This is a genomic window from Actinoplanes sp. HUAS TT8 (assembly GCF_051380535.1).
GTDB lineage: Bacteria > Actinomycetota > Actinomycetes > Mycobacteriales > Micromonosporaceae > Actinoplanes.
In genome coordinates, this window is the sequence record NZ_CP195646.1 from 9,097,501 (window position 1) to 9,211,117 (window position 113,617).

General features: G+C 69.9%; 103 protein-coding genes and 5 tRNA genes (1 of these 108 cut by a window edge). 47 read left to right on the forward strand and 61 right to left on the reverse strand.

All coding sequences use genetic code 11. From position 1 onward, the window contains the following. Positions 1-168: 168 nt before the first annotated feature. Both ACSHV8_RS40435 and ACSHV8_RS40440 read right to left on the reverse strand, forming a co-directional pair. Positions 169-1,479 (reverse strand): cryptochrome/photolyase family protein, encoded by a 1,311-nt coding sequence (locus ACSHV8_RS40435; protein WP_436524844.1) that lies wholly within the window; start codon positions 1,477-1,479, stop codon positions 169-171. Position 1,480: 1 nt separating this feature from the next. After that, complete coding sequence (locus ACSHV8_RS40440; RefSeq protein ID WP_436524846.1) at positions 1,481-2,368, reverse strand: phytoene/squalene synthase family protein; 888 nt, start codon at positions 2,366-2,368, stop codon at positions 1,481-1,483. Between the two features lie 68 nt (positions 2,369-2,436). Here ACSHV8_RS40440 and ACSHV8_RS40445 point away from each other — a divergent pair, with 68 nt between their 5' ends. The 7 genes from ACSHV8_RS40445 to ACSHV8_RS40475 all read left to right on the forward strand — a co-directional run bounded on the left by ACSHV8_RS40445 (position 2,437) and on the right by ACSHV8_RS40475 (position 7,007). Continuing rightward, a complete protein-coding gene (locus ACSHV8_RS40445; protein WP_436524848.1) occupies positions 2,437-3,507 on the forward strand; it encodes a polyprenyl synthetase family protein in 1,071 nt (356 codons plus the stop codon). Between the two features lie 8 nt (positions 3,508-3,515). After that, positions 3,516-4,997, forward strand: a complete 1,482-nt coding sequence (gene crtI, locus ACSHV8_RS40450; RefSeq protein WP_436524850.1) for a phytoene desaturase family protein — start codon at positions 3,516-3,518, stop codon at positions 4,995-4,997. Then, the gene (gene idi, locus ACSHV8_RS40455) at positions 4,994-5,665 is read left to right on the forward strand and encodes an isopentenyl-diphosphate Delta-isomerase (RefSeq protein ID WP_436524852.1); all 672 of its coding nucleotides are present in this window, start codon (positions 4,994-4,996) and stop codon (positions 5,663-5,665) included. The genes crtI and idi overlap by 4 nt, the downstream gene beginning before the upstream one ends. Further along, positions 5,655-6,536 carry a MerR family transcriptional regulator gene (locus tag ACSHV8_RS40460; RefSeq protein WP_436537134.1) on the forward strand — a complete coding sequence of 294 codons (882 nt, stop codon included), beginning with the start codon at positions 5,655-5,657 and terminating at the stop codon, positions 6,534-6,536. Before idi ends, ACSHV8_RS40460 begins: the two co-directional genes overlap by 11 nt. 173 nt (positions 6,537-6,709) lie before the next feature. Then, positions 6,710-6,782, forward strand: a tRNA-Glu gene (locus ACSHV8_RS40465). A 59-nt stretch (positions 6,783-6,841) separates the two neighbouring features. Next, a tRNA-Asp gene (locus ACSHV8_RS40470) sits at positions 6,842-6,915 on the forward strand. Between the two features lie 15 nt (positions 6,916-6,930). Then, positions 6,931-7,007 (forward strand) — tRNA-Phe (locus ACSHV8_RS40475). Between the two features lie 409 nt (positions 7,008-7,416). Here the strand turns inward: ACSHV8_RS40475 and ACSHV8_RS40480 are convergent. After that, entirely contained in the window at positions 7,417-8,679 is a 1,263-nt protein-coding gene (locus ACSHV8_RS40480; RefSeq protein WP_436524854.1) for a calcium-binding protein, read from the reverse strand. 403 nt (positions 8,680-9,082) lie between these two features. Between ACSHV8_RS40480 and ACSHV8_RS40485 the strand changes: the two genes are divergently transcribed. Continuing rightward, positions 9,083-9,391, forward strand: coding sequence for a hypothetical protein (locus tag ACSHV8_RS40485; RefSeq protein ID WP_436524856.1), 309 nt, complete (start codon positions 9,083-9,085; stop codon positions 9,389-9,391). A 227-nt stretch (positions 9,392-9,618) separates the two neighbouring features. On the opposite strand, the gene ACSHV8_RS40490 is transcribed toward ACSHV8_RS40485, so the two are convergent. Together ACSHV8_RS40490 and ACSHV8_RS40495 are read right to left on the reverse strand one after the other, a co-directional pair. After that, complete coding sequence (locus ACSHV8_RS40490; protein WP_436524858.1) at positions 9,619-10,008, reverse strand: hypothetical protein; 390 nt, start codon at positions 10,006-10,008, stop codon at positions 9,619-9,621. Between the two features lie 55 nt (positions 10,009-10,063). After that, a complete protein-coding gene (locus ACSHV8_RS40495) occupies positions 10,064-10,462 on the reverse strand; it encodes a hotdog fold thioesterase (protein ID WP_436537136.1) in 399 nt (132 codons plus the stop codon). Between the two features lie 196 nt (positions 10,463-10,658). Here ACSHV8_RS40495 and ACSHV8_RS40500 point away from each other — a divergent pair, with 196 nt between their 5' ends. Then, complete coding sequence (locus tag ACSHV8_RS40500) at positions 10,659-10,913, forward strand: hypothetical protein (protein ID WP_436524860.1); 255 nt, start codon at positions 10,659-10,661, stop codon at positions 10,911-10,913. A gap of 1 nt (position 10,914) precedes the next feature. On the opposite strand, the gene ACSHV8_RS40505 is transcribed toward ACSHV8_RS40500, so the two are convergent. The 6 genes from ACSHV8_RS40505 to ACSHV8_RS40530 all read right to left on the reverse strand — a co-directional run bounded on the left by ACSHV8_RS40505 (position 10,915) and on the right by ACSHV8_RS40530 (position 15,667). After that, positions 10,915-12,180, reverse strand: coding sequence for a PrsW family intramembrane metalloprotease (locus ACSHV8_RS40505; protein ID WP_436524862.1), 1,266 nt, complete (start codon positions 12,178-12,180; stop codon positions 10,915-10,917). Beyond that, positions 12,177-12,758, reverse strand: a complete 582-nt coding sequence (locus ACSHV8_RS40510) for a hypothetical protein (protein ID WP_436524864.1) — start codon at positions 12,756-12,758, stop codon at positions 12,177-12,179. Before ACSHV8_RS40510 ends, ACSHV8_RS40505 begins: the two co-directional genes overlap by 4 nt. Positions 12,759-12,841: 83 nt before the next feature. Next, positions 12,842-13,408: an RNA 2'-phosphotransferase gene (locus ACSHV8_RS40515; protein WP_436524866.1), complete on the reverse strand. Its 567-nt coding sequence runs from the start codon at positions 13,406-13,408 to the stop codon at positions 12,842-12,844. Then, positions 13,405-14,181: a class I SAM-dependent methyltransferase gene (locus ACSHV8_RS40520; protein WP_436524868.1), complete on the reverse strand. Its 777-nt coding sequence runs from the start codon at positions 14,179-14,181 to the stop codon at positions 13,405-13,407. Before ACSHV8_RS40520 ends, ACSHV8_RS40515 begins: the two co-directional genes overlap by 4 nt. Positions 14,182-14,336: 155 nt before the next feature. Beyond that, a complete protein-coding gene (locus tag ACSHV8_RS40525; RefSeq protein ID WP_014687221.1) occupies positions 14,337-14,546 on the reverse strand; it encodes a BldC family transcriptional regulator in 210 nt (69 codons plus the stop codon). 281 nt (positions 14,547-14,827) lie between these two features. Then, a complete protein-coding gene (locus tag ACSHV8_RS40530) occupies positions 14,828-15,667 on the reverse strand; it encodes a hypothetical protein (RefSeq protein WP_436524871.1) in 840 nt (279 codons plus the stop codon). Between the two features lie 161 nt (positions 15,668-15,828). Here ACSHV8_RS40530 and ACSHV8_RS40535 point away from each other — a divergent pair, with 161 nt between their 5' ends. Then, on the forward strand, positions 15,829-16,908 hold the full coding sequence (locus ACSHV8_RS40535) for a Glu/Leu/Phe/Val family dehydrogenase (RefSeq protein ID WP_436524873.1): 1,080 nt from the start codon (positions 15,829-15,831) through the stop codon (positions 16,906-16,908). 181 nt (positions 16,909-17,089) lie between these two features. Beyond that, the gene (locus ACSHV8_RS40540) at positions 17,090-17,311 is read left to right on the forward strand and encodes a DUF3073 domain-containing protein (RefSeq protein WP_436524875.1); all 222 of its coding nucleotides are present in this window, start codon (positions 17,090-17,092) and stop codon (positions 17,309-17,311) included. A 533-nt stretch (positions 17,312-17,844) separates the two neighbouring features. Here the strand turns inward: ACSHV8_RS40540 and amcA are convergent. From amcA to ACSHV8_RS40565, 5 genes are all read right to left on the reverse strand, one after another. Then, complete coding sequence (gene amcA, locus ACSHV8_RS40545; RefSeq protein ID WP_436524877.1) at positions 17,845-18,072, reverse strand: multiple cyclophane-containing RiPP AmcA; 228 nt, start codon at positions 18,070-18,072, stop codon at positions 17,845-17,847. Further along, the gene (gene amcB / locus ACSHV8_RS40550; protein ID WP_436537138.1) at positions 18,041-19,144 is read right to left on the reverse strand and encodes a cyclophane-forming radical SAM peptide maturase AmcB; all 1,104 of its coding nucleotides are present in this window, start codon (positions 19,142-19,144) and stop codon (positions 18,041-18,043) included. Before amcB ends, amcA begins: the two co-directional genes overlap by 32 nt. Positions 19,145-19,377: 233 nt before the next feature. Then, positions 19,378-20,526, reverse strand: coding sequence for a phosphoribosylformylglycinamidine cyclo-ligase (purM, locus tag ACSHV8_RS40555; protein WP_436524879.1), 1,149 nt, complete (start codon positions 20,524-20,526; stop codon positions 19,378-19,380). A 46-nt stretch (positions 20,527-20,572) separates the two neighbouring features. After that, positions 20,573-22,153, reverse strand: a complete 1,581-nt coding sequence (gene purF / locus ACSHV8_RS40560) for an amidophosphoribosyltransferase (protein ID WP_436524881.1) — start codon at positions 22,151-22,153, stop codon at positions 20,573-20,575. A 131-nt stretch (positions 22,154-22,284) separates the two neighbouring features. Next, positions 22,285-22,647 (reverse strand): sterol carrier family protein, encoded by a 363-nt coding sequence (locus ACSHV8_RS40565; RefSeq protein ID WP_436524883.1) that lies wholly within the window; start codon positions 22,645-22,647, stop codon positions 22,285-22,287. Positions 22,648-22,800: 153 nt separating this feature from the next. Here ACSHV8_RS40565 and ACSHV8_RS40570 point away from each other — a divergent pair, with 153 nt between their 5' ends. Beyond that, entirely contained in the window at positions 22,801-24,630 is a 1,830-nt protein-coding gene (locus ACSHV8_RS40570) for a carboxypeptidase regulatory-like domain-containing protein (RefSeq protein ID WP_436524885.1), read from the forward strand. A 113-nt stretch (positions 24,631-24,743) separates the two neighbouring features. Here the strand turns inward: ACSHV8_RS40570 and purL are convergent, their stop codons facing one another. From purL to ACSHV8_RS40600, 6 genes are all read right to left on the reverse strand, one after another. Further along, a complete protein-coding gene (gene purL / locus ACSHV8_RS40575) occupies positions 24,744-27,230 on the reverse strand; it encodes a phosphoribosylformylglycinamidine synthase subunit PurL (protein WP_436524887.1) in 2,487 nt (828 codons plus the stop codon). Beyond that, on the reverse strand, positions 27,227-27,934 hold the full coding sequence (purQ, locus tag ACSHV8_RS40580) for a phosphoribosylformylglycinamidine synthase subunit PurQ (protein ID WP_436537140.1): 708 nt from the start codon (positions 27,932-27,934) through the stop codon (positions 27,227-27,229). The genes purL and purQ overlap by 4 nt, the downstream gene beginning before the upstream one ends. Continuing rightward, complete coding sequence (gene purS, locus ACSHV8_RS40585) at positions 27,931-28,182, reverse strand: phosphoribosylformylglycinamidine synthase subunit PurS (protein ID WP_436524889.1); 252 nt, start codon at positions 28,180-28,182, stop codon at positions 27,931-27,933. The genes purQ and purS overlap by 4 nt, the downstream gene beginning before the upstream one ends. Positions 28,183-28,244: 62 nt before the next feature. Beyond that, positions 28,245-29,666, reverse strand: coding sequence for an adenylosuccinate lyase (gene purB / locus ACSHV8_RS40590; protein ID WP_436524891.1), 1,422 nt, complete (start codon positions 29,664-29,666; stop codon positions 28,245-28,247). Beyond that, complete coding sequence (locus tag ACSHV8_RS40595; RefSeq protein ID WP_436524893.1) at positions 29,663-30,883, reverse strand: MFS transporter; 1,221 nt, start codon at positions 30,881-30,883, stop codon at positions 29,663-29,665. Before ACSHV8_RS40595 ends, purB begins: the two co-directional genes overlap by 4 nt. Next, positions 30,880-31,380: an ArsR/SmtB family transcription factor gene (locus tag ACSHV8_RS40600; RefSeq protein WP_436524895.1), complete on the reverse strand. Its 501-nt coding sequence runs from the start codon at positions 31,378-31,380 to the stop codon at positions 30,880-30,882. Before ACSHV8_RS40600 ends, ACSHV8_RS40595 begins: the two co-directional genes overlap by 4 nt. Before the next feature lie 131 nt (positions 31,381-31,511). On the opposite strand from ACSHV8_RS40600, the gene ACSHV8_RS40605 reads away from it, so the two are divergent. Continuing rightward, a complete protein-coding gene (locus ACSHV8_RS40605) occupies positions 31,512-31,961 on the forward strand; it encodes an SCP2 sterol-binding domain-containing protein (RefSeq protein WP_436524897.1) in 450 nt (149 codons plus the stop codon). 200 nt (positions 31,962-32,161) lie between these two features. Here the strand turns inward: ACSHV8_RS40605 and purD are convergent, their stop codons facing one another. After that, entirely contained in the window at positions 32,162-33,403 is a 1,242-nt protein-coding gene (gene purD / locus ACSHV8_RS40610; RefSeq protein ID WP_436524899.1) for a phosphoribosylamine--glycine ligase, read from the reverse strand. Positions 33,404-33,483: 80 nt separating this feature from the next. On the opposite strand from purD, the gene ACSHV8_RS40615 reads away from it, so the two are divergent. Together ACSHV8_RS40615 and ACSHV8_RS40620 are read left to right on the forward strand one after the other, a co-directional pair. Beyond that, on the forward strand, positions 33,484-34,773 hold the full coding sequence (locus ACSHV8_RS40615; protein WP_436524901.1) for an adenylosuccinate synthase: 1,290 nt from the start codon (positions 33,484-33,486) through the stop codon (positions 34,771-34,773). A gap of 2 nt (positions 34,774-34,775) precedes the next feature. After that, positions 34,776-35,717, forward strand: a complete 942-nt coding sequence (locus ACSHV8_RS40620) for a diacylglycerol kinase family protein (RefSeq protein ID WP_436524903.1) — start codon at positions 34,776-34,778, stop codon at positions 35,715-35,717. 183 nt (positions 35,718-35,900) lie between these two features. On the opposite strand, the gene ACSHV8_RS40625 is transcribed toward ACSHV8_RS40620, so the two are convergent. Together ACSHV8_RS40625 and ACSHV8_RS40630 are read right to left on the reverse strand one after the other, a co-directional pair. After that, positions 35,901-36,323 carry a DUF3151 domain-containing protein gene (locus tag ACSHV8_RS40625; RefSeq protein ID WP_436524905.1) on the reverse strand — a complete coding sequence of 141 codons (423 nt, stop codon included), beginning with the start codon at positions 36,321-36,323 and terminating at the stop codon, positions 35,901-35,903. Positions 36,324-36,357: 34 nt separating this feature from the next. Next, positions 36,358-37,371 (reverse strand): ADP-ribosylglycohydrolase family protein, encoded by a 1,014-nt coding sequence (locus ACSHV8_RS40630; RefSeq protein WP_436524907.1) that lies wholly within the window; start codon positions 37,369-37,371, stop codon positions 36,358-36,360. An 88-nt stretch (positions 37,372-37,459) separates the two neighbouring features. On the opposite strand from ACSHV8_RS40630, the gene ACSHV8_RS40635 reads away from it, so the two are divergent. Genes ACSHV8_RS40635 through ACSHV8_RS40645 form a run of 3 tightly spaced genes read left to right on the forward strand, consistent with a single transcriptional unit; the run spans position 37,460 to position 39,294 of the window. After that, positions 37,460-38,647 (forward strand): LOG family protein, encoded by a 1,188-nt coding sequence (locus ACSHV8_RS40635; protein WP_436524909.1) that lies wholly within the window; start codon positions 37,460-37,462, stop codon positions 38,645-38,647. Positions 38,648-38,690: 43 nt separating this feature from the next. Then, positions 38,691-38,978 carry a hypothetical protein gene (locus ACSHV8_RS40640; protein ID WP_436524910.1) on the forward strand — a complete coding sequence of 96 codons (288 nt, stop codon included), beginning with the start codon at positions 38,691-38,693 and terminating at the stop codon, positions 38,976-38,978. A 34-nt stretch (positions 38,979-39,012) separates the two neighbouring features. Then, positions 39,013-39,294: a hypothetical protein gene (locus ACSHV8_RS40645; protein ID WP_436524912.1), complete on the forward strand. Its 282-nt coding sequence runs from the start codon at positions 39,013-39,015 to the stop codon at positions 39,292-39,294. A 9-nt stretch (positions 39,295-39,303) separates the two neighbouring features. Here the strand turns inward: ACSHV8_RS40645 and ACSHV8_RS40650 are convergent, their stop codons facing one another. Both ACSHV8_RS40650 and fbaA read right to left on the reverse strand, forming a co-directional pair. Next, positions 39,304-39,819 carry a hypothetical protein gene (locus ACSHV8_RS40650; RefSeq protein ID WP_436524914.1) on the reverse strand — a complete coding sequence of 172 codons (516 nt, stop codon included), beginning with the start codon at positions 39,817-39,819 and terminating at the stop codon, positions 39,304-39,306. Between the two features lie 136 nt (positions 39,820-39,955). Continuing rightward, the gene (gene fbaA, locus ACSHV8_RS40655; RefSeq protein ID WP_436524916.1) at positions 39,956-40,981 is read right to left on the reverse strand and encodes a class II fructose-bisphosphate aldolase; all 1,026 of its coding nucleotides are present in this window, start codon (positions 40,979-40,981) and stop codon (positions 39,956-39,958) included. A gap of 292 nt (positions 40,982-41,273) precedes the next feature. Here fbaA and ACSHV8_RS40660 point away from each other — a divergent pair, with 292 nt between their 5' ends. Further along, positions 41,274-41,465, forward strand: a complete 192-nt coding sequence (locus ACSHV8_RS40660) for a hypothetical protein (RefSeq protein WP_436524918.1) — start codon at positions 41,274-41,276, stop codon at positions 41,463-41,465. A 33-nt stretch (positions 41,466-41,498) separates the two neighbouring features. On the opposite strand, the gene ACSHV8_RS40665 is transcribed toward ACSHV8_RS40660, so the two are convergent. Continuing rightward, a complete protein-coding gene (locus ACSHV8_RS40665) occupies positions 41,499-42,542 on the reverse strand; it encodes an LCP family protein (RefSeq protein WP_436524920.1) in 1,044 nt (347 codons plus the stop codon). Between the two features lie 37 nt (positions 42,543-42,579). Further along, positions 42,580-43,062 carry a SigE family RNA polymerase sigma factor gene (locus ACSHV8_RS40670; RefSeq protein WP_436524922.1) on the reverse strand — a complete coding sequence of 161 codons (483 nt, stop codon included), beginning with the start codon at positions 43,060-43,062 and terminating at the stop codon, positions 42,580-42,582. Positions 43,063-43,172: 110 nt separating this feature from the next. Between ACSHV8_RS40670 and ACSHV8_RS40675 the strand changes: the two genes are divergently transcribed. The 3 genes from ACSHV8_RS40675 to ACSHV8_RS40685 all read left to right on the forward strand — a co-directional run bounded on the left by ACSHV8_RS40675 (position 43,173) and on the right by ACSHV8_RS40685 (position 48,056). After that, the gene (locus tag ACSHV8_RS40675) at positions 43,173-44,534 is read left to right on the forward strand and encodes a 3' terminal RNA ribose 2'-O-methyltransferase Hen1 (RefSeq protein ID WP_436524924.1); all 1,362 of its coding nucleotides are present in this window, start codon (positions 43,173-43,175) and stop codon (positions 44,532-44,534) included. Next, positions 44,531-47,023, forward strand: a complete 2,493-nt coding sequence (locus ACSHV8_RS40680; protein WP_436524926.1) for a polynucleotide kinase-phosphatase — start codon at positions 44,531-44,533, stop codon at positions 47,021-47,023. The genes ACSHV8_RS40675 and ACSHV8_RS40680 overlap by 4 nt, the downstream gene beginning before the upstream one ends. A gap of 250 nt (positions 47,024-47,273) precedes the next feature. Further along, positions 47,274-48,056, forward strand: a complete 783-nt coding sequence (locus tag ACSHV8_RS40685) for a DedA family protein (protein WP_436537142.1) — start codon at positions 47,274-47,276, stop codon at positions 48,054-48,056. Positions 48,057-48,343: 287 nt separating this feature from the next. Here ACSHV8_RS40685 and ACSHV8_RS40690 read toward each other — a convergent pair whose 3' ends face one another. From ACSHV8_RS40690 to clpB, 6 genes are all read right to left on the reverse strand, one after another. Continuing rightward, complete coding sequence (locus tag ACSHV8_RS40690; protein ID WP_436524928.1) at positions 48,344-49,009, reverse strand: class II aldolase/adducin family protein; 666 nt, start codon at positions 49,007-49,009, stop codon at positions 48,344-48,346. 105 nt (positions 49,010-49,114) lie between these two features. Next, positions 49,115-49,492 carry an ArsR/SmtB family transcription factor gene (locus tag ACSHV8_RS40695; RefSeq protein WP_014440216.1) on the reverse strand — a complete coding sequence of 126 codons (378 nt, stop codon included), beginning with the start codon at positions 49,490-49,492 and terminating at the stop codon, positions 49,115-49,117. A gap of 267 nt (positions 49,493-49,759) precedes the next feature. Beyond that, on the reverse strand, positions 49,760-49,942 hold the full coding sequence (locus ACSHV8_RS40700; protein ID WP_436524931.1) for a hypothetical protein: 183 nt from the start codon (positions 49,940-49,942) through the stop codon (positions 49,760-49,762). 994 nt (positions 49,943-50,936) lie between these two features. Then, entirely contained in the window at positions 50,937-52,577 is a 1,641-nt protein-coding gene (locus ACSHV8_RS40705) for a hypothetical protein (protein ID WP_436524933.1), read from the reverse strand. A 155-nt stretch (positions 52,578-52,732) separates the two neighbouring features. After that, a complete protein-coding gene (locus ACSHV8_RS40710) occupies positions 52,733-54,262 on the reverse strand; it encodes a hypothetical protein (protein ID WP_436524935.1) in 1,530 nt (509 codons plus the stop codon). Between the two features lie 571 nt (positions 54,263-54,833). Continuing rightward, on the reverse strand, positions 54,834-57,419 hold the full coding sequence (gene clpB / locus ACSHV8_RS40715; RefSeq protein WP_436524937.1) for an ATP-dependent chaperone ClpB: 2,586 nt from the start codon (positions 57,417-57,419) through the stop codon (positions 54,834-54,836). A gap of 155 nt (positions 57,420-57,574) precedes the next feature. On the opposite strand from clpB, the gene ACSHV8_RS40720 reads away from it, so the two are divergent. The 4 genes from ACSHV8_RS40720 to ACSHV8_RS40735 all read left to right on the forward strand — a co-directional run bounded on the left by ACSHV8_RS40720 (position 57,575) and on the right by ACSHV8_RS40735 (position 61,179). Next, positions 57,575-58,777 carry a sugar efflux transporter gene (locus ACSHV8_RS40720; RefSeq protein WP_436524939.1) on the forward strand — a complete coding sequence of 401 codons (1,203 nt, stop codon included), beginning with the start codon at positions 57,575-57,577 and terminating at the stop codon, positions 58,775-58,777. Between the two features lie 43 nt (positions 58,778-58,820). Next, on the forward strand, positions 58,821-59,318 hold the full coding sequence (locus tag ACSHV8_RS40725; protein WP_436524941.1) for a cation:proton antiporter regulatory subunit: 498 nt from the start codon (positions 58,821-58,823) through the stop codon (positions 59,316-59,318). A gap of 5 nt (positions 59,319-59,323) precedes the next feature. Then, the gene (locus ACSHV8_RS40730; RefSeq protein WP_436524943.1) at positions 59,324-60,532 is read left to right on the forward strand and encodes a cation:proton antiporter; all 1,209 of its coding nucleotides are present in this window, start codon (positions 59,324-59,326) and stop codon (positions 60,530-60,532) included. Positions 60,533-60,732: 200 nt separating this feature from the next. Continuing rightward, complete coding sequence (locus ACSHV8_RS40735) at positions 60,733-61,179, forward strand: hypothetical protein (protein WP_436524945.1); 447 nt, start codon at positions 60,733-60,735, stop codon at positions 61,177-61,179. 55 nt (positions 61,180-61,234) lie between these two features. Here ACSHV8_RS40735 and ACSHV8_RS40740 read toward each other — a convergent pair whose 3' ends face one another. The 4 genes from ACSHV8_RS40740 to dnaK form a co-directional block, all read right to left on the reverse strand. Next, positions 61,235-61,678, reverse strand: coding sequence for a heat shock protein transcriptional repressor HspR (locus ACSHV8_RS40740; RefSeq protein WP_436524947.1), 444 nt, complete (start codon positions 61,676-61,678; stop codon positions 61,235-61,237). A gap of 20 nt (positions 61,679-61,698) precedes the next feature. Then, on the reverse strand, positions 61,699-62,904 hold the full coding sequence (dnaJ, locus tag ACSHV8_RS40745; protein ID WP_436524949.1) for a molecular chaperone DnaJ: 1,206 nt from the start codon (positions 62,902-62,904) through the stop codon (positions 61,699-61,701). A 73-nt stretch (positions 62,905-62,977) separates the two neighbouring features. Further along, positions 62,978-63,580, reverse strand: a complete 603-nt coding sequence (grpE, locus tag ACSHV8_RS40750; protein WP_436524951.1) for a nucleotide exchange factor GrpE — start codon at positions 63,578-63,580, stop codon at positions 62,978-62,980. Beyond that, positions 63,577-65,430: a molecular chaperone DnaK gene (gene dnaK / locus ACSHV8_RS40755; protein WP_436524953.1), complete on the reverse strand. Its 1,854-nt coding sequence runs from the start codon at positions 65,428-65,430 to the stop codon at positions 63,577-63,579. Before dnaK ends, grpE begins: the two co-directional genes overlap by 4 nt. A 376-nt stretch (positions 65,431-65,806) precedes the next feature. Here dnaK and ACSHV8_RS40760 point away from each other — a divergent pair, with 376 nt between their 5' ends. Genes ACSHV8_RS40760 through ACSHV8_RS40770 form a run of 3 tightly spaced genes read left to right on the forward strand, consistent with a single transcriptional unit; the run spans position 65,807 to position 70,469 of the window. Beyond that, positions 65,807-67,573, forward strand: a complete 1,767-nt coding sequence (locus ACSHV8_RS40760) for an ABC transporter (RefSeq protein WP_436537144.1) — start codon at positions 65,807-65,809, stop codon at positions 67,571-67,573. Next, the gene (locus ACSHV8_RS40765) at positions 67,570-69,237 is read left to right on the forward strand and encodes a GTPase family protein (RefSeq protein ID WP_436524955.1); all 1,668 of its coding nucleotides are present in this window, start codon (positions 67,570-67,572) and stop codon (positions 69,235-69,237) included. The genes ACSHV8_RS40760 and ACSHV8_RS40765 overlap by 4 nt, the downstream gene beginning before the upstream one ends. A 35-nt stretch (positions 69,238-69,272) precedes the next feature. Beyond that, on the forward strand, positions 69,273-70,469 hold the full coding sequence (locus ACSHV8_RS40770) for a hypothetical protein (RefSeq protein WP_436524957.1): 1,197 nt from the start codon (positions 69,273-69,275) through the stop codon (positions 70,467-70,469). A 59-nt stretch (positions 70,470-70,528) separates the two neighbouring features. Here the strand turns inward: ACSHV8_RS40770 and ACSHV8_RS40775 are convergent, their stop codons facing one another. Continuing rightward, on the reverse strand, positions 70,529-71,641 hold the full coding sequence (locus ACSHV8_RS40775; protein WP_436524959.1) for a hypothetical protein: 1,113 nt from the start codon (positions 71,639-71,641) through the stop codon (positions 70,529-70,531). 407 nt (positions 71,642-72,048) lie between these two features. Between ACSHV8_RS40775 and pdhA the strand changes: the two genes are divergently transcribed. From pdhA to ACSHV8_RS40795, 4 genes are all read left to right on the forward strand, one after another. After that, positions 72,049-73,206, forward strand: a complete 1,158-nt coding sequence (pdhA, locus tag ACSHV8_RS40780) for a pyruvate dehydrogenase (acetyl-transferring) E1 component subunit alpha (RefSeq protein WP_436524961.1) — start codon at positions 72,049-72,051, stop codon at positions 73,204-73,206. Continuing rightward, on the forward strand, positions 73,203-74,192 hold the full coding sequence (locus tag ACSHV8_RS40785; RefSeq protein ID WP_436537146.1) for an alpha-ketoacid dehydrogenase subunit beta: 990 nt from the start codon (positions 73,203-73,205) through the stop codon (positions 74,190-74,192). The genes pdhA and ACSHV8_RS40785 overlap by 4 nt, the downstream gene beginning before the upstream one ends. Before the next feature lie 5 nt (positions 74,193-74,197). Continuing rightward, complete coding sequence (locus ACSHV8_RS40790) at positions 74,198-75,577, forward strand: dihydrolipoamide acetyltransferase family protein (RefSeq protein WP_436524963.1); 1,380 nt, start codon at positions 74,198-74,200, stop codon at positions 75,575-75,577. A 199-nt stretch (positions 75,578-75,776) separates the two neighbouring features. Next, entirely contained in the window at positions 75,777-75,914 is a 138-nt protein-coding gene (locus ACSHV8_RS40795) for a hypothetical protein (protein ID WP_436524965.1), read from the forward strand. Between the two features lie 625 nt (positions 75,915-76,539). On the opposite strand, the gene ACSHV8_RS40800 is transcribed toward ACSHV8_RS40795, so the two are convergent. Beyond that, positions 76,540-77,097: a hypothetical protein gene (locus ACSHV8_RS40800; protein ID WP_436524966.1), complete on the reverse strand. Its 558-nt coding sequence runs from the start codon at positions 77,095-77,097 to the stop codon at positions 76,540-76,542. On the opposite strand from ACSHV8_RS40800, the gene ACSHV8_RS40805 reads away from it, so the two are divergent. Beyond that, the gene (locus ACSHV8_RS40805; RefSeq protein WP_436524968.1) at positions 77,078-79,759 is read left to right on the forward strand and encodes a hypothetical protein; all 2,682 of its coding nucleotides are present in this window, start codon (positions 77,078-77,080) and stop codon (positions 79,757-79,759) included. The genes ACSHV8_RS40800 and ACSHV8_RS40805 overlap by 20 nt on opposite strands. 62 nt (positions 79,760-79,821) lie before the next feature. Next, positions 79,822-81,606, forward strand: coding sequence for an NHL domain-containing thioredoxin family protein (locus tag ACSHV8_RS40810; RefSeq protein ID WP_436524970.1), 1,785 nt, complete (start codon positions 79,822-79,824; stop codon positions 81,604-81,606). Between the two features lie 29 nt (positions 81,607-81,635). Here the strand turns inward: ACSHV8_RS40810 and ACSHV8_RS40815 are convergent, their stop codons facing one another. Beyond that, positions 81,636-82,397, reverse strand: a complete 762-nt coding sequence (locus ACSHV8_RS40815) for a LamB/YcsF family protein (RefSeq protein WP_436537148.1) — start codon at positions 82,395-82,397, stop codon at positions 81,636-81,638. An 87-nt stretch (positions 82,398-82,484) separates the two neighbouring features. On the opposite strand from ACSHV8_RS40815, the gene trhA reads away from it, so the two are divergent. Then, positions 82,485-83,162, forward strand: coding sequence for a PAQR family membrane homeostasis protein TrhA (trhA, locus tag ACSHV8_RS40820; RefSeq protein WP_436524972.1), 678 nt, complete (start codon positions 82,485-82,487; stop codon positions 83,160-83,162). 76 nt (positions 83,163-83,238) lie between these two features. Here the strand turns inward: trhA and ACSHV8_RS40825 are convergent, their stop codons facing one another. Then, positions 83,239-83,526, reverse strand: coding sequence for a DUF6458 family protein (locus ACSHV8_RS40825; protein ID WP_436524974.1), 288 nt, complete (start codon positions 83,524-83,526; stop codon positions 83,239-83,241). 104 nt (positions 83,527-83,630) lie between these two features. Here ACSHV8_RS40825 and ACSHV8_RS40830 point away from each other — a divergent pair, with 104 nt between their 5' ends. Then, positions 83,631-84,149: a SixA phosphatase family protein gene (locus ACSHV8_RS40830; RefSeq protein ID WP_436524976.1), complete on the forward strand. Its 519-nt coding sequence runs from the start codon at positions 83,631-83,633 to the stop codon at positions 84,147-84,149. A 6-nt stretch (positions 84,150-84,155) separates the two neighbouring features. On the opposite strand, the gene ACSHV8_RS40835 is transcribed toward ACSHV8_RS40830, so the two are convergent. Together ACSHV8_RS40835 and ACSHV8_RS40840 are read right to left on the reverse strand one after the other, a co-directional pair. Next, positions 84,156-86,402 (reverse strand): S8 family serine peptidase, encoded by a 2,247-nt coding sequence (locus ACSHV8_RS40835; protein ID WP_436524978.1) that lies wholly within the window; start codon positions 86,400-86,402, stop codon positions 84,156-84,158. A gap of 150 nt (positions 86,403-86,552) precedes the next feature. Beyond that, positions 86,553-88,406 carry an acyl-CoA dehydrogenase gene (locus tag ACSHV8_RS40840; protein ID WP_436524980.1) on the reverse strand — a complete coding sequence of 618 codons (1,854 nt, stop codon included), beginning with the start codon at positions 88,404-88,406 and terminating at the stop codon, positions 86,553-86,555. A gap of 266 nt (positions 88,407-88,672) precedes the next feature. On the opposite strand from ACSHV8_RS40840, the gene ACSHV8_RS40845 reads away from it, so the two are divergent. After that, a complete protein-coding gene (locus ACSHV8_RS40845; RefSeq protein ID WP_436524982.1) occupies positions 88,673-88,828 on the forward strand; it encodes a hypothetical protein in 156 nt (51 codons plus the stop codon). A gap of 6 nt (positions 88,829-88,834) precedes the next feature. Here ACSHV8_RS40845 and ACSHV8_RS40850 read toward each other — a convergent pair whose 3' ends face one another. Further along, the gene (locus tag ACSHV8_RS40850) at positions 88,835-89,962 is read right to left on the reverse strand and encodes a PP2C family protein-serine/threonine phosphatase (RefSeq protein ID WP_436524984.1); all 1,128 of its coding nucleotides are present in this window, start codon (positions 89,960-89,962) and stop codon (positions 88,835-88,837) included. A gap of 136 nt (positions 89,963-90,098) precedes the next feature. Here ACSHV8_RS40850 and ACSHV8_RS40855 point away from each other — a divergent pair, with 136 nt between their 5' ends. Further along, on the forward strand, positions 90,099-90,641 hold the full coding sequence (locus tag ACSHV8_RS40855; protein WP_436524986.1) for a phosphoribosyltransferase: 543 nt from the start codon (positions 90,099-90,101) through the stop codon (positions 90,639-90,641). Between the two features lie 40 nt (positions 90,642-90,681). Here the strand turns inward: ACSHV8_RS40855 and ACSHV8_RS40860 are convergent, their stop codons facing one another. Next, the gene (locus tag ACSHV8_RS40860; RefSeq protein ID WP_436537150.1) at positions 90,682-90,960 is read right to left on the reverse strand and encodes a YciI family protein; all 279 of its coding nucleotides are present in this window, start codon (positions 90,958-90,960) and stop codon (positions 90,682-90,684) included. 223 nt (positions 90,961-91,183) lie between these two features. Between ACSHV8_RS40860 and ACSHV8_RS40865 the strand changes: the two genes are divergently transcribed. After that, positions 91,184-91,657: a YcxB family protein gene (locus ACSHV8_RS40865; RefSeq protein WP_436524988.1), complete on the forward strand. Its 474-nt coding sequence runs from the start codon at positions 91,184-91,186 to the stop codon at positions 91,655-91,657. Positions 91,658-91,783: 126 nt separating this feature from the next. Here ACSHV8_RS40865 and ACSHV8_RS40870 read toward each other — a convergent pair whose 3' ends face one another. Both ACSHV8_RS40870 and dcd read right to left on the reverse strand, forming a co-directional pair. After that, a complete protein-coding gene (locus tag ACSHV8_RS40870) occupies positions 91,784-92,410 on the reverse strand; it encodes a class I SAM-dependent DNA methyltransferase (protein ID WP_436524990.1) in 627 nt (208 codons plus the stop codon). Between the two features lie 9 nt (positions 92,411-92,419). Beyond that, entirely contained in the window at positions 92,420-92,998 is a 579-nt protein-coding gene (gene dcd / locus ACSHV8_RS40875) for a dCTP deaminase (protein WP_436524992.1), read from the reverse strand. A gap of 86 nt (positions 92,999-93,084) precedes the next feature. On the opposite strand from dcd, the gene ACSHV8_RS40880 reads away from it, so the two are divergent. Continuing rightward, entirely contained in the window at positions 93,085-93,591 is a 507-nt protein-coding gene (locus ACSHV8_RS40880) for a pyridoxamine 5'-phosphate oxidase family protein (RefSeq protein WP_436524994.1), read from the forward strand. A 210-nt stretch (positions 93,592-93,801) separates the two neighbouring features. Then, positions 93,802-93,872: transfer RNA gene (locus tag ACSHV8_RS40885), tRNA-Gly, on the forward strand. A gap of 285 nt (positions 93,873-94,157) precedes the next feature. Here the strand turns inward: ACSHV8_RS40885 and ACSHV8_RS40890 are convergent. The 5 genes from ACSHV8_RS40890 to ACSHV8_RS40910 all read right to left on the reverse strand — a co-directional run bounded on the left by ACSHV8_RS40890 (position 94,158) and on the right by ACSHV8_RS40910 (position 100,397). After that, positions 94,158-95,009 carry a LamG-like jellyroll fold domain-containing protein gene (locus ACSHV8_RS40890; protein WP_436524996.1) on the reverse strand — a complete coding sequence of 284 codons (852 nt, stop codon included), beginning with the start codon at positions 95,007-95,009 and terminating at the stop codon, positions 94,158-94,160. Between the two features lie 212 nt (positions 95,010-95,221). Then, a complete protein-coding gene (locus ACSHV8_RS40895; protein WP_436524998.1) occupies positions 95,222-96,271 on the reverse strand; it encodes a hemolysin family protein in 1,050 nt (349 codons plus the stop codon). After that, positions 96,264-97,601, reverse strand: coding sequence for a hemolysin family protein (locus tag ACSHV8_RS40900; RefSeq protein ID WP_436525000.1), 1,338 nt, complete (start codon positions 97,599-97,601; stop codon positions 96,264-96,266). The genes ACSHV8_RS40895 and ACSHV8_RS40900 overlap by 8 nt, the downstream gene beginning before the upstream one ends. Positions 97,602-97,817: 216 nt before the next feature. Continuing rightward, on the reverse strand, positions 97,818-99,965 hold the full coding sequence (locus ACSHV8_RS40905) for a (Fe-S)-binding protein (RefSeq protein WP_436525002.1): 2,148 nt from the start codon (positions 99,963-99,965) through the stop codon (positions 97,818-97,820). A gap of 168 nt (positions 99,966-100,133) precedes the next feature. After that, positions 100,134-100,397 carry a cell division protein CrgA gene (locus tag ACSHV8_RS40910; RefSeq protein WP_436525004.1) on the reverse strand — a complete coding sequence of 88 codons (264 nt, stop codon included), beginning with the start codon at positions 100,395-100,397 and terminating at the stop codon, positions 100,134-100,136. A 173-nt stretch (positions 100,398-100,570) separates the two neighbouring features. On the opposite strand from ACSHV8_RS40910, the gene ACSHV8_RS40915 reads away from it, so the two are divergent. The 4 genes from ACSHV8_RS40915 (at position 100,571) to ACSHV8_RS40930 (ending at position 104,440) form a co-directional block, all read left to right on the forward strand. Further along, positions 100,571-101,380, forward strand: coding sequence for a DUF881 domain-containing protein (locus ACSHV8_RS40915; RefSeq protein WP_436525006.1), 810 nt, complete (start codon positions 100,571-100,573; stop codon positions 101,378-101,380). A gap of 92 nt (positions 101,381-101,472) precedes the next feature. Continuing rightward, positions 101,473-103,467 (forward strand): class E sortase, encoded by a 1,995-nt coding sequence (locus tag ACSHV8_RS40920; protein WP_436525008.1) that lies wholly within the window; start codon positions 101,473-101,475, stop codon positions 103,465-103,467. Between the two features lie 3 nt (positions 103,468-103,470). After that, positions 103,471-103,788: a hypothetical protein gene (locus ACSHV8_RS40925; protein WP_436525010.1), complete on the forward strand. Its 318-nt coding sequence runs from the start codon at positions 103,471-103,473 to the stop codon at positions 103,786-103,788. Position 103,789: 1 nt separating this feature from the next. Next, entirely contained in the window at positions 103,790-104,440 is a 651-nt protein-coding gene (locus ACSHV8_RS40930; RefSeq protein WP_436537152.1) for an aminodeoxychorismate/anthranilate synthase component II, read from the forward strand. Positions 104,441-104,507: 67 nt separating this feature from the next. On the opposite strand, the gene pknB is transcribed toward ACSHV8_RS40930, so the two are convergent. From pknB to ACSHV8_RS40965, 7 genes are all read right to left on the reverse strand, one after another. Next, positions 104,508-106,295, reverse strand: a complete 1,788-nt coding sequence (gene pknB, locus ACSHV8_RS40935) for a Stk1 family PASTA domain-containing Ser/Thr kinase (RefSeq protein WP_436525012.1) — start codon at positions 106,293-106,295, stop codon at positions 104,508-104,510. Next, on the reverse strand, positions 106,292-107,641 hold the full coding sequence (locus ACSHV8_RS40940) for a serine/threonine-protein kinase (RefSeq protein WP_436525014.1): 1,350 nt from the start codon (positions 107,639-107,641) through the stop codon (positions 106,292-106,294). Before ACSHV8_RS40940 ends, pknB begins: the two co-directional genes overlap by 4 nt. Before the next feature lies 1 nt (position 107,642). Then, positions 107,643-109,145 carry a peptidoglycan D,D-transpeptidase FtsI family protein gene (locus tag ACSHV8_RS40945; RefSeq protein ID WP_436525016.1) on the reverse strand — a complete coding sequence of 501 codons (1,503 nt, stop codon included), beginning with the start codon at positions 109,143-109,145 and terminating at the stop codon, positions 107,643-107,645. After that, positions 109,142-110,599 carry an FtsW/RodA/SpoVE family cell cycle protein gene (locus tag ACSHV8_RS40950; protein WP_436525018.1) on the reverse strand — a complete coding sequence of 486 codons (1,458 nt, stop codon included), beginning with the start codon at positions 110,597-110,599 and terminating at the stop codon, positions 109,142-109,144. Before ACSHV8_RS40950 ends, ACSHV8_RS40945 begins: the two co-directional genes overlap by 4 nt. A gap of 76 nt (positions 110,600-110,675) precedes the next feature. Further along, complete coding sequence (locus tag ACSHV8_RS40955) at positions 110,676-112,046, reverse strand: PP2C family protein-serine/threonine phosphatase (protein WP_436525020.1); 1,371 nt, start codon at positions 112,044-112,046, stop codon at positions 110,676-110,678. Then, the gene (locus ACSHV8_RS40960) at positions 112,043-112,525 is read right to left on the reverse strand and encodes an FHA domain-containing protein FhaB/FipA (RefSeq protein WP_185038479.1); all 483 of its coding nucleotides are present in this window, start codon (positions 112,523-112,525) and stop codon (positions 112,043-112,045) included. Before ACSHV8_RS40960 ends, ACSHV8_RS40955 begins: the two co-directional genes overlap by 4 nt. 5 nt (positions 112,526-112,530) lie before the next feature. Next, entirely contained in the window at positions 112,531-113,328 is a 798-nt protein-coding gene (locus tag ACSHV8_RS40965) for an FhaA domain-containing protein (RefSeq protein ID WP_436525022.1), read from the reverse strand. A gap of 270 nt (positions 113,329-113,598) precedes the next feature. On the opposite strand from ACSHV8_RS40965, the gene ACSHV8_RS40970 reads away from it, so the two are divergent. Then, positions 113,599-113,617, forward strand: a tRNA-Leu gene (locus ACSHV8_RS40970) (it continues 64 nt past the right edge of the window).

Genomic DNA, 113,617 nt, shown 5'->3' on the forward strand with positions numbered 1-113,617 from the left:
GGTGGCGAGCGTTGGCTGGCGCTCACCATCCTCATGGCCGCCTACTCGGGTGAATCCCGGGAGCGTTCCCAGCTAGGACGATTCGCGGCGGTAAGACGTGGGTACACGTCGCGGGGTCCACCGGCGAGGACGTTTTGACGGACGCAACCAGCCGGTGGACCCCTGCTCTCAGTCCCGCAGCCAGACCGCCTCGTCCCGGTGCGACTCCAGCGGTCCGGGATAGTCGAGGCCGCGGCGCACCGGCTCGGAAAGACGCCACGGCTGGTGAACCGCGCCGCCGGCGACATCCTTGAGCTCGGGTACGTAGCGACGAACGTACACGCCTTCCGGATCGAACCGCTGAGCTTGCCGAATCGGGTTGAACTTGCGGTAGGGGCGGGTGTCGTTGCCGGTGCCCGCGGTCCACTGCCAGTTCCCGGAGTTGTTCGGCACGTCGCCGTCGATCAGCCAGCGGAAGAACCATTGCAGGCCGGGACGCCAGTCGACGCCCAGATGTTTGGTGAGGAACGCCGCGGTGATCAGCCGGGCCCGGTTGTGCATCCACCCCTCGGCGCGCAGCTGGCGCATGCCGGCGTCGACCACCGGAACCCCGGTCGTCCCGTCCTGCCAGTGCTTCAGGGCGTCGTCGTCGTGGCGCCACTCGTTGTCGGCCTTCTCCCGGAGCGCCTGTGTCGAGATTTTCGGGAAGGCGGCGGTGACCTGGTAGTAGAAGTCGCGCCAGCAGAGTTGTCGCAGGTAGGCCTGTGCGCCGGGCGAGTCGTCGTCCTTCGCGGCCAGGGCCAGTTCGAGTGGCGACAGGCAGCCGAACCGCAGATAGGCGCTGAGTCGGCTGGTGTTGTCGGCGGCCAGGTCGTCGTGCTCATCGCCGTACCGGGAAATTTGTTTGAGCCAAAGGCTCAGGCGGCGCCGAGCCTCGGTCTCGCCGCCGGGGATCGCGTCGGGTGATTCGCCGTCCGGCGTCTTCGGGAGGCGGCCGGGCGCGATGCCGGACGGCATCGCGATCTTGCGAGGGGTCGCGGTGATCTTGCGCCACGCGGCCTTCTCCCAGGATTTCCAGTACGGAGTGAAAACCCGATACGACTCTCCGCCACCGCTCGGCTTCACGGCACCCGGCGGCAGCACCGTGACGCCGGGCACGGTCTCGACCGAGAACCGTTCGTCCCGAAGCCGCCGCTCGCGCCGCTGTGCGTAATCGGTCACATCCTCGGCCACCGTGATCGCCGAAGCGTCCACCTCGCGGGCCAGCCTGACCGTCTCGGCGACCGGATCGCCCTCCCGGATCACCAGGTCGGCGCCCCGTTCCTGCAGGCTTTTCCGCAGGTCGGCCAGGCTCTGGTGGAGGAAGCGCGACCGGTTGGCGGAGAGTCCGCCGAGGCGCGGGTCGAGGACGAACAGCGGCACGACATCACCGGCGCCGGCCAGTACTGGATTGTCGTGGACCCGCAGGTCACGGGTGAACAGCGCGATCCGCGGGCCCATCTCAGGCCGCCAGTTCGACGGGGGTGCCGGGCCGGGTGAGCAGGCTGCGGACGGCGACGGCGGCCCGGCGGTGATTGGGAACGGTCGCGCGGCGGATGAAGACGTCGTAGTCGGCCGCCTCGATCTCGTCCAGGATGCCGCCGTAGAGCTGGAACGCGGTGCGCATGCACGCCTGGGAGGCGGGTTCGAGCAGCGGGATGCCGGGGGCGGCGGCCGCGTAGTGCTCGCGGGCCCGGGTCACCTCGGCTTTGATCAGCGCGCGGACGGGACCGGTGGCCACCCCGGCGTGCAGGTCGGCGACGCTGACGCCGTACTCAGCAAGGTGCTCTTGGGGTAAATAGACGCGTCCGCGGGCGAGGTCCTCGGCGATGTCCCGGATGAAGTTGGTCAGCTGGAAGGCGAAGCCGAGCTGGCGCGCCGGCTCGCGGGCGGCGACCGGGTCGGACGAGCCGAGGATCGGCAGCATCATCGTGCCGATCACCGCGGCCGAGCCTTCCATGTATCCGAGCAGGTCCTCATACGTCGCGTAGTCGGTGACGGTGAGGTCCATCTCCATGCTGCGGAGGAACTTCTCGAAGTCCTCCAGGTCCAGCCCGAAGACCGCGATGGTGTGCAGCACGGCCGGGAGCAGCGGATCCTCGACCGGCTCGCCTCGGAGGCCGGCCAGGAACCCGGCCGACCAGGCGGAAAGCTCAGCGGCGCGTTCCGCGGGCGGCTGGGACTCGGTCCGGTCGACGATCTCGTCGGCGAAACGGGTGAATCCATACAGAGCGTGTACATGGCGACGCTTCCAGGCCGGTAGCAACCGGGTCGCCAGGTAATACGTGCGTCCGTGTTCTCGGTGCAGCTCACGGCAGCGCGCATAGGCGGCGGCCAGATCGGTATCCATCCCGGTCCTCCCGGTAAATCGACGCACGAATCGACGCAACTTCCGAAAGTTAGGGTACGGTACTGAACGTGGCCAATGACACCCTCGAGGGAAATCGTGTAGGTGCGATACCCCGCCAGCCGGCCTCTCACACCGGCCTGACCAGCGCCGTCGAGGGGACACTCGCGGATTTCCTCGCCTCGCAGATCGCTTCTCTGGACACCATCGACGCGTCGCTCGGCGGGTTCGCGCGGACCGCGCGGGACCTGGTTCTGGCCGGCGGGAAGCGGCTTCGGCCGACGTTCGCGTACTGGGGGTGGCGCGGGGTTGCCGGCCCCGGTGCCGACTCCGAGCCGCTGCTGCCGGCCTTCGGTGCCCTCGAACTGATGCACACGTTCGCCCTGGTCCACGACGACCTGATGGACGACTCGGACACCCGGCGGGGCCGCCCCACCGCTCACCGCATCTTCGCCGCGCGACACGGGGCCCGGTTCGGCACCTCGGCCGCGGTACTGGTCGGTGACCTCTGCCTGGTCTGGGCCGATCAGCTGCTGGCCCGCACCGCGATCCCGCCGGCCACGCTGTTGCAGGTCCGCGCGCGATATGACCGGATGCGCATCGAGGCGGTCGCCGGGCAGTACCTGGATGTTCTCGGCGAGACCGATCCGGCGTCCTGGTCGGTGGAGCGCGCGCTGCTGGTCGCCCGGCACAAGACGGCCAGCTACACCGTGCAGTGGCCGCTGGACTTCGGGCTCGCCCTGGCCGGGATCGACGACGCCGAGGTGGCCGAGGCCTACCGGGTGTACGGCCTGGCCATCGGCGAGGCGTTTCAGCTGCGTGACGACCTGCTCGGCGTCTACGGCGACCCGGCCGTGACCGGCAAGCCGGCCGGGGACGACCTGCTCAGCGGCAAGCCGACGGCGCTGCTGATGATGGCCCGTCGGATGGCCACCCCGGCCCAGCTGTCCGAGCTGGACCACGCCGGGATCGACCGCAAGGCGCAGATTGTCGCCGAGACCGGTGCTCCGGCCCGCGTCGAGGAGATGATCCGGGCCCGGGTCACCGAGGGACTCACCGCGCTGTCCTCAGCGCCGATCGATCCGGAGGCCCGAGGCGTGCTTATCGAGCTGGCCACCGTCGCGACGCAGCGACCGGCATGATTAACCGCGTGCGAACCGTCACCGGACCCACCGATCGCGTCGTCATAGTCGGGGCCGGCCTGGCCGGCCTGTCCTGCGCCCTGCATCTGGCCGCGGCCGGTCGCCAGGTCACCGTCGTCGAGCGGGAGCAGGTGCCGGGCGGACGAGCCGGGCGGCTCTCGGTCGGCGGCTTCGAATTCGACACCGGCCCGACCGTGCTGACCATGCCCGAGCTGATCGCCGAGCCCCTGGAGGCGGTCGGGGAGAAGCTGTCCGACTGGCTCGAACTCACCCCACTTGATCCGGCATATCGGGCGTATTACCCGGATGGTTCCACGTTGGACGTGCGGACCGACACCACCCGGATGACCGCCGAGATCGCCCGGGTCTGCGGCGCCCGCGAGGCCGACGGCTACCTGCGTTTCGTCGACTTCACCCGGCGGCTCTGGCAGCTGGAACGCGATAACTTCATCGACCGGAACCTGGACACCCCGGTCGATCTGATGAACCTCAACCTGCTGCGACTGCTGGGCATGGGCGCGTTCCGCCGACTGCAGCCGAAGATCAACGAGTACTTCCGGGACCCGCGGACCCAGCGGATCTTCTCGTTCCAGGCCATGTACGCCGGGCTCGCCCCGCACGACGCGCTCGCCATCTACGCGGTGATCGCCTACCTCGACTCGGTCGCGGGCGTCTACTACCCCAAGGGGGGCATGCACGCGGTTCCGAAGGCTCTGGCCGGCGCCGCCGAGAAGCATGGGGTGACGTTCCGTTACGACACGACGGTCGAGCGAGTGATCACTCAGCACGGCCGGGCGACCGGGGTGCTGACCGCCGGAGGCGAGATCATCCCGGCCGACACCGTCGTACTGAATCCGGATCTGCCGATCGCCTACCGGGACCTTCTCCCCGCCCGGAAGCAGCGCAACCTGCGATTCTCCCCGTCCTGCGTCGTTCTCCACATCGGATCGAACCAGTCCTACTCGAAGATCGCCCACCACAACATTCATTTCGGTACGACGTGGCGGCGCACCTTCGACGAGGTCATCAACCGCGGCCTGCTGATGAGCGACCCGTCACTATTGGTGACCAACCCGACCCACACCGATCCGTCCGCCGCGCCCGACGGCAAGCAGACGTACTACGTCCTCGCGCCCACCCCGAACCTCGTCGCCGGACCGATGAACTGGCGCGGCGGGCTCGCCGAGCGCTACGCCGACGAGCTGCTGCGGACGCTGGAACAGCGCGGATACATCGGCTTCCGGGACGGCGTGGAGGTCGAGCGCATCATCACCCCGGCCGACTGGGCCGACGACGGCATGGCCGCCGGCACCCCGTTCGCCGCCGCGCACTCGTTCTCCCAGACCGGCCCGTTCCGTCCGTCGAACCTGCACCCCTCGCTACCGAACGTGGTCTTCACCGGTTCGGGCACACAACCCGGGGTCGGCGTGCCGATGGTCCTCATCTCCGGGAAGCTGGCCGCGAGCCGCATCACACGGGAGATCTCATGAGCGTTACGGAACGCGAACATCAGCTGGTCGAACTGGTCGACACCGCCGGGTCGGCCGCCGGGTCGGCCACGGTCGCCGACGCCCACCAGGAGCCCGGCCTCCTGCACCGGGCCTTCTCGGTCTTCCTCCACGACGACGAGGGCCGGGTGCTGCTGCAGCAGCGCGCCGCGGTCAAGACCCGCTTCCCGCTTCGCTGGGGAAACACCTGCTGCGGCCACCCGGCGCCCGGCCAATCGGTCACCGAAGCTGCTGGTCACCGCCTCTTCGAGGAGCTTTCCGTACGGGGGGTCGAGCTCACCGAACTCGGCGTCTACACCTATCGCGCGTCCGATCCGGTGACCGGACGGGTCGAACACGAATACGACCACGTGCTGATCGGGGCGCTGCCGGCCGGAACGATCCTCGGGCCGGACCCGGACGAGATCGCGGAACTGCGCTGGGTTTCCCCGGACTCCTTGCGGGCCGGACTGGCGGCCACCCCCGAGTCGTACGCGCCCTGGTTGTCCGGGGTTTTCGAGGTCCTCACCAGCGCCTTTCCCCGTCATCTGCCCCACGCCCGTCCCCACGCCCTCCTCGCTGAGCAGCCGAGTTCCCTCACGGAGCCGCCGAGCGCCCGTCCTACGGAGCAGTCCAGTGCCCTTCTCACGGAACGGCCGGGTGGCCGATGAGGCGCTGAGCGCCGGCGCCGCAGCCCGCCGTCTGGGTGTGGCGGTCACCACCCTGCGCACCTGGCATCAGCGGTACGGACTCGGCCCGAGTCGGCACGAGTCCGGGCACCACCGTCGCTACACCGCCGACGACATGGACCGGCTGCAGGTCATGCAGAGCCTGACCGCGCAGGGCGTGGCCCCGGCCGAGGCGGCCGCGTGGGCACTCGCCCAGCCCAGCCCGGACGCCACCGCCGCGGCCCCGGCCGAGCCGCCGTCGCCCTCGGCCGGGCCGGATCCGGAGACGGCGGCTCGTGGGCTGACCCGGGCCGCCATGCGGCTGGACGCACCGGCCATGCGGGACATCCTCTGCACCGCGATCCGGGAACGAGGCGTGGTCACCGCCTGGGCCGACGTGATCGCGCCGGTGCTGGTCGCCATCGGCGACCGCTACGAGCTCACCCAGCGCTTCATCGAGGTCGAACACCTGCTGTCCCGGACCGTCACCGAAGTGCTGGCCTCCGTCCAGCACGCGGCCGGCACCCCGCGGATCCTGCTCGCCGCCGCCGACGAGGAACAGCACACGCTGCCCCTGGAGGCACTGGCCGCCGCGCTCGCCCAGGGCGGGGTACCGACCCGCCAGCTCGGGGCCCGGGTGCCGTCTCAGGCGCTGCTGGACGCGATCGGGCGGACCGGGCCGTCCGCGGTGGTGCTCTGGTCGCAGCGGCCGGCCACCGGCGACGTCGGCCAGCTGACCCGGGTCCGGGACGTACCCCACCCCCCGGTGGTCGTCGCGGCCGGCGGTCCGGGCTGGCCGCAAGGTGATCTCCCCACCGGAATCACCCGCCTGACCGGCCTCGCCGACGCCGTCCAACTCCTCACCCCGGTCTGACCCTTCACGTTTCCGCAGGTCAGAGGCTTTTCGACGAAAAGAGGGGTACCGATTTGGAGACCGCCCGGTGGATCACATATGCTTTCCAAGCCTTCAACGGGGCGCAGTTGGGGCCAAGGCCACCAAGCACTGCGGATCGGGTCGCCAACTCGATGTGCAATGATGGCGGAGTTGCCCTCATCGTCTAGTGGCCTAGGACGCCGCCCTTTCAAGGCGGTAGCACGGGTTCGAATCCCGTTGGGGGTACTGGTAAGGTTTGCGGCGCAGGTCGCTCACCGGCCAGGCAAGACAGAAGTGAATAGCAAGGTCCTGTGGAGCAGTTGGAGTGCTCGCCGCCCTGTCAAGGCGGAGGTCGCGGGTTCAAGTCCCGTCAGGACCGCAAGGCACCATGTACGGCCAGGTAGCTCAGTTGGTACGAGCGTCCGACTGAAAATCGGAAGGTCGGCGGTTCGACCCCGCCCCTGGCCACCAGGCCTCTCGCCGGGCACTGAGCACCGTCCACCTGCGGAAACGCACGGTGGACGTTTTGCTTTCCGCCCTCTTTTCGCGCTCCGAAATTTCTGCCGGTTGATCGCGGATTCCCCATGACCGTCGTCACGAGTTGCACGTTCGCCGCACGACGATCGGGCTACGCCGCCGGCCCGATCCTGGCAGTGACGCCCAACACATGCAGCAAACCACCGGGCCTAATCCTCGACCTCGGAAGCCATGTTGGCGACTGGATGCTGCGGAGCCCCGGCCCAACCGCGGCGCAACGCTCCTCATTCCGGGCCCCCAAAAACGGCGCCGGCCGACGGGAGTTCGGAGCGGGCGGGAAACGAAAAGCGCCCGGCGGGAGAACCCGCCGGACGCCGTTGCTTCGTGGTGCCGTGATGAAGTGTTACTTGGTGAGCGCCTCGACCCGCTTCTTGACCTCGGTCGCGGCCGAAGCGACGGCCGCGGCCGACTTCGCGGACCGGGCGACGGTGGCCGACGAGACGGTCGGGTCCGGGTTCTCGCAGTTGACCGTGGTGCCGGCGGCCATCACGCCGCAGAGGTCGATCTCGGTGCCGCCGTCGAGGACGTCCAGGGCGGTGTCGCTGCCGATCAGGGCGTCGTCGGAGACGTCCTCGCCGACCAGGACGTCGTCGTCGCTGTCGCCGTTGATCGCGTCGTTGCCGGCCTCGCCGATGACGCCGTCCGCGCCCGCACCGGCGCTGATCGTGTCGTCGCCCGCGCCACCGAGGATGTAGTCGATGCCGACGCCGCCGGTGATCCGGTCGTTGCCCGCGAGACCGTCGATGAGGTCGTTGCCGGCGTCGCCGGAGATGGTGTCGTTGCCGCTGCCGGAACCGTCGGCGTTGTCGCCGACCAGGTTGTCGTCACCGTTGCCGCCGATGATCCGGTCGCTGTCGGCGCCGCCGTAGATGAAGTCGCTGCCGTCGCCACCGTTGATCGTGTCGGCACCGTTCTCGCCGAGGATCTGGTCGTTACCGGCCTGGCCGAAGATGGTGTCGTTGCCACGGCCGCCGGCGACCCGGTCGTTGCCGATGCCCGCGTCGATGCTGTCGTTGCCGGCCTGGCCGAAGATCGTGTCGTTGCCGGCCTCGCCCAGGATCCGGTCGACGCCGTTGCCGCCGTCGATCGAGTCGTTGCCGACGCCGCCGTAGATGTAGTCGTTGCCGTCCTGGCCGAAGAGCGCGTCGTTGCCGGCGTACCCGTACAGCTTGTCGTCACCGGCGGCGCCCTGGAGCTGGTCGGCGCCCGAGCCACCCTTCATGGTGTCGTTGCCGGTGCCGCCGTTGGCCAGCATGTAGACGCCGGTCTTGTTGACGAGCGTGTCGTTCTTGTCCCCCAGGGAGACGTTGAGCTTCGTCGTCTTCTTGGAGGTCGTGCACTTCACCTTGGTCGTGGTGACCTTCTTGCAGCCCTTGCCGGGCTGGAGCGCGACCCGGTCGGCCAGGGTGACGGTGCGACCGGAGATCGTGATGGTCAGCGAGTTCGCCTTGCCCGCCTGGGCGTTGAACTGCACCGTGTTCGTCCCCACCACCTTCGCGAGACCGGCCGAGGCCGCCTGCGCCGGCGCGGCGAAGAGGGCGGTGGTGGCCACGGCCGCGGCGGAAACGCCGATCATGGCCAATGCCTTGCGGTTGATCAAGAACATGGGAGATCCCCCGTGAGGAGCGGATGGGCGGTGTCGATCACCGCGCGCCCGATCGTAGAACGGTACCGTTTCGACGCGCCTCCCCGTTTCGGCTGATACGCGATGGCACTCGTGTGATGCCCGCCACTCCGCTTGGCGACCGGCTGGCGCTCACGGCTGCATTTCGGTCCAAAGACGACCGTCAGCGCCAGCTGAGGCCGGGGCCGGGACCGCGACACTCATCGCCGCGTGATCGGGGATCGCCTGTGGACGGTCTTCACGCGCTGCTGACCTGTTCGGGCCACTCAGTTGGCGGACGTTCTGTCCACAGGGCACGCATCACCTCTTGAAGCCGAGCGCGCGCTCAATCAGAGTGTTATCGGGATCGGTCCGGGCGGACCGGCTCGCGAGGAGGCACGACGTCGTGCAGACCTTCACCAACGAGGCCGAGCAGACGGCCTACAACCTTGCCGAGGCCCTGGCCGAGAAGGCGATGTCGTTCATGCGCAACGCCGAGGAGGCCGCGAGGGCGTTCCAGGGCGGGCGGATAGCGATGCGTCGCCAGTTCAAGGCCCGCGGGCTCTCCGAGGCCGAGGCCGACATCCGCTTCAGCGGCAGCGTGCAGGCGACCCGGGCGATCGCGGAGAATTCCTTCTTCATGTCGCAGGCGTCGATGTACAACACCGCTGCCGCGACGCAGTATGCGAAGGCGCTCTACCTCAAAAAGACTTGAGCCTCGCATCAGACCCCGCAAAACCCGACATTTACGGTACGCCGGTAGACGCGCCGATTGTGCCGTGACGCCGGATCAGCGCGCCCGCGGCCATGGCGGCGCGACCGGATGCGAGCCACCCGAGCGACAGGGGGCTTGGGCTGCCCGAGCGCCGCTCAAACAACAGAGAGCGGGCCGCTCGAACGGCCGGGATCGGACCGCCCGAAGGACGGCCGGCGGGAGTGGGATCAGGCCGCGCGGTGCCGCAGCGTCGCGACCGTGGACCCGGCCAGCGCGAGCAGACAATCCGGCAGCTGGCCGTCGGCGATCGCGGCCCCGAAGAGCGCCTCCCCGGTCGGCGCGTCACCATTCACATAGGCGCTGACGAAACGGGCCACCCAGCGCTTGTCGTAACGAGCATCGTCGATCCCCGGGAACTCCAGGGTCCAGCCCCCGCTGCCCGGCAGCTCGCCGACCATCGTCGCGGCGAGGCACCACGCGACGTCCCAGGCGCCGACCACCCCATCACGGCTGACGACGGCATCGAAGGTGCTGGCCACCGCATCACTGTCTCCGGTGAGGGCGCAGGCCAGGATCTGCGTGGCGTCGTCGAACGCGTGCTGTGGTGCTTCGGTCACGTTGCAAACCGTACGCGTCACCGTCAAGGAACGCCTGTGGATCAACTGTGGGTTCTCACGCGCCACGGAGGAGACACGTGATGCGCGCGGTGCAGACCCGCTCGCCACCCTCGTCCTCGAGAACGACCTCGTAGGTCGCGACCGCGCGCCCCCGGTGCACCGGCACCGCAATGCCGGTCACGAGCCCGGAGCGGGCCGCCTTGTGGTGGGTGGCGTTGATGTCGACCCCGACGGCGAACGGCCGGTCCACGGTCTGGCCGTGCAGGACCGCACCGACCGAGCCGAGGGTCTCGGCCAGCACGCAGGACGCGCCGCCGTGCAGCAGACCATACGGCTGGGTGTTGCCCTCGACCGGCATCGTGCCGACCACCCGTTCGGCCGTGGCCTCGGTGATCACGATGCCCATCCGCTCGGCCAGCGCACCCCCTCCATTGCTGGTGAAGAGGTGTTGCATGCCGTCTTCCGCGATATCCACGACGGCGTACGTTACCCCCGAGTCAACCTCGTTCCAGCGATACCCGTCACAGGTGTGGGACTGACGCTTGCGTCTGCGGGGTACTGATGTGGCGATTGCTTCCGGTGATCCATCCGGGCAGAGTTCGGATCCGTAAAGAGCGGTAGAACCCGAGAATCCCCTCAGAGGAGACGATATGAGCGAGCCGCAGGAGATCGTGGAGACCCGGGGCGACGACCGCGTCGACCTGATCACCAGCGACGCCAACAAGGACGGGAAGGTCGACGTCTGGGTGTCCGACACCGATGGCGACGGCAAGCCTGACCTGTTCCAGTTCGACACCGACGGCGACGGCAAGGTCGACGTCACGATGGTCGACCTGGACGAGGACGGCAACCCGGACACGATCGTCGACGGTGACGGCGGGCTGCCGCCGGCCGGCACGGTCTGACTCAGGCGCCGCCCAGGGCGGAGAGCGCGACCCAGAGGACGGCGATCGCGACGGCCGCGGTGACGACGGTGGAGGCGGTGTGCCGCCACGAGCGGGCCCCCTCGACCGCCTCGGGGTGACCCATGGCGATCAGGGTCGCCCGATGACGCCGTACGTCCAAATGGTGTTGATCTTGATTGGCCTGTTCCGGAGCCCGGCTGAGCTCGACGGCCAGCCGGGCCTGGGCGCGCTGCAGACGCCGTACCGTGGCCCGGGCTTTTCGCCCTGCTCTTTCCGCGGCATGGCGGCGCGCGGCGGCCCGGCGTGACCCGGAGCCGAGCGCTCGCAGCTCGCCCTCGGTGATCACCTCGGGATCGTCCAGGGTCTTGAGGCGTTCGACGTAGTACTCGGCCTCGCGGTCGTGGGCGCGGCGGACCAGCCACAGGATCAGCAGCAGCGGCGGCAGGCCCTTGAAGGCCAGGACGGCGAGCAGAGCCACCGCGCCGTTGCCCAGACCTTCGCGGAACAGTGGCGAGTTCCACAGCACGTGCGAGGCCCAGGCGCCGAAGAGCGCGAGCATCGCCATGGTGATCCGCCGTGGCCAGCCGCGATCCGTGCTGACCACCAGGTAACCGATGCCGGCGCCGGCCAGCGCGCCGAACAGGGTGTGGCTCCAGACCCCGGCCAGGAAGCCGCGGACCAGGAACGTCGTGATCACGGGCTGGACCTCGTCGCCCTGACCGGCGAAGGCGACCGCGCCGATCGCGAACACGATGTCCTCGACGATCTGGAAGCCGAGCCCGACCAGCGCGCCGTAGACGACGCCGTCCAGCACGCTGTTCACCTGCGATCGGGCGATCAGCACGATGGCCACCACGCCGAGCGTCTTGGCGATCTCCTCGACCGTCGGGCCGGCCAGCGCCGCACCCCAGTCGGCGGCCAGGCCGGGCGAGCCGAGCTTGGCGATCAGGTTCTCCAGCGCGGTGCTGCCCGGGATGGAAACGCTGGTGGCGACCAGAGCGCCCCAGGCGAACGCGACGACCAGCAGGCCGGCCGGTTCCCGCTCCAGGAAGTCGAGCTCCTGGACGAACAGCCAGAACGGCACCGCGAGCAGCGCGAACAGGACGAGCGCGGTGAGCGTGGCGATCGGGTAGGAGTCCAGGAACTTCGCGAGGATCTGCGACATCCGGACGGCACCGGCGGCCAGCAGCGTGATCACCACCCAGAACGCGGGCGCGCGGTACGGCCTGGCCGGGCTCGCGGCCCCGGGAAGGACGGGCTCGTTCATCGGCCGCCCTCGTACCGCAGCGTCTTGGTGCTCGCGTCGATGGCCGGCAGCGTGTGGTCCAGATCCAGGTCGGCCCCACTGACCGTGACCTCGATGGTCACACCGTGCGCGACGAAGACGGCGTAGCGCCCGCCGCGGTCACCGGCCGTGTAACCACCCTGCAGACCGGCCAGCCCGCCCGCGGTGGAGACCGCGAGCTGGGTGCCGGTCACCTGATAGCCGGAGGTGTCGGTGATCCGCTGCCGCAACCGGACGGCCGCCTGGGGCAGGTCGCCGGAGAAGGGTTGTACGGCGATCGAGTAGCGCACCGCCCCGAGCCGGAACAGCGCGGTGGCGCGGTCCTCCCCCGGCCGGGTGCCCGTGACGTCGAGCGTCGCACCGGCCGGAGGCACCACGGTGACCCCGGCACCGACCCGGTACGGCTCACCGCCGGGGATCGTCCTCTGGGCCGAGACGGCGCGATCGAGCGCCGGCAGGCCGAAGGAGAGTGCCGCCAGAACGGCGACCACGACGAGGGCGCTGAGCAATCCGGGTGTGCTGGGGAGATCGGTGAGATGACGCCGCGTGACCGTCCCCATCCGTCCACGCTAACGAGGACGCCCGGTTGGTGTCCGGCGATCCGTGCGTGCCACCACAGTGGATGGTCGATCAACCTGGAAGATTACGGATTTGTCCGTTTTACCGAAAGGTGCTCAGGGGTGACCGCCGAGGTCAACCAGACGCCGTTGGCACTGCGGTGGAACACGTGCCCGGCGGCCGCCATCACGCCCGCCGCCACCTCGAACACCACCACGTCGGCCGAGCGGCGCCGGCCCACCACCAGGGCGGTCGGCACATCGGCGGAAAGGTGTACGTGATTCCGGCTGCGCGGCCGCAACCCGTCCCGCCGGATCGAGTCGAGGTTCGCCCGCGGGGTGCCGTGGAAGAGGACGGCCGGCGGGTCGACCGGCGGCAGGTCCAGGTCCACCGAGACGCGGCGGGAGTGGCCCTGACTGGCCCGGATCCGTTCCACCCCGTCGTCGCCCACCGCGACCGCGAAGCGGGACTTGTCGTTGAAGGCCACCACGTGGTCCAGCTCAGAGCGGCTGATCCGGAGGGCGGCGAGGAAGTCGGCGACCGGCACCCAGCCGTTCGCGTCGAGGGTCAGACCGGCCGTCTCGGGCCGGTGTCGCAGCACCAGGGACATCCGCCGGCTGAGGCGGACCTGGTCGCGGGTCAGTTCGGTCAATGGTCTTGCTCCATGACCGCAAGGTAGTACGGCCGATCCTTCCGGTCGATCGATTTCAGGTGCCACCCGGTGCCCCTGAGTAGTTGATCCAGCTCGTCGACGGAGCAGTTGAGGTAGTCGAACCACTCGGAGGCGACCATCCGGTACCGCAGCCGCAGACGCAGCTGCCCGCCGAGCCGCCCACGGTCCCGGTTCAGCTGGTGGTAGCTCACGTGCACCGGGTCCTTGGTCCCGTACGGATCAGCGCCCTGCGCCAGGATCCGGGCCCCCGGGCTGGCCAGCCGGGCCAGCGCTTCCAGGAAGACCGGCGCGCGCTCCGGACCCTCCAGCAGGCCCAGGTTGTTGCCGAGCAGCAGGAAGGTGTCGTAACGGGTGGTCGCGTGGGCATACCGGTCGACGGTGCTCAGCACGGTGTCGCGCAGCCCGCGCTTGCGGGCCACCTCGATCGCGCCGGCCGACGTGTCCAGGCCGGTCACCGCCATGCCCCGGCGCTGCAGTTCCAACGCGATCCGGGCCGCACCCACCCCGATGTCCAGCACGTGCCCGCGGCACAGGCGCAGAGCGCGGTGGTCGTGCTGCGGCCAGGCCTCGGGCTCGTCCAGGTAGTGATCGGCGGGCGCGCCGTTGATCAGGCCGTCGTCGCGCTCGATCACCTCGATGACCGGACGGGGCAGACGCCCGCCGGCCAGCGGTCGGGGGCCGATGCCGGTCCGTACCGCGTACGCGTCTCTGATCATCTCGCCGAACGCGTCGCCGATGGCGGGCTGCTCCATGGTTCATTACTCTTTCGGGCCGCCCAGCCCGGAGCAAATCGGGCGCGCGATCTTGGCGTATCCCGATCGCCGGCGGCTCGTTGATCTAGAAAACGAAGAAGGGGCGTTACGCCTTCCCCAGCGCACGCCCCTTACAACGATCTAGGTCGAACCGGTCAGTCACCCTGACGCTGCGTGGGAATCTGCCCCTGCAGCAGGGCGCGAACCTCCGACTCCCGGTAGCGACGGTGGCCACCCAACGTGCGAATTGCGCTGAGCTTGCCCGCCTTCGCCCACCGAGTCACGGTCTTCGGGTCGACACGGAACATCGACGCCACCTCGGCCGGCGTTAGTAGCGGCTCAGGATCGTGCGTACGCGATGCCATCGGTCACTCCTCCACAGGTGCCTAAAAACATCGGCCGGGGTCCCGCCGGCCGGTGCGTCTCTCATGGTCCGGCTAGTCCCCGATGTCCGACATGGGCCGAACGGACGAACGTCCCCAGATAGACGGATGAAGCATGCCCGATTTTTGCGTGTTTTCTACGCCAGATAGTGTCTCGTTTAGTCCGATTATCACGCTTCGACCGGCGATGATCACGAAGAGTATTCGCCTCGGGAGCGCTCCCGCGACCGGAGAATCTTCCCGGTCTGTCCTATTTTCGCAGGTCAGTTGCTGCGTTCCAGAAGTTGGACACTTCGCCATCTAGCGACCAACTTCTCGTACGCCTCGCTGGCCGCGTCGGCGTCACCCCGGGAGAGCGCCGACAGGCCGGCCGCCACCAGTCCGGGGGAATCATCACCGGTCAGTTTGTCCTCCGGAAGGAGGTTGACCAGGCCGCCGTAGTCCAACTCGACCACCGATCGGGGATGGAACTCCTCCAGCCACCGGGTGCCCTCCTCCACCGCCTCGGTGATCGGGGCGTCGCCGAGCGACTTGCGCAGCACCGAGACCGCCCGATGGGCCCGGCGACGGGCCTTGGAGATCTCCGTGCGGTAACGCAGCGTGCGCCGCCGGCCGGTCAGGGCGATCTCCCGCTCCTCCAGGTCGACGAAGGCGAACCAGCGCAGCGGCACCCCCCAGGTGGCGATCTGCTCGTGCACGCGGGGCACACCCTGCTCCAGCACACGAGCGCCGCTGCGCCAGTCCTCCACGACGGCCTTGGCCTGGCCGGCCAGCACCGGCGGGACGAACGCGTCGGCGAGCACCGCCGGCACGCCGTCGCGGGCGTTCAGCGCGGCCTCGGCGACCCGCAGGCGCAGATTCCAGGGGCAGACCAGGATGGAGTTGTCCCATTCCAGGACGTACGCCTCGTCGGGCAGGTCGGGCAGCCGGGTCCAGCCGGCCCCGAGAGCCTCGAGCACGGCGGTGCGCTGCCGGACCGGGCCCTCGATCGGCCCGAGGTCACGGCCTTCCTTGGCGTAACGACGCCAGAAGACCTGCCGCTCCCGGTCGAAGGCGGTCAGCGGCTCGTAAATCCGTAGGTACGACGCGAACAGTGACGGCACGGCGCGATCGTTTCACAAATCCGGCCGGGTGGAACTTCCCGCGCGGGCGTAATCGGCGTGCCATTCCACGGCCGGGCAGGGCCTAGGCTCGCCTTATCCGGCCCACCCCGCCGGGTCACGGGCCCCACGAAGGCCCACACGGAAGAATCAGGAGAACAACGATGGGTGTGTTCGACACCGACGGCAACGACGCCACGGGGCACGAACAGGTCGTCTTCTGCCAGGACCGGCACTCCGGCCTGAAGGCGATCATCGGGATCTACTCCACGGCCCTCGGGCCCGCGCTCGGCGGGACCCGTTTCTACCCGTACGAGAGCGAGGCCGCCGCCCTCGCCGACGTACTCAAGCTGTCCCGCGGGATGGCGTACAAGAACGCGCTGGCCGGTCTGGACCTCGGCGGCGGCAAGGCGGTGATCTGGGGCGACCCGGCCACCACCAAATCAGAAACCCTGCTTCGCGCGTACGGACGTTTCGTCGAGTCCCTGAAGGGCCGGTACTACACCGCGTGTGACGTCGGCACGTACGTGCCGGACATGGACGTGATCGCCCGCGAGACCCGCTACGTCACCGGCCGCAGCGTCGAGCACGGCGGCGCCGGGGACTCGTCCGTCCTCACTGCCTGGGGCGTCTTCCAGGGCATGCGGGCGGCCGCCGAGCACACCTGGGGCAGTCCGACCCTGACCGGCCGCACGGTGGGCGTCGCCGGCCTCGGCAAGGTCGGCAAGTATCTGGTGACCCACCTGGTCCAGGACGGCGCCACGGTGGTCGCCACCGACGTCAGCCCGGCCGCCCTCCAGTGGGCCCGCACCAACCACCCCGAAGTCCAGCTGGTCCCCGACAACGAGACCCTGATCGCCTCGGACCTCGACGTCTACGCGCCGTGCGCCCTGGGCGGCGCGCTGAACGACGACACCGTCCCGGTGCTGCGGGCCAAGGTGGTCACCGGCGCGGCCAACAACCAGCTCGCCCACCCGGGCATCGGCAAGCTGCTGGACGATCGGGGCATCCTCTACACGCCGGACTACGTGGTGAACGCCGGCGGCGTGATCCAGGTGGCCGACGAGATCGAGGGCTTCAACTTCGACCGCGCGAAGCTCCGGGCCACCGGGATCTTCGAAACCACCCGCCGCATCCTCCAGCTCGCGGGTGACGAGGGCGTCCCGCCCGCGGTCGCCGCCGACCGACTCGCCGAACGCCGGATGGCGGAAGTCGGTCGCTTGCGGGCGATTTACCTCAACTAGACCGGTTCAGAGGCTGCCGCGCGGCGTTGTTTAGACAGAACCGCGACGCGCGGCAGTGTCACACGCAACCCGAGGTGCCGAAGACGGCATCGTCCATGTACCGTAAGACCCACGAGAGATGCCTGACGTCATCGGGGCCCGCCTTCGGGCTGCCCCGAATTCTGTGCGAGGGGGTCGAGCCATGGGGCGCGGCCGTGCTAAGGCCAAGCAGACGAAGGTGGCCCGGGAGTTGAAGTACCACTCCCCGAACACCGACCTCACCGCCTTGCAGCGCGAACTGGCCGGTAGTACACGCCAGTCCGACCGTCATTTCGACGACGACAACGAAGAGTTCGTCGACGATGACGAGGATGACGCTGACGACGACGACCAGGATTCCTGGTCGCCTCCAAGGCGGATTTGACCCGTATTGCACGGAGCACGCGGTATGGCCCGCGTGCTCAAGTGCGCCGTGGTCATCAACTCCTAGCGGTTGCAGCTGACGCCCACGCGGGCGATGTCCGCGTGGGCTTCGACCGAGTCTCGCACTCTGCGGGCCGGTGCCGCGCGCCGCGCGTTCCATTCGCATGGGCCCGATTTGCCCTGCGTCTTCCACCTGCTTAGGCCCCGACCTCGCTTCGGCGTGCTCGGTTCAGGCCTTCGCGGGCGCGGCCTTCGTCTGCTCGGTGCGACCCACCGCGGGCCTGGCCTTGCCTCTAGGTGCTGGGTGTTGGGCGCTGAGTGCCGGGGTGTGACCCACCCGAGCACCGCAGGCCCAGCTTTCACACCCGGCGTGCTCAGGCTGCTCAGCACGTCCTGGTGCGGGTTCAGCGTGCTCGGCACGTCCTGGTGTGGGCTCGACGTCCCGGTGTGGGGTTGATCGCGTCGCGCCGCTGCCGCCCGGGCCCACGTGCTCGGCTGCGGAATGGATGGCAGCCCAGCACGTCCTCCGCCGGCTCAGCGTGGCCGGTTGTTCCAGTTGTAGAACGTCGGGATGTTCTCGAAGTGGTTCCAGGCGCACACCGCCGAGCCGCTCTCCGGCGTCGCCTCCTCGGCACGCTGCCGCCGGGCCGTCTCCGCCTCGGCGATGAGCGCGGCCAGCCCGTCCCGGGTGTCGTGCACCCGGGCCGTCACCGGATCCGTCTCCACGCCGTCAGACAGCCGTGGGCTCGTGATCTCGGGCATGATCCAGCACTCCCTCCAGTAGGCGAATCTTGCTGTTCCGGCAGTGGTTCGTCTCGGTGACGTCGAACCGGCCGTGCTCGAAGTAGCGGTTGGCCGCGTGGGCACCGCCACAGAAGCCAAAGTAGGGACAGCTCTGCCGGCACGCCTCGACCCCGCGCAGGAACTCGGCGATCCACGGTGTGTCGGCCGCGCCGGCGAGAATTTCCCGGAGCGGGGTGGTGAGCACGTTGCCGCTGGTGAAATCCCCGTACCGCGGATCGTGGAAACCGGCCAGCTCGGGCGAGAGCAGCACCACCGAGCCGTCGTGGGCGATGGTCGGGATCGGGTCCAGCCGCCGGGGCAGCAGAGCGTCGGCGGTGCCGTCGAGGACCGCGGCCGCATACCGCAACGACCACTCGACCTCGCGCAGGTGGATGCTCGGCGCTTTGCGCCAGGCGCCGACGAGCTCGGCCCAGAACGCGCTCACCGCGGCCGGGTCGTGCCGGTTCAGCCGCAGGTTGACGCCCTCCTGCTCCTCCACGTTGATGCCGAGCACCTCGCAGCCCAGGCCGAGAAAGTACTCGTACAGCTCGGTGGCCAGGCCGGGTCTCGGGTCGGAGACCACGCACAGGGTGGAGAACGGGATGCCGTGCCGCCGAAGCGCTTCGACACCCCGGGTGATGTGGTCGTAGGCCGGTTTGCCACCCCGATCGACCCGGTCGCCGTTGCGCGCGCGGGGCCCGTCCACGCTCACGCTGACCCGGACGTCGTGGGCCAGGAAGAATTCGCACCAGGCGTCGTCGATGAGCGTCGCGTTGGTCTGGATGTGGTGCTCCACACCGTCGCCGAACGGCGCGAACAGGGCAGCCAGATGCTCCGCCCCGGCCGCCAGCGGCTCACCGCCGTGCCAGACCACCGAGAACCGGCCGGCCCGGGCGAAATCGGCGATCTCGGCGGCCACCGCCTCGGCGACGGCGACCGGCATCTTCCGATTCTCACGGCGGAACGGCAGGTAACAGTAACTGCAGGCCAAGTTGCACAGGGTAGTCGGCTGCATGACGACGTAACCCGGTTCCGACGAGATGCCTCGCATCCCGCTCCACGTGCCCGCCATCGCGCACCTCCCGTCCGGCACCCGTGACACAGCGCCAGGCTAGGCCCCACGGTCCAGACGCGGCCCCTGCGAACCTCACCACCATGCGAAAGATCCGTATGTGCCGGACATCGGCACACACGGATCATTTCATGTTCGGCCGGTGGTGAACCAGGCTCGCGATCCGCCAACCGTGAGTCTCATAACAAGATCACAGTCGGCGTCACGCTGCGTCAGCCTCGGGTGTACGAACCCATCATCTGAACCTGGCCCGTGCCCTCCAGCACCTCGCCGACCTGCCACGCCTCGACACCGCGACCGGCCAGGTAGGCCATCGCGCGGTCGGCGTCGTCCGAGGAGACGACCGCGAACATGCCGACACCCATGTTGAAGGTGGACTCCATCTCCGAGTCCTCGATCCGGCCCTTGGCCTGGATCAGGTCGAAGATCGGCTGCGGGCGCCAGGTGGACCGGTCCACCACGGCGTCCATGGTCGGCGGGAGCACCCGGTTCAGGTTGCCGGGGATGCCACCGCCGGTGACGTGCGAGAACGCACGTACGTCGGTCTCCTCGATCAGGCCCAGGCAGTCCTTGGCGTAGATCTTGGTGGGGGTGAGCAGCTCCTCACCCAGGGTGCGCGAGGTGCCGAAGTCGTCGACCACGGTGTCCAGGCGCATCCGGCCGGCGCCCAGCAGCACGTGGCGGACCAGCGAATACCCGTTCGAGTGCAGGCCGGACGAGCGCATCGCGATCACCGCGTCACCCAGCTCGACCCGCTCCTTGCCGAGGATCTCGCTCTCCTCGACGACGCCGACGCCGGTGGCCGACACGTCGTACTCATCCGGGCGCAGCACGCCCGGGTGCTCGGCGGTCTCGCCACCGAGCAGAGCACAACCGGCGTACCGGCAGCCGTCCGCGATACCGGCACCGATCTCGGCGATCTTGTCCGGGACGACCTCGCCGCAGGCGATGTAGTCGAGCAGGAACAGCGGCTCGGCACCGCAGGCGACCAGGTCGTCGACGACCATGGCGACCAGGTCGATGCCGATCGTGTCGTGGATGTCGAGCTGCTGGGCGATGACCAGCTTGGTGCCGACGCCGTCGGTGGACGAGGCCAGGATCGGGCTCTTGTACTTCGCGGTGTTCAGCCGGAACAGGCCGGAAAAGCCACCCAGGTCACCCATGACCTCGGGCCGGGTGGTCTTCTTCACCTTGGACTTGAGCAGCTCGACGGCCCGGTCACCGGCATCGATCGAGACGCCCGCCGCCGCATACGTCGCGGAGCGCTTGCGCGGCCCGCGGCCGGCGCCCGCCGTCCACGGCTGTCGGTCGCCGCCCTCAGCGCCGTTCGATCCGGCACTGCGCTCGGACACGTGCGTCACGGTTCTCCCCTTTAGCGGTTCTGCAGGAACTAGCAGAGTCAACAGGTCACGGGTGGTGCAGCGCGTTGGCGCCGCCCGGACTGGCGACCAGCGGCGCCGGTGCCGCGTGATCGTCCGCGTGCTCGCGGGCCTCGTAGTCGGCCTCCAGGCCGGCGACGGCATTCTCCGCCGCGCGGCGGCCGACGCCCTCCAGCACGTGTTTGCCGATCAGGTCGGCGGCCGGCAGCTCGATCGGGTACTCCCCGTCGAAGCAGGCCATGCAGAGTCGCGACTTCGGCTGCTCGGTGGCCTGGATCAGGTTGTCCAGCGAGACGTAACCCAGGCTGTCGGCGCCGATCGAGCGGCGGATGCCGTCGATCTCCAGACCGTTGGCGATCAGCTCGGCCCGGGTGGCGAAGTCGATGCCGTAGAAGCACGGCCACTTCACCGGCGGCGACGAGATCCGGACGTGGATCTCCAGGGCGCCGGCCTCGCGGAGCATCCGGATCTGGGCGCGCTGCGTGTTGCCGCGCACGATCGAATCGTCGACCACGACGATCCGCTTGCCCCGGACCACCTCGCGCAGCGGGTTCAGCTTCAGCCGGATGCCGAGCTGGCGAATGGTCTGCGAGGGCTGGATGAAGGTGCGGCCGACATACGCGTTCTTCATGAAGCCGGCGCTGTACGGAATGCCGGAGGCCTCCGCGTACCCGATCGCGGCCGGGATGCCGGACTCCGGGACGCCGATCACCAGGTCGGCCTCGACCGGGTGCTCGTGGGCCAGCTTGCGGCCGACCTCGACGCGCGCCGCGTAGATGTTGCGGCCGGCGATCGTGGTGTCCGGGCGGGCCAGATACACATACTCGAACAGGCAGCCCTTGGGCTCGGGGGCGGCGAACCGCGAGGAGCGCAGGCCGTGCTCGTCGATGGCGATGATCTCGCCGGGCTCGACCTCACGGACGAAGCTGGCGCCGGTGATGTCCAGCGCGGCGGTCTCGCTGGCGACCACCCAGCCGCGCTCCATCCGGCCCAGGACCAGCGGGCGCACGCCCTGGGCGTCCCGGGCGGCGTAAAGCGTGTGCTCGTCCATGAAGACGAAGCTGAACGCGCCCCGCAGGGTCGGCAGCACCTCCATGGCGGCGGCCTCGACCGAGAGGTCGGGACGGCCGGCCAGCAGAGTGGTGACCAGCATCGTGTCTGATGTGGCGTCGCCCACCTCAAGGCCGCGGTCGGCGACCTCCTTGGCCAGCTCGGCGGTGTTCACCAGGTTGCCGTTGTGGGCGAGCGCGATCGTCGTGCCGGCCGTGGTGGCCCGGATCGTGGGCTGCGCGTTCTCCCAGTTGGAGCCGCCGGTGGTCGAGTAGCGCGCGTGACCGATCGCGAGATGGCCGCGCAGGCTCGCCAGGGTCGGCTCGTCGAAGACCTGGGAGACCAGGCCGATGTCCTTGTAGACCACGACGCCGGACCCGTCGCTCACCGCGATGCCGGCAGCCTCCTGGCCCCGGTGCTGGAGTGCGTAGAGCCCGAAGTACGTGAGTTTGGCGACCTCTTCCTCGGGGGCCCAGACGCCGAACACACCACAGGCATCCTGGGGGCCGCGCTCCTGGGGGTCGAGATCGTCGGTCAATAGGCCGTCGCCTCGGGGCACCTGCTTGCTCCCTCATGTCGGATCCGCCACGAACTGCTCGAAGCGCTGACCAACCCGAATCGCTGGTCTGCCCGAACTCCGCTCGCTCCGATCGCCCAGTGTACGCGAGCCCCGAGGTGACCGGCCCGGGCTCATTCCGGGGTCAACGGCAGGTACTCGCTCAGATCGGTGCGGATTCCGCTGGCCCGGACCCGGCCGTCCCGGACCGCTTCGGCCCACTCCAGGCGGCCGGTGGCCACGAGCAGCCACGTCATCGGATCCGTTTCGACCACATTGGGCGGTGTGCCACGTGTATGCCGTGGACCGGGGACGCACTGAATCGCACCGAAAGGTGGAATTCGCACCTCCACCGAACGGCCAGGCGCTCGGCCGGACAACTCGGTCAGCAGTGCTCGGACCGCGTCACGCAGCACTGTCCGGTCAGGTTCGTCTCCCCGGTCCAGCGCGCCCAAGGCCTCGGCCACCGACTCGGATTTATTGTGCGCAGACGACATGTCGGGACGATACGACGCGGTTTGCCGACAACGGCACACCGCCCTGGGTCGCGCAAAAGGCGTGCGACAAGGCATAGTTGCCGACGGCGTACAAGTCGCGAGAGATCTGTCGGGGAAGTAACCGCAGACAGCGCGACACGGAAGGCGGTGGATGTGACAACGCACCTACGTGGCCGGGCTGCCCAGGCCGGTGCGTTCCTGGCGCTGGTCGTCGGCCTGGTGGCCGGCGTTCAGACGGTTGCCCTGGCGGCCGACCCGTCCGCCAAATTCAATGACGTGCCAGGCCAAGCCGACCCCGGGGCTACTGTAACTGTTTCCTACACGGCTAGTAACCCCGCGACCCTCACCGACACCCCGCCGGGGCAGCCGATCACTGTCAAGGTCAGCGCCGGCGGCGGCGCGGTCTGTGTGCAGTGCAACACGAACACGATTCAGCCCGGCACCGACGACGGCGGCGACTTCTCGGCGCAGATCCGGATGCCGCAGGTCGGGACCGGCCAGAAGCAGCAGGCCACGGTCACGCTGACGATCAACGGCAACCAGGCCGACTCCAAGACCATCACGGTCAACGGCGCGGCCGCTCCGGTGAGCGCGGTGCAGATCTCCGGCAAGGTCAAGGACGGGGACGGCACCGGCCTCTCCGGCGCGACCGTCGGCATGGAGGACAGCGGCGGCCACTCGTACACGGTGACCTCCGGTGGCGACGGCAGCTTCGTCTTCCGCGCGACCGACACGGCCCTGATCTCGCCCGGAAAGGTGACGGTCGGCGCCAAGCTGGCCGGCTACAAGAGCGCCGCGGCCACGGTCACCGCCACCGCCGGGAAGAGCGCCACCGCCACGATCACGCTGAAGGCCCTGGCCACGGCGAGTGCGTCCGCCTCGGCGAGCGCGTCGGCCAGTGCCGCGGCCAGCTCCGAGGCGACCGACGAGGCCACCGACGAGGCCACCGACGACGCGACCACCAACCCGGCCAACACGCAGGCGGCCACCACGACGAACACGTCGGAGGACGGCGGCAGCTCCTGGCTGCTGATCGTGATGGGTGGTCTGCTCGTCGCCGCCGGTGTCGGCGCGATGGTCCTGGTCTGGATGCGTCGTAAGAACGCGGCCAAGAACGACGACGACTCGACCGGCGGCCCCGGCTTCGGCGGTGGCGGCCCGACCGGCACTCCGGCCGGCCCGGCCCGCTTCGGCGGTGCCGACGCCACCCGAGTGGCCGCACCGGTCGGTGCCGGACGCAACGACGCGACGATGGTCGCGGGCGCCGGGATGGGTGGCATGGGCGGCGGCATGGCCGGTGGCCTGGGCGACGCGCCCACGATGATCCACCGCCCGCCGGTCGAGGACGAGTTCCCCGACCCTTACGGCGCTCCGATGCCCCCGGCCGGTGGCTTCATCGGCACCGGCGGCAACGACCAGTGGGACAACCAGCAGCCCGCCGGTGGTGGCAACTACGGTGGCGCGACGAGCGTCTACGGCGCGCAGGACAACGGTTACGGCGCCCAGGCGGGCGGCTACGACCAGGGTCAGGGTCAGCCGGGCCAGCAGCGCTACGACGAGCACACCAACATGTACCAGCCGAACAACGGCGGGTATGACGAGCAGGCCGGGTATGGCGGTTACGACCAGGGTGGCTACGGCGCTCAGGGCGGGTACGACCAGCAGCCGGGCGCCTACGGCGCTCAGCCCCAGCCGGGTGGTTACGACCAGCACGGCGCGGCCTACGGCGGCCAGCCCACCGGTTACGACCAGGGTGGCTACGGTGCTCAGCCGGGCGGGTACGACCAGCCGCAGGGCGGCTACGGCGCCCAGCCTCAGCCGGGTGGTTACGACCAGCACGGCGGGGCCTACGGCGCTCCTCAGGGAGCCCAGGGCGCCCAGCCGGGCGGCTACGGCAACCAGCAGGGCGGCTACGACCAGCACGGCGGGGCGTACGGGCAGCAGCACGACCCGAACCGCCGCAACCGTGAGTGGGACGAGTGATCTGACCTGACGAAAAAGGCCCCGCGCATCGCGCGGGGCCTTTTTTGACGGGCAAAGAAGACGGACAAAGAAGAAGCCGGCCCGTTCCACGGGCCGGCTTCTTTCCGGTCGATCTAGATCGAGCCGCCCGGCTCCTGCGCCTTGGACTCGGTCAGTTCCAGCGTCACCGACCGAACCTCGGCCGGAGCCTCGGCCACCGGCTCCTCGGCCACCGGCAGCTCGGTGGGCACGCCCGCGAAGGACGGCCCGCCGAACAGCTTCGGCAGGGTCGCCGACCAGGTGGCCCGCAGCTCGTCCAGCGGGATCGAGAACTGGTCGGTGACCTCCAGCGTCGCCTCGGCCGAGGTGACACCGATCTGGGCGCACGGGACGCCGAACTCGGCCGCCAACGCGACGAACGCCTTCTCGTGTCCCCGCGGGACGGCCACCAGGGCCCGGCCCGCCGACTCGCTGAAGAGCTGGACGAAAGCGGTCTCGCCGTCGGCCGGGAAGGTCACCTTGGCGCCGACCTCGTGCCGCAGGCAGCTCTCCACCAGGACCTGGGCCAGGCCACCGTCGGAGAGGTCGTGCGCCGCACCGACCAGGCCGGTCTGCGACGCCCGGGCCATCAGCCGGCCGAGCGCCTGCTCGGCGGCGAGGTCGACCTTGGGCGGACGGCCACCGAGGTGGCTGTGGGTCACCCAGGCCCACTCCGAGCCGGACAGCTCGGCCCGGGTCTCGCCGAGCAGGAAGAGCAGGTCACCCTCGGCCTTGGCGGGCTTCGGGAAACCCATCGGGGTGCGCAGGGTGACGTCGTCGAACAGGCCCAGCACCCCGATCACCGGGGTCGGGTGGATCGCGGCGGCACCGGTCTGGTTGTAGAAGCTGACGTTGCCGCCGGTCACCGGGATGCCGAGCTGCTGGCAGCCGTCGGCCAGACCGCGCACGGCCTGGGCGAACTGCCACATGACGGCCGGGTCCTCGGGCGAGCCGAAGTTCAGGCAGTCGGAGACCGCGATCGGCGCGGCGCCGGTGACGGCGACGTTCCGGTACGCCTCGGCCAGCGCGAGCTTGGCCCCCTCGTACGGATCGAGGCGCGCGAACCGCCCGTTGCCGTCCACCGACAGCGCCACGCCGAGGTTCGTCTCCTCGTCGAGGCGCAGCACGCCGGAGTCCTCGGGCTGGGCCAGCACGGTGTTGCCGAGCACGTACCGGTCGTACTGCTCAGTGACCCAGGTCTTGTCGCACAGGTTCGGCGAGGCGGCCATCCGCAGCACCGTCTCCCGCAGCTCGTCGCCGGTCGACGGACGCGGCAGCGTCTCGGCCCGGTCGGCCTGCAGCAGGATCAGGTCGGACGGCTCGCGCAGCGGCCGCTCGTAGACCGGCCCGTCGTCGGCCAGCGAGCCGGGCGGCACGTCGACCACGACATGGTCGTTCCAGGTGATCAGCAGGCGGCCCGGGGTGCCGTCCTCGCCGGCCGGGGTGACCTCGCCGATCGCGGTGGCCCAGACGCCCCACTTCTCGGCGACCTTGAGGACCGCGTCCAGGTTTTCCGGCGTGACGATCAGGAGCATGCGCTCCTGTGACTCGCTGGCCAGGATCTCGGTTGGCGACATCGAGGCCTCGCGCAGCGGGACCCGCTCCAGCCAGACCCGCATGCCGGTGCCGGCCGCCGCGGCGGTCTCGGTGAGCGCGCAGGTGAGGCCGGCGCCGCCGAGGTCCTGGATGCCGGAGACCAGACCGGCGTCGTACAGCTCCAGGCAGCTCTCGATCAGCAGCTTCTCCATGAACGGGTCGCCGACCTGCACCGACGGGCGGCGCTGCTCGGCCTCCTCGTCGAAGGTGGCCGACGCCAGCACGGAGACGCCGCCGATGCCGTCCCGGCCGGTCCGCGCGCCCATCAGCACGACGATGTTGCCGGTGCCGGTGGCTTCCTTCTTCTGCAGCCGCTCGACCGGCATGACGCCGATACTCAGCGCGTTGACCAGCGGGTTGCCCTGGTACGTCGGGTCGAAGACGATCTCGCCACCGATGTTGGGCAGGCCCAGGCAGTTGCCGTAGCCCCCGATGCCGGCGACCACGCCGGGCAGCACGCGGGCGGTGTCCGGGTGGTCGGCCGCGCCGAAGCGCAGCGGGTCCATCACCGCGATCGGGCGGGCGCCCATCGCCAGGATATCCCGCACGATGCCGCCGACGCCGGTGGCCGCGCCCTGGTAGGGCTCCACGTAGCTCGGGTGGTTGTGCGACTCGACCTTGAAGGTCACCGCCAGGTCGTCGGAGACCTGGACGACGCCCGCGTTCTCACCGATGCCGGCGAGCATGCGGGTGTTCTTCGGAACCTTGGCGACGAACTCGCGCAGGTGCACCTTGCTCGACTTGTACGAGCAGTGCTCACTCCACATGATCGAGTACATCGCGAGCTCGGACGCGGTCGGCCGCCGGCCGAGGATGTCCTTGATCTTCGCGTACTCGTCGTCCTTGAGGCCGAGGTCCGCGAACGGCTGGAGGTCGTCCGAGGACTTCTCCGCCTTCTCGACGGTGTCCGGCCCGTCCGCGTAGTTGTCGGCCAGGACGTCGGTCGCAGCGAAGGCCGTCTCCGACAGGTTCTGCTGCGTCGTCACTGCTGTCCCCCTTGCGAGCCGCCCGCGGACGACCCGGCCAGGGCCCGCAGGACGGAGGTGAAGAAGCCGAGGCCGTCGAGCGACGGGCCGGTCAGCGCCTCCACGGCGTGTTCCGGGTGCGGCATGATGCCGACGACGTTGCCGGCCTCGTTGGTGATGCCGGCGATGTCGCGCTGGGAACCGTTCGGGTTCCCGTTGATGTAGCGCGCGATGACCCGGCCCTCGCCCTCGAGCTTGTCGAGAGTGGCCGGGTCGGCGACGAAGCAACCCTCGCCGTTCTTCACCGGGATGAGGATCTCCTGGCCGGGGGTGAAGCCGTTGGTCCAGGCGGTGTTCGTCGCCTCGACCTTGAGCCACTGGTCCCGGTTACGGAAGTGCAGGTGCTGGTTCCGGGTCAGCGCGCCGGGCAGCAGATGTGCCTCGCAGAGAACCTGGAAACCGTTGCAGATGCCCAGCACGGGCAGGCCGCCACGGGCCGCGTCGATGATCGACTCCATGACCGGAGCGAATCGCGCGATGGCGCCGCAGCGCAGATAGTCGCCGTACGAGAAGCCGCCGGGCAGGACCACGGCGTCGACCCCGTGCAGATCCGGATCCCCGTGCCAGAGGCGGACGGCCTCGGCGCCGGCGATCCGGGCGGCGCGGGCGGCGTCCCCGTCGTCGAGTGAACCGGGGAAGGTGACCACACCGATCCGCATGGTCAGGCGACCTCGGCCGCGCTGTCGACCCGGACCGAGTAGTCCTCGATCACCGGGTTGGCGAGCAGCTTGTCGGCGATCTCACGAGCCCGATCCAGGTCGGGTTCGCCATCGAATTCGATCTCGATCCGACGACCGATGCGAACAGACGAGACATCGGTGACGCCGAGCCGAGGCAGCGCATTCGCTACTGCCTGACCCTGCGGATCCAGGATCTCCGGCTTGAGCATGACGTCGACCACGACGCGAGCCACGGGCACTCCTGACTGATAGGTGTAAGCACGAAGGAGCCTACCTGGTCAACTGTTCGGGCAGTTCAAAGGATGGGTGCGGGGGTGTATCCGGCGGCCGAGGGGTGACGCTCGACGATCCCGGCGACACGGTCCGCGACGGCGCGCACCTGGGCCGGCGCGGCGCCCACGAAGGCGGCCCGGTCGGCGACCAGGGTGTCGATCTCGGCCCGGGTCAGCTGGAGCCGCCCGTCGTCGGCGAGCCGGTCGAACAGATCGTTGACGGCCACGCCCTTCTCGCGCATGGCCAGGGCCACGGCCACCGCGTGCTCCTTGATCACCTCGTGCGCGACCTCCCGGCCGACCCCCTTGCGGACGGCGGCCACGAGCAGCTTGGTGGTGGTGAGGAACGGCAGGAACCGGTCCAGCTCACGGGCGATCACGGCCGGGTAGGCCCCGAACTCGTCGAGCACGGTGAGGAACGTCTGGAACAGGCCGTCGGTGGCGAAGAACGCGTCCGGCAGGGCGACCCGGCGGACCACCGAGCAGGAGACGTCGCCCTCGTTCCACTGGTCGCCGGCCAGCTCGCCGACCATCGACAGGTAACCCCGGACGATCACGGCCAGACCGTTGACCCGCTCGGACGAGCGCGTGTTCATCTTGTGCGGCATCGCCGACGAGCCGACCTGGCCCGGCTTGAAGCCCTCGGTGACCAGCTCCTGGCCGACCATCAGGCGGATCGTGGTGGCCAGCGAGGACGGGCCGGCGACGATCTGGGCCAGGGCCGAGACCACGTCGAAGTCGATCGAGCGGGGGTAGACCTGGCCGACGCTGTTCAGCACCCGGGCGAAGCCGAGGTGCTCGGCGACCTTCGACTCCAGGGCGGCCAGCTTCTCGAAGTCACCGTCGAGCAGGTCGAGCTGGTCGGCGGCGGTGCCGACCGGGCCCTTGATGCCGCGCAACGGGTACCGCCCGATCAGGTCGTCCAGACGCTCGTACGCAATGAGAAGTTCCTCGGTCGCCGAGGCGAACCGCTTCCCCAGCGTGGTCGCCTGCGCCGCGACGTTGTGCGAACGGCCGGTCATCACCAGGTCGGAGTGCTCGACGGCGAGCGCGGTGAGCCGGGCCAGGGTGGCCACGACGCGGTCCCGGATCAGTTCGAGCGAGGCCCGGATCTGCAGCTGCTCGACGTTCTCGGTGAGGTCGCGCGAGGTCATTCCCTTGTGGATCTGCTCGAAGCCGGCCAGCTCCGAGAACTCCTCGATGCGCGCCTTCACGTCGTGCCGGGTGACCCGCTCGCGGGCCGCGATGGACGTCAGGTCGACCTGGTCGAGCACCGACTCGTACGCCTCGACGGCGCCCTCGGGAACCGAGACACCGAGGTCACGCTGGGCCTTCAGGACCGCCAGCCAGAGCCGGCGCTCCATCCTGATCTTCTCCTCCGGCGACCAGAGAGTGACGAGTTCAGCGGAGGCGTAACGGGTGGCAAGCACGTTCGGGATGGTCACGGCACCGATTCTTCCACGTGCCCCGGTTCCACCCCCGGCAGCCGGTGACGCAGGGTGCGGACGTCCGAGCTGAGCAACATCCCGAGGATGCCGAGCAGCAGGACACCGGCGCAGCCCAGCAGCGCGGGCCGCAGACCGACGTGGTCGGCGATCGGACCGACCGTCATCTCGCCCAGCGGGACGGCGACAAACGAGCCGACCATGTCGTACGAGTAGACGCGGGCCAGCCGGTCGGCCGGGATGTGCTCCTGCATCGAGCTCTCCCAGGCGACGCTGAACTGCTCCAGCCCGACACCGGCCAGGAAGGCGGCCCCGGCCAGCGGGACGAGGTGCGGCGACAGACCGAAAACGATCAGCGGGCCGACCATGGCCAGGAGGGTGATCACGCCGTACCGAAGAAATCGTTTTAACCGCAACCGCATCGCCAGGAGTCCCCCGGCGATCATGCCGGCGGTCTGGGCCGCGAGGACCAGACCCCAGGCCCGGCGCCCGATGGTGACGTCGGCCAGTGCCGGAGCCAGCACATGGGTGGCCCCGGACCAGGCCAGATTGGTCACGCAGGCACAGACCACGACGACCCAGAGCCAGGTGTGCGAGCGGAATTCCGACCATCCGGCGCGCAGCTCGTGCACCACGCCCGCCCGCTGGGGCGGGGCCACGAACGGCAGCCGGATCAGCGCGAAGAACCCGGCCGAGAGCAGGAACGTGGTGGCGTCGACGGCGATGCCCCAGCCCGGCCCGACCGCGGCGACCACCACTCCGGCCAGCGGCGCGCCGATGATGGTGGCTCCGCTGAAGGTGAGCCGGCTGATCGCGATCGCGCGCTGCCGATAGTCCGCGTCGACCGTGCGCGGCAGCAGCGCCGAGCTGGCCGGCATGGCCATCGCCGCGGTGGCGCCGTTGACCGCGGAAAGGCCGATGAGCAGCGGAATCGTCGCGTGGTGGGTCAGCACCAGCGCGGCGATCGCGCCCTGGGTCAGGGCGGCGACCAGGTTCGACCCGACCATCAGCAGGTTCTTCGGCAGGCGGTCGGCCAGCACGCCTCCGAAGAGCAGGAACGACACGTTCAGCACGGTGCGGACGCCGACGACCAGGCCGAGGTCGCCGGCCCGGCCGGTCAGGTCGAGGACCGCGAAGGCGAGCGCGATCGGGGCGAACGCGTTGCCGAACGAGTCCACCGCCCGCCCGATCAGCAGCAGCCGGAACGCTCGGGTCATTCGGGTTCCATCTCGAACAGGGCCACCGTCGTGCTGGTCCGGATCGTGCCCGGGGTGCCGGGTGGGCGGGCTGCGGCGTGCAGGTCGTGGACCGCGGCGGCGATCCGGTCCCGGACCTCCTGCCAGACCGCCGGGTCGACCCAGAGTTCGGCGTCGCCCAGCACACCGGCGGCACCGCCCGGCCGGCGTCGCCGGGCCCGCCGGAGGAGTTCCTCGGCCGCGGCCGGGTAGAAGTGCTCGGCCTGACCTCGGCTGAGTGAACTCTTCTGGTCATACCGGTAGCGCTTGGCCAGACCGCCGCGGATCTTCTCCTCGCCCGCCGTCACGATCAACCCGCTGGTCAGCAGGTTGCGCAGGTGATAGCTGGCGTTCGCGTGGGTGATGCCGAGCTCCCGGGCGACGTCGGCCGCGGTCAGCTCGGACCCCGTGAGCAGCGACAGGATGCGCAGCCGGACCGGGTGGGCCAGGGCCCGCAGCGAAGCATCCCCCAAAGACATGTTGGGGAGTCTATGGCTCGCCGGGCCCACCGTCCAACAGTTGTTGGAGAGTGGCAGACTGCACGAAAAGGCGGCATTCTCGCTAAGGTTACTGGCGAGTAGGTTCGACGAACATTCCGAAAGGTCCACTGATGACTGAATTCAACCCCGAGTCGCTCTCCTCGATCGGCCCGAAGGAGTTCGCTCAGCTCGTCAAGTCCACTCCGGACTCCAAGATCACCGAAGTGATGGCGTCGGACTCGCGGACGAAGATCCTCGACGAGGTCTTCAACCGGATGCCCACGCTGTTCCGCGCCGAGAAGGCGGGCGACGCCCAGGCCGTCATCCACTGGATCATCACCGGCCCGAACAGCGTCTCCAACACCTACGAGACCGTGATCGAGAACGGTGCCTGCACCGTCACCACCGAGCCGGTCCGCGAGCCCAAGCTGGCGATGACCATGGACGCGGTCACGTTCCTCAAGGTCGTCGCCGGCGACGGGAACCCGATGATGCTGTTCATGACCGGCAAGATCAAGGCCAAGGGCGACCTGGCCCTGGCGGCCAACATCGCCAAGCTCTTCGACATCCCGAAGGCCTGATCCAGCGCCGCTCGGCGAAGGGTGTGCGGTCCGGTCGCGCTTTCCGCGACCCGGCCACACACCCTTTTTCAGTACGGACGTGACCGCCCCGCCCCCACGCATCCGTCGCAGCCACCGCCCGGTGCCGGGCCCGGCCGCGAGGCGCTCAGGGGCGGTTGGGCCCGGACGGGCACGGTGTCACGCCGTACGCAAAGCGGCTTTTAGATTTTGATCTCGTTCTTGAGCGCGCGCAGCGCGATGTCCGTGCGGAACTGCGCGTCGGCCAGCGAGACCCCGTCGACCAGGGCGTAGGCGGCCTCGCGGGCCGAGGCGAGGTCGGCGCCGGTCGCCGTGACGCTGAGGACGCGCCCGCCGGCCGAGGTCAGCTCGCCGGCGGCGTTGCGCGCGGTGCCGGCGTGGATGACCCCGGGCACCTCGGCCCCGGTGATCACGTCGCCGGTCCGCGGCGTGCCTGGGTAGTTGTGACTGGCCACGACCACCGTGATGGCCGAACCCTCGTGCCACGTGAGCGGCGGGTGGGACGCCAGCGTGCCGGTCGCGGCGGCGTTGAGCAGCCCGCCCAGCGGCGTGGCCAGCAGCGCGAGCACGACCTGGGTCTCCGGGTCGCCGAAGCGCGCGTTGAACTCGATGACCTTGGGACCGTCGGGGGTGAGGGCGAGGCCGACGTAGAGCAGGCCGGCGAACGGGGTGCCGCGCCGGCGCATCTCGGCCAGGGTCGGCTCGACGGTCTCCCGGAGCACACGCTCGGTGAGATCGTCCGGCGTCCAGTCGAGCGGGGCGTAGGCGCCCATGCCCCCGGTGTTCGGGCCCTCGTCGTCGTCGAGCAGCCGCTTGAAGTCCTGAGCGGGCATCAGCGGGGCGACCGCCGTGCCGTCGGTGATCACGAAGAGTGAGACCTCGGGGCCGGGCAGGAACTCCTCGATGACGACCTTGCCGCACTCCTCGGCGTGCTTGATCGCCGTGTCCAGGTCGTCGGTGACGACGACGCCCTTGCCGGCCGCCAGCCCGTCGTTCTTCACGACATAGGGAGCGCCGAACTCGTTCAGCGCGGCCTTCACCTCGTCGATCGTGGTGCAGGCGAACGACCGGGCGGTCGGCACACCGGCCGCGTCCATGATCTCGTTGGCGAACGCCTTCGAGCCCTCCAGCTGGGCCGCGGCCGCGGACGGGCCGAAGCAGGCGATGCCGGCGGCGCGGACCGCGTCGGCCACCCCGGCCACCAGCGGTGCCTCCGGGCCGATCACGACCAGGTCGGCGCTCAGCTCCCGGGCCAGCGCGGCGACCGCCGCCGGATCGGTGGCGGTCACCGGGTGCAGCTCCGCCACCTGGGCGATGCCGGGATTCCCGGGAGCGGCGGCGAGGAAGTCGACGGAGGGGTCGGCGGTCAGGCCGACGGCGAGCGCGTGCTCGCGCCCACCGGAGCCGATCAGAAGTACGCGCACGACGGCCCATCTTACGTCGCGTAAACTTCGGCAGTACCCGGGCTCCTCCAGGTACGACTCTGGGGAAAGGCATCATTCCAGTGCCGGTGATCGTGTTGATCGGCGCCCAGTGGGGCGACGAGGGCAAGGGCAAGGCCACGGATCTGCTGGGCGACCGGCTCGACTACGTGGTCAAGTTCAACGGTGGCAACAATGCGGGCCACACCGTCGTCATCGACGGCGAGAAGTACGCACTCCACCTGCTCCCGAGCGGGATCCTCTCCCCCAACGTCATCCCGGTGATCGGCAACGGCGTCGTCGTCGACCTGAACGTGCTGTTCCAGGAGATCGACGGCCTGGAGGCCCGCGGCATCGACACGTCCCGCCTCCGGATCAGCGCGAACGCGCACGTCATCGCGTCGTACAACCGCTCGCTGGACAAGGTTTCGGAGCGCTTCCTGGGCGCCCGGCGGATCGGCACCACCGGCCGCGGCATCGGCCCGACCTACGCCGACAAGATGAACCGGGTCGGCATCCGCGTGCAGGACCTCTTCGACGAGTCGATCCTGCGGCAGAAGGTGACCGCCGCACTGGCGTTCAAGAACCAGGTGCTGTCCAAGATCTACAACCGCAGCGCGGTCAAGGTCGAGGAAGTGGTGCAGGAGCTGCTGTCGTACGTCGACCGCCTGCGGCCGTACGTGGCCGACACCGCCCTGGAGCTGTCCCAGGCCATCGACCACGGCAAGGTCGTGCTCTGCGAGGCCGGCCAGGCCACCCTGCTCGACGTCGACCACGGGACGTACCCGTTCGTGACCAGCTCGAACGCCACGGCCGGGGGCGCCTGCACCGGCTCCGGCATCCCGCCGACCCGCATCGACCGGGTTGTCGCCGTGCTCAAGGCGTTCACCAGCCGGGTCGGCGAGGGCCCGTTCCCGACCGAGCTGCACGACAAGTGGGGCGACTACCTGCGCGAGGTCGGCCACGAGTACGGGACCACCACCGGCCGTCCGCGCCGCATCGGCTGGCTCGACCTGGTGATCGGCCGCTACGCGCAGCGGATCAACGGGGTCACCGACTTCGCTCTGACCAAACTGGACAACTACGACGGCCTGGACGAGATCCCGGTCTGCGTGGCCTACGACGTGAACGGCGTCCGGCACGACGAGATGCCGATCAACCAGACCGATTTTCATCACGCCAAGCCGATCTTCGAGACGATGCCCGGCTGGAAGTCCGACATCTCCGGCTGCCGCAAGTTCGAGGACCTGCCGCCGGAAGCGCAGAACTTCGTCGAGTTCGTCGAGGCCCGCATCGGCGCGCGCGTCTCGATCGTCGGCGTCGGCCCCGGCCGCGAAGCGGTCATCGAGCGCCACTCGGTGCTGAGCGAGTAGTCGTGGACGTCGTCATCCTCAGCCTGGCCGAGGGGTCGGGCGACTCGTGCGGGTCCGGTTGCGGCGGCTGCAACGCCGCCTGCGCCACCCCGCGGACCCCGGTTCTGGCCTGCGCGGACGCACTCCGCGAGGCCGGCGCCGAGGTCGACACCGTGCTGGCCGGATCGGACCAGGAGATCGACGCCGCGCTGGCCCGCTTCGACGGGCCGGCCCGGGCCGACGGCCTGACCTGGCCGGCCGCCGACGGTGACGTCCGACTGGTGGTGGCCGTCGCCACCGACGGCCAGCTGCGCGCGATCGTGCGCCGACTGGTCCGGCGGTATGCACCCGCACCCAGCAAGCGCCCGGACGACCTGGCCACCGGGCGGACCGTGCCCGACCTGCCGCCGCTGGCCATCCTGCCGCTCGACTCGGGCAACTCGGTGGATCTGGCCGCGCAGCTCGGCCTGCCCCGCGATCCGGCCCAGGTGGCCAAGGCGGTCCTGGCCGGGGACGTCCGGCGGCTGGACCTGCTGCGCAACGACGGCGGGTCGGTGACGCTGGACGGCGCGCTGCTCGGAGGCGCCGACGACAACGGGGCCGCGGTGCCGTGGCGGGGCCGGGTCGAGGTCGACGACGCCGTGCTCAGCGAGGGCGAGGAACCGATCCTGGCCTGCGTCATCGGCAACGGTGGCGGTTACGCCGAGTTCGACGGGATCCGTCTGCTGGCCGAGGGAAACCCGGCCGACGGCCGGGTCGAGGTCGCTGTCGCGGTTCCGGTCGTCGTCAAACAGCGATTCAAAGGCACTCGCGTACGGGTCGAGGTGCGCCGGGCGAGCGGGCGAGCCGTCTCCGTGCTGCCGCGCGAAGGGGAGCTGCAGTTCCTCGACGACGGGGTGGCCGGGTCGACCAGCCGGAAGAAGTCCTGGTGGACCGAGGCCGGGGCCTGGGCGGTCTACGCCTGACCCCGGTTCGGCCGTTCAGAAGAGCGCGTCCTACTCAGGGCGCGCTCTTCTGCGGTCTCAGGAGAGGGCGTCCTTTTCAGGGCGCGCTCTTCCGCGGTCTCAGGAGAGGGCGTCCTTTTCAGGGCGCGCTCTTCCGCGGTCTCAGGAGAGGGCGTCCTTTTCAGGGCGCGCTCTTCCGCGGTCTCAGGAGAGGGCGTCGGCCGCGGCCGGGTCGCTGTCGCGCAGGAACTGGGCGCACCGGGCCGCCTCGTCGGCCTCACCGATCGTGGCGGCGGCCTGCGACAACGCGTGCAGGCAGCGGAGGAAGCCCTGGTTCGCCTCGTGCGCCCAGGGCACCGGGCCGTGGCCCTTCCACCCGTTGCGACGCAGCGCGTCCAGGCCACGGTGATAGCCCGTGCGGGCATAGGCGTAAGCGGTCACCGGCTCGCCGGCGGCGAGAGCACCCGCGGCCAGCGGCGCCCAGGCCGCACTGTAGGCCGGGAACTTGGCCGCGACCGCCTTGAACGCCTCGTCGGTGCCGGTGGCCGCGGCGGCGGCCAGGGCCTGGTCGGCTTCGGCATCCGCCGGGAGGCGAGTGGCCGGCGGTTCGGGAAGGAGGTTCTGCATGACCTCATTCAACCCGGTGCCCCCGACGTTTGTTTCAGTCCCACGCGGTTCCGAGCTTGAGCAGGCGATCGGCGTACTCGATCTGGGTCTGCCAGCCCGCCGGCCACGCGCCCAGGCCGAGCGCGGCGCCCGCGAACGCACCGGCCAGGCAGGCGATCGAGTCCGAGTCGCCGGAGGAGGCCGCGGCCCGGCCGAGGACCGTGACCGGCTCGTCCGGCGAGATCAGGTAGCAGTAGAGGGCGGTGGCCAGCGCTTCCTCGGCGATCCAGCCGGCCCCGGCGACCAGGCACGGGTCGCCCTCGAACTGTCCGGCCGCGAGCCCGGCGGTGACCTTGTCCAGCGCGGCCGCGCACTCGTCCCAGCCCTTGGCGATGAACGTCTCCGGAGAGTCGACCACCGGCCGGCGCCAGAGCTCGCCGACGTGCCGCTGCCAGAGTTCGCCCAGCCAGTCGCCGCGATAGATCTTGCGCTGCTCCTCGCATCGGTCGCGGAGGGCGGCGAGCAGATCCGCCGGCGCCAGGCCGCCGCGAAGCCAATGGACCGCGTACGCCGTGAGCTCACTGGCCGCGAGCCCGGTCGGATGCCCGTGAGTCAGCGCGGCCTGGAACTGGGCCACGCCCGCCCGCTGGTCGTCGGTCAGGCCGGGCACGAGCCCGACCGGGGTGACCCGCATGTTCGCCCCACAACCCTTGGAGTCGTGCTGGGTCGCCTCGACCCACGGCCCGCCCTCGGCCAGCGCGCCGATCGACCGCAAACACGTCATGCCCGGCGCGCGGTCGTTCTCCGGGCTGTAGGCCCAGGCCAGGAAGCGCCGCCGGAGCACCGGTTCGAGCGACTCCGGAGCCGGGTTCCGCACCTCGCGCAGCGCCTCGCCGACCGCGAGGGCCATCTGGGTGTCATCGGTGACCAGGGCCGGCTCACCGTCCAGCTGCCTCGGGCCGCCGGGGCCGTATCGCGAGACGATCGCCGGGTAGTCCATGAACTCCGTGGGCTTGCCCAGCGAATCGCCGTAGGCCAACCCGAACATCGATCCCGACGCAGCACGCATGGTGCAACTCTAGGTTCCCCGCCGTTCATCGCGCATCAACGGCCGGGGCGTCCGTTCGGCCCTCGCCCGAGCGGCGCACCATGTATCCATGCCCGATCCCCTGCAACCGGTGCTCGGCGGCGACCTGCCGTTCGACGCGACCGCGTTCGAGATCGAGTCTCGTGAAGAGCTCGACACCCATCTCGTCAAGAACAGCCTGGCCGGACTGATCGTTCTCGGTCTGCGACTGGACCGAAACCCGCCCGACCTCACCTCCGTCGACGTGCGCGACACCCTGTTCGTCGGGTGCCGGATCGTCTCGCCCGAGGTGGAGATCGACCTGATCCGGCGGGGCGCGCACATGGTCCCGCCGTTCCGCACGCTGCCGTACCCGACGCATCCGGCGCTGCTCTACACCCCGGAGGACCTGTCCGCCGGGTTCGCCGAGGGCGGCTTCGCCGGCATGTACGACACCGTCGTCTACCAGCACTTCGTCGCGCGGGGCGGGGCGGTGCCGGACGTGCGCGAGGCGATCGCCCAGCGGCTGCACGACGCCGGGATCGACAACGCGCTGGGCAAGGCGCTGTCCGCGTGGGCGACGACGCACGGCACCGCGGGCGCGGTCGGGATCATGGGCGGGCACGCCGAACCCCGCGGGTCGGAGGCGTTCCGGATGGCCGCGACGCTGACCCGGCGGCTGGCCAAGGGCAACCGGCTGATCGTGACCGGTGGCGGCCCCGGCGTGATGGAGGCGGCCAACCTGGGGGCCTACTTCGCCTTCCGCAGCGAGCGGGAGCTGGACGCGGCGATCGACATGCTGGCGGCGGCACCGCACTTCCTGGACCACGATCCGTACACCGCGGCGGCGCTGAACGTCCGGGCGACCTATCCGCTGCCGGCCGTGGACCTGGCCGACCGGCTCCGGTACGGCGGGCTGGCCCTGCCGACCTGGCTCTACGGCCACGAGCCGGCCAACCTGTTCGCCGGCCAGATCGGCAAGTATTTCTCCAACGCCGTCCGGGAGGACTCGATCCTGCGCCTGTCCCGCGGCGGGATCGTCTTCGCGCCCGGCTGGGCCGGCACCGTGCAGGAGGTGTTCCAGGCGGCGACGAAGACGTTCTACCGCACCGACGGGCCGTCCGGGGCGTTCGTCTTCCTCGGCTCCGACCACTGGGCCAAGCTCCCGGTGGTGGACCTGCTGAGCACGCTGCTGGCCCGCTCACCGCACGGCGACCAGTCCGGCCTGATCGTGGTCACTGACTCGATCGACGAGGCGATGCGGGCGCTGACCGCATAGTCCCAGCTCGCCGGGCCTTGGCAGCGGGGCGCACACTGCGAGCATGACGCTCCTGTTGCTGGTCTTCGCGGGCATTCTGATCATGTCGCTCATCTCGGCCGCGACAGTCGTGCGGCGCAATCGTCACTCGTCCGCCGGCGGGCGGCACACGGCCGGATATTTCGGGACGGACGCGAACTATGTCCCGCCGGACGCCAACTCCGGCTACCACCACCATCACGGCGGCCATCACGGTTTCGGCCACCACGACAGCGGTGGCGGTTCGTGGGGTGGCGACGGCGGGAGCTCGTTCGGTGGTGGGGGCGACGGCGGGGGCGGTGGCGGGAACTGAGAGCGGATTTGGTGGCGAGACGCACACTGCGCTCATGGAGATCCTGCTCTTCGTGATCATCGCCGGTTTCGCCGTCGTCGGGCTCGCCAAGGGGTTCCGGTCACGGCGCAGTCACGGCCCGGCCGGGCGTCGGTACTCCGGAGGGCCGGGGCCGCACACCGACAGCCTCTCGTCGTCGCACTCCTGGAGCGACAACAGCCCGCAGCACGGCCACCACCACGGCTCCGACGGTCACCACGGCTCAAGTCACGACGGCGGCTACTCCGACGGCGGATCGTCGGACGGCGGCGGCGACAGCGGTGGTGGCGGCGATTGAGCACGCCCCTCAGGCGACGTGCACCCGGCGCCAGTGCGCCGCCGGGAGATCCTTTTCCGGTACGTCGGTGAGCCCGTTCTCATCCATGGCGTTGTAGACGGCGAGCCGGGCGCCGTCGAACAGGAACTCGATCGCGTGCAGCACCCGGGGACGCCAGTCGGCCGACGTGGTCCGCTCGATCACGTTGACCGCGCGGAGCGGGCGGCCCCGGGCGTTGCGCAGCGCAGCGTGCGGATCGGCCCGCCAGTCGAAGTGCTCGTACATGTCGATCGGGACCGCCATGTCGATCTGGTCCCAGGTGATCGCACACTCATCGAATTTACGGTGAGTAATCTCCAGGCGACTCAGTCCGAAGTCGAGGATGACCGGACCGTCGGCGAACCAGCCACGCTGCGCGACATCCCAGAGCAGCCAGCTTGATCGCAATCGACGCCCGATGAGCCGCACGAACATGTGTCGATGGGTGGCGGCCAGGGCCTCGGCATCGTGATGCCACTCGGGTTTCCAGCCCTGAATAGCGAGCACGATCACCGTCCCTTGATCAAGACCGCACGATCGTACCCATGCCGCTGTGTAACCCCGCAAGACGAGAACGGCCGATCCCCGCGTACGAGGACCGGCCGCTTACTCTCGCGAGTGGTTCTGTTACTCGACGCGCTATTTACTTGCCGAGGCTGGTGCCGGTCGAGCGCAGGTGCTCGGCGGCCTCGACGACGCGCTTGGCCAGACCGTTCTCGGCCAGCTTGCCCCAGGCGCGCGGGTCGTACGCCTTCTTGTTGCCGACCTCGCCGTCGATCTTCAGAACGCCGTCGTAGTTCTTGAAGAAGTGGTCGGCGACCGGGCGGGAGAACGCGTACTGCGTGTCGGTGTCGATGTTCATCTTCACCACGCCGTAGTCCAACGCGCCGTGGATCTCGGAGAGCAGCGAGCCCGAACCACCGTGGAAGACCAGGTCGAGCGGCTTCTCCTTGCCGTACTTGGCGCCGATCGCCTCCTGGATCTCCTTGAGGATCTCCGGGCGCAGCTTGACGTTGCCCGGCTTGTAGACGCCGTGCACGTTGCCGAAGGTCAGCGCGGTCAGGTAGCGACCCCGCTCGCCCAGGCCCAGCTTGGCCGCGGTGGCCAGGCCGTCCTCGACGGTCGAGTACAGCTTGTCGTCGATCGCGGCGGAAACGCCGTCCTCCTCGCCACCGACGACGCCGACCTCGATCTCAAGGATGATCTTCGCGGCCGCCGCGGCGGCCAGCAGCTCCTCGGCGATCTGCAGGTTCTCGTCCAGCGGCACGGCCGAGCCGTCCCACATGTGCGACTGGAACAGCGGGGCCAGGCCCTTGTTGACGCGCTCCTGCGAGATCGCGATCAGCGGACGAACGTACTTGTCCAGCTTGTCCTTGGGGCAGTGGTCGGTGTGCAGCGCGATGTTGATCGGGTAGTTCTTGGCGACCTCGGTCGCGTACTCCGCCAGCGCGACGGCGCCGGTGATCATGTTCTTGATCGTCGGGCCGGACGCGTACTCCGCGCCGCCGGTGGAGATCTGCACGATGCCGTCGCTGCCGGCCTCCGCGAAGCCCTGCAGGGCCGCGTTGAGGGTCTGCGAAGACGTCACGTTGATCGCCGGGTAAGCGAACGCGCCGGCCTTGGCGCGATCGATCATTTCGGCGTAGACCTCGGGAGAAGCGATAGGCATCGGTGCGCTCCTTGCTCTTTCAAACGTGGCAGCAGAGGGCAGGACCGCGCTGTCCTCCAGCAGGCAGTATTCCGCAGTCGCGGTGCGTAGCGGAAATCGCCCCGAAATTCACAGGCTCGGTCGCAACCTCCCTGGCGAAATCGGTGCTTTTGCGACACATCGACGCTGCTGCGTATTGCTCTCCGTGGCCCCGGCGCCGCTCGCCATCGGGGCGGTGCCGGTTTGCGCGGCATCCGAGCGGGCAAACGCGCACCATGGGACAGGAACCGGCGACACGAGAGGGGAGCCGAGGATGACACGCCTGATGGACGAAGCCGACCTGGAGACACCCGAGGTGGACGCCGCCGAGCAGGCGGTGAGCGCGGTTCCCTCCTGGCTGGACGACGACGCCGACGAGCCGACGGCCCGGACGCTCGCCGACGCCAACGAGTGGGACGCCGAGGAACAGAACCGGGTCGTCGAGTTCGACGACGACTACCGCTGACCGACGGGTCCGGGCCGGTCCCGGCCCGGACCGTCACCGGTCGACATACGTCGGATTGGCGGCCGACCATCTCGCCAGGTCATCGTCCCGAATCGCCCGGTAAAGGCCCAGCCAGGCCGGACTGTCGACGATCTCGCCGTCGTTCCTGCTGTTGAAGACCGGCTCACCGATGCCGATCAGATCCGGACTCCCGAGGGTGGCGATCACCCGCAGCAGGCCGACCGCGTCGCCGTCGAGCCGGACACCGTCGCCGGCGGCGACCAGCAGCCGGTTGACCGTGGCCGGGCTCACACCCGAGCCGTCGAAGATCACCTTGGCCGCCAGCGCCCGCAGGAACCGCTGATTGTTCCGATCGCGGTCCAGCGAGAAGCGTTTCAGCCCCTGCTGCCCCTGCAGCAACGGCGCCACGTCGTCGCCGTCGATCCGCTGGCAACCGGCGGCCAGCGCCTTGCGGCCGGACTGGGCGGGAATCGCCTGGTCCAGGCACATCCGCACGCCGTCCACCTCGTCGGCCACCGCGCTCAGGGCGGCCAGATCCACGGTCACCGTGGCGTCCAGGGTGACACCGGTCAGCTTCGTCACCGTGGCGCCGATCAGCTTCGGACCGCCCAGGGCCAGCGCCGTGGTCAGCTTCTGCTCCCCGTGACCGGGAACGTCGACCAGGCCGTCCCGCGGCAGGCTCACCATCCATGCCGCAGCGCGGTCGGCCGGCACGTGCAGCAGCATGATCGTGTCGGCCCGCTCGGTCGCCGAGCCGACCCGGTGATCGCTGCCGATCAGCAGCACGTCGACCGGGCCGGCCAACGCGGCCGCCGGGGGCGCCACCGACGCGGGCCCGCCGATCAGACTGTCCTGCGCCACCGGTTGTCCCCCGTGCCACCAGGAGGTGGACACGACCGGCACCGCGGCCCCGGCGAGCAGCACGGCGGCGGCCGCGCCGAGCGCACGCCGACGGGCGCGACGGCGCCTCACCCGTACCCAAGCAAAATCGATGCGGCCTCGCACCGAGGCCGCATCCGGGACCGAAGCCTCCTGCCGCTCGAAGGCGGCTCGCAGCTCTTCCTCGACCTTGCTCATCGCGCCTCCTCCGGAACGGCGATCCTGACCAACGGGCTCATCGGGTGCCCACCATCTCGGCCCGCAGGGCGTCGAGGCCCCGCGAGATGGCTGACCGGACCGTGCCCACGGCGCAGCCGAGAATGTCGGCTATCTCCTGGTCGGGCAGGTCCTCGTAATACCGCAGCACGAGAGCGGCCCGCTGGCGGCGCGGCAGGCCGGCCAGCAACGACCACACCCGGTCCCGCTCGGCGTTCTCGGCGGCGTGGTCGGAGGTCGACGCGGCCACCGGATCGGGGTCGGCCCGCAGCAGCACGCGACGCCACCACGAGGTGCGGCGCGACTCGATGAACTGATTGGTCAGGATCCGGCGGACGTAGCTGTCCGGGGCGTCGCTGCGGGCCACGCGCCACCAGTGCAGCTGGACCCGGAGCATGGTCTCCTGCACCAGATCCTCAGCCGCATGCGGGTCGCCGGTCAGCATGCAGGCATAGCGCAGCAGCGCGCCGAGCCGGCTGTCGGCGAATTCCTCGTAGGTCACGGGCACCTCCGCTCCTACGACGGGATCGGGCACCGAAATCATTGCGCCGGTTGTCCACAGGACTCGAATTTGGATCGCACCCGGCGAGCGTCGCTGACACCATCAACGGCGTGCTGCTAACCATGACGACGACCCACCGGCCCGCCACCGATCTTGGATACCTGCTGGTCAAGCATCCCGACCGGGTCCAGCAGTTCGACATGCCCACCGGTACGGCGTACGTCATGTTTCCCGAGGCCACCGACGAGCGCTGCACCGCCGCCCTGCTGCTGGACGTCGATCCGCAGAAGCTGCGCGCCCGCGCCGACGCCTTCGAGCTCAGTCAGTATGTCAACGACCGGCCCTACGCGGCGTCGAGTCTGCTGGCCAGCGCCCTCTCCAAGATCTTCCGCAGCGCCCAGCGCGGCAGCTCCAAGGATCGTCCCGAGCTGGCCGCCCAGGCGATCCCGCTTGAGATCCGGGTGCCCGTGCTGCGCGGCACCACCGACCTGGTCACGCGCCTGTTCGCCCCGCTCGGGTGGTCGGTTACGGCCACGCCGATCGCGCTGGAGCCGGAGATCGGCGGCGACAGTCGCTACGTCGACCTGGAGCTGACCGGCACGCTCCGGCTGGCCGACGCGATCAACCATCTTTACGTGCTGCTCCCCGTCCTCGACGACGGCAAGCACTACTGGGTCGCCCCCGACGAGATCGAGAAGCTGCTGCGTTCGGGCGCCGGCTGGCTCGCCGGGCACCCGGAGAAGGTGCTGATCGCCCGGCGCTACCTGGCCCATCGCAAGTCGCTGGCCACCACCGCGCTGGAGCTGCTGGACGGGGACCAGCCGGTCACCGAGGAGGATGCCGAGCTGCCGGTCGCCCGGAAGGAGCCGCTGGCCGCCCAGCGCCGGGACGCGGTGATCGCCGCCCTGGCCGAGGTCGGCGCGACCCGCGTGCTCGACCTGGGCTGCGGGCCCGGCGCGCTGCTGACCGCCCTGATCAAGGACACGCGGTTCACCGAGATCGTCGGGGCCGACGTCTCGGCCCGGGTGCTGGAGCGGGCCGAGCAGCGGCTCCGGCTGGACCGTATGCCGCCGCGCCAGCGGGATCGGATCCGGCTGATCCAGACCGCTCTGACGTACCGCGACGAGCGGCTCACCGGTTACGACGCGGCCGTGCTGATGGAGGTGATCGAGCACGTCGACCTGCCCCGGCTCCCGGCCCTGGAGGCCAGCGTGTTCGGTCGCGCCCGGCCCGGCGCGGTCGTCGTGACCACGCCGAACGTGGAGTACAACGTGCACTACGAGGGCCTGACCGGCATGCGGCACTCGGATCATCGCTTCGAGTGGACCCGGGCCGAGTTCGCCGCCTGGGCCGACGGCGTCGCCACGCGGTACGGCTACACCGTGTCCATCCGCGGTGTCGGTGATCACGACGAGACCACCGGCTCCCCCACCCAGCTCGCTCTCTTCACCCGTACGGAGGTGACGGCATGATCGACATTCCCGAGCTCAGCCTGGTCGCGCTGGTCGGCATCTCCGGCTCCGGCAAGTCCACCTTCGCGCGCAACCACTTCGCGCCCACCCAGGTGCTCTCCTCGGACTTCTTCCGGGGCCTGATCGCCGACGACGAGAACGACCAGTCCGCCTCGTCCGAGGCGTTCGACGCGCTGCACTACATCGCCGGCAAGCGGCTGGCCGCCGGCCGCCTCACCGTGGTCGACGCCACCAACCTGCAGTCGCACGGCCGGGCCGAGCTGATCAAGCTGGCCCGGGCGCACGACGTGCTGCCGGTCGCGGTCGTCCTGGACGTGCCCGAGACGGTCGCCTGGGAGCGCACGCAGGCCCGTCCGGACCGTACTTTCGGGCGTCAGGTCCTCACCCGCATGCATCGTGACCTGCGGCGATCCCTCGGGCAGCTGTCCCGCGAGGGTTTCCGCAAGGTGCACGTGCTGCGCGGGCTGGAGGAGATCGAGAACGCCGAGATCCGCTACGAGAAGCTGTTCAACGACAAGCGCGACGAGCACGGCCCGTTCGACATCGTCGGCGACGTGCACGGCTGCCGGGCCGAGCTGGAGACGCTGCTCGGCACGCTGGGCTGGGAGGTGGTCCACGACGACCTCGGGCGCCCGGTTGATGCCGTACACCCGAATGGCCGCAAGGCGGTTTTTGTCGGTGACCTCGTCGACCGGGGGCCGGACTCGCCCGGGGTGCTGCGCCTGGTGATGGGGATGGTCGCGGCCGGTCACGCCATCTGTGTGCCGGGCAACCACGAGCAGAAGCTGGCCCGCAAGCTGAACGGGCGCAACGTCCAGCTCACCCACGGCCTGCCGGAGACGCTGGAGCAGCTGGCGGCCGAGCCCGAGGAGTTCGTCGGCTCGGTCCGGAGCTTCATCGAGGGCCTGGTCAGCCACTACGTGCTCGACGACGGCAAGCTGGTGGTCGCGCATGCCGGCCTGAAGGAGGCCTACCAGGGGCGGGCCTCCGGGCGCGTGCGCAGCTTCGCGCTCTACGGCGAGACGACCGGCGAGACCGACGAGTACGGTCTGCCCGTCCGCTACCCGTGGGCGCAGGAGTACCGGGGTTCGGCCGCGGTCGTCTACGGCCACGTGCCCACCCCGCGCCCGGAGTGGATCAACAACACCATCTGCCTGGACACCGGCTGCGTCTTCGGCGGCGCCCTGACCGCGCTGCGCTGGCCGGAACGCGAGCTGGTCGACACCCCGGCGGCGAAGGAGTACTACGCACCGATCCGTCCCATCTTCACCAGCACGCCGGAGCCCGACCGAGGTCTCGACATCGCCGATGTCATCGGCCGCAAACACCTCGATTACGGGTACGGACGGACCACCGTCCCGGCCGAGAACGCCGCGGCCGCCCTGGAGGTCATGGGCCGGTTCGCGGTCGACCCGGAAACCCTGATCTGGCTGCCGCCGACGATGGCGCCGTGCTCCAGCTCGACCGTCGAGGGCTACCTGGAGCACCCGTCGTCCGCCTTCGCCGACCTGCGCGGGGCCGGGGTCGACCGGGTGGTCTGCGAGGAGAAGCACATGGGCTCGCGGGCCGTGGTCCGCGTCTCGGCGTCCGGTGTCGGGGACGCGATCTGGACCCGGACCGGCCGGCCGTTCTTCGGACCGGAACTGGACCAGCCGCTGCTCGCCCGGGTCCGGGCCGCGATCGAGCCGATCCTGGCCGAACTGGCGACCGACTGGCTGCTGCTCGACGCCGAGCTGCTGCCCTGGTCGGCCAAGGCCGGCAGCCTGATCCGGGATCACTACGCCGGGGTGGGCGCGGCCGGGCGGGCCGCGCTGCCGGCCGCCCTCGACGTGCTCGGCCGGGCCGCCGGGCGCGGGCTGGACGTGGCCGAACTGCGGGACCGGCTGGAGCTGCGGTCCTCGGAGATCCAGGGCTACTCGGCGGCATACCGGTCGTACGTGAAGCCCACCGACGGGCTGACCGGGGTCACGCTCGCGCCGTTCGCCGTGCTGGCCGGCGCCGGCGTCTCCTACGCCGGCAAGGATCACGGCTGGCACCTGGCCATCGCCGACCGCCTGGTCGCGGCCGACCCGGAACTGTTCACGCCCACCCGGCGGATGATCATCGACCTGGCCGATCCGGCCGCCGAGGCGGAGGCCACCGAGTGGTGGCTGACGCTGACCGGGGCCGGCGGCGAGGGCATGGTCGTGAAGCCGTACGCCGGTCTCGGCGCCGTCGACGGCAAGAACCGGCTCGTGCAGCCCGGGGTGAAGTGTCGCGGCCGGGAGTACCTGCGGATCATCTACGGGCCGGAGTACACCCGGCCCGAGCAGCTCACCCGGCTCCGGCAGCGGAACCTGGGCCGCAAGCGGAACCTCGCGCTGCGCGAGCACGGGATGGGGCTGGCCGCGCTGGATCGGCTGGCCGAGGGCGCGCCGGCCTGGCGGGTGCACGAGCTGGTCTTCGCGATCCTGGCCGCCGAGTCGGAACCGGTCGACCCGCGGCTCTGACAGTTCCCGGTCTCGTTTTTGGTCCGCGGACTCGTTCGGGGCTCCGTTCGAGCCTCGTTCGGGTCTCCGCTCGGGCGCTGTTCGCGGCTTTTGTGGGGCGTCGGCCGGTTGTCCGGCCGACGCTCTGTTTCATTGACGTAAGCACAAGGCATCCACAGCAGTCGTACAGGATGGGCGTGCTGGAGGGCCGGTACGCTGGCTAACCGTGGACACCACCCGTGCGCTCACCGAGCAGCTCGCCCTGAACCCGATGGACCCGAAGGACCTGCTGCACACCTTCGGTCTGTACGGCGTGTGGGCCATCCTCTTCGCGGAGACCGGCCTGCTGGTCGGCTTCTTCTTCCCAGGTGACTCGCTGTTGTTCCTGGCCGGCATCGCCGCGTCCCCGGTCGCCGACGCGATCTTCGGCGGCGGCACCCAGCTCTCGTTCACCGGGCTGCTCATCGGCGCACCGATCTTCGCGATCGCCGGCGCCCAGTTCGGTCACTGGCTCGGCGCGCGGTACGGGCGCAAGATGTTCGAGCGCCCCGACTCCAAGCTGTTCAAGCGGGAGTACGTGGAGAAGGCGGAGTACTACTTCCAGAAGTTCGGCCCGGCCAAAGCCGTGGTGCTCGCCCGGTTCATCCCGATCGTCCGCACCTTCCTGAACCCGGTGGCCGGCACCCTCGGCATGCCCGCCCGCAAATTCTTCGTGTGGAACGTGGTCGGCGGCATCCTGTGGACCGACGGCGTGCTGATCATCGGGCACGCGCTGGCCAAGCAGATCTACGACCTCATCGGCGACAAGATCGACCACTACATCCTGCCCGTCGTGGTCATCATCGTGCTGATCTCGGCGCTGCCGATCTTCATCGAGATGCTGCGCGAGCGGAAGGCCAAGAAGAACGGCACCCACCAGGGCCCGCAGGCGTCGGCCGCGGTCGGCGTGGTCGCGGCGGCCAGCATCGCCGGGCTCGCCGAGTCGGCCCACCTGCACCACCACGACGACGAGGACGACGAGCGGAACCGCCGACCGCGGTCGCACCGCGCCTGACCCGAGTCCACCACCCCGGCCGGTCCTGGAACTCCAGGGCCGGCCGCTGTGTTTCCGGGACGGTCCCTGCTTCTGGTGCGGTTTTTCGGCGTACGGCGGCAAGCTCTTGATCTTTGGTCTCTTGCTCTTTGCCCCTGCCCCGCAAGGTCGCGGCCTGGTGAATCCGGCTTGGTCCCGCAAGATCGGGCAGCGCACGAAAAAGCCCGGCCGAGGGGGCCGGGCTCAGGTGGGGGGACGCGATCCAGCCGGCCTTAGGGACGGCCGGCTGGCAGCGTCGGTGGGTCCGCTCAGACGGTGATCGCCGCGGACCCGGAAAGCCGGTTCAGAAACTCCTCCGGACAGTCCCGGAGGTTCTCCAACCGTCCGGCGGCCAGCGCCTTGTAAGTAAGCGCAGCCGCCTCCTCGAGGTTGCGGGCGCGCTTGTGCGCCAGCTCCACCGAGTCACCCATCACTACACAACCATGCTGGCTGAGCACCAGACAGTCGGTCCCGTCCGCAGCCATCGCCGCGGTCATCGCGGCCAGCTCGGTCGTGCCCGGCAGCCGGAACGGCACGGTGGACACCCGGCGCAGATAGAACGCATGGTCCGTCGTGACGATCCGAATGTGCTCACCCAACGCGTCCAGCAACAACGCCGTCTGCGGGTGCAGGTGCACCACGGCGTTGACATCCGGCCGGGCGCGGTAAAGCGCGAGATGCAAAGCGAGCTCGCTGGTCGGCTCGATCCGCGGCGGCGGCAGAGCACCGATCGTCGCGATCTCACCGTCCGTGATGCGAACCGGCGCGAAGGTCGCCCGGCTGAGCCGGTCGAGCCAGGCGCCGCTCGCGGTCACCCAAATGGCTTCCTCATCAGGGATGCGGGCGGACAGGTTGCCACCCGACCCGCAGACGAGACCGGCCTGGACCACGTCGTAACCCACGTGCGCGAGCTGATCACGCAGGTCACCGGGCACGTAGTTCACCCGTTCCTCCTCGAATCGCCAGGGGTGGCCAGGGAAGAGGTCCTCGGCCTGGCGTCACGCCCCCATGTTTCAGTGACGCCAGGCAGTCCCCACGGATCAGCGAGCCTTCTTGGTCGCCCGCTTACGGGGCGGCGTCAGCAGGTCCGCAATGGTCGCGATCGCGGTCGGCACGAGCCGGTAGTACGCCCACACCCCCCGCTTCTCGCGCTCCAGCAGACCCGCCTCGGTCAGGATCCGCAGGTGGTGACTCACAGTCGGCTGTGAGAGCCCCAAGGGAGCGGTCAGGTCGCAGACGCAGGCCTCACCGTCCGTCGCGGACTGAATAAGGCTCAGCAGCCGCAGCCGTGCCGGGTCGGCGAGCGCCTTGAGCACTCCCGCCAGGCGCTCGGCGTCGGCGCGTTCAATAGGCTCGCCGGCAAGCGGCGAGATCTGAGGCATCGTCATTTCCGCCAACGCAGTTCCCACGATCTCCATCCTTCCACCAACTGCATCGATTCTCCTGCATGTGAGCAGGAACGAACCGGCTAACTTTCAGGCCGTAAGGCCGACATCGATCGCCGTGTCGGTCAACCGCCGACGCGGGCCGGATACCCGTACCGCGCCACTCATCCGATCAACCTTTCCCGCCACACCGACTTCGGTCTCTGCCTCCTGCAACGCCTCAGCCGCCACTTGGTCGCTACCCATCCGTGTCGAGCTCTCGATCCCCTTCTCGGGAGTGAGCCAACCCACATTGTCAATTCATCGATTGTTTCGGTTCACCGACCCAGAACGATGACTCAACACGGAACGCGTCGACACCATCACGCCACGCTGCGCGATCAACAGGTCGCTACGCGCCTCACGACCCGATGAAAGCACGACGCCACGCTGTGCGACGGGCAATTCAGTGATGAATTTACCCAGGTCGTGCCGTGCCTTCATGACATCGAGCGTACTGGCTTGAAGGAAACCGGAATCTTTCGCCCCGCCGGGGCGGAACGGAACTATTGACCCAGGTCTCTTCTTGCCTCTGTAAAGAAGGTTTACCGATCGGACAAGGGGTCTCAACCTTTCCGGCGACCATAGATGCAGCTCAAAGCAGCTAACACCGCCACGGTACCCATCCACCCCTCAAGATGACCTGGTAGCCGCGCTGTGAGAGTGCTGTGAACCCCACCAATCACGTTTGTCCGTCCAGGCAAAAACACCCACCGGATGGCCGATCTAGTGGTATCCGGACAGCCGATCGGGTGACGGTGAAGGAAACCGTCTGTACCCGTTCGAGTGACCCACAGTCGTCGATGCGGAACCGGATCTAGGCGTCCTTCCGCATGGTCACTCGAAGCACAACCGACAGTATTCGTCATCGGATCCAGGCGCGGGCTGGTTCGCCGTCGGATCATCCAGACGTGGAACGCCTCCGATGTGTCCTTGCACACCCTGCGTAGCCAAGCTCACGTTTAGGGAGGGTGTAAAACCCTCCGTCACACCGGCTGACGATCGATGCGGGCTGTTGGGGTGTTCTCAGGGATCTCCAAGACGTAGCTCCCTGGTTCCCGGGGTGGGCGGTCGGTAACCCGACTGAGGTACACCGGGGAGCGTCACTCTTGTGGCAACACCGCTGTCGATCGGCGTCATCCCCGTCGTGCGCCATCCCGGGAGCGGCTGCAGCCGAACTGCTCAGGGGCGGGCGGCCGAGGGGCTGGCCGCTGTCCCCGGGGCCGCGCGAGGCTTCCTGTCGGCCCCGGGCCGCGCAAGGCATTCCCGTCGGCCCCCGCTCGGCCCAGCGCCGGCTCGACGTTCTCACCGCGCAGCGTTGGCCCGGCGGGCGCGGCAAAAGGCAAACGTCAGATGCCCGGAGCCCGACGAGACGGGGCGCCGGGCATCGACGTTTCCGACGGGCCCTGGGCGCAGATCGCGGCAGGCCCGGATCTATTCAGACGGGTCGGTCGTCCTCGGTTGGGCGAGGCGGCACGACACTTTCACCCGAAGGGCTGGTGGCTCCGCTGGGCGAAGCTTCCACGGGGCCATCGGATGAGCCTTCGGTGGTGGGGCGGCTCGGCGCATCAGCGGACGCATCGGACGCCGGTGACGTGGCCGGCGCCTCAGGAACAGCCGGAGTAGCCGGGAAGCCGCCGACCGGCGGGTAGCCGCCGGAGGCCGCAGCCGGCTGGTCGCCGCTAGACGCTGGGAGCGGCGGGTAGCCACCGGAGGCCACGGACGGCTGGTAGCCGTCGGGCGCTGCGGGCGGCTGGTAGCCGTCGGGCGCTGCGGGCGGCTGGTAGCCGTCGGGCGCTGCGGGCGGCTGGTAGCCGGACAAGTCTGCGGGTGCAGGCGGCAGAGGCGCGGGCGAAGCGGGCGCGGAGGAGGCTGCAACAGGAGGCATGCCGACCGGCGCTTCTGCGGGTCGCATGTAAGCGGCGTGGTCTACCGACGGCGGTACCGGCGGGATGAAGCCGGAAGGGCCGGGCGGGGCGTAAGGGGAGTTCTGCACCGGCGGCACGTATCCAGAGTGAGGTGCCGGTGACCCGCTCGTCTGGCCAGGGGCAGCGGGTGCACCGTAGGGAGCGCCTGAGGAACTCTGGGGCAGAACAGGCGAAACCGGGGCACCGTAGCCAGGCGGGATCGGAGCGCCCGGGCCGGGCGGGACCGGGGCACTGAGGCCGGGCGGGACCGGAGCGCCCGGGCCGGGCGGGACCGGGGCACTGAGGCCGGGCGGGACCGGAGCGCCCGGGCCGGGCGGGACCGGGGCACTGAGGCCGGGCGGGACCGGAGCGCCGTAGCCAGCCGGCGGGGCGTAGCCCGATGACGGGTCATGGCCGGGAGACGCGGGTGGCGGGCCGTAAGGGCCTGCGGGTGAGCCAGGACCGAACGAGCCGTAAGGGCCTGATGCGCCGAACGGGGTGGGCTGCGGGCCATAGCTCGGGCCGTAGCTCGGATTGGGCTGCGGACCGAAGCTTGCATTGGGCTGCGGGCCGAAGTTCGGGTTGGGCTGTGGGCCGAAGTGGGGACTGGGTTGCTTGGGTGCATACCCGAAGAAGGTGCGCGGGGCGGCCAGGAGCATGGCGCCGACGGCGAGGTAGGCGAGGACCTGGAGGGCGGCGACCACGACGTTGAGGCCGATCCACCCCGCCGGATACGCCGAGCCGAGCACGTCGCTGATCGAACCCGGGACCGGATCGCCCGAGCGCTGCGCCAGCACCGTGACGAACGATGCGAGGCCGCCGACCGCGCCCAGCACGCAGAGGATCAGGGAGACGACTCGCGCCACCCGGCTGCCGCGGCGCAGGCCCAGGCCGAGGACCACGGCGAGCGCGAAGAACAGGATCGACAGGACGGCGGCGAGCGCGGCGTCCAGCCAGACGACGGTGACGAAGTTGTCCGCCGTGTCACCGGTGGCCGCATCGCGGAACCGGCTGACCGTGCCGACGGCGACGACCACCGAGGCGATCGCGTAGACGAGGCCGGCCCCGCCCATCAGCCAGAGCAGGAACGACGCGGTCGTCACGGCGGGCGGCCGCGCGTTGGCAGGCGGCGGCGGTGACGCGGCGACGGGTGGCGCGGCTGCGTAGGACATCGAAGGCTCCCCGGTGTTCGGCTGGCAGGAAACCTATCGCGTATTCGCGACCGGACGCGGGCGGACCGGAACGCCTGTGGATAAGCGAACCGGCCCGCCTGTGGACAAGCGGACCGGTTCGAAAAAGCTCGGGCAGGATGGGCGGGCGCCGACGATCAGGCCGAGTCGCGCGGCGGACGGGGATCGTCGGCCGGCGGAGCCGAGTGGGGCGCGGCCGGCGGCCGGTCATCCTGCCCGGTCGAGGAAGTGCCCGGAGCTGGGCTCGGAGGAGCCGAACTCGGAGCGGGGCCCGGAGGAGTAGAGGTCGGAGGAACGGGGATCGGAGGAGCCGAACTCGGATCGGAGAAGGAGGGAGGCTGCGCGCTGGAGGCCGGAGGCGGCAGCAGCCACGGGTCGCTCGGCGGCCCGAATTCGCTCGGCGGCCCGAAGCCGGCCGGAGCCTGCGGGTCAGGCGAGGTCGCGCCGAACGGCTGAGCACCAGGCTGCACCGAACCTGGGGGCGGCCCGGTCAGCGGTCCGAGAGGCGGTAGTACGGACGCGGAGGGAGGTGCGGACGACGGCGGAGCCGACGAGGGCGGCACTGCCGGCTGCTGCCAGGGGTCGGCGGCGTAGCCAGGCGGGCCGAAAGGCGGCGGGTAGGCACCCGGCTGACCCGGATACTGCCCAGCCTGACCCGGGTAGGGGTTCGAATAGGGCCCCGGCTGACCCGGATACGACCCCGGCTGGCCTGAATAAGGCGCGCCCTGAGCCGGAGGCGGCGCCGGCTGCCCGGGATACGAGGGAAGGCCCGGAGCAGGCTGCCCGGGCTGCCCGAACCCCGGCTGTCCAGGCTGCTGTCCAAATCCGGGCTGCCCAGCCGGCGGCGGCCCAGGCTGCCCAAACGCGCCCGGACCACCCGGACCAGGCTGCCCAAACGCAGGCTGACCGGGCTGACCGGGCTGACCGGGCTGACCGAACGTGGGCTGACCAGGCTGACCAAACGCGCCCGGACCGGGCTGCGCAAACCCGGGCTGCCCCTGCGAATACCCCCCGGCATAAGGCTGTCCATACCCACCCACCTGCTGCGGATACGGATTCCACCCCGCCACCGGCTTCCGGAAGTACCGGTTGGACGGCGGCACCGCCAGCAGAATCACCACCGCGATCAAAGCCACGAACGCAAACAGCGTGAACCACAACCCGACCGAGTAGAACGATCCCGGCACCACACCTTCAAGCCGCGCATCCAGCTCGGCCTGGGTAGGGAGTCCGCTGGTCCCACTGCTGCTCCCGGCGGCCACCTCCGCGAATCGTTCCACGAACACCGAGGCGGTCTGCGGCACGATCACCGCGCAGCACATCAGCACGCCGGAGAGGATCCAGGTGATCACCCGGGCCGGCTGCCGGCCGTTGAGGTTGAAGAAGCCGAGCAGTCCGATCCCGGCGGCGGCGAGCAGGTACAGCACGATCAGCATCACGGCGAGTCCGGTGATGACGCCGCCGATGCTGGCGAGTTCGGTGTCGCTGTAGACGTCTGTGTAGACCTGCCCGGCTTTGTTGAGTGCGGAGAAGGCAAGAATCGCGTACCCCACCTGGACGAGGGCGACCGCGAAGAGCAGTGCCGCCGCGATGGTCACGGTGACCGGGCGTCCCGGTGGGGGCGGCGCTGCCGGATACGGCGACGGGGGATATGTGGGAACGGTCACAAGTGCCCTCCTCTAGATCCATTCACGGTATCGGTCCCGGACCAGGACTCGCGACCGGCACGCACGCTGGGCCACGCTGTGGCAACATCGGGCGACGATGACGCAAATGCCCGCAAAGGGTCGCTCGTTCGAGGGGCGACATCGCTGGACGCCACCACCTAGACTTCCATCTCGTGGCGTCCGGCAGGCTCCAGAGACCTCCAGTGACGCCCCCTGCCCGCACGAGTCGCCCGCCCCGCTCACAGATTGCCGGGGCCGAGGCAGACCGATTCCGGGCACTTTTCCGATTGCGCCGGCCGCGTGACCACACCGCGGCCGCCCCAGACCTGACAAGGACCGGTGAGTCCCATGCCCCACGCCGACACCCTGACCGTCGTTCACCATGACGACACCCGGACCCGTTTCAAAGATGTCCGATATCAGCTGCACCGGGACGGGATCAGGATCTGGTCCGCGGATGGCGAGCACGCCATCACGGACGTTCTGATGACCCACGCGTACCGGCATCGCGAAGTCGCTTCATAACGGAGAAGGCCCCGGGAAACCGGGGCCTTCTTTCATCAGGAATCCGTCAGCCGGCCTGGACCGACAGCCCGTCACAGGTCGAGTTGATCGAGACGACGACCTTGTCGCCGTCCTGGATCTCCCCGGCGAGCAGCGCCTTGGCCAGCATGTCGCCGATGGTCGCCTGGATCAGCCGGCGCAGCGGCCGGGCGCCGTAGACCGGGTCGTATCCGTGCTCGCCCAGCCATTCCACCGCCTGGTCGGTGACGAAGAGGGTGAGTCGCCGCTCGGCGAGCCGGGACCGCAGCCGGGCCAGCTGGATGTCGACGATCCGGGTCAGGTCGTCCTTGGTCAGCGCGTGGAACACCACGATGTCGTCCAGCCGGTTCAGGAATTCGGGCTTGAAGTGGGCCCGGACCGCGGCCAGCACCTCGTCGCGCCGCTCGTCCTCGGTCATCGTGAAGTTGGCGTCGGCCGAGCCCAGGTTCGAGGTCAGCACCAGGATGGCGTTGCGGAAGTCGACCGTGCGGCCCTGCCCGTCGGTGAGTCGACCGTCGTCGAGCACCTGGAGCAGCACGTCGAAGACGTCCGGGTGGGCTTTCTCGACCTCGTCGAGCAGGACCACGCTGTAGGGCCGGCGGCGCACCGACTCGGTGAGCTGGCCGCCCTCCTCATACCCGACGTATCCGGGCGGGGCGCCGACCAGGCGGGCGACGGAGTGCTTCTCCCCGTACTCGCTCATGTCGATGCGGACCATCGCGCGTTCGTCGTCGAAGAGGAAGCCGGCCAGGGCCTTGGCCAGCTCGGTCTTGCCGACGCCGGTCGGGCCGAGGAACAGGAAGCTGCCGGTGGGGCGGTCCGGGTCGGCGATGCCGGCCCGGGCGCGGCGGACCGCGCCGGCCACCGCGGCCACCGCCTCCTGCTGGCCGATGACCTTGGCCTGCAGGGATTCCTCCATGCGGAGCAGTTTGGCGGTCTCGCCCTCCATCATCCGGCCGGCCGGGATGCCGGTCCACGAGGAGATCACCTCGGCGATGTCGTCGGCGCCGACCTCCTCCTTGACCATGGGCGGCTCGGCGTCCTCCTCCTCGGAGGCGGCGGCCGCCTCCATCTCCTTCTCCAGGCCGGGGATGACCTCGTAGAGCAGGCGGGACGCCTGGAGCAGATCGCCGTCGCGCTGGGCCCGTTCCTGGGCCGCTTTCGCCTCGTCGAGCTGCTTCTTCAGCTCACCGACCCGGTTCAGGCCTCCGCGCTCGCGCTCCCATCGGGCGTTGAGGGCGGTCAGCTCCTCCTCGCGGTCGGCCAGGTCGCGCTCCAGCCGCTCCAGCCGGGCCACCGAGGCCGGGTCCTTCTCCTTCTCCAGCGCGAGTTTCTCCACCCGCATCCGGTCGACCTGGCGCTGCAGCTGGTCGAGCTCGACCGGCCGGGAGTCGATCTCCATGCGCAGCCGGGAGGCGGCCTCGTCGATCAGGTCGATCGCCTTGTCCGGCAGGAAGCGGTCGCTGATGTAGCGGTCGGAGAGGCTGGCCGCGGCGACGAGCGCGGCGTCGGTGATCTGCACGCGGTGGTGCGCCTCGTAGCGACCCTTGAGCCCGCGGAGGATGCCGATGGTGTCCTCGACGGTCGGCTCGCCGACCACGACCGGCTGGAAGCGCCGCTCCAGGGCCGGATCCTTCTCGATGTGCTCGCGGTACTCGTCCAGGGTGGTAGCACCGACCATCCGCAGCTCACCGCGGGCCAGCATCGGCTTGAGCATGTTGCCGGCGTCCATCGAGCCCTCGCCCTTGCCGGCGCCGACGACCGTGTGGAGCTCGTCGAGGAACGTCACGACCTGCCCGTTCGAGCTGCGGATCTCCTCCAGCACGCTCTTCAGGCGCTCCTCGAACTGGCCCCGGTACTGCGCGCCGGCGACCATCGCGCCGAGGTCGAGGGAGACCAGCTTCTTGTCGCGCAGCGATTCCGGCACGTCACCGGCGACGATCCGCTGAGCGAGTCCTTCGACGATCGCGGTCTTGCCGACACCGGGTTCACCGATCAAGACCGGATTATTTTTGGTACGCCGTGAGAGCACCTGCACCACGCGCCGAATCTCCGCGTCGCGGCCGATCACGGGGTCGATCTTGCCTTCGCGGGCCAGCGCGGTCAGGTCGACGCTGTACTTCTCCAGCGCCTTGTACGTCTGCTCGGGGTCCGCGTTCGTCACCTTGCGGTCGCCCCCGCGCACCTGCGGGAATGCCCCGACCAGGGCTTCCTCGGTGGCTCCGGCGCTCTTGAGGGTCTGCCCGACCGCGCCGCCGCCGCGGGCCAGGCCGGCCAGCAGGTGCTCGGTCGAGATGTACTCGTCGCCGAGGGGCTGGGCGATCAGCTCGGCCTCGCCGATCGCGTTCACGAACTCGCGGGAGAGACTGGGCTCGGCGGTGCTGGCGCCGCGGGCGCTGGGCAGCTGCTCGACGGCGCGGGCGGCGGCCCGGCGTACGTCCGCGGGATTGGCACCGACAGCGCGCAGCAGCGCGGGCGCGGTCGACCCGGCGGTGTCGAGAAGGGCGAGCAGCATGTGCCACGGCTCGACCGTGGCGTGCCCGCTCTGTGCGGCGTTGGCCACGGCGCCCTTGATCACGTCGCGGCTTTTGGTGGTCAAACGTTCGGCGTTCATGAGCTCCCCTGATCGGCGTCCCACCGGGTGTAACCCAACAGACTTGAGCGTATTCCACTCAACTTTAATCCGCCCAGCAAAGTCGGCGCGAAAAGAGGGGTGACGGTCGCCACCACGAGAGCGCTCTCCAAGCAAAGCGCCGTAACGTGGAGGGAGTGACGCGCCTCCTGTCGCGGCGGCTGCTCCCGCTCGGCTTCATCTTTCTCGCCTCCGGGATCGCGACCGCGGTGGTCGGCCCGTTCCTGGGGCTGTTCCTCAGCACCGCGGTGCACGCCAGTCCCGTACAGGTCTCCGCGTTCCTGATCGTCGCCTCTCTCTCCGGCGTCGCGATGTCCCAGGTGCTCGCCCGCATCTCGGACCGCCGCCCGATGCGCCGCACGCTGCTCATCGCCGCCGCTCTGGCCGGTTGCGCGGGCACCGGGCTCACCTCGGTGGTCCGCAACTACTGGATTCTGCTGGCCCTGACCGTGACCGCGACGGCGATCGCCGGTTCGCTCTACCCACAATCTTTCGCGTACGCGCGGCAGGTGCTGACCAGCGACGATCCGGGCCGGGCGGCGATGGGGATCAGCGCCCTGCGCACCGTGTTCTCGATCGCCTGGGTCGGCGGCCCGCCGCTGGCCGCGATCCTTCTCGACAAGACCGATTTCCGGTACGTCTACGGCACCGCCGCCGTGCTTTACCTGATCGCGGCCCTGATCACCACGCGCTGGCTGCCCGAGTTGGAGGCACCCGCGCCCACGTCACCGGGCCACCGCGACGACTTCCGCCCGCCACGCGCGGTCTACCCGATCATCGGCGGCTTCGTGCTGATCACCACCACGATGGTCCTCGGCGTGCAGGCCATGTCGTTGTACGTCACCAAGAACCTGCACGGCACGGTCGGCGACTCCGGCCTGGTCCTGGGGTTGTGCGCGGCGCTCGAGATCCCGTTGATGCTCGGCTTCGGCGCGTTGAGCACGCGCGTGCCGCTGCGCCGGTTGATCCTGTTCGGCGCGGTGGCCGGGGTGGCGTATCAAGCGCTGGCCGCGATGTCGCACTCGGTGTGGATGCTGGCCGGCGCGCAGGTGCTGAACGCGGTGTTCATCGCCACCAACTCGGGGCTGGGCATCTCGTACGTGCAGGATCTGATGCCCTCGCATCCGGGTCGGGCGACCACGATGTTCACCAACACGTTCCCGCTCGGGCAGATCCTGGCGGCGCCGCTCTTCGGCTTGGCGCAACAGTTCGACTACCGCCTCGCGTACGTCATGAATCTCGGCCTTGCCGTTCTTGGTCTTCTCCTGCTGCTGGTGGCCAGGCCGCCGGCCCGGGCGGCGACCGAGCCGATCCCGGAGATCAAGACGGGGAACGTCTGACGGTTGCGACGAAAGTCACTGTCCGCGGGCTAACGTGGTGATCGTGCGCGTACGGGTGGAACAGACTCCGCTGCCGGGAATCGGCGTCCGACACGATCTGGTGACGTCCTCAGGGCGGACCGTCGGTGTGGTCTCGCACCGCAACGGCCGTCGTGACCTGGTGCTCTACGACGTCGACGACCCGGATGCCTGTCTGGCCTCGATCCCGCTGACCGACGACGAGGCGGAGGCGCTGGCCGACGTGCTCGGCGCGTCGCTGATGCTGGGTCAGCTGGCCGGGCTGCGTCAGCAGGCGGCCGGGCTGCTCACCGAGCAGATCGCGCTGCCGGCCGGTTCGCCGTTCGTCGGCCGCCATCTCGGCGACACCCGCGCCCGCACCCGCACCAGCGCGTCGATCGTGGCCGTGCTGCGCGACCGCGAGGTGATCCCCTCCCCCGGGCCGTCCTTCCAGTTCGAGGCGAACGATGTGGTAGTCGCCGTCGGCACGCGCGAGGGCCTGGACGGTGTCACCGCCATCCTGGCCGGCGACACCGCCGGCTGACGCACGTGCACCACACCACCGTCCTGTTGATCGAGATCGGTGCGCTCCTGTTCGGCCTCGGCATGCTCGGCCGGGCCGGGCGCCGGTTCGGTCTCTCGCCGATTCCGCTCTACCTGCTGGCCGGGCTGGCGTTCGGGCAGGGTGGCCTGATCCCGCTCTCGGCCAGCGAGGAGTTCATCGGGATCGGCGCACAGATCGGGGTGATCCTGCTCCTGGTCATGCTCGGGTTGGAGTACTCGGCCGACGAACTGGTCGGCAACCTGCGCTCGGCCGCGCCCGCCGGTGTCTTCGACATGCTGCTGAACGCCGTGCCCGGCGCCCTGTTCGCGCTGCTGCTGGGCTGGGACGTGAAGGCCGCGCTGGTGCTGGCCGGGATCACCTGGGTCTCGTCGTCCGGGGTGATCGCCAAGGTGCTGGGTGACCTGGGCCGGCTCGGTAACCGGGAGACCCCGGTGATTCTGTCGGTGCTGGTCATCGAGGACCTGGCGATGGCCTTCTACCTGCCGATCGCCACCGCCGTGCTGGCCGGGGTGGGACTGATCGGGGGTCTGAGCACGCTCGGCGTCGCGGTCGTCACGGTGATCGCCGTGCTGGTGGTGGCGATCCGGTACAGCGGCCCGATCAGCCGGTTCATGTCGGTCAAGGACCCAGAGGCGCTGCTGCTCAGCGTCCTCGGGCTGACCCTGTTCGTGGCCGGGGTGGCCGCCGAGCTGAAGGTCTCCGAGGCGGTCGGCGCGTTCCTGGTCGGGATCGCGCTCTCCGGGCCGGTCGCGCACCACGCCACCGAGATGCTCTCGCCGCTGCGGGACCTGTTCGCGGCCGTGTTCTTCGTCTTCTTCGGGCTCTCCACCGACCCCGCGGACATGCCGCCGGTGCTGCTCCCGGCGCTGGGCCTGGCCGTGCTGACCATGCTGACCAAGATCGCAACCGGGTACCTGGCCGCGCGGCGGGCCGGCATCGCCCTGCCGGGACGGTTACGAGCCGGGCTCGCGCTCACCCCACGCGGCGAGTTCTCGGTGGTCATCGCCGGGCTCGCGGTCGGGTCCGGGGTGGAGCCGCGACTCGCGCCGCTGGCCACCGCGTACGTCTTGATCACCGTCATCTCCGGGCCCATGCTCGCCCGTCTCGCGGACTACACGTGGTTCAAGAATCTGGTCCGCCGCCGCATGGCAGCACAACGCTCCACAGCAAAACCGCTGCCCAGCGCCGAGTGATCTACCTTACTTTCACGGCAACTTTGAACCGAGCCAAAAGTTACTGTCCAGTATCTGAATGTGAACTCTTGACACTTCCGTTCACTCGTTGATCGCGCTACCGTTGCGCCGCGACGACTCTCTGTATTGGGACGTTCGACACGTGCGACGGATGGTGTGATTCCCGTCGCGGTACGAACGGGTGAATTTAGGCGGCGGCGTTGACTGTGCGAGAGGCGACTTTCTTCGGGTTCGGTAACCCGGTCGATCCCCGGCCGGCCGAGCTGGAGGCATGGGCGTACCACCCCGAGGCGGTGCCACTGAGCGCGATGCCGAAGGACTGGGATCTCCTGATCTCCGGCGACGTGCTCGGCCCAACCCTGTTCGAACTGGCCATGGACCGGCAGTGCCCGGCCCGCCGGTTCGCGCAGCACTGTATGTACATCTACGCGGCCGACGGCGTTCGACAGAACGCTTCCAGCCAGCGCAAACGGCGGCTCAAGAAGTTCATGGAGCGTGCCGAGCAGGTCGGCGACGAGCCGATGCAGATCTGGGCGCACAACTGCCGGGTCCTGATGACCCGGCCCGAGTTGTTCGACCACCACGACTGGATGGAGGGCGGCCTGGTGCGCAACCCGCGCCGGCTCGGCCTCTTCAACCGACGGTAATCAGTCGGTCACTACAAGCAGTAACGGGGGTTCTCCGGCTTCGGAGAACCCCCGTTCACTTGTCCGGGGAGCGGCGCGGGCGCCACACCACGAGAGCGGTCGAGTGCGTCTCCTGACGAACAAGATCACCCCTGCTCGCGTACGGATTCATCGACTCCAGCTGAGCGACCCGCGCGTAGGCGGCCTCGACCTGATCCTCCAGCTCGGCGATCCGGTGCTGCAGGTCGCCGACGAGTTGCTCCAGCCCGATGATCCGTTTGATGCCGGCCAGGTTGACGCCCTCCTCCTGGCTGAGCTTCTGCACCTCGCGGAGCAGGGCGACGTCCCGCTCGCTGTATCGACGGCCACCACCACCGGCACGGCCCGGCTGCACCAGGCCGAGCCGGTCGTACTGCCGGAGCGTCTGCGGGTGCATCCCGGCGAGCCGGGCGGCCACCGAGATGATCAGGACCTTCGCGTCGGAGGCCTGTTCCACCGAGATGCTGATCTCTTCATACATGTGCCACCTCCGGAAAGTCCCTAGCCGGTCTTGCGCAGCCGCGCCTCGAGCCGTTCCCGCCCGGCCGGCGGGGTGAGTTTGGCAAAGCTCTCCAGCGCGTCGCGGGCCTCGCCGCTGACGCCGGACGGGATCTGCACCTCGACGGTGACGATCAGGTCGCCCGACTGCCCCTCCTTACGGGCCACGCCCTTGCCCCGGGCGCGCAGCTTGCGGCCGCTCGGCGTTCCCGCCGGGACCCGCAGCGTGACCGGGTTGTCCAGGGTGGGCACCCGCAGGTCGGTACCGAGGACGGCCTCGGCCACGGTGATCGGGACGGTGAGCGTGAGGTCGTCCCCGCTGCGCCCGAACAGGTCGTCGGGACGCACCTTGACCTGCACGTACAGGTCACCGGCGGGACCACCCCGATCGCCCGGCTCGCCGCGGCCGGACAGCCGGATCCGCTGACCGTCGGCGACGCCGGCCGGGAACCGGACATTGATCGTCCGGCTCTTGGTGACGCCACCGCTGCCCCGGCACTCCGGGCACTTCTCGTCCACGATGCTGCCCGAACCCTGGCAGTCCCGGCACGGCTCGGAGAAGCTGAACGAACCCTGGTTGCTGGAGATCAGGCCGGTGCCCTGGCACTTCGGACACGAGCGTGGCGTGGTGCCGGGCTTGGCCCCGCTGCCGTGACAGGTGTCGCAGGCCCCCGGGGTGCGCAGGGTCAGCGGGAGCGTGGTGCCCCGCACGGCCTGCGCGAAGTCCAGCGTCACCTCGGTCTCCACGTCCCGGCCGCGCTGCGGGCCGCGCCGCCCGGCCGGACCACCGGGGGCGTTGCCGCCACCGGAGAAGATCGAGCTGAAGATGTCGGAGAAGCCGGTGCCACCGAACCGGCGATCGGCGCCACCACCGCCCGCGCCCGCCCCGCTGAACCCGCCGAACAGGTCGGACGGGTCGAACTGGGCACCACCGGCACCGGGCCGGCCCGCACCGCGGCGGAACGCGCCGGAGCCGAACAGGGAGCGCATCTCGTCGTACTCTTTGCGCTTCTTGTCGTCGGCGAGCACGTCGTACGCCTCGGAGGCGGCCTTGAACTTCTCTTCCGCCTCCTTGTTGTCCGGGTTGCGGTCGGGGTGCAGGTCGCGGGCGAGCTTCCGGTACGCCTTCTTGATCTCGTCGGTTGAGGCGGACTTGCCCACGCCGAGAACGGCGTAGAAGTCCTTCTCGAGCCAGTCCTTCGAGCTCACTCGGCCTCCCTCCTCAACTTACGGGTGAGGTCCCGCCCGCCGGCGAACCGGCGGGCGGGACCGAAACGGAAACTCACTCCGGATCGGCGACGGCGACCATCGCCGGGCGGAGCAGCCGCTCGCCCAGCGTGTAGCCACGGCGCATCACCTCGACGCAGGTCGCCTCCGTGACGTCGGCCGACGTCTGGTGCGCGACCGCCTCATGACGGTTGGGGTCGAACGGGTCGCCCTTCTCCCCGAACGCGACCAGGCCGAGCTTGCCGGTCACCGCGGTGAGCTGTTCCGCCACCGAGGCGAACGGCCCGACCAGGTCACCGTGCTCGCGAGCCCGGTCGATGTCGTCGAGCACCGGCAGCAGCGCGGTGAGCACCGCACCGGTCGTCTGCTCGGCGGCCGCGCCCCGGTCACGGTCGACCCGCTTGCGGTAGTTGGCGTACTCCGCCGTCACCCGCTGCAGGTCATGGGTCCGCTCGTCGAGCTCGCCACGCAGTGCTGACAACTCAGCGCCGAGAGCGGGCTTGGCCTCCTCGACCACCGGAGCAGGTTCCTCCTCGTCAGGTGCGCGGTGTGCGCCGCGCTTCTTCTTGGGGGTCTCTTCGGTCGTCGGGTCGATCTCGCCCTGGATGACTTCCCGCTCGGCCGCCGGACCGTCGTTCTCGTCGTCCTTGGCGCTCACTTCTTGTCGTCCTCCACGATCTCGGCGTCCACGACGTCGTCGCCGCCCGCGGCCGGACCGGCGCCGGTGGCGCCACCGGGAGCACCCGCGCCGGCCGGGCCGGCCTGCGGAGCCTCACCCTGCGAGTAGAGCAGCGAGCCGGCCTCCTGAGAGACCGAGGACAGCCGCTCGTGGGCCTCCTTGATCTTCTCGATGTCGGTGCCGCCGAGCGCGCCACGCAGCTCGCCGAGCGCCTCGCCGATCTTGTTCTTGCTCTCCTCGGGCAGCTTGTCGCCGCTCTCGGCCAGGAACTTCTCGGTCTGCCACTGGAGCTGCTCGGCCAGGTTGCGGGACTCCGCGTCCTCACGCCGCTTCTTGTCGTCGTCGGCGTGCGACTCGGCGTCGCGCATCATGCGCTCGATGTCTTCCTTCGGCAGCGCGGAGCCACCGGTGATCGTCATCTTCTGCTCCTTGCCCGTGCCCAGGTCCTTGGCGGACACGTGCACGATGCCGTTCGCGTCGATGTCGAAGGAGACCTCGATCTGCGGGACGCCACGCGGGGCCGGCGCGATACCGCTGAGCTCGAAGGTGCCGAGCTTCTTGTTGTACGCCGCCATCTCGCGCTCACCCTGGTACACCTGGATCAGCACGGAGGGCTGGTTGTCGTCAGCCGTGGTGTAGACCTCGGAGCGGTGCGCCGGGATGGTGGTGTTGCGCTCCACCAGCTTGTGCATGATGCCGCCCTTGGTCTCGATGCCCAGCGAGAGCGGGGTGACATCGAGCAGCAGGACGTCCTTGACCTCGCCCTTGAGCACACCGGCCTGCAGCGCGGCGCCGACGGCGACGACCTCGTCCGGGTTGACGCCCTTGTTCGGCTCGCGGCCGATCAGGCTCTGGACCAGCTCGGTCACGGCCGGCATACGCGTCGAGCCGCCGACCAGGATGACGTGGTCGATGTCGGAGAGCTTGACGTCGGCGTCCTTGATCGCGGACTCGAACGGGCCCTTGCAACGGTCGAGCAGGTCCTGCGTCATGCGCTGGAACTCGGCCCGGGACAGCGAGGTGTCCAGGTGCAGCGGACCGTTCGCCCCGGCGGTGATGTAGGGCAGGTTGATGCTGGTGGTGGTCGCCGCGGAAAGCTCGATCTTGGCCTTCTCGGCGGCCTCACGCAGACGCTGCAGGGCCATCTTGTCCTGGGACAGGTCGATGCCGTGCTCGCCGCGGAACGTCTTGACCAGGTGGTCGATGATCCGCTGGTCCCAGTCGTCACCACCGAGGTGGTTGTCACCGGAGGTCGACTTGACCTCGATGACCCCGTCGCCCAGCTCCAGCAGGGAGACGTCGAACGTGCCGCCGCCCAGGTCGAAGACGAGGACGGTCTGCTCCTTGGAGCCCTTGTCCAGGCCGTAGGCGAGAGCGGCCGCGGTCGGCTCGTTCACGATCCGCAGGACGTTCAGACCGGCGATCTCGCCGGCCTCCTTCGTGGCCTGGCGCTGCGCGTCGTTGAAGTACGCCGGGACGGTGATGACCGCATCCGCGATCTGCTCACCCAGGTACGCCTCGGCGTCGCGCTTGAGCTTCATCAGCACCCGCGCGGAGATCTCCTGCGGGGTGTACTTCTTACCGTCGATGTCGATCGACCAGTTCGTGCCGACCTCCCGCTTGACCGAACGAATGGTCCGGTCCGGGTTGGTCACCGCCTGACGCTTGGCGACCTCGCCGACGAGCACCTCGCCATTGCGGGCGAAGGCCACGATCGACGGCGTCGTCCGGGAGCCCTCCGCGTTGGCGATGACGGTGGGCTCGCCTCCTTCCAGAACGCTGACGCAGGAGTTCGTGGTGCCGAGGTCGATGCCGACCGCACGTGCCATGGTGTTCCTCGCTTCGAAACTGGGCTGAGCTCCGAACAGGCAGAGCTTCGTACAGGGTTGAGTGGAGCCGACTCAATGATGCCACGGGTCTGCACACCGTCAAATCGAAGTTGAGCCGGAGTCACGCAAGTCGAGCGCTGAACGCCCGCACCAAGCGAAAACACCTCTATACCTGTCCGGTCACGGCATACCGGTACCCGTTGCTCGCCCTGGATAGATCGTGCACGCTTTATCCGTGACGACGCACGGAGAGGCGGGCGGGCGACAGGCCTTATCCGCCGACCCCGCCGAAACAGACAAGAAATTCCAGGTCAGCACGGCTGTCGCAGGCGCCGGCCCGGCGCGAGCAGACATTGTTGATCGTACGGGGTCCGGCCTGACCCGTCCGTCGAACAAGGAGAACGGCATCACCGCACCGGTCGCACCCCCACCCGCCGTGGGCAGGCTCGTGGCGGCACTCAACCGATTGCACACCGCACTCGGCCGGGTTTCGTACCCGTTGGTGCTGCCCTCCGCCGAGGAGGCTCGCCGCGTCGGCTCTGCCCTGCTCGCCCAACTCGACGACTATCTGCTCCCCCGCCTGGCCCGGCTCGACGCGCCGCTGCTCGTGGTGGTCGGCGGCTCCACCGGCGCCGGCAAGTCCACGCTGGTCAACAGCCTGATCCAGGAGGCGGTGACGACGGCCGGCGTGTTGCGCCCGACCACCCGCTCACCGGTCCTGGTCGCGCACCCGGAGAACCTGGGCTGGTTCGAGCAGCCGCATCTGCTGCCCGGGCTGGTCCGCACCGTCAAGACCAGCGACGATCCGAACTCGTTGCAGGTGATCGGCGCCCGCGGCATCGGCCCCGGCGTCGCCCTGCTGGACGCGCCGGACGTCGACTCGGTGGTCGACCACAACCGCAAGCTCGCCGCCCAGCTGCTGGCCGCGGCCGACCTGTGGTTGTTCGTCACCACGGCCGCGCGCTACGCCGACGCCGTGCCCTGGGAGCTGCTCAAGACCGCCCGCCTGCGCGGCACGGTGATCGCCCTGGTGCTGGACCGGGTGCCGCTGGACGCGGCCGCCGAGATCTCCGCGCACCTGGGCGAGATGCTGACCGAGCACGATCTCGGCTCGGCACCGCTGTTCGTGCTGCCGGAGACCGAGCTGGACACCCGGGGCATGCTCCCGGCTCCGGCGATCCAGCCCATGCAGCAGTGGTTCGCCCAGCTCTCGGCCGATCCGGCGGCCCGGGACGCGGTGGCCCGGCAGACGCTCAACGGCGCGCTGGCCGCGCTCGTCCCGGCGATCGACGGCCTGGCCGAGGCGGCCGAGGACCAGTCCCGCGCGGCCACGGCGCTGGACGAGCGGGTCGAGGCGGCGTACCGGGCGGCCAAACAGACCGTTCGGGACGGGCTGCAGGACGGTCGGCTGCTCCGCGGGGAGGTGCTGGCCCGCTGGCAGGAATTCGTCGGGACCGGCGAGTTCGTCCGCACCCTGGAGTCCCGGGTCGGCGCGATCCGCGACAAGTTCGTCGCGGCCGTCACCGGCCGGCCCGAGCCCAGCCGCAACCTGCAGACCGCGCTGGAGTCCCAGCTCGTCACCCTGCTGCGCGGGGTGGCGACCGACGCCGCCGAGCAGGCCTTCATCTCGTGGCAGCAGCACCCGGCCGGCGAGGCGCTGCTGATCCCCGAGCTGAGGAGCCCGTCACCCGCGCTCTCCGAGCGGACCGACCGGATGGTCCGCGACTGGCAGAAGTGGGTGCTCGACCTGGTCCGGCGCGAGGCCGGCGACAAGCGCTCGGTCGCCCGGGGCGCGGCCTACGCGGTGAACGGCGCCGGCCTGGCCGTGATGATCGCGGTGTTCACCTCGACCGCGTTCATCCCGACCGGCCTCGAGGTGGCGGTCGGCGCCGGCACCACCGTCGCCGCGCAGAAGGTGCTTGAGGCGGTCTTCGGGGACCAGGCCATCCGTACACTCGCGGCGCGCGCCCGTACCGAACTGGTCGGCCGCTTCGACGAACTGCTCGACGCCGAGGCAGCGCGGTACGCGGAACGCACCGCGGCCGTGCGCCTGGACGGCGAACCCGGCACACTGTTGCGCCGGGCCGCCGCTGAGGTGGAGAGCGCCAGGAAGGACATCGCGTTGACCGGATCGGGGTCATGAGTCAGGTGGAAAAGGTGCGTGACACCGATCGGGTGGACGCCGAGGACCTGACGCGGCGGCTGGAGGGACTCTCCCGGTTCCTCCGGCTCGTCGATCCGTACCTGCCGGACGGCGAGCTGGTCACGGCGCACACCCTCGTGGAACGGGCCAGCGGGCGGCTGACGCTGTCGCTGGACCACACCGTGGTGGCGCTGGCCGGCAGCACCGGCAGCGGCAAGTCGAGCCTGTTCAACGCGCTGGCCCGGTTCAAACTGTCGCCGGTCGGCGTGCGGCGGCCGACCACCGGCACCGCGCACGCGGTCGTCTGGGGTCCGCTGGAGCCGGCCAACCGGCTGCTGGACTGGGTCGGCGTGCTGCCCCGGCAGCGGTTCGTGCGGGAGAGCGCGCTGGACGGCGACGACGAGGCCTCGCTGCGCGGCCTGGTCCTGCTCGACCTGCCCGACTTCGACTCGGTCGAGCAGGCCCACCAGCTGGAGGTGGATCGGCTGCTCGGGCTGGTCGACCAGATCGTCTGGGTGGTCGACCCGCAGAAGTACGGCGACCGGATCCTGCACCGCGCCTACCTCTCCCAGTTCAACACGCACGCCGGCGTGACCATCGTGGTGCTCAACCAGGCCGACCGGCTGAGCGCGACCGACACCGAGGCGGTGCTGGCCGACCTGCGGCGGCTGCTGGAGGAGGACGGGCTGACCGAGGCGCCGGTGCTGGCCTCCTCGGCCAAGCAACCCGGCATGCTCGGCGACCTGCGGGACGCGCTGGAGTCGACCGTCGCCGGGCGGCAGGCCGCGCTGCGCCGGCTGGCCGCCGACGTCGACGTGGTCGGTGAGGAACTGGCCGCGATGATGGGCCCACCGGCCGCCGAGGACGAGGTCGACCGGGCGACCGTCCGGCAGCTGACCGACGCCCTGGCCTCCTCGGCCGGGGTGCCCGCGGTGGCCGATGCCGCCGCCGCGGCCTACCGGCAGCACGCCGCCGCGTCCACCGGCTGGCCGCTGGTCCGGGGGCTGCGCCGGCTGCGGCCCGACCCGCTGCGCAAGCTGCACCTCGGCGACAAGGTCGAGACCGACGGGGTGTCGACCGACGTCGTGCCGCGGACCTCGCTGCCCGAGGCCGACGCCGCCCAGAAGTCGGCGGTCGGCCTGTCCGTCCGCGCGGTCGCCGCCCGGGCTGCGGCGCCACTGCCCGAGGTGTGGGCACCGGCGTTGAACGCCGCCGCCCGGTCGAGGACCGGTGATCTGCCGGACGCGCTGGACCGGGCGATCGCCACCACCGATCTGGGCGCCGACCGCAAGCCGGCCTGGTGGCGGCTGGTCGGCGGGTTGCAGTGGATCCTGCTCGCCGCGGCCGTGGCCGGCCTGCTCTGGCTGGTGCTGGGCTACGCGATGAGCGCGCTCGGCCTGCCGAAGATCGGCGACCCCGAGGTGGGCTCGGTGCCGCTGGCGACCCTGCTGCTGCTCGGCGGTCTCGGTGCCGGGCTGCTGCTCTGGCTGCTGCTGAAGCCGCTGGTCGAGGCCGGCGGGCGGCGGGCGCGACGCCGGGCCGAGCAGAAGTTGCGGGCCGCGGTGACCGACGTGGGCCGTGGATACGTGGTGGCACCGGTGCGTGAGGTGCTGAATGCGTACGCGCAGGCCCGCGAGGCGCTCGGCGTGGTGCGTTCGGAGTAGTTCGAAGAGCATGCCGCGAGCGGTAGGCTCGCGGCATGCCGGCACCCGAGAGCGTGTACGAGGCGGTGCTGCACGCGGCCCGCGACGTCATCAAGCTGGACTGCGCGCTCGACGCCGAGATGATGGGGACGGCGCTGCTGGGCAGCGTCTACTCGGTCGCCCCGGGCGATCGCGGGTCCGCGGTCCGCGACTTCGTCGGGGAATTCCTGACCACCACCAGCAAGAGCCCGGAGCCGTCGGCCGCGACGATCCGCGAGGTGTTCGCCACTCTGGTCCCGGATGCCGTCGGCGCCGACCAGGTCGGGCACGACACGCGAGGTCCGTCGTGGTCCGGCCAGCTGGGGCGCGTCCGGCCGACCGGTTTCCATGCCTACGGCGATGTGTACGGCGACCAGACCTCCTACCTGGTGACGTTCGCCTACGACGAGGTCGTCGGCGGTCCCGACCACGCCGTGGTGGTCCTGGTCGACCACAACATCGGCATCGTCAAGGACATGTTCGTGGCCGCCTCGGGCGAGCAGTTCCTCACCCAGGTGCGGACGGTGTGCGAGGCCGACGAGCTGACCTGGTTCCGCGACGAGGATCCGGGCCTGCTGCGCGACGAGGTCGACCGGCACCTGCGGATCACCGACGACCTGAGCGACCTGCCGGCCGACGGCTCGCTGGCCACCGACCGCGCGCTGGCCGCAGCCCGGCTGGCGCTGCTGCCTGCGGCCACCACACCGCCGCTGGACGAGCCCAGTGGCCCGCCCGCGGCCGAGCTGCTGCGGGACTTCCTGGCCTCGCCCGAGGCGGCGCGGGCCGGGCTGGCCGGGCCGGACACCGATCAGCCGTCCCTGCAGTTCTGCCTGGAGCTGCTCTTCGATCACGCGGCCACGCTGCCCGGCGAGGATCCGCTGCGCTGGAGCCCGGCCGTCGCCGGCCTGTTCCTGCTGGACTGGGTGCATCGCCGGGCCGTGCTGGACATCGACGACGCGGCGATGCTGCCCCGGGTCGTGCGGGCCTGGTCGGCCTACGCGACGTGGCGGCGCGGGCTGCCGGCGGCCGCCATCGCCGAGACCGAGGCCGAGGTGGAGAAGCTGGTGCCGGAGTTCGTCCGGCTCTACTCGACCGGTGAGCGGCGCAGCCCGGCGACCGCGGCGGTGGCCCAGCTGATCTCCGAGGGCGTCGACCCCAACGACACCGAGGCGATCGACGCCTGGCTGCAGGCCAACCGCGACCGCCTCGACTGAGTTCGGGCGAGGCGATCGCGGTCAGACGGCCGTACGTCTGATCGGTCTTGATGGTTTTTTCAGCGGTGATTGGCGTGGTGGTCGCCGCCGGAGTGATCGAGGTGGTGGCGGCCGACCCGCGAACTGCGCTGGCGGGCCGGGGTCTCCTCGTCGTGCTGGGTGTGCTCGGCGCGGTGATGGCCGCGGTAGGGGCGGTTGGTGATCCGGCCCTCCTCGGTGCTGGGCTGGGCCATCGAGCGGCGGACGTTACGGCCGGCGGGGTAGCTGTACTCGACTATCCGGGCGGCGTTGACGTTGTGCGGGCGTTCGGTCACCTGCTGACCTCCGGCTGGAGTCGGACCGGTTCGGGGCCGGTCGGAGATGCTGGAACGGGTTGCGGCCGCGCACTTGTGATGCGGGGCGTCGCCGGCGTCCGGGTCCTCGGAGCCGTCGTGATCGGCGTCGTCCTCATCGGACGCACCGCTGTCGTCGTGCCGGTCCGGTGAGTCCGTGGGCGTCTCGTCGCCCCGGGCGTCCGGATCGTCACCGGAATCGGCATTATCTGAAGAATCCGTTTTGTCCCATGAGGAGTCGTCGTAGCCGGCCGGCGCGCGGCGGGCCAGCGGTAACTCCCAGTCGTCGTCCGGAACGGCCGGCAATCCGGGCACGGTCGGGAACGGCTTCACGCGCGCCGGAGGGCGGCCCTCACCAGCGGGCTTCGGCCGGTCGTCCACAGGGGACTTCCGGTGGACCGGCGTGGTCGGCGGATCCTCGTCCGGGACGGACGGGAGGTCGGGAACCGTGGGAATCGGGTCGGCGACGTCGGCCGGCGGCGGCAACACGCTCGGCGGCACCGTCGATGGCTGATCGGAAACGGACGGCGGGCGGGCCGGATAGTCGTACGCCGAATGCCCCTTGGTTTGGGGTGAAGGCCGCACCGGACCGCTCACCGGGGGCGGCAGGAACGGCGCGTCCATCGCGCGACCGCGATCGTCTCCGGCGATCTCGCTGGTCCCGGCGGTGATCACGGCGAGCGTCGGCACCGAGGCGAGCGCGACGAGCATGGCCACCAGAAGGATGTATCGCCTGGTCGGACCGGAGAGACCGTGGTCCTCCCGGTAGACGCCGTTGAACCGCTTCCGGAGCACCTTCAGGGGCGGCTCGTAGCCGTCGTCGTCAGGCAGGTGCGGCACGCGGGTGTCCCTTTCGAACCAAAGATCAACCTAGATCCGTCTCGGTCAAAGGGGTGAACGACCCATGGGCCGTTCGGCAGCGGCGGGCTCGGGGTATTCGCACGAGAGCGAGCGGACAAAATCTACTAATCAGGACAAATACCCTTAACGATGCGTCAACAGAAAATCTCTAATCGTGATCCACGGGTCCGCGCGGCAGTCGTTACCTCTGTCAGGATGAAGACGACGGCACCGCCGCCGTCGCCTCCTCCGACCAGCGGGGCAACGGCGGGCCGTCCCGGCCGGGACACAGTCCCGCCGGAACGTCGCGCGGCAGCCTCACCCGGCATATGCGCGGCCACCCCAGTGGTTCGCCGCGTGGACGGGCAACACCCGCCGCGGGCGCAGAGAGATACAGGGAGACACGGATGGCGAAAGGCAAAGCCGCAGCGGCACCCCCCTCGTCCGGGGCCAGTGATGCTCCGGCGGGCGGCTTCGTCCAGCTGCTCACGCCCGACGGCGAACACCTCGGCAGCGCCACCGCCGCGGACGGGACCACGTACTCCGTCGACTTCACCGACGAGGAGTACCGCGGGCTCTACCGTGACCTGGTGACGGTTCGCCGGCTCGACGCCGAGGCGACCGCCCTGCAACGGCAGGGCGAGCTGGGCCTGTGGGCCAGTCTGCTGGGTCAGGAGGCGGCTCAGGTCGGCTCCGGCCGGGCGCTGCGGACCCAGGACATGGCTTTCCCCACCTACCGCGAGCACGGCGTGCTGTACTGCCGCGGCATCGACCCGATCATGCCGTTCGGCCTGTTCCGCGGCGTCGATCAGGGCGGGTGGGACTCGAACAAACACAAGTTCAACAGCTACACCATCGTGATCGGCTCGCAGACGCTGCACGCGACCGGATACGCGATGGGCATCACCATGGACGGCAAGACCGGCACCCCCGACGGCGAAGCCGTGATCGCCTACTTCGGCGACGGCGCGACCAGCCAGGGCGAGGTCAACGAGTCGTTCGTCTGGGCCGGGGTGTTCAACGCCCCCATGGTCTTCTTCTGCCAGAACAACCAGTACGCGATCTCCGAGCCGCTGGAACGGCAGACCCGCATCCCGCTGTACCGGCGCGCGCTCGGCTACGGCTTCCCGGGCATCCGGATCGACGGCAACGACGTGCTGGCCAGCTACGCGGTGACCCGCGCGGCCCTGGACAACGCCCGCAACGGGCAGGGCCCGACGCTGATCGAGGCGTACACGTACCGGATGGGCGCCCACACCAGCTCGGACGACCCGACGCGGTACCGGATCGCCTCCGAGGTCGAGTCCTGGAAGGCCAAGGACCCGATCTCCCGGGTCCGGGCGTTCCTGACCAAGCAGCAGCTGGCCGACGACGACTTCTTCGCCGAGGTCGACGAATCGGCCCGGGTGCTCGCCCTCGACCTGCGCGAGCGGGTGCTGGCGATGCCCGATCCACAACCGGTCACGATGTTCGACCACGTCTATCCCAGTGGCTCGCCCGACATCGACGCGCAGCGCCAGGCGTTCACCGAGTACCACGCGTCGTTCGAGGGGAGTGGGCACTGATGGCCGAGACGATCACTCTGGGCAAGGCCCTCAACCACGGCCTGCGCCGCGCCCTGGAGAACGACCCGAAGGTCGTCATCATGGGCGAGGACGTCGGCAAGCTCGGCGGCGTCTTCCGGATCACCGACGGCCTGCAGAAGGACTTCGGCGAGGACCGGGTCATCGACACCCCGCTGGCCGAGGCCGGCATCATCGGCACCGCGGTCGGCCTGGCCATCCGGGGATACCGGCCGGTCTGCGAGATCCAGTTCGACGGGTTCGTCTTCCCGGCCTACAACCAGATCGTCGCCCAGGTGGCGAAGATGTTCTACCGCTCCAAGGGCAAGGTCCGGGTGCCGATCGTCATCCGGATCCCGTTCGGCGGCGGCATCGGCGCGGTTGAGCACCACTCCGAGTCCCCCGAGGCGTACTTCGCGCACACCCCCGGCCTCAAGGTCGTGAGCTGCGCGAACCCGGCCGACGCGTACACGATGATCCAGCAGGCGATCGCCTGCGACGACCCGGTCGTCTTCTTCGAACCGAAACGCCGTTACTGGGAGAAGGGCGAGGTCGACCTCGACGCTTCCCTCGGCGGCGCCTATCCGCTTCACTCGGCCCGGGTGGCGCGCCCCGGCTCCGATGCCACCATTTTGGCGTACGGACCGATGGTGCGCGTCGCGCTCGACGCCGCGGCCGCCGCGGCCGAGGACGGACGCAGTCTCGAGGTCATCGACCTGCGCACGCTCTCCCCGGTCGACTACCCGGTGATCTTCGAGTCGGTCAAGCGGACCGGCCGGGCCGTCGTGGTGCACGAGGCCCCCGGCAGCGGCGGTCTCGGCGGCGAGCTCGCGGCCCGGATCTCCGAGGAGTGCTTCTACTCCCTTGAAGCGCCGGTGCTGCGGGTGACCGGATACGACATTCCGTACCCGGCGGCGCGCTCCGAGGAGGAGTACCTGCCCGACCTGGATCGGCTGCTGGACGCCGTCGACCGTTCCTTCGGCTGGTGACACCGATGTCGCGGATCAAGGAATTCAACCTGCCCGACCTGGGCGAAGGCCTGACCGAGGGCGAGATCCTGGCCTGGCTGGTCAAGGTCGGCGACACGATCGAGCTGAACCAGCCGATCGTCGAGGTGGAGACCGCCAAGGCGGCCGTGGAGATCCCGGCCAAGTGGGGCGGCGTCGTCACCCGGATCTTCCACGAGGCCGGCACCACGGTCGAGGTGGGCAATCCGATCATCTCGATCGACACCGACCCGGGCGCGGGCGATCTGCCCGAGCCGCCGGCCGCGGTCACCGCCGCACCGGCTTCGGCGGCGCCGGGTGTCGGACGTACTCCGGTGCTCGTCGGGTACGGCGTGCGGGAGGCGAGCGGGAAGCGGCGGCCTCGGGTCAGCGCTCCGGCGGCCTCGGTCGTCCCCCCGGCGACCCAGGCTGTCGCGCCGGCTCCGGTGGCTCCGGCTCCCGTTGCCTCGGCTCCGGTAGCTTCCGCGCCGGCTCGCAGTGGGCCGGTTCTGGCCAAGCCGCCGGTGCGGAAACTGGCCCGCGATCTCGGGGTCGACCTCGCGGCGGTTCCGGGGACGGGGCCGCTGGGGTCGGTGACTCGTGACGACGTACACAAAGCCGCCGAAGGCGTCTCGAAGCCGGCGGCGATCGTCGAAGCCCGGCCCGTCGCGGTCTTCGACGCGTCGCGTGAGCAGCGTGTCCCGGTCAAGGGAGTGCGGAAACTCACCGCGGAGAACATGGTGGCCTCGGCGTTCACCGCGCCGCACGTCACCGAGTTCCTGACCGTCGACGTCACACGCAGCATGAAGGCGCTGGAGAAGCTGAAGGCCCGGCGCGACTTCGCCGACCTGCGCGTCTCCCCGCTGCTGCTGGTGGCCAAGGCGGTGCTGCTCGCGGTACAACGCCATCCGATGGTCAACTCGTCGTGGTCGGCCGCCACCAACGAGATCGTGATCAAGGAGTACGTGAACCTCGGCATCGCCGCGGCGACCGAGCGGGGACTGATCGTCCCGAACGTCAAGGACGCCGGTCGTCTCAGCCTTCGGGAGCTGGCCGAATCTCTCAACGAGTTGGTCCGCACCGCGAAATCCGGCAAGACGCCGCCGGCCGACATGGCCCACGGCACGCTCTCGATCACCAACGTGGGCGTGTTCGGCATCGACACCGGAACCCCGATCCTCCCGCCGGGCGAGTCGGCGATCCTGGCCTTCGGCGCGATCCGGCCGACCCCGTGGGTACACAAGGGCAAGATCAAGGTGCGCCAGGTCACGACGCTCGGGCTCTCCTTCGACCACCGGATCATCGACGGCGAGCTGGGCTCGAAGTTCCTCCGGGACATCGGGGAGTTCCTGACCGACCCGGAAGCAGCCCTGCTGGCCTGGACCTGATTACCTGAAGGTCATCTACCCGACAGACTTTAGATTCTTAGGCAGATGACCGGGATCACCATCTAAATAGTTGGCATGGTCGACCCTTGCGGCGGACACTGGAGGCACAGCACAGATGTGCGCCGACGGTGTCCGCCACAAGCGGTTCCGAAGGTGGCACATTGAGATACCGGCCACCACCGGGGAAACGAGCATCACCGTGAACGTCATCGACCGCATCCGTCGCCGCCGCCAGGTCAGCCGCCAGCACCGCGCCATCGACCGCGCCATCCAGAGCGCGCCGACCCAGGCCATGCGCGACGAAATCACCTTCTTCGCCCAGCGCCAGCCCCTCTAGGCAGCAGCGCTCACCGACCGGCCCGCCCGCATCACCCGGGCGGGCTGTTTCGTATCGGCGACCGGGCCGACACCCCGCGTGGCATTACCTCAGTGGCGTACACCGGGATTTTCTCAGTGGGGAACGCCCGGTACGGTTGGGCACTGGTTCCCGACCCGGCACGGCCGGCCGGAGTGGGAACCGGGGCTCTCTTCGGCGCCCCAGCACGGCCAGGCCTGAGTAGCTGGCACGGCTCCCGGCGGAAGGTCGCCGACGGGGTCGCGTCCGTGCAAAGCTGGCACGGCCGCATCGATGAGGAGGCGCGTATGACGTCCGAGGGGCAGCACGCCGGGCAGCCGGCCGAGGCCGCGTCGGGCGGACCCGAATCCGACGGTCAGCGAGTTTCGGGCCGGGCCTCGGCCCCGCCGCCGACCGAGGGCACCCCCACTTCGTACGGTCCGCCGCCGCAGACGGCGCCGGGCGGGGGGTCACCGTTCGTGGTTCCGGCGGTCTCCACATTCGGGTCGGGTTCCAACCCGACCGGGACACCCTATGGTTCGGTTCGGCAGCCGGAAGAGGCTTCGCCGTACGGATCGGTGTCACCTGGTACGGCTTCGCCGTACGGGTCCGTTTCGCCTGGTTCTACCTATGGTGCGCCGTCGTCTACGCAGCCGCCGCCGTCCTCGCCGTTCGACCAGCAGCAGGCGGCCTCGGCCTGGGCTCCGCCGGCTTCGGGCGCTGAGCCGCAGTCTTCCGAGTCGCCGTTCGGGCCGGCCGGATTCACGCCGCCGGGGCGGGCTTCCGCTTCTGTGCCGGGCGCAAATCCGTTCCCGCCGCCGGCGTCGTCTTCCGGGGCGGATGGCTTTCCGCCGCCTTCGTCGGCGTCTGGCGCGGCCGGGTTCCCGCCGCCGGCCTCGGGCGCGGCCGGATTCCCGCCGCCTTCATCTTCCGGTGCGGCCGGATTCCCGCCTCCGGCCGGCTCCTTCGCGCCGCCGGCCAGCTCCTTTGCCCCGCCGGCGGATTCCTTTGCACCTCCGGCCGGCTCCTTTGCCCCGCCGACTGGGGACTCGCCGGCTTTTCCGCCGCCGACCACCAGCAGTGGGCTGCCGACCCGAACCCCGGGTGCCTCGGCGGCCGCGGCTGACCAGTCGACCTTCTCCGCCTTCGGCGAGCAGAAGGCTCGGGTGCCTGGCGCGACCCTCACCGACCTTCCGGACGCTCCCGGGCGTCCCGGCCTTCCGGATGCCCCCGGGCGTCCCGGCCTGACCGGGCCGGCCGAGAACAGCTGGCTCGGCAACGCCGCCCGACCGACCGCGGAGACCTCGTCGAAACCGGCCGCGACCGCGTTCCCGACCCGGCAGGGCGAGAGCGGCGGATTCCCGCTGCGGGCGCCCGCGGGGCCGAGCACGGACGGGGAGCCGAGCGGCTCGACGCCCAGCCTCGACCTGCCGATCCGCAGCACGTCGGGGTATGCCGCGCCGCCGTCCGGGACCCCGTCGACCTATGGGGCTCCGGCGTCGGGCAGCGCGTCTCCGTCGTTCGGCGAGCCCGCCCAGTCGTCGACCTACGGCGAGTCCGCGCCTTCGTTCGGTGAGTCCGCGCCGTCCTACGGTGGTTCGGCGCCGGCTTCCTCGCCGTTCGGTGAGTCGGGCCAGGTGCCGCCGTCGTTCGGTGGGTCGGCGCCGGCCTCGCCGTTCGGTGACGGCTCGTCGGATGCCTCGGCCGGCTCGCAGCCGGGTAGCTCGACCGGCTTCCCGCAGCGGGTGCCCGGTGCTGCGCTCGGGTCCGGTGGCTCGCTGCCGTCGCCCGGTGCGGCCGCAGCCGCGTCCGCGGGTTCCGCCGCGGTGCCGCCCGCTTCCGGGTCGCCGTTCGGTGCCGCGCCGGAGTCGCCCTTCGGCGCCGCGCCCGCATCCTCGTTCGGTTCCGCGCCGGGATCGTCGTTCGGCAGCGCGCCGGGTTCGACGTTCGGTTCGGCTTCGGGGTCGACTTTCGGTTCCGCTTCGGCGCCGCCGGCCGCCCCGTCGTCCGGTGGTGCTCCGGGGTCGTCCTTCGGGGCCGCCTCCGTGCCCGGGTCTTCGGGCGCTGTTTTCGGATCGTCCGGGGCCGCTTCTGTGCCCGGCCAGTCCGGTTCTGCTTCCGTGTCCGGCCAGTCCGGTTCGGCTTCGGTGCCCGGTTCCGCTTCGGTTCCCGGCTCGGCCCCGGTTTCTTCCGCTTCGGCCTCGGTGTCGGGTGCGAGCTCGGTCCCGCAGCCGCGGGATGCCGCCGCCCGGCCCGCGTCCGGCTCGGCCCGCCCGGTGACCGCGAGCGTTTCCGTGCCCGGCCGGGTCACCCCGCCGACCGAGGGCGCCGAGATCCCGCCGCCGTCGACCGCCGCGCCGCAGGCCCGGGTGTACGGTCGCCCGGCTCCGGCGCCCGAGGAGGCCGAGGAGACCCCGGCCGCCGAGGAGTCGCCGTTCGGCAGCGCGCCGTTCCCGGGTGCCCGCATGCCGGAGACGTTCGGCCAGTCCCCGTATGGGTCGCCGGAGAGCATCGGCCAGGAGGGCACCGACTCGGAGGGTTCCGGTCGCGAGAACTCCGGCCCGAACAACTTCGGTCGCAACGACTTCGGTCAGGCCTCAGGCTCCCACAGCGCTCCGGCCGGCTTCGGCCCGGCTTCGGGCGGCCCGGCCGGCTTCAACGGCCAGAGCAACTTCGGCCAGGACAACGGCCAAGGCGGCTTCGGTCAGGAGAGCAACCAGGGCGGCTTCGGCCAGGACAACGGCCAGAGCACCTTCGGCCAGGAAAGTGGCCAGGGCGGCTTCGGGCAGGACAACGGGCAGGGCGGCTTTGGTCAGGAGGCCAGCGGCGCCCAGACGAACCCGTTCGCCCAGCGCTCCCCCGAGCCGCAGCGCGGCGAGAGCTCCGGCGGCTTCGGTTCGTTCCCGCCGCCTCAGCGCGGCGAGGAGGGTTCCGGAGGTTTCGGCTCGTTCCCGCCGCCGGGCGACACCCCGGGCGCGGCCCCGCAGTCTCCGGCCCGTGCCACCGCTCGGGCTTCGGCCAGCGCGCGTGTCTCGCCGCCCGAGCCGGGTGCGCCCGCGTCCCCGACCAGCCCGGCCGCCGGTAGTGCCCGGGTCAGCCCGCCGGACGCGAATTCGCCGTTCGGCGCGCAGCCGTCCGGCTTCCCGGCTCCGGCCGCGCCGGAGTTCCCGCCGTTCGGGCCGGGCGAGGAGCCGACCTTCCCGCCGCCGTCCTCGACGTTCCCGGGCGCCTCGCCGACCACCCCGTTCGGGCCCCGGCCCGGCGCCGCGCCGCAGGACGGCCCGGCCTGGGGTGACTTCACGAACGCGGCGCCGCCCGCCGGTGACCAGTTCAGTGAGCACACGACCGACGTCTCGGGCCGCGGCAATTCGCCGTACGTTCCGGCGCCGGCCCTGACCCCGATGCCGGGTGTGCCGACCTCGGACCCGTTCGGCGCCGATCCGGCGGCCCGGGCCACGGTGACGCCGCCCGGCCCGGAGGACACCACGAGTTGGCCCGGCCCAGCCGAGCAGGACAAGTTCGACCAGTTCAAGTCCGAGGAGCCGCCGGCGCCGCCGAAGCCGGTCGTGAAGACGGTCCCGGTGACGCTGGCCGTGGTGCTCGGCGCCACGCTGCTGCTCGGTTTGGTGTTCGGCCTGGTCTACCTGATCGCCGGTGGCGGAGGCGAGAGCTTCAGCGCGGGTGACTGTGTGAAGAACGGCAGCTCGGTCGCCAAGGTCGCGTGTTCCGAGGCGGACGCGTACCAGATCAAGCAGATCGTCGACGCCAAGGAGCAGTGCTCCGACCAGAATCAGCCGTACCTGCAGGCCGATGACAAGGTCTACTGCCTGGTCAAGCCGGCCGGCTGAGCAAGATCGGCCTTGACCGGCCCCCGGGTCGGTCAAGGCCGCCGCTGAGGCACCATTGGCGGATGACTTCTCGCGTGCGTGCGCCCGAACTCAAGGGCCGCGGCTGGCTCAACACCGGTGGGAAGGCCCTCACCCTGGCCGACCTGCGGGGCAAGATCCTCGTGCTGGACTTCTGGACCTTCTGCTGCATCAACTGTCTGCACGTGTTGGACGAGCTGCGGCCGCTGGAGGAGAAGTACGGGGACGCCCTGGTCATCATCGGTGTCCACTCCCCGAAGTTCGAGCACGAGCGGGATCCGAAGGCGCTGGCCGCCGCGGTCGAGCGCTATGGCGTTCATCACCCGGTGGTCGACGACGGCGACATGCACCTCTGGCAGCAGTATGCGGCGAAGGCCTGGCCCACCCTGGCCGTGGTCGACCCGACGGGTTATCTGGTCGCGTCGATGGCCGGCGAGGGTCACGCCGAGGGTCTGTCCCGCCTGATCGACGAGCTGGTCGTCAAGCACGAGGCGGATGGGACGTTGCACCGCGGCGACGGGCCGTATGTTCCGCCGCCCGCCCCGGAGGGTCTGCTGCACTTCCCGGGCAAGGCGATCGAGCTTCCCGGCGGCAGTCTGCTGGTCTCCGATTCGGCCCGGCATTCGGTCGTCGAGCTCTCGGCGGACGGCGAGTCTCTGCTCCGGCGTTTCGGCGGTGACCGGAAGGATCCGTTCAACGAGCCGCAGGGCCTGGTCCTGTTGCCGCCGGAGGTTCGCGAGTCGGTCGGCTATGACGTGGTCATCGCCGACACGGTCAACCACCAGCTGCGCGGGCTGAACCTGGCGTCCGGTGAGATCTCCCTGGTCGCCGGTTCGGGCCGGCCGTGGCGTTCCACCGTGGACGATCACCCGCACGACGCGCTGGCCGCCGATCTGTCGTCGCCGTGGGATCTGGCCTGGTTCGACGGCCGGGTCATCATCGCGATGGCCGGTATTCACCAGCTGTGGTGGTTCGACCCGATCCAGCGCACGGTCGGCGTCTACGCCGGTACGACGGTCGAGGCGCTGCGGGACGGCCCGCTCCCGGATGTGTGGATGGCTCAGCCGTCCGGCCTGTCGGTGGGTGGGGACCGGCTCTGGATCGCCGACAGCGAGACGTCCGCTCTGCGTTACGTGCAGGACAACGTGCTGCACACCGCCGTCGGGCAGGGCCTGTTCGATTTCGGTCACGTCGACGGCCCGGCCGATCAGGCGCTGCTGCAGCACCCGCTGGGTGTGGCCGCGCTGGCCGACGGTTCCGTGCTGGTCGCCGACACGTACAACGGCGCGGTCCGCCGCTTCGACCCGGTGGCGAACGAGGTGTCCACGGTCGACTCGGGTCTCGCCGAGCCGAGCGATGTCCTGGTCACCGCCGCGGGCGACGTGCTCGTGGTGGAGTCGGCGGCGCATCGGCTGACCCGGCTCGCGCCCGGCGTGGTGAAGACGGTCGCGGGTGAGCGGCACAAGACCGAGCGGCCGCCGTCGCACCTGGCCCCGGGTGAGGTCACCCTCGACGTGATCTTCACGCCGGCGCCCGGTCAGAAGCTGGACAGCCAGTTCGGTTCGCCGCTGCGGCTGACCGTTTCCGCGTCCCCGGCCGAGCTGCTGCTGGAGGGCGAGGGCACGACCACCGACCTGTCCCGCCGGCTGGTGCTGAACCCGGAGGTGCCGAAGGGTGTGCTGCAGGTGGTGGCTCAGGCGGCGACCTGCGATGTGGACGCCGAGTTCGGCGCCTGCCACCTGACCAGGCAGGACTGGGGTGTTCCGGTGGTCGTCGACACCGCCGCCCCGAACCGCCTGCCGCTGATTCTGCGCGGAATGGATGCTTAGGACGTACGTAATAAAAGGTGTTGATCTTCTCAGGGGTTTGGATCGGTAAACGGCCGCACTGAGATCGAGGCGGCCCCGAGCCCGGCCCGCACCGCGCGGGCCAGCTCGACCGCCCCGGGGGTGTCTCCGTGCAGGCAGATGGAGCGAACCGGGCAGGCCACGACCGTGCCGTCGGCGGCGACCACCTCGCCGTCGGCGGCCATCCGGGTGACTCTCGCCACTACCTCGGCCGGGTCGTGCACCAGCGCGTCCGGCCGCGATCGGGGCACGAGCCGGCCGTCCGGCAGGTAGCCGCGATCCGCGAAGCCTTCGCCGACCGCGGTGAGCCCGGCCGTCGTGGCCGTCTCGAACAGCACCGATCCGGGCTGGCAGAGCACCGGGAGGGCCGGGTCGTAGGCGAGCACCGCGGCCACCACGGCCTCGGCCTGGCGTTTGTCGACGGCGGCGGTGTTGTAGAGCGCGCCGTGCGGCTTCACGTATCGCACCCGGTCGCCGGCGGCCCGGCAGAATGCCTCAAGCGCCCCGATTTGATAGAGAACGTCGTCGCGGAGTTCGCCGAATTCGTAGTCGATCCGGCGCCGGCCGAAACCGGCCAGGTCCCGGTAGCCCACCTGGGCGCCGATCGCGACACCCTTGGCGGTGGCCGCGCGGCAGACCCGGTGCATGGTCGACGGGTCGCCCGCGTGAAAGCCGCAGGCCACGTTGGCCGAGGTCACGACGTCGAGCAGGGCATCGTCGTCGCCGAGCCGCCAGGCGCCGAAGCCCTCGCCGAGATCGGCGTTCAGATCAATCGGGGTCACGAGAAAATCATCGTTCATCGGGAACCGTATGCGGCATCACTACCCGCTAGTAACCTACGCTGCCGTAACCTGGATCGCGTGACGACCTCAGCCCCGTTCCGGATGAAGCCGACCGACCTCGGCAAGCCGCGACTACGCGGCCGGTTGCATCAGTACGCGTTCTTCGTCGCCCTGGTCTGCGGCGTTGTCCTCTGTTCGATCGCGCTGAGCCGCCCGGGCATCGCCCCGTTCATCAGCGTCCTGATCTATAGCATCACGGTGTGCGGCCTCTTCGGCATCAGCGCGCTGTATCACCGGCGGGTCTGGAGCGAGCGCGGCTACCAGATCATGCGCCGGATGGATCACTCGATGATCTTCATCTTCATCGCCGGCACCTACACCCCGTTCTGCGTCTCCCTGCTCAGCAAGGGCACGGCCGAGCTGATGCTGGCCCTGGTCTGGGGCGGTGCGCTGGGCGGCGTGGCCCTCAAGGTGATCTGGCCGAACCTGCCCCGGTGGGCCGGCGCGCCGCTCTACGTGGCGCTCGGCTGGGTCGCGGTCGGCATCATCCCGGACGTGCTGCACGTCGGCGGCGTCACCTGCCTGGTCCTGATGCTCGTCGGCGGCGCGATCTACACGATCGGCGCGGTCTTCTACGCCCTGCGGCGGCCGAACCCGTGGCCGACCGTTTTCGGTCACCACGAGTTCTTCCACGCCTGCACGCTGGTGGCCGCGATCTGCCACCACATAGCGATCTACTTCGCGCTTTACGCCTGACGGCGGCAATCAAAACGGCCCAGCGGTTCGCCGCCGGGCCGTTTCACTATCTGAAGCTTTTATTCGGTACGGGGGTTCAGCGGTAAGCCGGCGGGGGCGGCGGCACGTCGTCCTGACGCACCTCCTGGTACTCCGCGGCGTACCCTGTCCCGGCGACCGGAGCGACCGGGGCGGCGGTCGAGCGGGTGACCACCGTGCGACGGCGGCTGTTCCAGAACCAGAGCGTGATGACCAGTCCGACCAGCCCGGCGGCCATGAGGATCCAGCCGATCACGCTGATGTCGAGGCCGCTGATGTCCGCGTTGACGGCGAACGCCAGGATCGCCCCCAGAGCGAGCAGGAAAATGCTTGCGCCGATGCCCATCGGGCCCTCCTAATAAGCGGCCGGGCGGCTCGCTCGACCATCCTGAATACGTCGATCGAGGCCTTACCCGGACGCGTGAAGTTCCAATCAGGCAAGCTGTTCCAATGACCTTGCGGACGCTGATCCTGCTACGCCACGCCAAAGCGGAGACTCCCGGCGAACTACCGGATTTCGACCGAAGCCTCACCGAGCGCGGCCTGTCCGACGCTGATGCCGCCGGTGCCTGGCTCGTGGACGAGCGGCTGCACCCCGACCTGGTGATCTGCTCGCCGGCCAAGCGCACCCGCCAGACCTGGCAGGCCGCGTCGGTGGCGCTGGCCCAGGGCGACCAGGCGCACGGCGCACCCGAGACGCACTACGAGGACCAGCTCTACTACGGCGGCCGGACCGAGGTGTTCGACCTGCTCCGGGCGGTGCCGGAGACGGTGCGGACGATCCTGCTGGTCGGCCACAACCCGACCGTGTCCGAAGTGTCGGCTCTGCTCATCCCGGACGATCAGTGGGACGGCGCCGCGGTGGAGCTCAAGACCTCCGGGATCGCCGTGCACACCACTGAGGAACCGTGGTCCGACACCCAGCCGAAGGCGATGCGCCTGTCCCGACGGCACACCGCCCGCGGCTGAACGACGCTACTTCCGGTACCAGATTCGGGTGCTGCTCACCCGCACGTTGCCCAACCGGTCGTACGCCCGAATCTGGATCTTCATGGTCTTGGCCTGCCGGGCCGTGTTGACCGACAGCACGTAGGACGACCGGTAGTCCCGGGCGACGACCTTGCCGTTCACCAGCAGCTCGACGCGGCCGACGCCGCTCGGGTCGCTTGCCTTGACGGAGACCGTGACCGTGCCCTTGACCTTCGCCTTGTTGCCGGGCGCCTTACTGATCGAGACGGTCGGGCCGGCGTTGTCGGCGATCACCCGGCGGGTGTAGTCGCGCGTGTTGCCCAGCTTGTCGGTCAGCTTCCAGACCAGGTTGACGTAGCCGTTGGCGGTCCCGGTCGGCACCGCCAGCGAGTAGGGCGCCGTGGTGTCCGCGCCGATGCGCTTCCCGTTGGCCCACAGTTCGGCCCGGGCGATCCCGGCGCCGTCCGCGACACCGCTGATCGTGCTGGTGAAGGTTCCGCGCACCCGGCCGTTGGTCGCCGGGGTCAGGCCGGTCGCCGTCGGACCGCTGTCGTCGATGACCAGCTGCTGGGGCAGGACGATCGTGTATCCGTTCGCGCCCTTCACATCGACCTGAAAACTCCCTTGAGGGTACGGAAGAGCGGTGCCCACCCAGTCGTTCGTGCCCGCCACCTGGGTGAAGTCGATGCGCGGCCCGTTCTCCGACCAGAAGTAGACCTCACTGACCGGGGCCGCCGCCCGGACCCGCACCGGAACCGGGCCACTGCGCACATGCGCTCCGGCCACCGGCGTGACGATCGAGGCGACCGGGAACGTGGTGTCCACCTTCACGACGGTCGTCATCTCGTCATAGTTCCCGGCGTAGTCGTAGGCCCGGATGGTGATCGGCACGTCACCCCGGGTGTTCTCCGGCGCCTGCGCGTACAACGACTTCCAGTCCGGGCCGGAGGACTCGGCGACGACCCGGCCGCCGGCGATCTCCTCCAGCCGCGCGATCGCGTGGTCGTCGGTCACCTCGGGCGTGATCACCGCCTGCGTGAGCGTCTGCCCGGCGGTCAGCCCGGTGGCCGTGATCACGGGCTTCGCGGTGTCCACGCCACCGAGGCGGTGCACCGCGTAGGCCGCGTCGACGACCGCCGGGTCCCATTGGTTCGCGTGCGGCGACCGCACCGCGCCGTCCAGCAGCGCCGCCCGTACCTGAGCAGTGGTGTTGTTGTTCTTGGCCGAGAAGCCGAGAGCCGCGACACCGGCAATCACGGCCGACGACGCCGAGGTGTCGTAGAGATACCGGTTCCCCGACTTGCGGTCCATCGTGTACAGCGCCTGGGCGGCGGCGATGTCGATCCAGCGGTCGGCGTAGCTGTTCAGGTTCGTGTGGAAGCCGGTCTGGCCGAGCAGCTCCGAACCGACCGCCAGGGCCGGCTCGATCGCCGCCGGGTACTCCCGCGCGGTGCTCCCGGCGTTCCCGGCCGCGGCCACCACCAGCGAGCCCTTGGCTGTGGCCCGTTCCACGGCCTCGGTCAGCAGCCGGCTCGGCGTCGCCGTACTGGCCGACACGTTGATCACCTGAGCGCCGTGCTCGGCGGCCCAGACGATGCCGGCCGCCACGTCCGCGGACGAACCCTCGGCCGCGCCGCCGGTCCGGTGACTCAGCACGCGGACCGGCATGACGCCGCACCGCGAGCAGACTCCGGAGGATCCGGCGCCGTTGTCGGCCTCACCGGCGATCAGGGTCGCGACCATGGTGCCGTGATCGTCGTCGTCGGCCGGGTCGGCATCACCGTCGACGAAGTCGTAGCCGGCGGTCAGCCGGGACGCCGGAAGATCCACATTCGACGAGACGCCCGAGTCGACGACCGCGACGACGACCGACGGGCTCCCGGCTCCCCAGGACTTCGCCTCACCGACCCGGTCGTAGTCGTACTGCCCGCGGTTGTTCTCGTCGAACGGGTCGCTGTCGGCGTGCACGACACCGTCGCGCTCGGCGTACCGCACGTGGGCGGTGTCGGCGGTCAGCGCGGCCAGGGCGCCGTCGGCCGAGTCGGCCGGAACCTCGACGGTGATCGCCGACAGGCCGGTCACCGGCTTGCTACGGCCGGCCCGGTCGCCGAGCAGGGCGAGCGCCAGTGGCGCGTCGCCGGGGTCGGCGAGACCGATGTTGATCCGAACCGGAGGAGCGTCGGCGGCCCGCGCGGGAGTCGCCGCGAGACCGATCAGGAGAAGAGAGGAAAGACAGGAAGCGATGACTCGCACCGATGCCCCCGCGTTCGATGATCTTAAGTATCGAGCAGGATCATACGGCACCGTCGCTACGGTGGCGTCCCCTGAAATCGACGAAGACCGGCGGACGCCATTGTCCGCCGGCCTACGTCTTTTTCAGGAGAGTGGGAAAAGTCTGTTAGCTCAGAACACGTCCTCGTCCAGGTCCATCAGGTCGAGGGTGGTGTTCTCGATGATCCGGCGGTCGGAGCCGATCCGCGGCAGGATCTCGCGGGTGAAGAAGCGGGCCGCCGCCACCTTGCCGGTGTAGAACTTCCTGTCGGCCTCGGAGACCTCGCCGTTGAGCGCGTTCAGCGCCACCTCGGCCTGGCGCAGCAGCAGCCAGGCCAGGACCACGTCGCCCAGGGCGAGCAGGATCCGGCGCGAGGTCAGACCGATCTTGTACAGCTCACGGGCTTCGCCGCCCTGCACCGCGGCCAGCCAGCCCATCGTCACGCCGAGGATCTGCTGCAGCTCGCCCAGGGCCTTGCCCAGCGCCAGCCGCTCGTCCTTGAGCTGGCCGTTGCCGGCCTCGGTCTCGATGAAGCCCTGGATCTCGGTGGCGATCGTGCCGAGCGCGCGACCGTTGTCCTTGACGATCTTGCGGAAGATCAGGTCGAGGCTCTGGATCGCGGTCGTGCCCTCGTACAGGGTGTCGATCTTGGCGTCCCGGACGTACTGCTCCAGCGGGTAGTCCTGCAGGAAGCCGGAACCCCCGAAGGTCTGCAGCGACTCGTGGCCGAGCAGCTCGTACGCCCGCTCGGAGCCGACACCCTTGACCAGCGGCAGCAGGAAGTCGTTGACCTTGCTGGCGATCTTCGCGGCCTTCTCGTCGCCGGCCGCCTCGGCGATCGCGACCTTGTCCTGCCACGACGCGGTGTAGATGACCAGGGCGCGCAGGGCCTCCGAGTACGACTTCTGGAGCATCAGCGAACGACGTACGTCCGGGTGGTGGGTGATGGTCACCCGCGGAGCCGCCTTGTCGTTGCTGACCAGGTCGGCGCCCTGGACGCGATTCTTCGCGTACTCCAGCGCGTTCAGGTAGCCCGTCGACAGGGTGGCGATCGCCTTCGTGCCGACCATCATCCGGGCGTACTCGATGATCATGAACATCTGCCGGATGCCGTCGTGCTTGTCGCCCAGCAGCCAGCCCTTGGCCGGAGTGCCATGCTCGCCGAAGGTCATCTCGCACGTGTTGGAGACCTTGAGGCCCATCTTGTGCTCGACGTTGGTGGCGTAGACGCCGTTGCGCTCGCCGAGCTCGCCGGTCGTCCCGTCGAAGTGGTACTTCGGCACGATGAACAGCGACAGGCCCTTGGTGCCGGGCCCGCCCACGCCCTCGACGCCCACCGGGCGGGCGAGAACGTAGTGGATGATGTTGTCGGTCAGGTCGTGCTCACCCGAGGTGATGAAGCGCTTGACGCCCTCGATGTGCCACGAGCCGTCCGGCTGCGGGATGGCCCGGGTGCGACCGGCGCCGACGTCCGAACCGGCGTCCGGCTCGGTCAGCACCATGGTCGAGCCCCACTGCTTCTCGACGAAGAGCTTGGCCCACTCCTTCTGCTCCGGCGTGCCCTCGGTGTGGGCGACGTGGGCGAAGGACGGACCGGACGCGTACATCCAGATCGGCGCGTTCGAGCCGAGGATCTGCTCGGCCAGCGCCCACCACAGGGTCCGCGGGGCGAACGTGCCGCCCAGGGAGCCGGGCAGGTCGAGCCGCCAGAACTCGGAGGCCATGAAGGTCTCGTACGACTTCTTGAACGACTCCGGCAGCGGTGCGGTGTGCGTCGCCGGGTCGAACACCGGTGGATTGCGGTCGGCGTCGGTGTAGCTGGCCGCGAGGTCTTCGCGGGCCAACCGGTTCACCTCGGCGAGCACGTCGCGGGCGGTCTCCGCGTCGATCTCGTCGAACGGTGCCTGACCGAACGCCTTGTCCGCCCCGAAGACCTCGAACAGATTGAACTGGAGGTCCCGAAGGTTGCTCTGGTAGTGAGTCATGGTGATTGGCCCGCTCTCCGAACGCGAGTTACCCGTCAGTAACTAGCACTGTATTACTGATCGGTAGGCAGGGACAACCCGGGCAGCAATCTGTGACCAACCCACCTGCTCGGAGGGGGTGTCCGTCGGATCGAGGGCCGAACCTCTCCGATCGGGTGGTCAGCGGTACAGCCGTTCGGCCATTTGCACGTTTCGAACCGGGAGCCGCGTATCGCGTACCCACGAGTTTCGTTGCTCCGGATAGACCAAGCTTTAAGGGGGACAACATGTTCGCCACGATCAAAAGCCTGATTCCGGAGCCCCGCCAGGCGAACCAGCCGCGCAACTACGTCGGCCGGCATCGCCAGCCCGAGCCGGTCCCTCCGGTACCGGCGCCGACCGCCCCGGCTCCCACCGAGCCGGACGAGAACAGCGCCGCCTAGCCGGCTTCAGCTTCCGGCTGCGCCGACTTCCCAGCTGGGTACGGGCACGGACGCTCCGGCGTCCGGGCCCGCATACTCCAGCAGGACCAGGGCGATGTCGTCCTCCAGTCGGCCGTGCACCCAGTCGACCAGGGCCGTCTCCAGAGACGCCAGCCCGTCGCCGACCGTGCCATGGCCCAGGAGGCGCCACGCCCGGTCGGCCGTCGGGAAGAACTCGCCCTCGCGGCGGGCCTCACCCAGGCCGTCGGTGAAGAGCAGCAACCGGTCACCCGGTTCGAGCCGCTCCACCCGCACCTTCACCTCGGGCATGAACCCGAGCGGCGGTGCCGGGGCCGGCGGCTCCAACGGAATGACCTGGCCACGGCGCAGCAGCAGCGGCGCCGGATGTCCACAGTTGACGATGGTCAGCGTGCCGCCGCGCTCCTCGACCAGCGCGGCCGTCACGAAGTCCTCGTCGCCGACACTGCGGGCCACCGCCCGGTCCAGGTCGGCGACGATCGACTTCAGATCGGCGCGCTCGTAGGCGACATGCCGATAGGAACCGAGGACGATGCTGGCCAGGCGGACCGCGTCCAGCCCCTTGCCGCGCACGTCACCGATGATGATCCGGACCCCGTACGGCGTGTTCAACGCCTCGTACAGGTCGCCGCCGATGTCCGCGGCCGCGGTCGCCGAGATGTACCGCCCGGAGATCGCCAGCGAGCCCACCTGCGGGCCGATCGGCCGCAACACCGCCTGCTGGGCCACCGAGGCCAGCTGAAGCAGCTCGGCGATCCGCTCCGACTGGCGCTGCCGCATCGTCGCCGCGGCCACCGCGACACCGGTCGCCAGCATGGTCCCGAGCAGGTAGATCATCGAATTCGAGCCGACCGTGCCGGACTGGCCCACGAAGATCGCGCCGATGAGCGTGGCGGCGATCCCGACACCCACCACATACTGCCAAACCGCGAAGAGCGCGGCGGCGAACGGGGCGATCGCCAGCAGCCCGATATACCCGGCCGAGGTGTTGTCCCCGGACTCCACCGCGGACACGATCACGAGCAGCACAAAAGCCGCGCCGAGTCCGGCGCGGTTCCCTGGGCTCATCGGGCGGCGGCCCGGCGCGAATGTAGGCATGGTTCCGCCGAACAGCATGCCCGATCCACCCGACGTCGGGCATCAACTTGACCCCTTGTCCGATGAGGTTCTGACCACCCGTCAGTGGCGAGGTCATTCGGTCGGTCCCCCGACCACCCCAAGGAGGGGGGCACGGCGATGACACTATGTTCCGATGAACGACGATCTCCGTGACCGTCTGCGGCGGGGTTTCCGCTGGACCGACCCCGGGCCGCCCGCCGACTATCTGGTCAGCGACCGGTCCGGCTGGTGGCGGGATCCGGTGATTCTGGACGGTCTCGGGCCGGCCCTGGCCGACTTCTTCCGCGCCGCCCGTCCCACCGTCGTGGTGTCCCCGGAAGTGACCGGATTTCTGCTCGGCCCCCTGGTCGCCCGAGCTCTGGGCGCCGGATTCGTCGAGGCGTACCGCGCCGGCGCGCGAAGAGCCATCGCCGAGCCGATGATCTGGGCCGAGGTGCCGGCCGACCATCGAGGCGACATTCAACATCTCGGCGTACGCCGTGAGCTGCTCACCGCCGACGATCGCGTCCTGATCGTCGACGACTGGGCGTCCACCGGCGCTCAGGCCCGGGCCCTGCGCGGCCTGTTCGGCGAGCGCTACGTCGGGACTGCGGTGATCGTCGACGAGTGCCCGCCTGCGGTCACCGCCGAACTGACCATCCGCAGCCTCCTGACCGCGGCCGATCTGGAACCGTGACGTCCCTTGTGATCGGTGTTTCCTCCGGGCGACTTCGTGATCAGTACTTCCGCTGGTAGTCGGCGAGCGCGCCCCGCGTGACCAGCCAGCCGACGGCGGCGTAGGTGGCCAGGCCGCGCACCACATACGGATCCTGGGCGAAGATCTCCTGCGCCTCGGCCTCGGTGTCCACGTCCAGCAGAACGATCCCGCCCACCGGCGGATCCTGCCGTCCGGCGCTCACGGAGAGCCCGCGCTCCTCCAGGTCGGCGATGAACGCGAGGTGGTCCTCCCGCGCCTGGTCAACCTCGGCGAGCGGCTTCTGGTACGTCGAAATCATGAGATACACGGCGCCATCGTAGATCTCCCCTGGCGCCACCTCACCCGGTGACCGAAACCTGGCCCCCTCCCGGCCTGCGGCCCTGAACTCGGATGGCGGTCTCGCATCTCGGGCCCGGCGGGACCGCGGCACCCGGTTTCCGCCAGGTGCGGACCGAACGCGGGCGGCCGGTCAGCCGTCCGGCTGGTGACGATTTGCCCGGTAAAGCAGTTACTTTCAAAAGGTGCAGATTCAGATCACGGCCACCCCCGACCCGGCTCTGATCGCGGCGGCGACCCGGTGGCGGCTGCGGACACCCGTCCTGGTGGCGCGCACCGCCGGGTGGGCTTTGCTGCTCGTCACCGCCCTGATCCAATTCGCCACCGGCGAGTTGCAGCCCGGCCTGCTGATCAGCGGCGCGCTGCTGGCCCTGGTGGTGCCGCTCGTGCTGCTCAACCGGACGGCCCGGCGGTCGATGCGCGACGGTCGCGTGACCACCTACGAGATCAGCGACGGCGGCCTGGCCCGGTCCGACGAGGTGGGCCGGCACGCGTACGCCTGGCGGGCGTTCTGGAGCGTCGAAGCGCTCTCCGGCCAGCTGATGTTCGGCCTGCGGGGTGGCCGGTGGGTGCGGGTGCCCATCACCGGCCTCAGTCCCGCCGAGGTGGAGCAGGTGCTGGGCGCCGCCTTCACCCAGGGCCTGCGGGTTCGTCGCTGATCAAAGCTTTGCGCGTACGGCGATAGCCCGGCGCTTCTGGTCCCGCGGACCATCGGATCGCCCTTTGCCTCCGCTTTGCGGCTGCCTGGCGCCTCAAGTCTGCGAGCCGTCAGGGGCCCCGGTGCGTCAGGGTTTGCGGACCATCAGGTAGCCCTGAGGCTGGTTCTCGGTCTCCATCGCGGCCCGTTCCAGGCGTGCGACCTCGGTGAATCCGGCCGACGCGGCAACACCAGCGAAGAGCTCAAGCGGGTGCCACCAGACATCCAGGTCGATCTTCGGGCCGTAGCCACCCACCGTCGTCCGCGCCCGCCCGTCGCCGATCTTGAACGCCGTGACCAGATGCCCACCCGGCGCGAGAACGCGGTGAAACTCCGAGAAGGCCCGCGGCAGCTCCTCCGGCGGCATGTGGATCAGCGAATACCAGGCCACGACGCCACCGAGCGAACCATCCGGCCGGTCGAGGTCGAGCACCGATCCGACCGCGAACTCCATCAGCGGATGCGTCTCCCGGGCGACCGTGATCATCTCCGGTGACAGATCGAGCCCGCCGACCTGCAGCCCCAGGTCGGCGAGGTGCCCGGTGATCCGGCCCGGGCCGCAGCCCGCGTCCAGCACCGGTCCGGTGACCGCCTCGGCAAAAGCGGCCAGCACGGCACGATCCCACGGATTCTGCCGCAATTCATCCTTGAGGATGACGGCGTAGGGTCGCGCAACCGTGTCGTAGGCCATCCGGGTTCGATCCAGATGGGACATGCGCCGACCCTAGCGCGTCGGCCACGTCCGGAAATTCATCGCCGAACGACTCGGCGTCGGACCACGTTGCCCCTGGTAGCGGGACCCGTAGACGGCCGAACCGTACGGGTGCTCGGCCGGGCTGGACAGCCGGAAGATGCACAATTGCCCGATCTTCATGCCCGGCCACAGCTTGATCGGGAGATTCGCCACATTGGACAACTCCAGCGTGACGTGCCCCGAGAACCCCGGGTCGATGAAGCCGGCCGTCGAGTGCGTCAACAGGCCGAGCCGGCCCAGGCTGCTCTTACCCTCCAGCCGAGCGGCCAGATCCTGCCCGAGAGTGATCACCTCAAGCGTCGACGCCAGCACGAACTCACCGGGATGCAGCACGAACGGCTGCCCGTCCTCGACCTCGACCTCGGCGGTCAGCTCATCCTGCTGCTCGGCCGGGTCGATGTGCGTGTAGAGGTGGTTGTTGAAGACCCGGAAGAAGCGATCCAGCCGTACGTCGATGCTGGACGGCTGCATCAAGGAAGGCTCGAAGGGCTCCAGCGAGAGGGACCCGGTTTTGATCTCGGAAACCAGATCTCGGTCGGAGAGCAGCATCGCAACACCATACCGAGCCGGCACCCAGCTGCCCGAATGGGTGTGTTCAGTGGCGGCTTCGAACGTATGTTCGATAGAGTGTTCGCATGGCTTCCTGGTCCGAATTCGCCGCCGCCGAGCCCTCGCTCGCCGCGGGCATCCGTGCGCTCCTGCAGCAGTACGGTCCCGGCATGGGTTACCTCGCCACGGTCCGCCCCGACGGCGGCCCGCGCGTGCACCCCATCTCGCCGGTCTTCTCCGGCAGCGGGCTCTACTGCTTCCTGGTCAACTCGCCGAAACGCCGCGACCTGGAACGCGACCCGCGCTACGCACTGCACTCCTATCCGCCCGAGGAGAGCGACGACGAGGCCTACCTGACCGGCCAGGCCTACCCGGTCCGCGACCCACGCACGGTCGCCGGCATCGCCGACGCCCTGCGCGCCTCCCCGGAAGTCGACTGGCAGTTGTTCGAGCTCTCGGTCGAGTCGGCCACCCTGCGCCACCACGGCCCGGCCGGCGCCATCCCACTGGCCGTCGCCCCACTGCCGATCCCGATCGCCCAGTCCTGGCGCGCCCCGCGCAAGTTACCGCGCACCCTGGCCATGGTCAGCTGACCACCTCCGGAAGCCACCCACACCCACCCACCACCAAACCCGCCCCACCCCTCCCCGCAGCCACGCCACCTCCGGCCGGCCCAGCAGCCTCCGAGCCAGCCGAGCCCAGCCCAAGCAGGACCTCCGGCCGCCCCGGTCGCCCACACGGCTGACCACATTGCGGGGTGCCTGCGCCGCAGAGCCGAAGAATCAGGTACAGTGAGGCCGCTTGCGGGTGTAGTTCAATGGCAGAACATCAGCTTCCCAAGCTGACAGCGCGGGTTCGATTCCCGTCACCCGCTCAGAGTGTGAGGGCCCTGCCCGCGGAAACGCGGAACAGGGCCCTTTCGCATTTCCCCCAGGCGAAATCACCAGAGCCGCCACCTCTCGGGCCCCACGTCAGCATCGGATCCCACCATCTCCCGGGACGCAGGCAGGCCTCAGACTCCGACGTCCAGTCCAAGAGCTACGTCCCGCGACCTTCACGAGCACAGCCCGGCTCACGGCCGGGCTCGGAGCTCCGCAACGCCGCAGAGTTCGGGGTAAGCGCCGGGGGAGTTCGGGGTAAGCGCCGGGGGAGTTCGGGGTCAGGCGCCGATGTCGAGGAAGACGTTGTCGATTTCGCCGGCGAACTGGTCGTTGCCCAGGCCGGGGCCCTTGCCGCCGATCCGCAGCGGCTCGGCGTTGGCGATCGACAGCGCGGAAGGCACCGGCACCGAAGCGCACGGCGTCCCGTCGATCAGCAGGGTCAACTTTTCCGAGCTGCGGTTGCACTCCAGGTCGTGCCAGCGCCCGTCGGCCACGTCGATCTGGGGTTCGGCTCGGTAGATCCGGGCCCGGTTTCCGGCGATCACGCAGCTGGGGTGCCCCTGCCGGTGGTCGACCTGGAGTTTGAACTGGCTGACGCCGCCGACCGAGTAGCCCTTCTGCACCACGTTGGCGCCGTCGGCCAGGTCGCCGTGGGTCATCAGGACCGACGCGCCGTATCGCAGTGGGCGCCGGCCCGGGTTGAGGCTGTCGTCGCGCTGCCCCTCCAGGATTGCCCGCGGGCAGTCTCGTTCTTTCGGGAGGGTGCACCGGTCCGGGTAGGCGACGGCCAGGCCGGGCCCGTCTGAGGGTACGAGGCGGAGTGTCCCCCCGTTCTGCCCGAGCGGCCGCAGCTCGTGTTTCCCGCTGGTGTCTTCGATCGGCTTGTCCACCCCGCCGTCGAAGTCGTAGCGGAGCGCCACCGGCGCGCTGGCGGTCTGCACACGGCTCCGGCCGGTGGGGGTGGCGAAGCGGCCGGCGTTGACGAGCACGCCGGCCGATGGTGGCGTCATGAGGTGGTAGGCGGGCTGGGCGCCGGCTGGTGTGCCGGCGGTGTGGGGGGTCAGGAGGAACAGGAGGCCCAGGACGAGGGTCGCGCCGATCGGAACGGCACGCCGCCGGGAGTGAAGCATGGGGCTATTGTCCGCATTGTCGCTTGGCCTCCGTGTCGAAACTCCGGACACACCTAAGACCACCCGTACGCGTTCACCCGAACCGCCGAACCCGAAAGACCCAACCTCTGCCACTCACGAATCGATACGGCGAAACGCCCGACAGCCCCAAGAGCGGCCCCGGAAGCAGCCCCCGAAAGAACCGCCCGAAGCCGGCCCCGAAAAGCCGACCCTCAGCGAGCCCGAGCCGCCGCAGCCGCATGCACCGTAGCGTGAGCCGGCTCCCCGATCACCGCATGCAGAACGTCGTCCAACGTGATCACCCCGAGCGGCCGCCGCCCATCGCTCACCAGCACGATGTGCAGCCGATCCCGCCGCATGGTCAGCAGCAGATCGGCCAGGCTGCGTTCCGGCGCCACCACGGCCAGCGGCCGGATGACCTCGGCCGGGATCGGCAGCCGCCGCTGGCCCCCGGGAATCCCGAGTACGTCCTTGACGTGCACGAACCCCAGCACCCGCCGGGTGTCCCGCTGCACCACCGGGAACCGCGACCGCCCGCTGCGGGTGGCCACCGCTTCAAGCGTCGCCGGCGACACGTCGGCCGCCACCGTCGTCACCCGCGACCAGGGCAGCAGCGTGTCGGCCGCGGTGCGGTTGTTCAGTCCCAGGGCGGCGTGGATCCGTGCGTACTGCTCCGAGCCGAGCAGCCCCTCGCTGCGCGCCTGCGTGACCATCCCGGCCAGTTCCTCGGCGGTGAACACCGTCTTGACCGCGTCGGTCGCCTCGATCTTCCACAGCCGCAGGACGGTCCGTGACGCCCAGCGCATGGCGACCAGCAGCGGTTTCGTGGCCGTACAGAATGCCAGCATGAACGGCCCGAGGATGAGCGCGGAGCGTTCCGGCCCGGCCAGGGTGATGTTCTTCGGCACCATCTCGCCGATGACCGTGTGCAGGAAGACCACGACGACCAGCGCGAGCACGAACGCGACCGGGTGCACCGCGTTCTCCGGCAGGTGGGCCGCGTGGAACGGGCCTTCCAGCAGGTGGGCCAGGGCCGGTTCGGCGATCGCGCCGAGCGCCAGCGAGCAGATCGTGATGCCGAGCTGGGCGCCGGCGATCATCAGCGGGATCTGGTTCATGGCCGAGAGGGCCCAGCGGGCGGGTTGGGAGGTGGCCGCGAGCGGTTCCAGCGCGGTGCGCCGGGATGCGATGAGCGCGAACTCGCCGCCGACGAAGAGGCCGTTGCCGAGCAGCAGCACCACGGTGATGATCAGGTTAGTCATCGGCCGGGTCCTCCGGCGGGGCGACGACCCGGACCTGTTCGATCCGGTGCCGGTCGACCTCCATGATCGTGAACTCCCACTCCTGCTCCTCCAGGGACTCGCCGACGACCGGGATGTGGCCGAGGCGGGCGAGCAGGAAGCCGGCCAGCGTCTCGTACGGCCCCTCGGGCAACCGGAATCCGGTCTGTTCGAGCACCTCGTCCTCCCGCAGGAGTCCGTCGACCAGGAACGTCTTCTCCCCGCCGGGGGCGGTCAGCTCGGCCGTGCCGGTCTCGTCGAGCTCGGTGTCGTACTCGTCGGCGATCTCGCCGACCAACTCTTCGATCAGGTCTTCGACGGTGACGACGCCGTCGGTGCCGCCGTACTCGTCCACGACGATGGCCAGGTCGGCGTCGGCCGCCCGCAGAGCGGCCAGGACCTTGTCGAGGCCGAGGCTCTCGGGCACGTAGACCGGCTCACGGGCGACGGTCGACACCTTGGTCGCGGCGCGGCGTTCGGGCGGGACTCCGAGGGCGTCGTTGACCCCGGCCACGCCGGTGACGACATCGAGCGTGTTCTCGTACACCGGAAATCGGGTGTGTCCGGTCTGCCGGGCCACCGTGATCAGGTCGGCGACGCTGGCCGTCGTCTTCAGGCCGACCACGTCGACGCGCGGGGTCATGGCCTTGGCGGCGCGTTTCTCGCCGAAGCGGATGGTGCGGCGCATCAGCGTGGCGGTCTCGGCGGGCAGCGCGCCGGCGCGGGCGCTGATCGCGGCGAGCAGGCCCAGCTCTTCCGGCGAGCGGGCACTGGCCAGCTCTTCCTGCGGCTCGATGCCGATGCGCCGGACGAGCCAGTTGGCCGTCCCGTTCAGCGCGGCGATCATCGGCCGGAAGAGTTTGGAGAAGCCGCGCAGCGGGGCGGCGGTGGCCAGTGCGAGCGGCATCGGCCGGGCCAGCGCCGCATTCTTGGGCACGAGCTCGCCGAAGAGCATCGAGATCAGGGTCGCCACCACGAGCGCGAGGATGTGGGTGATGGTCTCGGTGGCGGTTCCGGCCACCGGCTCGACGACCGGCGTGATCAGCCGGGACAGGGCCGGCTCGGCCAGGTATCCGGTGAGCAGCGCGGTGACCGTGATGCCGAGCTGGGCGCCGGAGAGCTGGAAGGACAGCTCGTGCAGCGCGGTGCGGACCGTCTTGGCCCGGCGATCGCCCGCCGCGGCCCGCGTGTCGATCTCCGCCCGGTCGACGGTGACCAGGCCGAACTCGGCTGCCACGAAAAACGCGTTGCCCACCGTCAGCAGCGCGAACGCCGCCAGCGGGAGCACCGCGGTCAGGAGCAGGCCGTCCATGATCGCTTCACCTCGGCCCTCATTCTGCCGGACACGGACCTTCCGGCACTAACCCTGTGGATGACAGCGCGATCTAACGTCGCACCCGTGAACCTTGCCGGGTCGCCGCTCGCGCACGCCGCTCAACGTGTCCCGGATCACCTGGGTTTGCCCCGAGACGCCGAACGGCCGGCCTCCTGTAGCGGAGAGGCCGGCCGTTCGGTCCACAACCAGTTGTCAGGCGTCCTGCTTGAGTGAGCGCAGCAGGACGGTGGCCACGTCCACCACCTCGACCTCTTCCTGCTTGCCCTTGCCGGTCACCCCGTCGCCGATCATCGTGTAGCAGAACGGGCAGCCCACGGCGATCGTCTTGGCCCCGGTGGCCAGGGCCTCCTCGGTGCGCTCGACGTTGATCCGCTTGCCGATCCGCTCCTCCATCCACATCCGGGCGCCACCGGCGCCGCAGCAGAAGGAACGTTCCTGGTTACGCGGCATCTCGACCAGGTTGGCGGCCTCGCCGAGCACCTCACGCGGCGCGTCGAAGACCCGGTTGTGCCGGCCCAGGTAGCAGGGGTCGTGGTAGGTGACGTCACCCTCGATCGGCTGGACCGGGGTGAGCTTGCCTTCCTTGACCAGGTGGGCCAGCAGCTGTGTGTGGTGCACGACCTCGACTTCCAGGCCGAGCTGCTCGTACTCGTTGCCCAGGGTGTTGAAGCAGTGCGGGCAGGTCGCGACGATCCGCTTGACCTTCTTGTCGCCGAACGCCTCGGTGAGCGTCTCCACGTTCTGCTGGGCCAGCATCTGGAAGATGAACTCGTTGCCGATGCGTCGCGCCGGGTCGCCGGTGCAGGTCTCACCCTCGCCCAGGATCGCGTAGTTGACCCCGGCCTCGTGCAGCAGCGTCGCCACCGCGCGGGTGGTCTTCTTGGCCCGGTCCTCGAACGCGCCGGCGCAGCCGACCCAGAACAGGTAGTCGAAGTCCTCGACCTCGCCGACCTTCGGCACCTCGAAGTCCAGACCCTTGGTCCAGTCCTCCCGGGTGTTCTGCGGGGCGCCCCACGGGTTGCCCTTGTTCTCCAGGTTGCGCAGCATGACGCCGGCCTCGCTGGGGAACGACGACTCGATGAGCACCTGGTAGCGGCGCATGTCGACGATGTGGTCGATGTGCTCGATGTCGACCGGGCACTGCTCGACGCAGGCGCCGCAGGTGGTGCACGACCAGAGCACGTCCGGGTCGATGACCCCGTTCTCGTCGACGCCGCCGATCAGCGGACGGTTACCCTCGGCCAGCGCGAGGACGTCCATGTGGGCGAGCTGCGCCTCGGTCGCCTTCTCCTCGCCGGTCAGATCTTTCCCGCCTCCGGCGAGAAGATAAGGAGCTTTCGCGTACGCGTGATCGCGCAGCGACAGCACGAGCAGCTTCGGCGAGAGTGGCTTCGCGGTGTTCCACGCCGGGCACTGCGACTGGCAACGCCCGCACTCGGTGCAGGTGGAGAAGTCCAGCAGGCCCTTCCAGGTGAACTGCTCGACCTGGGCGACGCCGAACAGGTCTTTCTCCGGGTCGGCCTCCTCGAAGTCGAGCGGCTTGCCGTCGCTCATCATCGGCTTGAGCGCGCCCAGGCCGGAGCCGGCCGGCTTCTCCGGGCTGCGCTTGAAGAAGATGTTGAAGAACGCCAGGAAGCGGTGCCAGGCCACGCCCATCGTCGGGTTCAGCGAGATGGTGATCAGCCAGCCCATGGAGATGAGCAGCTTGACCAGGGCGACCCAGGTCGGCCCGTCCTCCCAGGCCGGCAGCCCGGCGCCGATGGCGTGCGAGAGCGGGGCGGCCCACACCGGGTACGGGAACGTGTCGTTGGCGACCTTCAGCCCGCGGATGACGAACCCGCAGACCAGCACGCCCACGATGATCGACTCGACGAAGTAGGCCTGCCACATCGTCGAGCCCAGGAACCGCGAGCGCTTGACCGCACCAGGCTTGTTCCGCTGCCGGACGAAGATCAGGTAGACGATGCCGACCGTGCCCAGGATCCCGAACCACTCGGTGACGAATCCGAAGATCGCCCAGTGGCCGATGATCGGCAGCTCACCGTCGGGCGTGACCGCCTCGAAGTAGGCCTCCAGGACCAGCGACGACAGGATGATGAAGGAGAACATCACGAACCAGTGGGCCGCACCGATCGCGGACCATTTGAGCATCCGCGTGTGCCCGACCGACTCCTTGAGCAGGGTCTTGGTCCGGGTGCCCTTGTCGGTGAACCGCTCGGGCGCGGGCTGGCCCGATCGGATCACCTTGGTGATCGTGAGAACGGCACGCACCGCCAGGGCGACGGCCACCACCGTGACCGCCACCGACAAGACGGTGGCGATGATCTGCGCGTAGCCCATGTGTGTTGTGCCTCCTCGGTCGGCTGGGCGCCAGCCTATGTTACCCATGAGTAATAGGCCGGTGCAGGTCGCAGGTCAATGACTTACGGCCCCTCAGCCGAAAGCGCACCCCACGCCGAGCGGGGGTGCGCCTGGTTTAGATGAATTTCACACGCGGCCGGGCGGGCATTACCGCCAGCGCGACAGGATGCCGAGCGAGGCCACCATGCAGCCGAAGCCGACAGCGAGGTTCCAGTACCGCCAACTCTCCACCGGCCACTGCTGCGAGGACAGGTAGTAGGTGACCAGCCACCCGATACCCACCACGATCAGGATCACCGCGGTGGCCGGGAGCCAGGTCGGACTCGGCTTCTTGGACGCTCCTGCAACCGCCGGACGGATGTCGGACGGCGGGGTGTAGACCTTCTTCTTACGAACCTGAGACTTGGGCACGGTCTTCTCCTGTGGGCAACAAGTGGTGAACAACCACCGGTGAGCGGCTCCGGAACCCCCGAATGCTGCCCGTGGCGAATACTGTTCGCCCGCTAGCGTAATCAAGACAGCGTGCGGACAGGCACCCGCCGGGGCGAGAAAATGCCCGGCGTCGGTTCCCGAGGGGGGCTGGGATGGCTTTTCGAAGTGAACAAGGGGCTTCCTGGCGCCTGGCGCTACGCCGCGCGGCCGGCGGGCTGCGCCCGCGCCGCGGCGAAAAACCGACAATCTGGTCAGTCGGGGTCCCGCTCATCGCGCTGGCGGCGGGTCTGCTCTTCACCACCTCCGCGACAACCGCCGACGGTACGGCGTTGCGCGACGACCGACGACCGCAACTGGCCCAGCTGATCGCCGACAAGCGCGAGCGCCTGGCCGACAGCGAGAAGCGCGACGCCGCGCTGCGGGCCCAGGTCGATCAGGAGGCGGCCCGGCTCGCCCAGGTCGACAGCCCGGTCGCGGCGGCACGTGAGCAAGCCGACGCCATTCGTGAACCGGCGGGGTATACGGCGCTGCACGGCCCCGGCCTGACGGTCAGTCTGAACGACTCCCCCCGGCGTGGCTCGGACTTCGGCGACAACGCTCCGGACAATGATGATCTGGTCGTTCACCAGGGCGATGTCCAGGCTGTGGTGAACGCCATGTGGGCCGGCGGAGCCGAAGCCATGACGATCATGGATGTACGTGTGATCAGCACCAGCGCGGTACGCTGTGTCGGCAACACGCTGCTCCTTCACGGTCAGGTTTTCTCCCCGCCCTTCAAGATCACCGCAATCGGCGAACCCACAGCGATGCATCAAGCGTTGGAGTCCGCAGAAGGAGTCAAGCAGTTCCGAGAGGCCGTCACCGACTTCGGTCTCGGTTACACGGAGAAGATGGAAAAGGACGTGACAGTGCGGGCGTACGACGGCTCGACCGACCTCCGATCCGCGCAGGCGGCCCAGTGACGAGCACGCCGGCGGAGTTTCCGGGGACACCGGCCGGACGAGGGCGCCACCGTGCCCCCGACGCCGAGGCCCAGACCGCGTACATCCCTCGCGTGAGCGACGCGTCGCCGGACGGTGTGCCCGGCGGTCCGCTGACGCCGCCGGTCGGCCTGGGGGCGAACGTGAGTCCCAGCCCGGCGGGCTCGCCGCCGGCCTGGACTCCGGCTGCCGCGCCCGAGCCCCCCGCCGCGGACACCGCCATTCTCGAGGCCGACGAGGCCACCCGGCAGCGGATCCAGAGCTCACGCGCCGACTCCGGCCTGGACGAGGTGAGCGCGGCCGCGGCCGCCGCCCGCCGCCGGGCCATGTCGTCGGCCGCCCAGCCCACGCCGCCGAGCTTCGACGCTTTCGGTCAGCCCGGCGAGAAAAAACCCCAAGATCCGCTTACGGTACGGAGCGAGCCGGTCCCCCCGGCCGCCGACACCCAGCAGATCCCCAGCATCCGTCCGCCCGCCCGCCCGGCCGAGCCCGCCCCGGTCATGCCCGCCGTTCCGGCTCCCACCGCGCCGTCCGCGCCGATGGTGGCCGCGCCGATGGTCGCCATGCCGGTGGTCGCCATGCCGGTGGTCGCCGCGCAGCCGGCTCCGACGCCGGCCGCGCCGCCGGTCCCGGTGGCCGCCGCGCCGACCGGCGCCGCCATGCCCGCCGGCCCGAGCTGGAACTCCGAGCCCACCCGCCCGCAGAGCCCGGCCACCCCGTCCTGGGCCGCCCCGGCGCCCACCCCGTCCTGGAGTGCCGAGCCGACCCGCCAGACCGCTCCGGTCGCCGCGGCCGCAACCCCCTCGTGGGATCCGGACGCCACCGGCCCGATTCAGAAAATCGGCGACGGCCAGCCGGGCGTGACCGAGACCACCCCGCAAACCCCCTGGAACGCCCCGCAGACGCCGCAAACCGCCGCTCCGGCATCCTGGGCGACCCCTGCGGCCTCGGCGCCCGTGACGGCGGCCTCAGCCAGTCCGGTGCCGGCTCGCCCGCTGCCGAAGATGGGCTCGGCCAACACCCGCTGGATGACCAACGAGCCGCCCGAGCCGCCTCCGGTCGCGGTCAACCCGAACCCGTCCGACACCCAGATCATCCGCACCATCGACGCGCCGACCGGCATGCTGCCGACCCTGACGCCCGGTGCCCCGCTGCCCGGCAAGCTGACGGCGCTGCCGCCCGGCAGTGCGGCCCAGGCCGCCCGGGAGGCGGCCGGCCCGGCCGTCGCGCTCGGCGCCGCCTCGGTCGACGGCATCCCGGCGGCTCCGCCCGAGCCGGAGGTCGAGCCCGAGGACCCGGAGGAGCCGAAGCGCGGCGAGAAAGTGGTCAAGCTCCGCCCGGAGCAGACCGACGAGGGCTACAAGAGCGTCTACTCCGAGCTCACCCGCCCGTCGCTGGTCCGCACCGGCATCCGCGGCGCCGGCGAGCTGATGATCACTTTCGGTCTGATCGTGCTGCTCTTCGCCGGCTATGAGGTCTTCGGCAACTCGGCCGCGGTGCAGAACGAGCAGGATCACCTGGCCCAGGAGCTGGACCAGTCGTGGGCCGACCCGACGGTCTCGCCGACGACCACCGCGAAGGGCCCGGCCGCCCCGGGGGAGAACCTGGTCGGCCGCCTCTACATCCCCAAGCTGGACAAGGAGTGGGTGGTCGTCGACGGTGTCCGCCCGCAGGACATCAAGTACGCCCCCGGCCACTACCCGGAGACCGCCAAGCCCGGCCAGATCGGCAACTTCTCGGTCGCCGGCCACCGGATCAAGAAGATCTTCTGGCGGATCGACGAGCTGAAGGCCGGTGACGTGATCGGCGTCGAGACCCGCGACGCCTGGTACGTCTACCACGTCTACGGCCAGCAGATCGTCAAGCCGAACGCGGTCGACGTGGTCGACGCCGTGCCCAACGAGCCGAACGCCACCCCGACCAAGGCGCTGCTCACCCTGACCACGTGCAACCCGAAGTTCAACAACTACCAGCGGCTGATCGTGCACGCGGAGCTGGTGAAAACGGTGCCGCGCGATCAGACCAAGGCCGACGCCGGGATGCCGGCCGAGATGAAGTTGAAGGCATAGCGGATGTACGCCTGGATCTGGCGCAAGCTCCCGGGACCCGTCTGGAGCAAGATGGCCCTGTCGATCGTGCTCGTCGCCGCGATCGGCTCCCTGCTCTGGTACAAGGTGTTCCCGTGGGCGACGCCGCTGCTGCCCTTCGACGACGTGCAGGTCGGCGACACCTCGCAGATCGACCCGAACTCGGTGGATCAGAACGCGAATCCGGGTCCGAGCGCGAGCGCGAACCCGTCGCCCGACCCGGACGCGTCGGCCCCCGACACGATCCCCTACAGCACGACCTCCAACCACCCCAACCCCGGAGGCCTGGCCGGTGACGACTGACGTGCGCATTCTCGTGATCGACAACTACGACTCGTTCGTCTTCAACCTGGTCCAGTACCTGGGCCAGCTCGGCGCCGAGTGCGTGGTGCGCCGCAACGACGAGATCAGCGTGGCCGAGGTCGGCGAGATGGGCGCCTCCGGCATCCTGCTGTCGCCCGGCCCGGGTGGGCCCACCAGCGCCGGCATCATGCTCGACGTGATCAAGACGTACGCCGGAAAGGTCCCTCTTTTTGGGGTCTGCCTGGGTCATCAGGCGATCGGCGCGGCCTTCGGCGCGACCGTGACCCGCGCCCCGGAGCTGCTGCACGGCAAGACCTCGCTGGTGCATCACAAGGGTGAGGGTGTGCTGGCCGGGCTGCCCGACCCGTTCACCGCAACGCGGTACCACTCGCTGGCCGTGCTGCCGGAGACGCTGCCGGACGAGATCGAGGTGACCGGGCAGACCGATTCCGGCGTGGTGATGGCGATGCGCCACCGCACGCTGCCGATCGAGGGCGTCCAGTTCCACCCGGAGTCGGTGCTGACCGAGGGCGGCCACACCATGCTGGCCAACTGGCTGGCCACGTGCGGCCTGCCCAGCGCCTTGGAGAAGGCCCCGGCCCTGGCCGCCGAGGTGGAGACCCGCCGCCGCTCGGCCTTCGCCACCGCCTGATCTTTCGCAGACACGCCGAGAGCCGGCCGCCCGGGTAAGGGCGGCCGGCTCTCGTGTCGTCTACGGCTTACTGATCCGTGCCGGTGCCGCCGCCGGTGCCGGTCGGGTCCGACGGGTCGGGCGAGGCCGAGTTGCTCGGGTCGACCGTCGGCTGGCCGACCACGGTGATCACGATCTGCGTGCCGGCCTTGACGTTGGTGTCGGCCTTCTTGCTCTGCTTGATGACCGTGCCCGGCGTGCCGCCGTCCTGAACCGTGTTGATCTCGACGTTCAGCGAGGCCTCCTGCAGGAGCGCGGTGGCTACCTCCTGCGTCTTGCCGACCACGTTCGGCACCTTCACCAGCTGGTTGTTCGAGTAGTACACGGTGATCTGGGTGCCCGGGGCGACCGACTGACCCTGCTGAGGGTCGACCCGGACGACCTGGTCCTTCGGGGAAGAGCTGTCGACCGACTTGAGGATCGGCACGAGCTTCGCGTTCTTCAGCGACTCCTCGGCGGCGTCCTTGGTGCCGCCGACCAGACCGGTCGGCACGGTCACCTTGTCCGGGGCGTTGCAGATGATGTACGTGATCTCGGTGTCGACCGGGACCGTCGTGCCCTTGGTCGGCGTCTGCGAGGCGACCTCGCCCTTGCAGTCGTCACCCTCGGTGGCCTCGCCGGCCGACACGTTGGTGAACCCGGCCTGCGTCAGCTTCTGCCGGGCCTGCGCGTCGGTCGAGCCGGTCAGGTCGGGAACGGCCTGCTGAGCGGTCGGCGGCGGCGTGTTGGTCTTGTTGTTGTCGTTCTTGTTCAGGGCCAGCGCGACGCCGAGCACGATCACCACGAGCACGCCCAGGCCGGCCAGCGCCGCCCACACCCAGGACTGCTTGTTCTCCGGCTCCCGGCCGCCCGGGTAACCACCCTGGATCGGCCGCTGCATGGTGGTCGCACCCTGCGGCTGCCACTGCCGGGGGCCGCTGTTCAGCGCGACGGTCTCGGCCTGGTTCATCACCGGGGTGGCCATGACGGGACGGCCGGAGACGGCGCGCAGCGCGTCGGCCCGCATCTCCTGAGCGCTCTGGTACCGGTTCAGCGGGTTCTTGGCCAGCGCCTTGAGCACGATCGCGTCGACGTCCGGCGGGATCTCCCGGACGATCGAGCTCGGCGCCTTCGGGTCCTCCCGGACGTGCTGGTAGGCCACGCTGACCGGGCTGTCGCCGACGAACGGCGGGTGCCCGACGACCAGCTCGAAGAGGACGCAGCCGGCCGCGTACACATCGGAGCGGGCGTCGACCGCCTCGCCGCGGGCCTGCTCGGGCGAAAGGTACTGCGCGGTGCCGATCACGGCGCTGGTCTGCGTCATCGTGGTGGCGCCGCTGGCCAGGGCCCGGGCGATGCCGAAGTCCATGACCTTGACCTGGCCGCTCTGCGTGATCATCACGTTGCCGGGCTTGATGTCCCGGTGGATGATCCCGTGCCGGTGGCTGAACTCCAGCGCGGCGTCGATGTCGGCGATGATCTCCAGGGCGCGGCGTGGCTGCAGCCGCTGCTCCTGGGCCAGCACCTCTTTGAGGGTCCGCCCGTTCACGAACTCCATGACGATGAACGGAAGCTTCTCACCGGTGGCCGAGATTTCCTCACCGGTGTCGTAGACGGCCACGATGGCCGGGTGGTTGAGCGCGGCCGAGTTCTGCGCCTCACGCCGGAACCGCTCCTGGAAGGTGGCGTCACGGGCCAGGTCGGTACGCAGCATCTTGATCGCCACGTCCCGGCCCAGACGGAGGTCGCGTCCCCGGTGCACCTCTGCCATACCGCCGTAGCCGAGCAGCTCGCCGACCTGGTACCTGCCACCGAGCAGTCGGGCCTGCGCCGTCATAGCGTCTGTCGTCCTTCGTTCGGTCGGATCTGGCCGAACTGGGCATCGGCCTTCATAAGACGGTACGACGCCGTCGACACCCGGTCGGCGGCTGCGCCCATGCGGAAGATAGCCGTCGAACTGCTGCGATCACCCAGCGCGATTTCGGCGGCGGCGTTTGCGTTGCCATTCCGATACAGGAACGAGATGACCCCGGCACAGAGCAGGACCAGCAGAGCCAGGACCACCGCGAGCACGATCAGCACCTGACGGCCGAAGGTGCCCTCCGGCTTGGCCGCCGGCATCTGCTGCTGGTAGCCACTCATCGGCGGGCCGGACTGCGGACGGTAGTGCGGCGGCATCGGCGACGCGACCGGAGCCGGCGACGGCGTGGCGGCCGGCGGCACGGACGACACCGGCGGCACCGACGCGGCGCCCCGGGCCCCCGAGGTCGGACGCGGCACCGCGGCCCGGGCCTGCTGCGACGGGGCCGGGCTGATCGGAGTGGCCCGGATCGGCTGGTGGTTGGCCGGCGGCTGCATGGTGGTGGTCAGCGAGGCCGCGGCCTGCCGGGCCACCGCCGCCATCGCCGCGGCGCTCGGCCAGCGGGCGGCCGGGTCCTTGGCCAGGGCACGCTCCACGATCGCGCGGACCGCGGGCGGGATGTCGCCGGGCAGCGGGCGCGGGGTCTCCCGCACGTGCTTCATGGCGATCTCGATCGGGGTCGAGCCGTCGAACGGCCGGTGCCCGGAAAGGCACTGGTAGGCGACCACGCCGAGCGCGTACACATCGGAGGCCGCCGTCGCCGTGTCACCGGCCGCCTGCTCGGGCGAGATGTAGGAGGCCGTGCCGAGCACCGCGCCGGCCACGGTCAGCTGCCCGACCAGCGCCGACCGGGCGATGCCGAAGTCGGTCAGGACGAGCGTGCCGTTCGGCCGGACCAGCAGGTTGCCAGGCTTCACGTCGCGGTGGACGATCCCGTTCGCGTGGGCGGCCTGCAGCGCGTCGGCCGCCTGGGCGACGAGCGCCATGGTCCGCGCCGGGGTGAGCCGGCCGACCCGGCTCAGCGTGCGGGAGAGCGCGTCGCCCTCCACGTACTCCATCACCAGGAAGGCGAGCTGCTGATCGCTGCCGTAGTCGTAGACGTCGACCACGCCCGGGTGGTTGATGGTCGCCATGGTGCGGGCCTCGCCGCGGAACCGCTCGGCGAAGCCGGGCTCGTCCAGCAGCGCGGGCAGCAGAATCTTGACGGCGACCGTACGGCCCAGCACGTCGTCGATGCCACGCCACACGTCACCCATACCGCCGCCGGCGATCCGCTCCTCCAAGCGGTAGCGCCCACCGAGCGTGACCCCCGGCCGGATCATGTCAGTTCCCTCCCCCGCCGGCCGCGGCCTGCATGATCTTCCCGGCGATGCGGGCGGCTTCGGCACTGGCGTGCCCGCCCTTGACGTTTTCCAGCATGACGCAGACGGCCGAGACCGCTTCGCCCTTGTCGTTGAAGGCGAAACCGATGAACCACCCGTGCGGGTCGGCGCCCTCGGCGTTCTGCGCGGTACCGGTCTTGCCGCCGATGGTGAGCCCGGAAGTCTTGGCCTTCTTACCGGTGCCGTTCTCGACGACGCTGATCATCATTTCCTTGAGCTGCGAGGCGACCTTGCCGTCGATCGGGCTGCGCAGCGTCTTCGGCGAGGCGGTGTAGATCGTCCGACGGTCCGGGCTGAGCAGCTTCTGCACCAGGTAGGGCCGCTTCTGCTCGCCGCCGTTGGCCACCGTGGCGGCGATCAGCGCACCTTGCAACGGCGTCATCCGCACGTCGCGCTGCCCGATCGAGGACTGCGCGAGCGCACCCTTGTCGGTGCTGCCGTCCGGGTTCTGGATGGCGCCGGTGTGGCTGGCCGCCACCGTCAGGCCGTCGCCGCTCTCCAGCTCGCCGACCTTGAGGGCGTCGTCCTCGAAACCGAACGCCTTGGCCTCGGCCTTGACCTTGTCGGCACCGAGCTTCACGCCGAGCTTCGCGTACCCGGTGTTGCAGCTCTCGGTCAGCGCCTCCTTGAGGGAGATCTGACCACCGGGGCAGACCTCGTCCTCGGCGTTGTGGATGACCGCGCCGCTCTCCTTGTACTCGCTGCCGGCCGGGATCTCGGTGTCGACGTCGTACCCGTTCTGCAGGGCCGCAGCCGAGATGATCACCTTGAACGTCGAGCCGGGGGGCAGGGTCTGCGACAGCGCCCGGTTCAGCAGCGGCTGGTCCTTGTCGCCGAGCAGTTCCTTGTACGCCTTGGCCGCCGCGTTCTTGTCGTGGACGACCAGCTTGTTCGGGTCGTAGCTGGGCATCGAGACGAGCGCCTGGATCGCCCCGGTACGCGGGTCGATGGCGACCGCCGCGCCCTTGGTGGCGCCGCGCTCGTTGTCGGTCATCTGCTTCCAGGCGACCTCTTGAGCCTTGGTCTTCAGCGACAGGATCACGTTGCCGCCGCCGGTCTCCTCGCCGGTGAACATGTCGCTCAGCCGGTCGGCGAAGAGCTTGTCGCTCTCGCCCGAGAGGAACTCGTTCTCGCTCTCCTCCATGCCGGTGGCGCCCAGGTTGACCGGCTTGTAGCCGAGGATCGGGGCGTAGATCTCCTTCTTCGGGTACACCCGCAGGTACTTCAGCGTGTCGTCGGTCACCTTGTTCTCGGCGAGCGCGGTACCGCTGTCGGCCTCGATGACGCCGCGGGGGCGCTCGTACTCGGCCACCACCACACGCCCGTTCCACGGGTGGGTGCGGTAGTCGTCGGCCTTGTAGGCCTGAATCCAGTTCAGCTTCGCGAAAATCATCGCGAGCAGCACGAAGAGGACCACGCCGGCCTTGCGCAGGGGGGCATTCACGGCTTGATCACCTCCGTCATGGCGCCGTGCAACTGGGTGGGAGCTTTCTTCGGCCCGGGTTGGACGGCTCCGCCGCCACCGCTCATCGCCGGGCCCCGGGCCGCGTTCGAGATCCGCAGCAGCATGGCGATGAGCAGCCAGTTCGCCATCAGCGAGGAGCCACCGGAGGAGAGGAACGGTGTGGTCTGACCGGTCAGCGGGATCAGCCCGGTGATGCCGCCGAGGATAACGAAGACCTGCAGGCCCAGCGTGAACGAGAGGCCACCGGCGACCAGCTTGCCGAACGAGTCACGCACCCCGAGCGCCGCCCGCAGGCCGCGCGTGGCGATCAGCATGTAGCAGACCAGCAGCGCGGAGAGGCCGAAGAGGCCGATCTCCTCACCGAGGCCGGCGAAGATGAAGTCGTTCTGCACCTCGGGCACCGACAGCGGTGAGCCGGCGCCCGGACCGGATCCGAACAGGCCGCCCGTCCCCAGCCCGAGCAGGCCCTGGACCAGTTGGTAGCTGCCGCCGTTCCGGTTGTACTGGGCCGGGTCGAACGGGTTCAGCCAGACGTCGGCCCGGTCGTAGAAGTTCGCGAACGGGCCGCCGACCGAGGCACCCAACAGGTACGCGAGGTAGACGCCACCGAAGAAGAGCAGCAGACCGATGATCAGCCAGCTGGACCGCTCGGTGGCGACGTAGAGCGTCACCACGAACAGGCCGAAGTACAGCAGCGCGGTGCCCAGGTCCTTCTCGAAGACCAGGACCAGCAGGCTGAACAGCCACACCGTGAGAACCGGGCCGAGGTCCCGGCCGCGCGGGAAGTCGATGCCGAGGAAACGCTTGCTCGCCAGGGAGAGGACCTCCCGCTTGCGCACCAGGTAGTACGCGAAGAAGGTGACGAGCATCAGCTTGGCGAACTCACCCGGCTGGATCGAGACACCGGGCAGCTTGATCCACAGCTTGGCGCCGTTCACCTCGGAGAGGCTGGCCGGCAGGACGGCCGGGATCATCATCAGCACGATGCCGGTCAGACCGAGCGTGTACGCGTACTTCGAGATGTTCTTGTGGTCGCGGATCAGCAGCAGCAACCCGGCCGCCAGGATCAGCGAGATCAGCGTCCAGGCGAGCTGACGCCCACCGATCCCGGAGAAAATCCCGGGCGGCCCCACCTTGTCGTTGATCGCCTCGGCGATGTCGATGCGGCGCAGGAACGCCACCCCGATGCCGTTGATCAGGGCGACCGTCGGCAGCAACACCGGATCCGCGTACGGCGCCACGAAACGAACCACGACGTGCAGGCCGAGGAACAGGATGCTGAGCAGCGCGGCCGGCACCCAGAAATTCGGCTGCAGGTGGTCGTACTTGTTGGCTTCCACGGTCGCGCCGAACACCGCGACGAGCACCATGGCGAAGGCCAGGAGCCCCAGCTCGGCGTTGCGACGCGTTTTCAATCCCGGGATACGCGACATCTCGCCCGTGGAAGCGGGCGATGAGGCCGGTACGGCGGGCGCGGTCAAGAAAATCCCCAGACGTTGTAGGCCGTGCTCAGTCGGCGGTCCGGCAGCCGGTCGTGTCGGTTGCGGTGGACGCGCTCTCGGACGGTTGAACGCTCGGCACGGTGGCCGGAGCCGAGGACGCGGTCGTGGCCGGGCCTGCCGGTGCCGAGGCGACGGGCGCGACACTGGCCGTGGAACACACCGGCTTCAGGTTCGGGTTCGACGGCTCGTCGCTGGTCAGGTCGGTGAGCATGCTCCGGGCGTCGGACGCGCTCTCGGCGTGGATGCCCTGCTTGACCCGCTCCTGGGCGACCGTGGTCAGATCCTCCAGGCGGACCGTGCTCGTCTCGCTCACCGCCGACAGGTTCAGCCCGGCGATCTGCCCCGGCACGCCGCGGAAGATGGCCAGCTGGCCGGCGTCGGTCGCGCCGACGTAGTACTGATCCTGGGTGTACTTCCAGCCGGCCCAGAGGCCACCGCCGAGCAGACCGAGCACCAGCAGAACCAGCAGACTGGTCCGGACGGGATGACCGGCCGGCTCCGGGTCGCGGTCGTAGTTGTCGGTCTCCGGCTGGGCCGGGCGCGGCGGGGGCTGCTTGAGCGCGGCCGCCCGGGACGCCGGCGTCGAAGCGTCCGCCATGGTGGTGTTGCCGCGGTCGAGCGCGGCCGCACCGCCGACGATCGGGGCCTGCTCGACGATGTCGGCGTCGGTCGCGTCGGCGATCACCACGGTGATGTTGTCCGGCCCGCCGCCGCGCAACGCGAGCTGGACCAGCCGCTCGGTGCACGCTTTGGGGTCGGCGATGTCGCGCATCGCCTCACCGATCGTCTCGCCGCTGACCACGCCCGACAGTCCGTCGCTGCAGATCAGGTACCGATCGCCCTTGAGCACCTGGCGCACCGAGTACTCCGGGTCGATGTCCCGGCCGTCCAGGGCGCGGGTGAGCAGCGACCGTTGCGGGTGGCTGCTCGCCTCCTCCGGACTGACCCGGCCCTCGTCGACGAGCATCTGGACGTACGTGTCGTCCTTGGTGATCTGCGAGAACTCGCCCTTGCGCAACAAATACGCCCGGGAGTCGCCGATGTGCACCATGCCGAACTTGCTGCCGGTGAAGAGCACCGCGGTCAGCGTGGTGCCCATCCCCTCCAGCTGAGGGTTGGCGTCGACGGTGTCGCGCAACTGCTGGTTGGCGGTCCCGACGGCGTGCCGCAGGGCGTCGACCAGCGCGTCACCGGGGACATCGTCGTCGAGGGGCGCCATCGCGGCGATGACGATGTTGGACGCGACGTCACCGGCGGCCATGCCGCCCATGCCATCGGCGACAGCAAGCAACCGCGGCCCGGCGTAGACCGAGTCCTGGTTCAGGTCTCGGATCAGACCGCGGTCGCTCTGAGCGGCGTAGCGAAGGGTCAGGGTCATGGCCGCAACTCAAGAGAAGTGCGTCCGATACGGATCGGGACGCCAAGGGGGACGGGGGTGGGTCCGGAGACCTTACCGCGATCGAGATAGGTGCCATTGGTCGAGCCGAGGTCCTCTACGAACCACTGCCCGTCCCGCGGCACCAACCGGGCGTGCCGGGCCGACGCGAAGTCGTCGGTGATGACCAGGGTCGAATCCTCGGCGCGACCGATAGTGATCGGAGCCTCGCCGAGGGTGATCCGGGTGCCGGCCAGCTGACCGGCGGTCACCACCAACTGCCGAGCCGCCTTACCGCGTTTCGCCTTCGCCGGCCGGCCCTGAAGGATCGCGCCACCCACCCCCCGAGGGCTGGCGACGATGCTCTTGGACCGGGCGCCCGCGAACAGGTCCCGACGGATCACCCCGACCACCGTGAACACGAAGATCCACAGCAGGATCAGGAAACCGAACCGGGCGACGGTTAGGACGAATTCGGGCAACTTCGCTAGCCGTCCACTCGGAAGGTCAGCGTGGTCGTCCCGAGCTGGATCATGTCGCCCGGATTCAGCGCCACGGCGGAGACCCGCTGCCCGTTGACCATCGTCCCGTTCGTCGAGCCGAGGTCGGTCAGGACCACCTGGTTGCCGTCGTAGTCCAGCCGGGCGTGCCGGCGCGAGATGCCGACGTCCGGCAGGCGCAGATTCGCCTGGTCGCCACGACCGATGACGGTCGAGCCCATCTGCAACGGGTAGGTCCGTCCGTCACCGGAGACCAGGCCGACGCTGCGGGGTCCGCCGCCATGACCGCCGCCGTGCGGCGGGTAACCGCCACCGTGCTGCTGGTCGTAAGGCGAATACTGCGGGCCGGCGTCGTAGGCCGGCTGCTGCACCGGGGCGACCTCGCCACCGGTGTAGACCTCCGCGGTCACCCGGAACATTCCGGTGTCCAGTCCGTCGCCACGCTCGATCTCGACGATCACGTCGCCGTAGACCGTCCACGCCTGCTCACCGATGAACTCGGCCTGCGACTGCGCGAGCTCCTGCGCCAGGGCAGCCGCATACGGCGCCAGACGACTGTGGTCATAGGGCGACAGGTCGATCACGTAGCGGTTGGGCACGAGGGTGCGGCCACCCGCGAGGATGGCTTTGTGCGCCTCGGCCTCCCGCTGCATGGCATTCAGGATCTCCACCGGGTGCACGACACCCTTGAACACCTTCGCGAAGGCCCCCTCGACAAGGCCTTCCAATCGCTTCTCAAAGCGCTGCAGCACGCTCACCGGCTCCTCCTCGGGTTCCGAGGACATGATGGTATCCGGCCGCCGCTTGCGCATCCTTAGCCCAAGAGCAGCCGGCACTTCTGACCCTCGTATGACGCCCCTCGACGCCGTGCTAGTGTTTCCTCCGTCGCGGGGCGATATCAACTCTGCTGGGTAGTCAACTCAGGTTGGTGTGGTCCTCGATAACTACTCGCGACAGCGTAGTCTGTTGCAGGTAGTAACCTGAAGCAGCCCCGCTGGGGGCCGGTTTCACGGGTCGCGGAGGCTGGTTATAGGCTTCTAACGACCAAGTCACATGGGGATGTGGCGGAATGGC

What these genes read in the sequence shown, in the direction of transcription:
- ACSHV8_RS40915 (WP_436525006.1), top strand. Translation starts at nt 100,571, where the DNA reads ATGGCTTTTCGAAGTGAACAAGGGGCTTCCTGGCGCCTGGCGCTACGC.
- ACSHV8_RS40700 (WP_436524931.1), bottom strand. Translation starts at nt 49,942, where the DNA reads ATGAAGGCACGGCACGACCTGGGTAAATTCATCACTGAATTGCCCGTC.
- ACSHV8_RS40855 (WP_436524986.1), top strand. Translation starts at nt 90,099, where the DNA reads ATGAACGACGATCTCCGTGACCGTCTGCGGCGGGGTTTCCGCTGGACC.
- ACSHV8_RS40540 (WP_436524875.1), top strand. Translation starts at nt 17,090, where the DNA reads ATGGGGCGCGGCCGTGCTAAGGCCAAGCAGACGAAGGTGGCCCGGGAG.
- ACSHV8_RS40505 (WP_436524862.1), bottom strand. Translation starts at nt 12,180, where the DNA reads ATGAACGAGCCCGTCCTTCCCGGGGCCGCGAGCCCGGCCAGGCCGTAC.
- ACSHV8_RS40890 (WP_436524996.1), bottom strand. Translation starts at nt 95,009, where the DNA reads ATGCTTCACTCCCGGCGGCGTGCCGTTCCGATCGGCGCGACCCTCGTC.
- ACSHV8_RS40635 (WP_436524909.1), top strand. Translation starts at nt 37,460, where the DNA reads ATGCCCGATCCCCTGCAACCGGTGCTCGGCGGCGACCTGCCGTTCGAC.
- ACSHV8_RS40640 (WP_436524910.1), top strand. Translation starts at nt 38,691, where the DNA reads ATGACGCTCCTGTTGCTGGTCTTCGCGGGCATTCTGATCATGTCGCTC.
- ACSHV8_RS40565 (WP_436524883.1), bottom strand. Translation starts at nt 22,647, where the DNA reads ATGTCGTCTGCGCACAATAAATCCGAGTCGGTGGCCGAGGCCTTGGGC.
- ACSHV8_RS40955 (WP_436525020.1), bottom strand. Translation starts at nt 112,046, where the DNA reads ATGACCCTGACCCTTCGCTACGCCGCTCAGAGCGACCGCGGTCTGATC.
- ACSHV8_RS40685 (WP_436537142.1), top strand. Translation starts at nt 47,274, where the DNA reads ATGGACCCGAAGGACCTGCTGCACACCTTCGGTCTGTACGGCGTGTGG.
- dnaK (WP_436524953.1), bottom strand. Translation starts at nt 65,430, where the DNA reads ATGGCACGTGCGGTCGGCATCGACCTCGGCACCACGAACTCCTGCGTC.
- ACSHV8_RS40680 (WP_436524926.1), top strand. Translation starts at nt 44,531, where the DNA reads ATGATCGACATTCCCGAGCTCAGCCTGGTCGCGCTGGTCGGCATCTCC.
- ACSHV8_RS40595 (WP_436524893.1), bottom strand. Translation starts at nt 30,883, where the DNA reads ATGACCCGAGCGTTCCGGCTGCTGCTGATCGGGCGGGCGGTGGACTCG.
- ACSHV8_RS40840 (WP_436524980.1), bottom strand. Translation starts at nt 88,406, where the DNA reads ATGACTCACTACCAGAGCAACCTTCGGGACCTCCAGTTCAATCTGTTC.
- ACSHV8_RS40905 (WP_436525002.1), bottom strand. Translation starts at nt 99,965, where the DNA reads ATGGGCTACGCGCAGATCATCGCCACCGTCTTGTCGGTGGCGGTCACG.
- ACSHV8_RS40605 (WP_436524897.1), top strand. Translation starts at nt 31,512, where the DNA reads ATGACTGAATTCAACCCCGAGTCGCTCTCCTCGATCGGCCCGAAGGAG.
- ACSHV8_RS40895 (WP_436524998.1), bottom strand. Translation starts at nt 96,271, where the DNA reads ATGACTAACCTGATCATCACCGTGGTGCTGCTGCTCGGCAACGGCCTC.
- ACSHV8_RS40850 (WP_436524984.1), bottom strand. Translation starts at nt 89,962, where the DNA reads ATGCTGTTCGGCGGAACCATGCCTACATTCGCGCCGGGCCGCCGCCCG.
- ACSHV8_RS40845 (WP_436524982.1), top strand. Translation starts at nt 88,673, where the DNA reads ATGTTCGCCACGATCAAAAGCCTGATTCCGGAGCCCCGCCAGGCGAAC.
- ACSHV8_RS40440 (WP_436524846.1), bottom strand. Translation starts at nt 2,368, where the DNA reads ATGGATACCGATCTGGCCGCCGCCTATGCGCGCTGCCGTGAGCTGCAC.
- ACSHV8_RS40825 (WP_436524974.1), bottom strand. Translation starts at nt 83,526, where the DNA reads ATGGGCATCGGCGCAAGCATTTTCCTGCTCGCTCTGGGGGCGATCCTG.
- pdhA (WP_436524961.1), top strand. Translation starts at nt 72,049, where the DNA reads ATGGCGAAAGGCAAAGCCGCAGCGGCACCCCCCTCGTCCGGGGCCAGT.
- ACSHV8_RS40695 (WP_014440216.1), bottom strand. Translation starts at nt 49,492, where the DNA reads ATGGAGATCGTGGGAACTGCGTTGGCGGAAATGACGATGCCTCAGATC.
- ACSHV8_RS40765 (WP_436524955.1), top strand. Translation starts at nt 67,570, where the DNA reads ATGAGTCAGGTGGAAAAGGTGCGTGACACCGATCGGGTGGACGCCGAG.
- amcA (WP_436524877.1), bottom strand. Translation starts at nt 18,072, where the DNA reads ATGCCCGAGATCACGAGCCCACGGCTGTCTGACGGCGTGGAGACGGAT.
- ACSHV8_RS40740 (WP_436524947.1), bottom strand. Translation starts at nt 61,678, where the DNA reads ATGTATGAAGAGATCAGCATCTCGGTGGAACAGGCCTCCGACGCGAAG.
- ACSHV8_RS40870 (WP_436524990.1), bottom strand. Translation starts at nt 92,410, where the DNA reads ATGTCCCATCTGGATCGAACCCGGATGGCCTACGACACGGTTGCGCGA.
- ACSHV8_RS40965 (WP_436525022.1), bottom strand. Translation starts at nt 113,328, where the DNA reads ATGTCCTCGGAACCCGAGGAGGAGCCGGTGAGCGTGCTGCAGCGCTTT.
- ACSHV8_RS40625 (WP_436524905.1), bottom strand. Translation starts at nt 36,323, where the DNA reads ATGCAGAACCTCCTTCCCGAACCGCCGGCCACTCGCCTCCCGGCGGAT.
- ACSHV8_RS40900 (WP_436525000.1), bottom strand. Translation starts at nt 97,601, where the DNA reads ATGGACGGCCTGCTCCTGACCGCGGTGCTCCCGCTGGCGGCGTTCGCG.
- ACSHV8_RS40645 (WP_436524912.1), top strand. Translation starts at nt 39,013, where the DNA reads ATGGAGATCCTGCTCTTCGTGATCATCGCCGGTTTCGCCGTCGTCGGG.
- ACSHV8_RS40880 (WP_436524994.1), top strand. Translation starts at nt 93,085, where the DNA reads ATGGCTTCCTGGTCCGAATTCGCCGCCGCCGAGCCCTCGCTCGCCGCG.
- ACSHV8_RS40770 (WP_436524957.1), top strand. Translation starts at nt 69,273, where the DNA reads ATGCCGGCACCCGAGAGCGTGTACGAGGCGGTGCTGCACGCGGCCCGC.
- ACSHV8_RS40705 (WP_436524933.1), bottom strand. Translation starts at nt 52,577, where the DNA reads ATGTCCTACGCAGCCGCGCCACCCGTCGCCGCGTCACCGCCGCCGCCT.
- amcB (WP_436537138.1), bottom strand. Translation starts at nt 19,144, where the DNA reads ATGCGAGGCATCTCGTCGGAACCGGGTTACGTCGTCATGCAGCCGACT.
- ACSHV8_RS40535 (WP_436524873.1), top strand. Translation starts at nt 15,829, where the DNA reads ATGGGTGTGTTCGACACCGACGGCAACGACGCCACGGGGCACGAACAG.
- ACSHV8_RS40950 (WP_436525018.1), bottom strand. Translation starts at nt 110,599, where the DNA reads ATGTCGCGTATCCCGGGATTGAAAACGCGTCGCAACGCCGAGCTGGGG.
- ACSHV8_RS40660 (WP_436524918.1), top strand. Translation starts at nt 41,274, where the DNA reads ATGACACGCCTGATGGACGAAGCCGACCTGGAGACACCCGAGGTGGAC.
- ACSHV8_RS40600 (WP_436524895.1), bottom strand. Translation starts at nt 31,380, where the DNA reads ATGTCTTTGGGGGATGCTTCGCTGCGGGCCCTGGCCCACCCGGTCCGG.
- ACSHV8_RS40665 (WP_436524920.1), bottom strand. Translation starts at nt 42,542, where the DNA reads ATGAGCAAGGTCGAGGAAGAGCTGCGAGCCGCCTTCGAGCGGCAGGAG.
- ACSHV8_RS40810 (WP_436524970.1), top strand. Translation starts at nt 79,822, where the DNA reads ATGACTTCTCGCGTGCGTGCGCCCGAACTCAAGGGCCGCGGCTGGCTC.
- ACSHV8_RS40830 (WP_436524976.1), top strand. Translation starts at nt 83,631, where the DNA reads ATGACCTTGCGGACGCTGATCCTGCTACGCCACGCCAAAGCGGAGACT.
- pknB (WP_436525012.1), bottom strand. Translation starts at nt 106,295, where the DNA reads ATGACGGCGCAGGCCCGACTGCTCGGTGGCAGGTACCAGGTCGGCGAG.
- ACSHV8_RS40630 (WP_436524907.1), bottom strand. Translation starts at nt 37,371, where the DNA reads ATGCGTGCTGCGTCGGGATCGATGTTCGGGTTGGCCTACGGCGATTCG.
- ACSHV8_RS40435 (WP_436524844.1), bottom strand. Translation starts at nt 1,479, where the DNA reads ATGGGCCCGCGGATCGCGCTGTTCACCCGTGACCTGCGGGTCCACGAC.
- ACSHV8_RS40525 (WP_014687221.1), bottom strand. Translation starts at nt 14,546, where the DNA reads ATGGCATCGCGTACGCACGATCCTGAGCCGCTACTAACGCCGGCCGAG.
- ACSHV8_RS40480 (WP_436524854.1), bottom strand. Translation starts at nt 8,679, where the DNA reads ATGTTCTTGATCAACCGCAAGGCATTGGCCATGATCGGCGTTTCCGCC.
- ACSHV8_RS40790 (WP_436524963.1), top strand. Translation starts at nt 74,198, where the DNA reads ATGTCGCGGATCAAGGAATTCAACCTGCCCGACCTGGGCGAAGGCCTG.
- ACSHV8_RS40940 (WP_436525014.1), bottom strand. Translation starts at nt 107,641, where the DNA reads ATGATCCGGCCGGGGGTCACGCTCGGTGGGCGCTACCGCTTGGAGGAG.
- ACSHV8_RS40500 (WP_436524860.1), top strand. Translation starts at nt 10,659, where the DNA reads ATGAGCGAGCCGCAGGAGATCGTGGAGACCCGGGGCGACGACCGCGTC.
- ACSHV8_RS40510 (WP_436524864.1), bottom strand. Translation starts at nt 12,758, where the DNA reads ATGGGGACGGTCACGCGGCGTCATCTCACCGATCTCCCCAGCACACCC.
- clpB (WP_436524937.1), bottom strand. Translation starts at nt 57,419, where the DNA reads ATGAACGCCGAACGTTTGACCACCAAAAGCCGCGACGTGATCAAGGGC.
- fbaA (WP_436524916.1), bottom strand. Translation starts at nt 40,981, where the DNA reads ATGCCTATCGCTTCTCCCGAGGTCTACGCCGAAATGATCGATCGCGCC.
- dcd (WP_436524992.1), bottom strand. Translation starts at nt 92,998, where the DNA reads ATGCTGCTCTCCGACCGAGATCTGGTTTCCGAGATCAAAACCGGGTCC.
- ACSHV8_RS40495 (WP_436537136.1), bottom strand. Translation starts at nt 10,462, where the DNA reads ATGCAACACCTCTTCACCAGCAATGGAGGGGGTGCGCTGGCCGAGCGG.
- idi (WP_436524852.1), top strand. Translation starts at nt 4,994, where the DNA reads ATGAGCGTTACGGAACGCGAACATCAGCTGGTCGAACTGGTCGACACC.
- ACSHV8_RS40925 (WP_436525010.1), top strand. Translation starts at nt 103,471, where the DNA reads ATGTACGCCTGGATCTGGCGCAAGCTCCCGGGACCCGTCTGGAGCAAG.
- ACSHV8_RS40520 (WP_436524868.1), bottom strand. Translation starts at nt 14,181, where the DNA reads ATGGAGCAGCCCGCCATCGGCGACGCGTTCGGCGAGATGATCAGAGAC.
- ACSHV8_RS40860 (WP_436537150.1), bottom strand. Translation starts at nt 90,960, where the DNA reads ATGATTTCGACGTACCAGAAGCCGCTCGCCGAGGTTGACCAGGCGCGG.